The organism is Microbacterium hibisci, from assembly GCF_015278255.1.
GTDB classification, from domain to species: Bacteria; Actinomycetota; Actinomycetes; order Actinomycetales; family Microbacteriaceae; genus Microbacterium; species Microbacterium hibisci.
The window spans coordinates 113156-227866 of record NZ_JADIJC010000006.1; the positions used below are offsets into that span (position 1 = coordinate 113156).

106 protein-coding genes and 1 riboswitch (2 of these 107 only partly in view) are annotated in these 114711 nt (G+C 72.2%); of the genes, 66 read left to right on the forward strand and 40 right to left on the reverse strand.

The features are described 5' to 3' along the window. Positions 1-553, forward strand: the 3' portion of a protein-coding gene (pyrE, locus tag IM770_RS12585; RefSeq protein ID WP_203581495.1) for an orotate phosphoribosyltransferase. Its footprint begins 26 nt before the window's first position; 553 of the gene's 579 nt are visible here — the last part of the coding sequence; its start codon lies off the left edge, out of view; the stop codon is at positions 551-553. A gap of 252 nt (positions 554-805) precedes the next feature. Here the strand turns inward: pyrE and IM770_RS12590 are convergent, their stop codons facing one another. Both IM770_RS12590 and pdxR read right to left on the reverse strand, forming a co-directional pair. Beyond that, a complete protein-coding gene (locus tag IM770_RS12590) occupies positions 806-1381 on the reverse strand; it encodes a YdeI/OmpD-associated family protein (protein WP_203581496.1) in 576 nt (191 codons plus the stop codon). 87 nt (positions 1382-1468) lie between these two features. Continuing rightward, positions 1469-3028 carry a MocR-like pyridoxine biosynthesis transcription factor PdxR gene (gene pdxR / locus IM770_RS12595; RefSeq protein ID WP_203581497.1) on the reverse strand — a complete coding sequence of 520 codons (1560 nt, stop codon included), beginning with the start codon at positions 3026-3028 and terminating at the stop codon, positions 1469-1471. Positions 3029-3097: 69 nt separating this feature from the next. Between pdxR and IM770_RS12600 the strand changes: the two genes are divergently transcribed. Next, a complete protein-coding gene (locus IM770_RS12600) occupies positions 3098-4111 on the forward strand; it encodes an aldo/keto reductase (protein WP_203581498.1) in 1014 nt (337 codons plus the stop codon). Between the two features lie 139 nt (positions 4112-4250). Here the strand turns inward: IM770_RS12600 and IM770_RS12605 are convergent, their stop codons facing one another. Further along, a complete protein-coding gene (locus tag IM770_RS12605; RefSeq protein ID WP_203581499.1) occupies positions 4251-5060 on the reverse strand; it encodes an HAD-IIA family hydrolase in 810 nt (269 codons plus the stop codon). Between the two features lie 61 nt (positions 5061-5121). Here IM770_RS12605 and IM770_RS12610 point away from each other — a divergent pair, with 61 nt between their 5' ends. After that, positions 5122-6093, forward strand: a complete 972-nt coding sequence (locus IM770_RS12610) for an SDR family NAD(P)-dependent oxidoreductase (RefSeq protein ID WP_307785451.1) — start codon at positions 5122-5124, stop codon at positions 6091-6093. A gap of 99 nt (positions 6094-6192) precedes the next feature. Here IM770_RS12610 and IM770_RS12615 read toward each other — a convergent pair whose 3' ends face one another. After that, on the reverse strand, positions 6193-7761 hold the full coding sequence (locus tag IM770_RS12615) for a hypothetical protein (RefSeq protein WP_203581501.1): 1569 nt from the start codon (positions 7759-7761) through the stop codon (positions 6193-6195). 339 nt (positions 7762-8100) lie between these two features. Between IM770_RS12615 and IM770_RS12620 the strand changes: the two genes are divergently transcribed. Continuing rightward, the gene (locus IM770_RS12620; protein WP_203581502.1) at positions 8101-8793 is read left to right on the forward strand and encodes a VIT1/CCC1 transporter family protein; all 693 of its coding nucleotides are present in this window, start codon (positions 8101-8103) and stop codon (positions 8791-8793) included. Positions 8794-8882: 89 nt separating this feature from the next. Here the strand turns inward: IM770_RS12620 and IM770_RS12625 are convergent, their stop codons facing one another. The 6 genes from IM770_RS12625 to IM770_RS12650 form a co-directional block, all read right to left on the reverse strand. Then, the gene (locus IM770_RS12625; RefSeq protein ID WP_203581503.1) at positions 8883-9518 is read right to left on the reverse strand and encodes a metal-dependent transcriptional regulator; all 636 of its coding nucleotides are present in this window, start codon (positions 9516-9518) and stop codon (positions 8883-8885) included. A gap of 23 nt (positions 9519-9541) precedes the next feature. Continuing rightward, positions 9542-10945: an Nramp family divalent metal transporter gene (locus IM770_RS12630; RefSeq protein WP_203581504.1), complete on the reverse strand. Its 1404-nt coding sequence runs from the start codon at positions 10943-10945 to the stop codon at positions 9542-9544. 110 nt (positions 10946-11055) lie between these two features. Next, positions 11056-11469 (reverse strand): ATP-binding protein, encoded by a 414-nt coding sequence (locus tag IM770_RS12635; RefSeq protein WP_203581505.1) that lies wholly within the window; start codon positions 11467-11469, stop codon positions 11056-11058. Beyond that, on the reverse strand, positions 11459-11791 hold the full coding sequence (locus IM770_RS12640; protein WP_203581506.1) for an STAS domain-containing protein: 333 nt from the start codon (positions 11789-11791) through the stop codon (positions 11459-11461). Before IM770_RS12640 ends, IM770_RS12635 begins: the two co-directional genes overlap by 11 nt. Then, on the reverse strand, positions 11788-13749 hold the full coding sequence (locus IM770_RS12645; RefSeq protein WP_203581507.1) for a glycosyltransferase family 2 protein: 1962 nt from the start codon (positions 13747-13749) through the stop codon (positions 11788-11790). Before IM770_RS12645 ends, IM770_RS12640 begins: the two co-directional genes overlap by 4 nt. Next, entirely contained in the window at positions 13746-14894 is a 1149-nt protein-coding gene (locus tag IM770_RS12650) for a PP2C family protein-serine/threonine phosphatase (protein WP_275403160.1), read from the reverse strand. The genes IM770_RS12645 and IM770_RS12650 overlap by 4 nt, the downstream gene beginning before the upstream one ends. A gap of 104 nt (positions 14895-14998) precedes the next feature. On the opposite strand from IM770_RS12650, the gene IM770_RS12655 reads away from it, so the two are divergent. After that, entirely contained in the window at positions 14999-15658 is a 660-nt protein-coding gene (locus IM770_RS12655; RefSeq protein WP_203581509.1) for a TrmH family RNA methyltransferase, read from the forward strand. Between the two features lie 10 nt (positions 15659-15668). Here IM770_RS12655 and IM770_RS12660 read toward each other — a convergent pair whose 3' ends face one another. The 3 genes from IM770_RS12660 to IM770_RS12670 form a co-directional block, all read right to left on the reverse strand. Next, positions 15669-16880: an NAD(P)/FAD-dependent oxidoreductase gene (locus IM770_RS12660; RefSeq protein WP_203581510.1), complete on the reverse strand. Its 1212-nt coding sequence runs from the start codon at positions 16878-16880 to the stop codon at positions 15669-15671. After that, positions 16877-17938: a semialdehyde dehydrogenase gene (locus IM770_RS12665; protein WP_203581511.1), complete on the reverse strand. Its 1062-nt coding sequence runs from the start codon at positions 17936-17938 to the stop codon at positions 16877-16879. Before IM770_RS12665 ends, IM770_RS12660 begins: the two co-directional genes overlap by 4 nt. A gap of 90 nt (positions 17939-18028) precedes the next feature. Further along, on the reverse strand, positions 18029-19348 hold the full coding sequence (locus IM770_RS12670; RefSeq protein ID WP_203581512.1) for an MATE family efflux transporter: 1320 nt from the start codon (positions 19346-19348) through the stop codon (positions 18029-18031). Between the two features lie 230 nt (positions 19349-19578). Here IM770_RS12670 and IM770_RS12675 point away from each other — a divergent pair, with 230 nt between their 5' ends. The 11 genes from IM770_RS12675 (at position 19579) to IM770_RS12725 (ending at position 30868) form a co-directional block, all read left to right on the forward strand. Further along, positions 19579-21555 carry a M13 family metallopeptidase gene (locus IM770_RS12675; protein WP_203581513.1) on the forward strand — a complete coding sequence of 659 codons (1977 nt, stop codon included), beginning with the start codon at positions 19579-19581 and terminating at the stop codon, positions 21553-21555. 68 nt (positions 21556-21623) lie between these two features. After that, on the forward strand, positions 21624-22535 hold the full coding sequence (locus IM770_RS12680; RefSeq protein ID WP_203581514.1) for a serine hydrolase: 912 nt from the start codon (positions 21624-21626) through the stop codon (positions 22533-22535). A 262-nt stretch (positions 22536-22797) separates the two neighbouring features. Beyond that, the gene (gene pcaH, locus IM770_RS12685; RefSeq protein WP_203581515.1) at positions 22798-23667 is read left to right on the forward strand and encodes a protocatechuate 3,4-dioxygenase subunit beta; all 870 of its coding nucleotides are present in this window, start codon (positions 22798-22800) and stop codon (positions 23665-23667) included. Beyond that, complete coding sequence (gene pcaG / locus IM770_RS12690) at positions 23667-24296, forward strand: protocatechuate 3,4-dioxygenase subunit alpha (RefSeq protein ID WP_203581516.1); 630 nt, start codon at positions 23667-23669, stop codon at positions 24294-24296. The genes pcaH and pcaG overlap by 1 nt, the downstream gene beginning before the upstream one ends. Continuing rightward, positions 24286-25704, forward strand: a complete 1419-nt coding sequence (locus tag IM770_RS12695) for a lyase family protein (RefSeq protein WP_239066158.1) — start codon at positions 24286-24288, stop codon at positions 25702-25704. Before pcaG ends, IM770_RS12695 begins: the two co-directional genes overlap by 11 nt. Next, a complete protein-coding gene (locus IM770_RS12700; RefSeq protein WP_307785452.1) occupies positions 25701-26558 on the forward strand; it encodes an alpha/beta fold hydrolase in 858 nt (285 codons plus the stop codon). Before IM770_RS12695 ends, IM770_RS12700 begins: the two co-directional genes overlap by 4 nt. Continuing rightward, positions 26555-26956, forward strand: coding sequence for a 4-carboxymuconolactone decarboxylase (gene pcaC, locus IM770_RS12705; protein WP_203581517.1), 402 nt, complete (start codon positions 26555-26557; stop codon positions 26954-26956). Before IM770_RS12700 ends, pcaC begins: the two co-directional genes overlap by 4 nt. Before the next feature lie 294 nt (positions 26957-27250). After that, positions 27251-28039: a 3-oxoacid CoA-transferase subunit A gene (locus IM770_RS12710; RefSeq protein ID WP_203581518.1), complete on the forward strand. Its 789-nt coding sequence runs from the start codon at positions 27251-27253 to the stop codon at positions 28037-28039. Next, complete coding sequence (locus IM770_RS12715) at positions 28036-28722, forward strand: 3-oxoacid CoA-transferase subunit B (RefSeq protein WP_203581519.1); 687 nt, start codon at positions 28036-28038, stop codon at positions 28720-28722. Before IM770_RS12710 ends, IM770_RS12715 begins: the two co-directional genes overlap by 4 nt. A 1-nt stretch (position 28723) precedes the next feature. Further along, a complete protein-coding gene (locus IM770_RS12720) occupies positions 28724-29896 on the forward strand; it encodes a thiolase family protein (RefSeq protein WP_203581520.1) in 1173 nt (390 codons plus the stop codon). A gap of 213 nt (positions 29897-30109) precedes the next feature. Further along, entirely contained in the window at positions 30110-30868 is a 759-nt protein-coding gene (locus IM770_RS12725; RefSeq protein WP_203581646.1) for an IclR family transcriptional regulator domain-containing protein, read from the forward strand. 26 nt (positions 30869-30894) lie between these two features. Here the strand turns inward: IM770_RS12725 and purU are convergent, their stop codons facing one another. Together purU and IM770_RS12735 are read right to left on the reverse strand one after the other, a co-directional pair. Continuing rightward, positions 30895-31767 carry a formyltetrahydrofolate deformylase gene (purU, locus tag IM770_RS12730; RefSeq protein WP_203581521.1) on the reverse strand — a complete coding sequence of 291 codons (873 nt, stop codon included), beginning with the start codon at positions 31765-31767 and terminating at the stop codon, positions 30895-30897. 50 nt (positions 31768-31817) lie between these two features. Further along, on the reverse strand, positions 31818-32201 hold the full coding sequence (locus IM770_RS12735) for a MerR family transcriptional regulator (protein ID WP_203581522.1): 384 nt from the start codon (positions 32199-32201) through the stop codon (positions 31818-31820). A 78-nt stretch (positions 32202-32279) separates the two neighbouring features. Between IM770_RS12735 and IM770_RS12740 the strand changes: the two genes are divergently transcribed. Continuing rightward, positions 32280-33539, forward strand: a complete 1260-nt coding sequence (locus tag IM770_RS12740) for an MFS transporter (RefSeq protein ID WP_203581523.1) — start codon at positions 32280-32282, stop codon at positions 33537-33539. Positions 33540-33657: 118 nt separating this feature from the next. Beyond that, positions 33658-34575, forward strand: coding sequence for an oxidoreductase (locus tag IM770_RS12745; RefSeq protein WP_203581524.1), 918 nt, complete (start codon positions 33658-33660; stop codon positions 34573-34575). A gap of 87 nt (positions 34576-34662) precedes the next feature. On the opposite strand, the gene IM770_RS12750 is transcribed toward IM770_RS12745, so the two are convergent. Continuing rightward, on the reverse strand, positions 34663-36288 hold the full coding sequence (locus IM770_RS12750) for a peptide MFS transporter (RefSeq protein ID WP_275403161.1): 1626 nt from the start codon (positions 36286-36288) through the stop codon (positions 34663-34665). Between the two features lie 115 nt (positions 36289-36403). Between IM770_RS12750 and IM770_RS12755 the strand changes: the two genes are divergently transcribed. Further along, complete coding sequence (locus IM770_RS12755; protein WP_203581525.1) at positions 36404-37657, forward strand: FAD-dependent oxidoreductase; 1254 nt, start codon at positions 36404-36406, stop codon at positions 37655-37657. Between the two features lie 93 nt (positions 37658-37750). Here the strand turns inward: IM770_RS12755 and IM770_RS12760 are convergent, their stop codons facing one another. Further along, positions 37751-39151 (reverse strand): MFS transporter, encoded by a 1401-nt coding sequence (locus tag IM770_RS12760; RefSeq protein ID WP_203581526.1) that lies wholly within the window; start codon positions 39149-39151, stop codon positions 37751-37753. 96 nt (positions 39152-39247) lie between these two features. Here IM770_RS12760 and IM770_RS12765 point away from each other — a divergent pair, with 96 nt between their 5' ends. Further along, positions 39248-39961, forward strand: a complete 714-nt coding sequence (locus IM770_RS12765; protein WP_203581527.1) for a GNAT family N-acetyltransferase — start codon at positions 39248-39250, stop codon at positions 39959-39961. Between the two features lie 226 nt (positions 39962-40187). Here IM770_RS12765 and IM770_RS12770 read toward each other — a convergent pair whose 3' ends face one another. Next, positions 40188-40400, reverse strand: coding sequence for a hypothetical protein (locus IM770_RS12770; RefSeq protein WP_239066159.1), 213 nt, complete (start codon positions 40398-40400; stop codon positions 40188-40190). 2 nt (positions 40401-40402) lie between these two features. After that, positions 40403-41209, reverse strand: coding sequence for an SDR family oxidoreductase (locus tag IM770_RS12775; protein ID WP_203581529.1), 807 nt, complete (start codon positions 41207-41209; stop codon positions 40403-40405). Positions 41210-41374: 165 nt separating this feature from the next. On the opposite strand from IM770_RS12775, the gene IM770_RS12780 reads away from it, so the two are divergent. The 9 genes from IM770_RS12780 (at position 41375) to IM770_RS12820 (ending at position 52180) form a co-directional block, all read left to right on the forward strand. Next, positions 41375-42307: a cyclase family protein gene (locus IM770_RS12780; protein WP_203581530.1), complete on the forward strand. Its 933-nt coding sequence runs from the start codon at positions 41375-41377 to the stop codon at positions 42305-42307. Positions 42308-42747: 440 nt separating this feature from the next. After that, positions 42748-42912 carry a hypothetical protein gene (locus IM770_RS12785; protein ID WP_203581531.1) on the forward strand — a complete coding sequence of 55 codons (165 nt, stop codon included), beginning with the start codon at positions 42748-42750 and terminating at the stop codon, positions 42910-42912. A 110-nt stretch (positions 42913-43022) separates the two neighbouring features. Further along, complete coding sequence (gene menC / locus IM770_RS12790) at positions 43023-44156, forward strand: o-succinylbenzoate synthase (protein WP_203581532.1); 1134 nt, start codon at positions 43023-43025, stop codon at positions 44154-44156. 228 nt (positions 44157-44384) lie between these two features. Continuing rightward, positions 44385-45167 (forward strand): hypothetical protein, encoded by a 783-nt coding sequence (locus tag IM770_RS12795; protein ID WP_239066160.1) that lies wholly within the window; start codon positions 44385-44387, stop codon positions 45165-45167. Positions 45168-45663: 496 nt separating this feature from the next. Then, complete coding sequence (locus tag IM770_RS12800; protein WP_203581533.1) at positions 45664-47019, forward strand: alpha-hydroxy-acid oxidizing protein; 1356 nt, start codon at positions 45664-45666, stop codon at positions 47017-47019. A 106-nt stretch (positions 47020-47125) separates the two neighbouring features. Next, entirely contained in the window at positions 47126-47449 is a 324-nt protein-coding gene (locus tag IM770_RS12805) for a DUF4870 domain-containing protein (protein ID WP_203581649.1), read from the forward strand. A gap of 152 nt (positions 47450-47601) precedes the next feature. Further along, entirely contained in the window at positions 47602-48987 is a 1386-nt protein-coding gene (locus tag IM770_RS12810; protein WP_203581534.1) for a glycine--tRNA ligase, read from the forward strand. 3 nt (positions 48988-48990) lie between these two features. Next, positions 48991-51069 carry an ATP-binding protein gene (locus IM770_RS12815; RefSeq protein WP_239066161.1) on the forward strand — a complete coding sequence of 693 codons (2079 nt, stop codon included), beginning with the start codon at positions 48991-48993 and terminating at the stop codon, positions 51067-51069. Position 51070: 1 nt separating this feature from the next. Then, positions 51071-52180, forward strand: coding sequence for a tetratricopeptide repeat protein (locus IM770_RS12820; RefSeq protein WP_203581535.1), 1110 nt, complete (start codon positions 51071-51073; stop codon positions 52178-52180). Between the two features lie 229 nt (positions 52181-52409). Here IM770_RS12820 and IM770_RS12825 read toward each other — a convergent pair whose 3' ends face one another. Together IM770_RS12825 and IM770_RS12830 are read right to left on the reverse strand one after the other, a co-directional pair. Further along, entirely contained in the window at positions 52410-53930 is a 1521-nt protein-coding gene (locus IM770_RS12825; RefSeq protein ID WP_203581536.1) for a flotillin family protein, read from the reverse strand. 62 nt (positions 53931-53992) lie between these two features. After that, complete coding sequence (locus IM770_RS12830; protein WP_203581537.1) at positions 53993-54460, reverse strand: NfeD family protein; 468 nt, start codon at positions 54458-54460, stop codon at positions 53993-53995. Positions 54461-54624: 164 nt separating this feature from the next. Between IM770_RS12830 and IM770_RS12835 the strand changes: the two genes are divergently transcribed. After that, a complete protein-coding gene (locus IM770_RS12835; RefSeq protein WP_203581538.1) occupies positions 54625-55086 on the forward strand; it encodes a GNAT family N-acetyltransferase in 462 nt (153 codons plus the stop codon). Between the two features lie 67 nt (positions 55087-55153). On the opposite strand, the gene IM770_RS12840 is transcribed toward IM770_RS12835, so the two are convergent. Both IM770_RS12840 and IM770_RS12845 read right to left on the reverse strand, forming a co-directional pair. Beyond that, complete coding sequence (locus tag IM770_RS12840; protein ID WP_203581539.1) at positions 55154-55576, reverse strand: DUF1801 domain-containing protein; 423 nt, start codon at positions 55574-55576, stop codon at positions 55154-55156. Beyond that, positions 55576-56157 carry an HhH-GPD-type base excision DNA repair protein gene (locus IM770_RS12845; protein WP_203581540.1) on the reverse strand — a complete coding sequence of 194 codons (582 nt, stop codon included), beginning with the start codon at positions 56155-56157 and terminating at the stop codon, positions 55576-55578. The genes IM770_RS12840 and IM770_RS12845 overlap by 1 nt, the downstream gene beginning before the upstream one ends. Before the next feature lie 139 nt (positions 56158-56296). On the opposite strand from IM770_RS12845, the gene IM770_RS12850 reads away from it, so the two are divergent. From IM770_RS12850 to IM770_RS12900, 11 genes are all read left to right on the forward strand, one after another. Next, positions 56297-58684: an FtsX-like permease family protein gene (locus tag IM770_RS12850; RefSeq protein WP_203581541.1), complete on the forward strand. Its 2388-nt coding sequence runs from the start codon at positions 56297-56299 to the stop codon at positions 58682-58684. Next, positions 58681-61422, forward strand: coding sequence for an FtsX-like permease family protein (locus IM770_RS12855; RefSeq protein ID WP_203581542.1), 2742 nt, complete (start codon positions 58681-58683; stop codon positions 61420-61422). The genes IM770_RS12850 and IM770_RS12855 overlap by 4 nt, the downstream gene beginning before the upstream one ends. Positions 61423-61426: 4 nt before the next feature. After that, on the forward strand, positions 61427-62542 hold the full coding sequence (locus tag IM770_RS12860) for an ABC transporter ATP-binding protein (RefSeq protein ID WP_239066162.1): 1116 nt from the start codon (positions 61427-61429) through the stop codon (positions 62540-62542). Further along, positions 62539-63375 carry an ABC transporter ATP-binding protein gene (locus IM770_RS12865; RefSeq protein WP_203581543.1) on the forward strand — a complete coding sequence of 279 codons (837 nt, stop codon included), beginning with the start codon at positions 62539-62541 and terminating at the stop codon, positions 63373-63375. The genes IM770_RS12860 and IM770_RS12865 overlap by 4 nt, the downstream gene beginning before the upstream one ends. 54 nt (positions 63376-63429) lie before the next feature. Beyond that, a complete protein-coding gene (locus IM770_RS12870; protein WP_203581544.1) occupies positions 63430-64965 on the forward strand; it encodes a protoporphyrinogen/coproporphyrinogen oxidase in 1536 nt (511 codons plus the stop codon). Between the two features lie 99 nt (positions 64966-65064). Continuing rightward, positions 65065-65454: a hypothetical protein gene (locus IM770_RS12875; protein WP_203581545.1), complete on the forward strand. Its 390-nt coding sequence runs from the start codon at positions 65065-65067 to the stop codon at positions 65452-65454. 4 nt (positions 65455-65458) lie between these two features. Beyond that, positions 65459-65860 carry a phage holin family protein gene (locus IM770_RS12880; protein WP_203581546.1) on the forward strand — a complete coding sequence of 134 codons (402 nt, stop codon included), beginning with the start codon at positions 65459-65461 and terminating at the stop codon, positions 65858-65860. Continuing rightward, positions 65850-66149, forward strand: coding sequence for a hypothetical protein (locus IM770_RS12885; RefSeq protein WP_203581547.1), 300 nt, complete (start codon positions 65850-65852; stop codon positions 66147-66149). Before IM770_RS12880 ends, IM770_RS12885 begins: the two co-directional genes overlap by 11 nt. Before the next feature lie 187 nt (positions 66150-66336). Continuing rightward, positions 66337-67179: a uroporphyrinogen-III synthase gene (locus tag IM770_RS12890; RefSeq protein ID WP_203581548.1), complete on the forward strand. Its 843-nt coding sequence runs from the start codon at positions 66337-66339 to the stop codon at positions 67177-67179. A gap of 7 nt (positions 67180-67186) precedes the next feature. Continuing rightward, positions 67187-68170 (forward strand): 2-phospho-L-lactate transferase, encoded by a 984-nt coding sequence (gene cofD, locus IM770_RS12895; RefSeq protein ID WP_203581549.1) that lies wholly within the window; start codon positions 67187-67189, stop codon positions 68168-68170. Between the two features lies 1 nt (position 68171). Then, positions 68172-68915 (forward strand): sulfite exporter TauE/SafE family protein, encoded by a 744-nt coding sequence (locus tag IM770_RS12900; protein ID WP_307785453.1) that lies wholly within the window; start codon positions 68172-68174, stop codon positions 68913-68915. Positions 68916-68931: 16 nt separating this feature from the next. On the opposite strand, the gene IM770_RS12905 is transcribed toward IM770_RS12900, so the two are convergent. The 5 genes from IM770_RS12905 to cofG form a co-directional block, all read right to left on the reverse strand. Further along, the gene (locus IM770_RS12905; RefSeq protein ID WP_203581551.1) at positions 68932-69363 is read right to left on the reverse strand and encodes a cupin domain-containing protein; all 432 of its coding nucleotides are present in this window, start codon (positions 69361-69363) and stop codon (positions 68932-68934) included. A gap of 136 nt (positions 69364-69499) precedes the next feature. Next, positions 69500-70111, reverse strand: a complete 612-nt coding sequence (cofC, locus tag IM770_RS12910; RefSeq protein WP_307785454.1) for a 2-phospho-L-lactate guanylyltransferase — start codon at positions 70109-70111, stop codon at positions 69500-69502. A 122-nt stretch (positions 70112-70233) separates the two neighbouring features. Continuing rightward, entirely contained in the window at positions 70234-71247 is a 1014-nt protein-coding gene (gene fgd / locus IM770_RS12915) for a glucose-6-phosphate dehydrogenase (coenzyme-F420) (protein ID WP_203581552.1), read from the reverse strand. Between the two features lie 10 nt (positions 71248-71257). Then, positions 71258-72733 (reverse strand): flavin-containing monooxygenase, encoded by a 1476-nt coding sequence (locus tag IM770_RS12920; protein WP_203581553.1) that lies wholly within the window; start codon positions 72731-72733, stop codon positions 71258-71260. Continuing rightward, positions 72730-75252, reverse strand: a complete 2523-nt coding sequence (cofG, locus tag IM770_RS12925) for a 7,8-didemethyl-8-hydroxy-5-deazariboflavin synthase CofG (RefSeq protein WP_307785455.1) — start codon at positions 75250-75252, stop codon at positions 72730-72732. Before cofG ends, IM770_RS12920 begins: the two co-directional genes overlap by 4 nt. Before the next feature lie 103 nt (positions 75253-75355). On the opposite strand from cofG, the gene IM770_RS12930 reads away from it, so the two are divergent. Then, complete coding sequence (locus IM770_RS12930; RefSeq protein WP_203581555.1) at positions 75356-75820, forward strand: hypothetical protein; 465 nt, start codon at positions 75356-75358, stop codon at positions 75818-75820. A gap of 147 nt (positions 75821-75967) precedes the next feature. Here IM770_RS12930 and IM770_RS12935 read toward each other — a convergent pair whose 3' ends face one another. Further along, complete coding sequence (locus IM770_RS12935) at positions 75968-76786, reverse strand: ABC transporter permease subunit (protein ID WP_203581556.1); 819 nt, start codon at positions 76784-76786, stop codon at positions 75968-75970. Then, positions 76783-78972, reverse strand: coding sequence for an ABC transporter ATP-binding protein (locus IM770_RS12940; RefSeq protein ID WP_203581557.1), 2190 nt, complete (start codon positions 78970-78972; stop codon positions 76783-76785). Before IM770_RS12940 ends, IM770_RS12935 begins: the two co-directional genes overlap by 4 nt. 152 nt (positions 78973-79124) lie before the next feature. On the opposite strand from IM770_RS12940, the gene IM770_RS12945 reads away from it, so the two are divergent. The 4 genes from IM770_RS12945 to IM770_RS12960 all read left to right on the forward strand — a co-directional run bounded on the left by IM770_RS12945 (position 79125) and on the right by IM770_RS12960 (position 82785). Continuing rightward, positions 79125-80198, forward strand: a complete 1074-nt coding sequence (locus tag IM770_RS12945) for an enoyl-CoA hydratase/isomerase family protein (protein WP_203581558.1) — start codon at positions 79125-79127, stop codon at positions 80196-80198. A 35-nt stretch (positions 80199-80233) separates the two neighbouring features. Beyond that, positions 80234-81076 carry an LssY C-terminal domain-containing protein gene (locus IM770_RS12950; RefSeq protein ID WP_203581559.1) on the forward strand — a complete coding sequence of 281 codons (843 nt, stop codon included), beginning with the start codon at positions 80234-80236 and terminating at the stop codon, positions 81074-81076. Then, positions 81073-81705, forward strand: a complete 633-nt coding sequence (locus IM770_RS12955; protein ID WP_239066164.1) for a hypothetical protein — start codon at positions 81073-81075, stop codon at positions 81703-81705. The genes IM770_RS12950 and IM770_RS12955 overlap by 4 nt, the downstream gene beginning before the upstream one ends. A 153-nt stretch (positions 81706-81858) precedes the next feature. Continuing rightward, positions 81859-82785, forward strand: a complete 927-nt coding sequence (locus tag IM770_RS12960) for a J domain-containing protein (RefSeq protein WP_203581560.1) — start codon at positions 81859-81861, stop codon at positions 82783-82785. A gap of 162 nt (positions 82786-82947) precedes the next feature. Here IM770_RS12960 and IM770_RS12965 read toward each other — a convergent pair whose 3' ends face one another. Next, positions 82948-83625 carry a FadR/GntR family transcriptional regulator gene (locus IM770_RS12965; RefSeq protein WP_203581561.1) on the reverse strand — a complete coding sequence of 226 codons (678 nt, stop codon included), beginning with the start codon at positions 83623-83625 and terminating at the stop codon, positions 82948-82950. Positions 83626-83743: 118 nt separating this feature from the next. Between IM770_RS12965 and IM770_RS12970 the strand changes: the two genes are divergently transcribed. Continuing rightward, complete coding sequence (locus tag IM770_RS12970; RefSeq protein ID WP_203581562.1) at positions 83744-84583, forward strand: amidohydrolase family protein; 840 nt, start codon at positions 83744-83746, stop codon at positions 84581-84583. Positions 84584-84671: 88 nt separating this feature from the next. On the opposite strand, the gene IM770_RS12975 is transcribed toward IM770_RS12970, so the two are convergent. Together IM770_RS12975 and IM770_RS12980 are read right to left on the reverse strand one after the other, a co-directional pair. Further along, positions 84672-85478, reverse strand: coding sequence for an SDR family NAD(P)-dependent oxidoreductase (locus IM770_RS12975; RefSeq protein WP_203581563.1), 807 nt, complete (start codon positions 85476-85478; stop codon positions 84672-84674). Then, on the reverse strand, positions 85475-86335 hold the full coding sequence (locus tag IM770_RS12980) for a fumarylacetoacetate hydrolase family protein (RefSeq protein ID WP_203581564.1): 861 nt from the start codon (positions 86333-86335) through the stop codon (positions 85475-85477). The genes IM770_RS12975 and IM770_RS12980 overlap by 4 nt, the downstream gene beginning before the upstream one ends. Positions 86336-86468: 133 nt before the next feature. Between IM770_RS12980 and IM770_RS12985 the strand changes: the two genes are divergently transcribed. From IM770_RS12985 to IM770_RS12995, 3 genes are read left to right on the forward strand one after another with little or no spacing between them, the layout of a single operon-like run. Continuing rightward, positions 86469-87764, forward strand: coding sequence for an L-fuconate dehydratase (locus IM770_RS12985; RefSeq protein ID WP_203581565.1), 1296 nt, complete (start codon positions 86469-86471; stop codon positions 87762-87764). Then, on the forward strand, positions 87751-88728 hold the full coding sequence (locus IM770_RS12990) for an aldo/keto reductase (RefSeq protein WP_203581566.1): 978 nt from the start codon (positions 87751-87753) through the stop codon (positions 88726-88728). Before IM770_RS12985 ends, IM770_RS12990 begins: the two co-directional genes overlap by 14 nt. 26 nt (positions 88729-88754) lie before the next feature. After that, positions 88755-89171, forward strand: coding sequence for an RbsD/FucU family protein (locus IM770_RS12995; RefSeq protein ID WP_203581567.1), 417 nt, complete (start codon positions 88755-88757; stop codon positions 89169-89171). Between the two features lie 90 nt (positions 89172-89261). Here the strand turns inward: IM770_RS12995 and IM770_RS13000 are convergent, their stop codons facing one another. Continuing rightward, positions 89262-91004 carry a D-alanyl-D-alanine carboxypeptidase family protein gene (locus tag IM770_RS13000; protein ID WP_203581568.1) on the reverse strand — a complete coding sequence of 581 codons (1743 nt, stop codon included), beginning with the start codon at positions 91002-91004 and terminating at the stop codon, positions 89262-89264. A 37-nt stretch (positions 91005-91041) separates the two neighbouring features. Then, a riboswitch (TPP riboswitch) is annotated at positions 91042-91151 on the forward strand. Between IM770_RS13000 and IM770_RS13005 the strand changes: the two genes are divergently transcribed. The 3 genes from IM770_RS13005 to IM770_RS13015 all read left to right on the forward strand — a co-directional run bounded on the left by IM770_RS13005 (position 91144) and on the right by IM770_RS13015 (position 94083). After that, positions 91144-91788 (forward strand): ECF transporter S component, encoded by a 645-nt coding sequence (locus IM770_RS13005; protein ID WP_203581569.1) that lies wholly within the window; start codon positions 91144-91146, stop codon positions 91786-91788. It overlaps the preceding riboswitch by 8 nt. A gap of 22 nt (positions 91789-91810) precedes the next feature. Then, positions 91811-93280 (forward strand): ABC transporter ATP-binding protein, encoded by a 1470-nt coding sequence (locus tag IM770_RS13010; RefSeq protein WP_203581653.1) that lies wholly within the window; start codon positions 91811-91813, stop codon positions 93278-93280. Next, on the forward strand, positions 93277-94083 hold the full coding sequence (locus tag IM770_RS13015) for an energy-coupling factor transporter transmembrane component T family protein (RefSeq protein WP_203581570.1): 807 nt from the start codon (positions 93277-93279) through the stop codon (positions 94081-94083). Before IM770_RS13010 ends, IM770_RS13015 begins: the two co-directional genes overlap by 4 nt. 100 nt (positions 94084-94183) lie before the next feature. Here the strand turns inward: IM770_RS13015 and IM770_RS13020 are convergent, their stop codons facing one another. From IM770_RS13020 to IM770_RS13030, 3 genes are read right to left on the reverse strand one after another with little or no spacing between them, the layout of a single operon-like run. Then, entirely contained in the window at positions 94184-94690 is a 507-nt protein-coding gene (locus tag IM770_RS13020) for an SRPBCC domain-containing protein (protein WP_203581571.1), read from the reverse strand. After that, positions 94687-95412, reverse strand: coding sequence for an aminoglycoside 3'-phosphotransferase (locus IM770_RS13025; RefSeq protein WP_203581572.1), 726 nt, complete (start codon positions 95410-95412; stop codon positions 94687-94689). Before IM770_RS13025 ends, IM770_RS13020 begins: the two co-directional genes overlap by 4 nt. A 19-nt stretch (positions 95413-95431) precedes the next feature. Next, positions 95432-95782 carry a DUF488 domain-containing protein gene (locus IM770_RS13030; RefSeq protein ID WP_203581573.1) on the reverse strand — a complete coding sequence of 117 codons (351 nt, stop codon included), beginning with the start codon at positions 95780-95782 and terminating at the stop codon, positions 95432-95434. A 170-nt stretch (positions 95783-95952) separates the two neighbouring features. On the opposite strand from IM770_RS13030, the gene IM770_RS13035 reads away from it, so the two are divergent. The 10 genes from IM770_RS13035 (at position 95953) to IM770_RS13080 (ending at position 107160) form a co-directional block, all read left to right on the forward strand. Continuing rightward, complete coding sequence (locus IM770_RS13035) at positions 95953-96432, forward strand: hypothetical protein (RefSeq protein ID WP_239066166.1); 480 nt, start codon at positions 95953-95955, stop codon at positions 96430-96432. Positions 96433-96544: 112 nt separating this feature from the next. Beyond that, entirely contained in the window at positions 96545-97306 is a 762-nt protein-coding gene (locus tag IM770_RS13040; protein WP_203581575.1) for an SDR family NAD(P)-dependent oxidoreductase, read from the forward strand. Positions 97307-97353: 47 nt separating this feature from the next. Beyond that, a complete protein-coding gene (locus IM770_RS13045; RefSeq protein WP_203581576.1) occupies positions 97354-98130 on the forward strand; it encodes an enoyl-CoA hydratase/isomerase family protein in 777 nt (258 codons plus the stop codon). Between the two features lie 123 nt (positions 98131-98253). Further along, positions 98254-99093 carry an SDR family oxidoreductase gene (locus IM770_RS13050; RefSeq protein ID WP_203581577.1) on the forward strand — a complete coding sequence of 280 codons (840 nt, stop codon included), beginning with the start codon at positions 98254-98256 and terminating at the stop codon, positions 99091-99093. Positions 99094-99116: 23 nt separating this feature from the next. Next, on the forward strand, positions 99117-99509 hold the full coding sequence (locus tag IM770_RS13055; protein WP_203581578.1) for a VOC family protein: 393 nt from the start codon (positions 99117-99119) through the stop codon (positions 99507-99509). A 425-nt stretch (positions 99510-99934) separates the two neighbouring features. Then, on the forward strand, positions 99935-101239 hold the full coding sequence (locus tag IM770_RS13060; RefSeq protein WP_239066167.1) for an extracellular solute-binding protein: 1305 nt from the start codon (positions 99935-99937) through the stop codon (positions 101237-101239). Positions 101240-101327: 88 nt separating this feature from the next. Continuing rightward, positions 101328-102299 (forward strand): carbohydrate ABC transporter permease, encoded by a 972-nt coding sequence (locus IM770_RS13065; RefSeq protein ID WP_307785456.1) that lies wholly within the window; start codon positions 101328-101330, stop codon positions 102297-102299. Beyond that, positions 102283-103101 (forward strand): carbohydrate ABC transporter permease, encoded by an 819-nt coding sequence (locus IM770_RS13070; protein WP_307785457.1) that lies wholly within the window; start codon positions 102283-102285, stop codon positions 103099-103101. Before IM770_RS13065 ends, IM770_RS13070 begins: the two co-directional genes overlap by 17 nt. Beyond that, positions 103098-106157 carry a beta-galactosidase, LacZ type gene (lacZ, locus tag IM770_RS18190; RefSeq protein ID WP_307785458.1) on the forward strand — a complete coding sequence of 1020 codons (3060 nt, stop codon included), beginning with the start codon at positions 103098-103100 and terminating at the stop codon, positions 106155-106157. Before IM770_RS13070 ends, lacZ begins: the two co-directional genes overlap by 4 nt. A gap of 1 nt (position 106158) precedes the next feature. Then, complete coding sequence (locus tag IM770_RS13080) at positions 106159-107160, forward strand: LacI family DNA-binding transcriptional regulator (RefSeq protein WP_203581580.1); 1002 nt, start codon at positions 106159-106161, stop codon at positions 107158-107160. 76 nt (positions 107161-107236) lie between these two features. Here the strand turns inward: IM770_RS13080 and IM770_RS13085 are convergent, their stop codons facing one another. From IM770_RS13085 to IM770_RS13095, 3 genes are read right to left on the reverse strand one after another with little or no spacing between them, the layout of a single operon-like run. After that, the gene (locus IM770_RS13085) at positions 107237-108124 is read right to left on the reverse strand and encodes an HAD family hydrolase (RefSeq protein WP_203581581.1); all 888 of its coding nucleotides are present in this window, start codon (positions 108122-108124) and stop codon (positions 107237-107239) included. 28 nt (positions 108125-108152) lie between these two features. Continuing rightward, the gene (locus IM770_RS13090; protein WP_203581582.1) at positions 108153-109097 is read right to left on the reverse strand and encodes a hypothetical protein; all 945 of its coding nucleotides are present in this window, start codon (positions 109095-109097) and stop codon (positions 108153-108155) included. Positions 109098-109109: 12 nt separating this feature from the next. Next, positions 109110-109529 carry a GNAT family N-acetyltransferase gene (locus tag IM770_RS13095; RefSeq protein ID WP_203581657.1) on the reverse strand — a complete coding sequence of 140 codons (420 nt, stop codon included), beginning with the start codon at positions 109527-109529 and terminating at the stop codon, positions 109110-109112. Positions 109530-109679: 150 nt separating this feature from the next. Between IM770_RS13095 and rlmN the strand changes: the two genes are divergently transcribed. The 3 genes from rlmN to IM770_RS13110 all read left to right on the forward strand — a co-directional run. Then, a complete protein-coding gene (gene rlmN / locus IM770_RS13100) occupies positions 109680-110921 on the forward strand; it encodes a dual-specificity RNA methyltransferase RlmN (protein WP_203581583.1) in 1242 nt (413 codons plus the stop codon). A gap of 138 nt (positions 110922-111059) precedes the next feature. Next, entirely contained in the window at positions 111060-112712 is a 1653-nt protein-coding gene (locus IM770_RS13105) for a DUF4407 domain-containing protein (protein ID WP_203581584.1), read from the forward strand. Between the two features lie 269 nt (positions 112713-112981). Beyond that, a protein-coding gene (locus tag IM770_RS13110; protein WP_203581585.1) for an ABC transporter ATP-binding protein crosses the window boundary here: on the forward strand, positions 112982-114711 show its 5' portion. Its footprint extends 4 nt past the window's final position; the window shows 1730 of its 1734 coding nt (coding positions 1-1730); its start codon is at positions 112982-112984; the stop codon falls past the right edge of the window.

The window sequence follows — 114711 nt, forward strand, 5'->3', positions numbered from 1 at the left end:
CGAAGCAGACCGCCAGTACCTGATCGCGATGATCCAGGACGAGGCGGTCTTCCACGGGGACTTCACGCTCTCGAGCGGCAAGAAGGCGACGTACTACGTCGACATGCGCAAGCTCACGCTCGACCACCGGGCCGCGCCGTCGATCGGGCGGATCATGCTCGACCTCATCCGCGACGTCGACGGGGTCGTCGCCGTCGGCGGGCTGACGCTCGGCGCCGACCCCATCGCGAACGCCGTGATGCACGAGTCGGCGCGCACCCACAAGCCGCTCGACGCGTTCGTCGTGCGCAAGGAGCCCAAGGACCACGGCCGCGGGCGTCAGGTGGAGGGCGCGGATGTCGCGGGCAAGCGCGTCGTCGTCGTCGAAGACACCTCGACCACCGGCCAGTCGGCCCTGAAGGCCGTCGAGGCGCTGCGCCGCGAGGGCGCCGAGCCCGTCGCCGTCGCCGTCATCGTGGATCGCAAGACCGGAGCCCAGGCGGCGGTCGAAGCCGAGGGGTTGCAGTGGCTCGCCGCGATCGACCTCGACGACCTGGGCCTCGACCCGCAGTAGGCGGGCCCGCGCCGCCGGCATCGCGACGGCGCACGTGCTGCACTTTCCTGCAACCGCTGCACAGATCGACGCAGCACATGCAGAGAGCTGCAGCACTTGCCGCACCATCGCGCCCGATGTCGCCGGCGCGGCGGCGCGGTCAGTCGTCGCGCTTGCCGCGGCGCCGCCACCACTGCCACAGGATCACGGTGAGGGAGCCGAGCGCGATCACCGCGCTCGTCAGCAGCAGGATCGTCTGCTCGGTCTCAGAGATCACGTCGGGCGCTTCCCTTCCGCGGCGTCGGCCACGAGCTTCTCGACGCGCGCGGTGCGCGTCTCGGGCCGGCGGGCCATGTCGACGGTCGCGATGCCGAGCTTGCGAGTCGACGGCGGGAAGGCGTCCCACGCGGCGCGCGCGGCCGGCACCGCGTCGAGCGCGGCGGCGAGGTCGTCGGGCTCGCGCATCGCCTCGGCGTTGTCGAGCACCGTCCACGCGCCGTTCGCCTTGGCCACCTCGACCGCGCGATAGCCGGCCTCGGTGATCAGTCCGGCCGCTTCGAGCTCGATCAGCCGCGCCTTGTTGGTCGCCGCCCAGCCGCTCGAGGGACGGCGGGGCGCGAACCAGAGGCCGCCGCGCTCCTCGTCGAACGACCGCACCGGGCCATCGATCCAGCCGAAGCACAGCGCGTGTCGGATCGCGTCCTCGTAACCGACGAACTCGAGCCCCGAGCCGGGGCGGGCGCGGACCAGCCACGCCCCCTTCGAGGTGCGATGGTTCGCCTCCAGCCACGAACGCCAGGTCGCGGCATCCGTCGCCTCCACCTTCTCACCGTCGTCGAGCGCGCCCATGACGCGACCCTACCGGGCGGCTCCGACGTCGTGCACGGCGCGGGCGGGGCGTCGCAGGGCGCGGTCGTGCGGCCGGAACTGCGTGGGTCAGGTCCGCGCGGCCTCGCGCACGCAGGCCGCGAGGAGGTGCACGGCCTCGTCCACAAGCGGGTCGGCGAGGTCGCCGTAACCGAGCACGAGGCGCTCCGCACCGGGGGAGTCGGGCGAGACGCGGTAGCGGCGGATGTCGGTGAGGCCGAGGTCGTGAGCCTCGGCGATCCGCACGACGTCGGCGGCGCGTACCCCCGACGGAAGGTCGAGCACGACGTGCAGCCCTGCGGCGATCCCGGAGACGCGGCACTCCGGCAGCGCGCGCGCGAGCGCCGCGAGCAGCGCCTCGCGTCGCCGCCGGTATCGCGTGCGCGCGCCGCGCAGGTGCCGATCCAGACCACCCGAGCCGAGGAAGCGCGCGAGCACGAGCTGGTCGAGTGTCGACGGCGCCGCGGTGCCCGCGTCGCGCACGGTCGCGCGCAGCCACGACGGCACCACGAGCCAGCCGATCCCCAGCGCAGGCGACGCGGTCTTGCTGAGGCTGCCGGCGAGCACGACACGGTCGGGCGCGAGCCCCTGCAGGGCTCCGATCGGCCGTCGGTCGTAGCGGAACTCGGCGTCGTAGTCGTCCTCGACGACCACGCCCTCGCAGCCCCGCGCCCACGCGATCAGCCCCTCGCGGCGCTCGGCCGACAGGGGCACGCCGAGGGGGAACTGGTGCGCGGGCGTCACGAGCGCGGCCCGGGCGCCGGTGCGGACGGATGCCTCCACCAATGCCGAGACGTCGACGCCCTGCTCGTCGACCCTGACCGGCACGGCCGCGAGGCCCTCCGCAGCCGCGACGTGTCGCATGCGCTGCCACGAGGGATCCTCGACGAGGAGCGCGGTGTGCCCGAGCGTGCGCAGCGCGCGGGCGACGCGCCGCATGCCGTCGGCGGCGCCGTGCGTGATCACGACGGCGTCGGGATCGGCGCGCGCGAAGCGCGATCGCGACAGGTACGCGGCCACCGCCACCCGCGCGGCGGGCACGTCGCCGTCGAGGCGGAAGAACTCCGCGTCGGGCGTCTCGGCGAGGGTCTCGGTCATCGCCCGCAGCCAGAGCGCACGCGGCGCGTGGCGCAGGTCGGGCACGCCGGGGGAGAGGTCGTACCGGGGCCGCCGCAGCGGGACGACCGTCTCCGGCGGGGGGCGGAGGGGCGCCGGTGAGGAAAAGGCGGCGGACACGGCGTACGCGGAGGGAGCTGCGACGGGCACGGAAGTCGCGGCCGCGGACGCGACGGGCGTGGCGGCCGCGGACACTGCGAATGCGGTGTGCTGAGCGCTGGACGTCAGTGCGGTGGGGCGGACGGATGCCGCGACCCGCGTCGCAGATCCCGTCCGGGCTTCGAGGATGCCCTCGGCGGTGAGGCGTCCGTACACCTCGGTGACGACCCACCGCGAGACGCCGAGCGAGGTCGCGAGCTGCCGGCTCGGAAGGAGCGCCGCGCCGGCGGGCAGACGGCCGGTGGCAACGGCATCCCGCACCGCCAGCTCCAGCCGCACGTGAAGCGGGCCGTCATGCGCGGCGAGATCCAGCAGCGTCTCCCACGCCACTCGATTGGTCTGGGTTTGTGCCATCGAATCGGATCGTACTCCCGAACCGCCCTCGTTCCACCATGGGTTCACGAACTCAGGAAAGGGCACGTCATGCAGTACCGCACCATCTCCAACGGGTCGACCTCGTTCGAGGTCTCGACCCTCTGCCTCGGCACCATGTTCTTCGGCACGCGCACCGACACCGCGACCGCGCACGCGATCCTCGACAGGTTCGCCGACGCCGGTGGCACGTTCCTCGACACCGCGAACAACTACAACGCGTGGGTCGGAGGGCACGGGCGCGACAGCGAGGACGTGCTCGGCGCGTGGATCCGCCGTCGCGGCGGCCTCGGCGGCGTGCGCCTGGCGACCGAGCTCGGCGCTGCGAAGAAGGATCCCGCGCTGCCGCTGCAGAACGTCGAGCCGACCAACTTCCAGGGCCTGACGGCCGAGGTCGTCGCGCGCGAGGCGCGCCTGAGCCTGCAGCACCTCGGCGTCGACCGGATCGACGTGCTGTACGGCCACGTCGACGACCGCGAGACGCCGATCGCCGAGACCGTCGCCGCGTTCGGCCGACTCCAGCGTGAGGGGCTCGTCGGCATCTCGGGCATCTCGAACGTCGCGCTGTGGCGCCTCATCGAGGCGCGGGAGGAGGCGCTGCGTCAGGGCGTCGACCCCTACGGCGTCGTGCAGCAGGGCTACAGCTACGTGTACCCGAGCCCCGGGGCCGGGCGCACCAACGATGTGTCGGTCGAACTGCTGGACTACGCCGCTGCGGCGGGTGCGGACGGACGCCCGCCCCTCACCATCACGGCCTACTCGCCGCTGCACCAGGGCGCCTTCGCCCGCCACGACAAGCCGGCGTGGCCGGCGATGCGCCACGCGTCGAACCGCGAGCGGGTGCGCACGCTTCACGAGGTGGCCGAAGAGATCGGCGCGACGCCCAACCAGGTGGCGCTGGCATGGCTGCTGGGCGCTGAGGTGCCGGTCATCCCGGTGGTCGGCATCTCGAGCGTCGCGCAGCTCGAAGAGGCGCTCGCTGCGTCGGAGCTCGTCCTCGATGCCGACGTCCGCGCCCGGCTCGACACCGCCGACCTCGACGTCCGCGCCGCCGTCGGCGCCTGAGCCGTCCGGCGCGGGGCGCGGTCGGCGCCTGAGCCGTCCGGCGCGGGGCGCTGCGGAGCCCCCGCGCCGGGGAGGGGACGGATGCCGGCGGCCGCGGCATCCGTCCCTCCGTCCCGTCGCAGCCTCGACGGGACCGGCGCTAGAGCAGCTCGGGGTCCTCGGATTCGACAGGCTCGAGGTCGAGGAGGTCGGCCACCGAATCGAGCACCTCGTCAGGGCGGAACGGGTAGCGCGCGATCTCGGCGGGGTCCGAGATGCCGGTCATCACGAGCACGGTGTGAAGGCCCGCCTCGATGCCGGCGACGACGTCGGTGTCCATGCGGTCGCCGATCATGCCGGTGTTCTCGGAGTGGGCGCCGAGGCGGTTCATCGCCGAGCGGAACATCATCGGGTTGGGCTTGCCGACGACGTACGGCTCCATGCCGGTCGCCTTGGTGATCAGCGCCGAGATGGCACCGGTTGCCGGGAGCACGCCGTCTGTCGAGGGGCCGGTGGCGTCGGGGTTCGTCGCGATGAACCGCGCGCCGGCGCCGATGAACCGGATCGCCTTGGTGATCGCCTCGAACGAGTAGTTGCGGGTCTCGCCGACGACGACGTAGTCGGGGTCGGTCTCGGTCATGATGAAGCCGGCCTCATGCAGGGCCGTCGTGAGGCCCGCCTCGCCGATGACGAAGGCCGAGCCGCCGGGCATCTGCGACTTGAGGAAGTCGGCGGTCGCGAGGGCCGAGGTCCAGATCGACCCCTCCGGCACGATGAGGCCGGAGGCCCGCAGCCGCGCCGACAGATCGCGCGGCGTGAAGATCGAGTTGTTGGTCAGCACCAGGAACGGCACCCCCTGGTCCCGCCACTGCTGCAGCAGCGCGGAAGAGCCCGGAATCGGCGTGTTCTCGTGCACCAGCACGCCGTCCATGTCGGTGAGCCAGCATTCGATGTCGGACCGCGTGCGCATGCGTCAAGGCTATGCGGTCGCGTGGCGTGCGCAGGGCCCGCGCGGGCGTAGGGTCGATCCCGTGACGTGGGATCCCCGCAGCCTCCCCGACCTCGCGGGTCGTGTGTACCTCGTGACCGGATCCAACGCCGGCCTCGGCTATTTCGCGTGCGAGCAGCTGGTGCGCGCCGGTGCCCGGGTGCTGATGTCGGCGCGCCACCCGAATCGTCTGTCCGCGGCGCGTGCGGCGATCCGACGGCGGGTTCCGGATGCCGCAGCCGACGCCACGGAACCACTGATCCTCGACACCAGCAACCTCGCCTCGGTGCGCTCGGCGGCCGCGAGCGTGCGGGGCCGGGGCGGGCTGGACGGCGTGCTGCTCAACGCGGGCGTCGTCCATGCGCCGAAGGAGCGCGAGACGACGATCGACGGGCACGAGGTCGTGTTCGCGACGAACGCCCTGGGGCACTACGCGCTCGGCGGCGAGCTGCTGACGGCGCTCGCAGAGGCGTCGGGCCGCATGGTGTGGGTGGGCAGCATGTCGACCTCGCTCACGCCCTACGACCCGGTCGACCCTCAGCTCGCCGACGGGTACTCGGCGTGGCGCGCCTACGTGCAGTCGAAGGTGGCCACGATGGCACTCGGCTTCGAGGCCGACCGGCGCCTTCGCGCCGCAGACGTGCCCGTGACGAGCGTCGTCGCGCACCCCGGATACTCGACGGGCGGACGGACGCCGGGGATCGTGGGTGTCAACGAGCCGTCGCGGGCCAAGCGGTTCCGCGACAACCTGCAGGCGCTCGCGGCGCAGTCCAAGGAGCACGGCGCGTGGCCGCTCGTGCGCGCCCTCACCGATCCCGACGTCGAGGGCGGGGAGTTCTGGGGGCCGCGGACCGGCTCGCGCGGCGAGCCGCGTCGGGCGACCGCCGCCAAGATCACTCGCGACCTCGAAGTGGCCTCGCGGCTGTGGGAGGTCGCCCAGGCGGCGACCGGCGTGCGGTGGCCGCTGGCCGCGGCCGCGGCTGCCGGTGCGGCCAAGGGTCGTCCGGCCGCCTGACCCTGCATCCGTCGCCACCCGGTCTGGATCCGCCGGGGCCCGGGCACGACTGCGGGGAGCCGTCTCCGACTCCCCGCAGGCGCTCACTCAGTCATCGGGTCACGGGCCGAACATCGGGTCCGGGACCCACTGCCCGACATCGAGGTGGATGCCGTAGTAGGGCCGCTTCGCGATGGGTGCGGTCGTGCAGGTGTCCGCTGTGGTGACGCACGTGGTGTGCGACGCGAACTGACCCGGCGACGGGTTGCCCGACGGCGCGCTGCTGTACCCCTGCACGTGGAGGTTGGTTCCGCCTCCCGCGAAGTCCCAGTCGTCATCGAGTGCGATGGTCACCCTCACCGTCCCGTTGCCGAGGTCGGTGATCGTCGCGGTGCCGACCGGCGTGGACTGCCCCGCATACACGGTGTACACGTTGTCGTCCTGCGGGTACTTCACGTAGGTGGCCCAGTTGCCGCCCTTCTTGGTGTTGTACGGCAGCGTGCCCGCCGTCGTGTTGGCCGCCCACGCCGTCTCGCCCTGGAACACCAGGCACTGCACGTGGATGTTCACGATCTTCTCGACCGGTGGAACGCCCGCCGCCGAGAGGGTCGCCGTGTTCTTCACCTGGTAGTCACCGCAGACGTCGTAGTCGTCGTACGAGAACGTGTCGGAGTAGGTGAGAGAGCCGCCGTACGGCGCGGTGAACGTCTCGGTCCGCACGGTCGGCGGGTCGGTCGCGTCGTTCACGTCGGTGACCGTCGCGCTGGCGTCGGTCTCGGTCTTGGGGGCGCCCCAGGCCGGGATCGCGACGGGCGCGGCCGTTGAGTACGTGCCGCCGCTCAGCGTGGTGGCCACAGCGGAGTTGGTGCCCTCGACCTTGCCGGAGACAGACTGCGAGAAGGTGCACGTCAGCGACTGCCCGACGTCGAGCACGACGACGTCCTGTTCGAAGTCGATCGCCGGGTCGCCGCACGTGATGTCGACGACGTCGGCCATGCCCCCGATCGTCATCGTGTCGACGACGTCAGAGACCACGGTCGCGGCTTCGCCGTCGTTCGTGACCGTGATGGTCCCCTTCACCAGGAAGGCGCTGTCGGTGTAGCCGCCGTACATGACGTCGACCGTCCAGTCCACCTGGCCTGTTCCCGACCCCGCGCCACCGGGCGCGTACAGCCAGACGTCGGACTTGCTGACGTTCTTGTCGAGCGTCCACTCATGCGTGCGGTGATACTCGGTGGTCATCTCCTTCGTGACGGTGAGGTGCTCGTAGGGGTCCTCCTGCGGCACGTACTCGTAGCAGAAGGTGATGTGGCTGATGCCGAACTTCACGGTCGGCTCGAGCGGCTGCTCGTACGGCGGCGTGAAGATGTCGTAGTGCGTGCCGGCTTTCACCAGCACCGCAGCCGGCATCGGCGTGGCGGTGAACGTGAACGAGTCGCCCAGCAGCGTCACGCTGATCGCGTAGCCCGCGACCGTATCCTCCCACTGCGGGTCGACACCGTAGACGTACGTGCCGTCGTCGCCGGTGTCGAGCTTGATGCCGAAGTCGTAGCCCGCGGCCTTGCATTCGGCGGTTCCGCTGCCGGTCCTGATCACAGGCGCGTCCGTCGCCGAAGCGGTCTGGGCGACGAGCGCCCCCGCCAGGACGAGAACAGCCGCAGCCGCGACCGACATCGCTTTTCTCAACATGATTACCCTCCCGATCGCGCGGTCTCCCGCGCGGAGGAGCGCTCGACGATGAGCGGGCCGCACGCACCCCTGGCGCGCGCCCGCCTTCGCGGTTTCCCTGACATCCCCCCGGTGAACGCCCCGGTCACCCCCGACTTTCCCCCAGTCGGCGTCCGAAGGCCATCCTCCACCGGGGATTGTCTCTCCGCACCGCGGCGGGGTCAAGACCACCACGTGCACGGTCCCCCGCCGTCCCCCGCCGTCCCCGTCGCACGAGGGCCGCGCGCCGGCGACGCCGCCGACGTTGTGTCGTCGGCGGGTGCCGCGACCCCGGGTGCCAGACTGACCGCAGGAGGTCGCATGGCCCAGCTCGCCCCGTCGTTGTGGATGCGCTTCGTGGCGCGCGTGCGCGAGACGTCGTGGGCGATCGACGCGAACGACGGGATCATCGCGACCGCAGGTCTGCTTCAGGGCTTCGCGGGAGCGGGCGCGGGGGATCGGCTGCTGCTCTTCACCGCGGTGGCCGCCATGATCGCGGGCGGCCTGAGCGCCGGCGGCACCAAGTGGGCCGAGGTCGCCGCCGAGCGCGAGAGCGAGCTGGAGCTCGCCGCCGAGGAGCAGGCCGAGCTCGAGCGCGACCCCGCCGGTGAGCTGGCGACGCTCGCCGCTCACTGGGAATCGCGCGGGCTCTCGCCCGCACTGGCGCTCGAGGTGGCGCAGCAGCTGACGGCTCGGAATCCGATCGCGGCACAGCTGGATGCCGAGCACGGCCTCGAGGAGATCACCCACCGATCGGCGCCCTGGTGGGCGGGGCTCGAGACGGCGATCGCCTTCATGATCGGCGCCGCGATCCCCGTGCTCATCACGTTCCTCGCGCCCGTGGCGATCGAGACGTGGGCCATCATCGTCGCGGTCGTCGTGTCGCTGGCGCTGACCTCGCTCGTCGCGGCCGGCGTGGGGCGCCTGTCGGCGCTGCGCATGCTCATCCGGAGCCTCGCCGTCGGCCTGGGCACCATGGGCGTCAGCTACCTCGCCGGCGTCATCTTCTTCTGACCGTGCCTTCTCCGCGACCCGTCGCGCGCGTCCGACATCGCCCGGCGCCGCCGGACGGTGTCAGGCTCTGAGCCCGCCGCAAGACGGGATCAGGCGCTGAGCCACACCGCGCCGGCCGCGGCTGCGGGCAGGGCGACGTCGGCCTCACCGACACGCAGGGATGCGGCATCCGTCACCGTCACGACCGCGCCCACCGAGACGCCGGCCGTCTCGACCGCCCGGAGCAGCTCGGGGTCGCGGTCGCTCACCCGGAGCACGCGACCGGTGTGTCCCGCCGGCGCGGCGCCGAGCAGCACGAACGGCTCGCGGTGGACGTGCCCGTCGGCGTCGGGGATCGCGTCGCCGTGCGGGTCGAACCGCGGCCGGCCGAGGCGTTCGTCGATGCCCTCGAGCAGGCGGTCGCTGACGGCGTGCTCGAGCACCTCGGCCTCGTCGTGCACCTCGTCCCACGCGTACCCGAACTCGCGCACGAGCCAGGTCTCGATGAGCCGGTGGCGGCGGATGATGGCGGCGGCGCGCCGGGCGCCTTCGTCGGAGAGCGCGATCGGCCCGTACGGGCGGTGGGTGACGAGGCCCTGCGCGGCGAGCTTCTGCACCATCTCGGTGACGCTCGACGGTGCGAGTCCCAGCTCGGCGGCCAGCTGCGACGGCGTGATGCGATCGTCCTGCCACTCGGTGTGGTGGTAGATCGTCTTCAGGTAGTCGTCGACGGCGGGAGAGGGCACGCTCCAGGGTACCGGGGCGCCTCTCACGCGCCGGTGAGCACGAGGAACAGCAGCACGCCGTTGAGGACGATGAGGAAGACGGATGCCGCGACCCCCGCGATCGTCGTCCACACGCGGTTGCGGAACCCGCCGAGCACGTCGGCCTTCGCCGTGAGGGCGACCAGCGGCACCAGCGCGAACGGGATGCCGAACGACAGCACCACCTGGCTCAGCACCAGCGCCACGGTCGGGTCGAAGCCGATCGCGAGGATGATCAGCGCGGGGATGAGCGTGACGAGCCGGCGGGCCAGGAGCGGCACGCGGACGTGCAGCAGGCCGTGCATGATCTCGGCGCCCGCGTACGCGCCCACCGAGGTGCTCGCCAGGCCGCTGGCGAGAAGACCCACCGCGAACAGCGTTGCGACCAGCGGGCCGAGCCCGGCGTAGAGCGCGGCGTAGGCGCCCTCGAGCGAGTCGGTGCCCGGGACGCCGGCGAGGTTGGCGGCGGCGAGCAGCAGGATGCACAGGTTGACCGTGCCCGCGATCAGCATCGCGATCGTGACGTCCCACTTCGTCGCGCGCAGGAGGCGCTGCGTGGGGATGCCGCGCAGCTCGGCCAGCGCCGGGTCGGGCGCGTCGCGCTCACTGAGCGGGCGGGTGCCGGTGCCGGGACCGGTACCGGATCGGGGGGCGGTCGGCGCGAAGCGGTCCCGCGCGAGCGCCCGCGGGGGCGCGAAGCGGTCCCTTGCCAATGCACTGTGCGCGTAGATCGCGTGCGGCATGATCGTGGCGCCGAGGATCGACGCCGCCAGCAGCACCGAGTCGGTGCCCTCGAAGCGCGGCACCAGTCCTGCCACGACACCGGCTGGGTCGGGCGGAGCGACGAACACCCCGAACGAGAAGCCGATCGCGATGACGGCGAGCAGGCCGATCACGACGAACTCGAAGGGGCGCGGCCCGCGCCGGGACTGCACGAGGAGCAGCGTGATCGAGACGGCGCCCGTGATCGCGCCGCCCCACACGAGGGGGATGCCGAACAGCAGGTTCAGCGCGACCGCGCCGCCGATCACCTCGGCGATGTCGGTCGCCATCGCGACCAGCTCGGCCTGCAGCCAGTAGGCGCGGCGGGCCCACGGGTTGCGGATGCGCGTCCCGAGCGTCTCGGGCAGGCTCCGGCCGGTGACGATGCCGAGCTTCGCGGAGAGGTACTGGATGAGCCATGCCATCACGTTGCCGAGCACGACGACCCACACCAGCAGGTATCCGTAGCGCGCACCGGCGGTCATGTTGCTGGCGACGTTGCCCGGGTCGAGGTAGGCGACCCCGGCCACCAGAGCGGGCCCGATCAGCCAGGCGAGGCGCGGCATGGTCGCCCGGCGGCGGACGGGCAGAAGGTCCTCGCCCGCTCCGGGTGTCGTCCGCGGTGACGACTCGGCAGTTTTCGGCATGCCGAAACCATAGCTCGTTTTCGGCGTACCGAAAAGTACGGGAGGCGCCGGTGAAGGTCTCTGCCGGTCGGGAGCGGAGCGTGGGGCGGCGCCCACCCGGTGGGTTCTCGTCAGCGGGCGCGGCGCGCGCGGCGCAGACGCCACACGTTCCCGGCATCCGTCTCGTGCTGGAGCTCGTCGAGCGCCGCCAGCGCGATGGCGAGACCGCGGCCCGACTCGGCGTCGGCCCCGGGCATCGACACGGTGTGGAGGTCGATCAGCGCCGGGTCGGCCGTGTCGGTGAACACCGCTGACAGCGAGTCGTCGTCTGCGCCGAGCTCGACGGTGACGTGCACGGGCTCGCGGGCGAGCGCGTGTGCCACGACGTTCGTCGCCACCTCGCTCACGGCGAGGCGGAACAGCGTGGCGTCCTCGTCGTCCATGCCGGCGGTGTGCGCGAGCAGCTCGTCGAGCGCCTCGTGCACACGGTCGATGAGCGTCGCGTCCGCGAGGCCCTCGAGTCGCACGTCCGGCTCAGCCGCCATCGAACGCCGACTCGGGTGTGGGGTGGTCGCGCAGCACCCGGTCGAGGTTGGTGAGCTTCAGCACCTTGCGGACAGGCTCCGAGGCTGCGGCGATCCGCAGGTCGCCCCCGGCCAGCCGCGCCGCCTTGAGTCCGCCGATCAGCGCGCCGAGGCCCGACGAGTCCACGAACTCGGTGGCCGAGAGGTCGACGACGATGCGGGCGGAGCCGCCGCCGACGAGGTCGTCGACGGCCTTGCGCAACCGCGGCACAGAGGTCGCCGTCAGGCGGCCTTCGGGGCGGACCACGGAGAAGGTGTCGCCGGGTATCACGATCAGATTCACGAAGCCTCCTCGGGCTCGGGGACGGCGGGCCGCCGCGGCCCGCGGTACAGCGCGGCTTGGATGATGACGCTGAGGACGACCAGGTCGTAGATCACCCACACGGTGATCACGAGCGTGCCGGTGCCGTCGGCCGTGCCCACCGCCAGACGGGCGAGCCCGATGACGAGGGCGACGACGAGGATGGCGATGGCGGTCAGCTGCGGCCAGATCTCACGCCAGGGCGGTCCTGATTCGTCGCGGCCGTCCTTCCTGGTCACGGCGAACCCCAGCGGGCGCTTCAGGACGACGTTCGAGAACGCCGACGTGCAGGCCCTGATCCACACGGGGAAGAGCGCGAGCGAGTACTGCTGGCCCCGCCACGTCTTGAGGCCCCGTGCGACGACGAGGAACAGCAGCTGGTTGACGATGAAGTACGGCAGGAAGCGCGCGAAGAAGTCGAGGCTCCAGGCGGTGACCGGCATCACCCCGAAGACCAGGTAGATGACCGGCGCGGCCAGGTAGACGATCGCGGTGAAACCCGACAGGTAGCTCCACATCGTCGCGAAGTACATCAGGCGCTGACCGGCGGACAGGCCCTTCTTCACGAGGGGGTTGTCGCGCAGCATGACCTGGAGCGTCCCCTGCGCCCAGCGCAGGCGCTGAGTCAGCATCGTGCGGAGATCCTCGGGCGCGAGGCCGTGCGCCAGGATCTCGTGGTGGTAGACGCTGCGCCACCCCAGGGCATGGAGCTGCATCGCCGTCGCCATGTCTTCGGTGACCGAGATCGTGGCCATCGGCTGCACGGGCTGCGCCTCGTCGGGTCGGTCCACTCGCAGCGCCTCGAGCAGCCCCGACACCGACTCCACTGCCCCGAGGGGCGAGAGCTCGCGGGCGGCGAGCGCGTCGAGTCCCGCGTCGTCGATCACGATCGCGTCGAGCTCGGCGTCGCGCTGCACGGGCAGCTCTCCGATCGAAGCGAGGTCCGCACGAAGCTGCGCGAGGTCGCCGCGCACGAGCTCGCGCGACGCCGTGTCGACGGCCGACTGCACGCGATACGTGACGTCGGCGATGGGCTCGCCGTCGTCGAGGCGCACCCGCGCCTGCGCGACCTCGCCGCGCAGCAACCGCAGCTGCTGCCGCACCGCCGGGTCGGCAGCGCGGTCGCGGGCCGCGTGGGCGAGCAGCGACTCCGACGCCTTGAGGGTGCGCGCCGTGGACTGCTCGAGGCTGCGGACGTAGCCGACGATGCCCAGCTGCATCAGCGCGTCGCGACGCAGGACGGCATTGGAGCCGCAGAAGAATGCGGCGTTCCAGCCGTCCTTGCCCTGCTGGATCGGGCCGTAGAACAGCGGAGCCTGACTGCCGAGGGGGTCGGCGTCGTCCACGTTGACGAACCACTGCGGCGTCTGCACGAGGGCGACCTCGGGGTCGTCCGCGAAGTAGCCGAGGGTGCGGTGCAGGATGAGAGGATCGGGCACCTGATCGGCGTCGAGGATCAGCAGGAACTCGCCCTCGGTGCGGAACAGTGCGTTGTTCAGGTTGCCGGCCTTGGCGTGGCGCGGCTTGCCGTCCCACTCCGTCGATCGGGTGATGTAGCCGACACCGAGCTGTGCGGCCGCGGCGGCCATATCGGGCCGCGCGCCGTCGTCGAGGATCCACGTCTGGTGGGGGTAGGCGATGCCCTTCGCCGCGCGCGCCGTCGCGATCACCATGTCGACGGGCTCGTTGTACGTGGTGATGAGCACGTCGACGGTGCCCTCGGGCGGCGAGACCGGAGCGGGACGCTCGCGCGCGCGCCACATCGTGATGGAGAACAGGAACGTGTCGATGAGGCTGTAGGTCTCGGCGATCACGAGCGGCACGGCGATCCACCAGGCCGACCAGTTCACCGAGTCCAGCCACCGCCACGCGATGTAGTTGACGCCGAGCAGCACCGACAGCAGCGCCAGGATGCGGATCCACACGAACCGCGCGGTCATGCGTCCCTCCTCACGACGAGGACGGTGACGTCGTCCGGCGCTCCGCGCTCGGCGGCGAGCCGCGTCGCCTCCCGCGCGGCGCCGTCGGGGCCGAGGCTGCGGATGGCGTCGTGCACATGGCGGAACGGATCGGCCGGATCCAGGATGTCGAGCAGTCCGTCGCTGCACACCATGAAGACGTCGCCCGGCTCGAGCTGCGCCGCAGACGTCGTGCGCGTCTCGTCGAACCCCATGCCCAGCGGCAGGCCGGTCGAGTGGAACGGTGCCCAGTCGCCGCCGGCGCGGAGCACGAACGCGAGGCTGTGGCCCGCATCGACGAACTCCACCGCGCCGGTGGCCACGTCGATGTCGGCGGCCACCGCGGTGACGAAGATGTTCGATCCGCCGATGTCGTCCTCGAGCATGCGGTCGATCTCGCCCATCGCCGTGGCGAGATCGCGCTCTGGGGCGGTGCGAAGCGAGGCTCGCACGGCGGACGCGATGATCGCCGGGCCGGCGCCCTTGCCCATCACGTCCGCAAGGGCGACGCGAAGGCGTCCGTCGAGCAGCTGCCAGTCGTAGACGTCGCCGAGCAGGTGGCCCGCCGGGGCCGCCGCGGCGGCGAGGGTGTACCCCGGCACGGTCGGCGTGCGAGCAGGAAGCATCGCCCGCTGCACCACCGTCGCGTGGTCGAGCTCGTCGGCGTCGGTGAGTTCGGCCTGCACCCACAGCGCGAGCTCGCGCAGCAGCGACCGGCCGCGCTCGTCGAGCGTACGGGGCTCGGTGTCGATGATGCACAGCGTGCCGACCTGTTCGCCGCCCGGCGCCTGCAGCGGGTGGCCGGCGTAGAAGCGCAGGTGCGGGTCGCCCATGACGAACGGATTCTGGGCGAACGCGGCGTCGGCCGCGGCATCCTCCACCACCAGCGTGCCCTCCTGCCGGATGGTGACGTCGCAGAACGAGTCCTTGCGGGGCGCCTCGCGGCCGCCCAGGCCGATCTCCGCCTTGCGGAACTGCCGGTCGCCGTCCATGAGCGTGACGCTCACCATGGGCACGCCGAACATCTCCTGCGCGAGACGTGCGACCCTGTCCACACGTTCATCCGGTGGGGTGTCCAGAACCCCGAGTGCTTCGATGGCGCGCTGACGCTTCTCGTCGTCGAACAACAGACCCCCCGGTCGTCACGATGACTCCAGTATGGTCACGGACCGGCCCAGGGGTCGAGCCGTTGACATCCGGGGCCTTCGTCCCCCCGGGATAGCCTGGGCCGGTGACCGCGCCAGAACCCGACGAGTCCCGAGAGCCCGTCGAGTCCGCCGAGCCGACGCCGCCGGTGGGGGTCGGCCCGTGGCCGGGCGGACCCGACGCCTGGCCCGACGACGAGCGCTACGACCGCGAGCTGCTCGCCCGCGGTGATGCCCGCAACGTGGTCGATGCCTACCGGTACTGGACCATGGACGCGATCGTCGCCGACCTCGACACCCGCCGCCACGCCTTCCACGTGGCGATCGAGAACTGGCAGCACGACATGAACATCGGCTCGATCGTGCGCAGCGCGAACGCGTTCCTCGCCGCCGAGGTGCACATCATCGGCAAGCGCCGCTGGAACCGGCGCGGAGCCATGGTCACCGACCGCTACCAGCACGTGCGCCACCACGAGACCGTCGAAGCGTTCGCCGAGTGGGCGGATGCCGCATCCCTGCCGATCATCGCGATCGACAACGTCGACGGCTCGCTGCCGCTCCCCGACGCCGTCCTGCCCGAGGCCTGCGTGCTGCTCTTCGGGCAGGAAGGGCCGGGGCTGTCGCCGGAGGCGCTGGGCGCGGCATCCGGAACCGTCCAGATCGAGCAGTACGGCTCGACACGCTCGATCAACGCCAGCGCCGCCGCCGCGGTCGTCATGTACGAGTGGTGCCGCCGCTGGGCCTGAGCCGCGCCGATCAGGCCGGGGTCAGGGCTGCTCCCGAGGTCGGCTCCGGCGCGGTCGCCGAGACGCGACGCCGCGGCGTGAACGCGAAGCGCGACAGGTCGGCCACGACGCCCGCCGCCCGTGCCGGTGACGGCATGAAGCGCAGGAAGAAGCCGAGCCGCAGCATCCACGCGATCGCTCCGGTGAACGGTACGCCGTAGAGCTCGGAGATGCCGCGGCCGAAGCCGAACGACGCCGCGCGCCCGAGCCCGCGGTAGGTGAAGCGCCGCGCCGAGCGTCCGCTCAGCCGCCGCGCGATCGCGCGGCCGACGTGGTCGCCGCCCTTCATGGCCCACAGGGCGTTCGCCGGTACGGGCGCGCCGGTGACGGGATGCTCGACGCGGGCGCCGTCGCCGGCCGCCCACACGCCGTACCGGACGGCGAGGGTCGGCTGAGTGAGCAGCCGACCGCGTTCGTCGCGCCAGGGGTCGAGCCCGGGGATCTGCACGGGTCGCTGTCCGGTGGTGGCGACGACCGTCGCCGTGGCGAGCGACGAGCCGTCGGACAGGAGGGCCGCGGCGGGAGTGACCTCGGTGAGCCGCACTCCGGTCCACACCCGCACGCCGAGCCGATCGAGCTCGGCGGCGGCGCGCGCCACCAGGCGGGGCTGATCGGCCCATTCGGGGACGATCCGGTCGCCGGAGTGGACGAGGGTCACCGGGTGCCCCCGATCGGCGATGGCCGCCGCCAGCTCGACGCCGGCGATCCCGCCGCCCGCGACGACGACCGGCGTACCGGGAACAGTCGCGAGGTGGTCGGCGAGCGCCGCGATCTCGTCGGGGCCGCGGAGTGCATGACCGTGCTCTGCGAGGCCGGCGACGTCCGCGACCGGCTCTCGGGCGCCGGTGCCGACCACGAGGTGGTCGTAGCCCAGTGTCTCGACCTGGTCGGCATCGCCGCGTCGGTACGACACCGTCTGGCGGGCGGCGTCGATGCTCACCGCGCGGCCCTCGATGATGCGCGCGAGCGGCATCGCCTCCGCCAGGGGAGTGGCCACGCGATCGCGGCCGATCATGCCGGCCACCAGCTCGCCGGTGAACCCGTGGAAGCGGTGGGCGGTGTCGGCAGAGACCACGACGATCTCGAGCTCGCCGCTGCGCAGCTGCGCCGCGGTGCGACGCGCGAGCGTCGCGTACACGTGGAGCGTGACGTAGCCTCCGCCCAGCAGCACCACGCGGTTCACGCGATCACCGCCGCGTGGCGCTCGAGCGCGACCGGCGCGCCGAAGCTCGTCGGGTCGGCCGCCCGGAAGCCGAGGTCGGCGAGCTCGGCCGCCCGGCTGCGGACGGCGTCGATCTGCTCGAGCGTGGGGTTGCCGATCGAGAAGTGGCCCAGGTGGCCGGTGAGGGCGAGGATCGCCGTCTCGGCGAAGCAGGCGTAGGAGCGGCCGTCCGGCAGGCCGATGTCGCCGCCCACGAGGCGAAGGCTCGGGATCGAGACGATGCCGCCGTCGACGACGAGCACATCCGGCCGTGCCGTGGCGAGGCCCGGCGACGTATTGCGCGGCTGGGTCGCGTCGAGCACGATCGCGCCGGGCGCCAGGTGGTCGGGACCGAGCAGCGTGTCGGCCGAGGCGGTGAGCAGCACGACGAGGTCGGCGTCGCGCACGGCGTCGATCGAGAGTGCGACGTCCGCCTGCACGTCGCCGGCGACCGAGTCCGCGAGCGCCTGCAGCCGCGGGGCGGTGCGGGCGATGAGAGTGAGCCGGGCGCCGCCGGGGTCGCGGGCGAGCAGCTTCGTGACCGCCGTGCCCACGCTGCCGCTCGCCCCCACGATCGCGATGTGCGGACGCGTGCTGCGAGCCGAGACGTGGGGGAGCAGCATCCGGATCTGGTCCTCGACGATCGCCGCCGTGAACGCGTTGCCGTTCGTCACCCCGATGTCGGAGCGCCCGCGCAGCGAGGCCCCGCCCGCCGTCACGGTCGCGGTGAGGGCGCCGAGTCCGACGACGTCCGCGCCGAGCGCGGCAGCACGATCGACCGCGCGGCTCACGCGTCGGCGCCCGCCCGGGATGTCCGAGAGGAGGTGGCGCGCGCCGAACGGGACCAGTACGACGTGGCCCACGCGCTCGCCGCCGATCTGCACGCCCGCCATCCTCACGGGCGGCAGGGGCAGGCGGCGCAGCGCGGCGTCGTAGACCGGCTCCGGCACGAGGCCCAGCGGCCGCCAGACCCGAGCGAGGTCTTCGCTCAGACGTGCGCGGGGGTGGACGGTGAACGCGAATGTTCCGGTGCCAGGCACGGGGAAGCTCCTTCCGGCGGCCGCGGTCGGACGCCATGTGACCCAGGAGCGGTCGGCTGCGCGCGTGATACGTCGGAGCGAGACCCGGCGTCAGACGCCCACGGTCAACCAGGCGGAGCCGCGGACGCGCCACCCCAGGGTGACCAGCCGGGCGAGCATGTAGACGCCGAAGAAGGTGACCGCGAGCCACGCGAGCCCCGCGGCGCCGACGGGGTGCAGCCACGCGACGAGCGCCAGCGCCGGCACGAACGGCACGAGGTTCAGCACGCCCACGATCGCGAGATACCGCGCGTCGCCGGCGCCGATCAGCACGCCGTCGAGCACGAACACGATGCCGCACACGGGCTGCGCGATCGCGAGCACGATGAGCGCGGGCTGCACGAGCGTGGCGATGCCGGGGTCCCCGGTGAAGAGCAGGCCGATCACGCCCGACAGCGCCCCGATCAGCGCGCCGGTGATCACGCCGAACCACGCGCCCCATGCGACGGTGCGGCCGAGCACGCGGCGCACGAGCCCCGTGTCTTCGGCACCCAGCCCCTTGCCGATGAGCGCCTGCGCGGCGATGGCGAGAGCGTCCAGCGCGAACGCCGCCGTGGAGAAGATCGTGAACGCCACCTGCCAGCCGGCCAGCTCGACGGTGCCGAGACCCGTCGCCACGGCGACGGTCGCGAGCAGTGCGACGCGCAGCGAGACGGTGCGCAGGAACAGCCAGCCTCCCGAGCGCGCCGAGCCGCGCAGACCCTCGCGCTGAGGGCGGACGGATGCCTCATGCCGGCGTGCGAGCCGGCCCACGACGACCGCGTACGCGGCCACCATGCCCCACTGCGCGACGACGGTGCCGACGGCCGAGCCGGCGATGCCCCACCCGAGCCCGTAGATGAACGCCCAGTTGAGGAGCGCGTTGGCCGCGAACCCCAGTCCGGCGATCCAGAGCGGCGTCACCGTGTCCTGCATGCCGCGCAGGAGCCCGGTCGCGGCGAACACCACGAGCATCGCGGGCAGCCCCCACATCGAGATGCCGAGGTAGATCTCGGCCTGCTGCGCGACCTCGGGGGTCGCGCCGAACAGCCCGACGAGGAACGGCGTCGCCGCGTATCCGACGAGGGCCAGCACCGCGCCGATGCCGAGGGCGAGCCAGATGCCGTCGATGCCCACCGACACGGCCCGCGTGGGATCGCCGGCACCGAAGCGGCGGGCCACGGCGGGCGTCGTCGAGTAGGCCAGGAACACCATGAGCCCGACGATGGTCTGCAGCACCGCCGACGCGATGCCGAGCCCGGCCAGCGGCTCCACGCCCAGGTGACCGACGAGCGCCGAGTCGACGATGAGGAAGAGCGGCTCGGCGATCAGAGCGCCGAGCGCCGGCACCGCGAGCCGCAGGATGTCGCGGTTCAGGGTGTCGGTCGTCACCCTCCGAGCCTAGGAGGTGGGGCCGACGCCGGGCGGCGGCATCCGTCGATCCTCAAATGAGGACGTGAGCCGAGATGCGGACCGATCGCGACTGCGGCCTCCGCAATCCGGCAACGATCCTCAAATGAGGAGCGACGGCTACATCACGATGTCGTCACGGGCGTCGAACAGCCCCCTCCCGGGCCCGCTTCCGAGAGTCGCCCAGGTTTGGGACGGCTAACCTGGAACGCATGACCGATGCCCCCCGCTCCGGTCTCGCGCTCGAGGAACTCAGCGCCGAGATCCGCCCTCAGGACGACCTGTTCCGCCACGTCAACGGCAGCTGGCTGGAGAGGACCGAGATCCCCGAGGACAAGGCGCGGTGGGGCTCGTTCCACCTCATCGCGGAGCAGGCCGAGAAGGACGTGCACGCGATCATCGAGGAATCGCAGCAGGCCGAGTCCGGCACCGAGGCCCGCAAGATCGGCGATCTCTACACCAGCTTCATGGACACCGAGCGCATCGAGCAGCTCGGCGCCGCGCCGCTCGCCGACGTGCTGGCGCGCGCGGAGGCGGTCGACAGCATCCCCTCCTTCCTGCGCACGATCGGCGAGTTCGAGCGCGAAGGCATCGCCGCCCTCATCCACCTCTACATCGAGCCCGACCCGGGCAACCCGCAGCGGTACGTGCCGTTCTTCATCCAGGGCGGGCTGTCGCTGCCCGATGAGAGCTACTACCGCCTCGACAACTTCCAGGAGACGCGCATCGCGTTCCGCTCCCACGTGCAGCGGATCCTGGAGCTCGCAGGCGTGGCCGAGGCCGAGGCATCCGCCGATCGCATCGTCGCCCTCGAGACCGAGATCGCCACGCACCACTGGGACAACGTCGCGAGCCGCGACGCGGTGAAGACCTACAACCTGAAGACCTGGGACGACGTGCAGGAGCTCGTCGGCGTCGACCTCGCGCCGTGGCGCGACGCTGCCGCGCCCGACCACGCCGACGCGTTCGCCGAGATCAACGTCTACCAGCCGAGCTTCTTCGAGGGACTCGGCGCGCTGCTCGTCGAGGACCGCCTCGAGGACTGGAAGGCGTGGCTGCGGTTCGCGGTCGTGCACTCGGCGGCCCCGTTCCTCTCGGACGAGTTCGTCAGCGAGAACTTCGGCTTCTACGGCACGCAGCTCACCGGAGTTCCCGTCAACCGCGAGCGGTGGAAGCGCGGCGTCAGCCTGACCGAGGCGGCGATGGGCGAGGCGATCGGCCGCGTCTACGTCGAGCGGCACTTCCCGCCGGCAGCGAAGCACGCGATGGACGAGCTCGTCGGCAACCTCATCGAGGCGTACCGGCAGTCGATCGCCGAGCTCGAGTGGATGAGCCCCGAGACCCGCGAGCGAGCGCTCGCCAAGCTCGGGTCGTTCACCCCCAAGATCGGGTACCCGGTGAAGTGGAAGGACTACTCCACGCTCGAGATCGACGCCGAAGACCTCGTGGGCAACGTGCGCCGCGCGCACGTGTGGGAGCACGACCGCCAGCTCGCCAAGGTCGGTCAGCCGATCGACCGCGACGAGTGGTTCATGACGCCGCAGACCGTGAACGCGTACTACAACCCGCTGATGAACGAGATCGTGTTCCCGGCCGCGATCCTGCAGTACCCGTTCTTCGACGCCGAGCGCGACGCGGCCGCGAACTACGGCGGCATCGGTGCGGTGATCGGCCACGAGATCGGTCACGGCTTCGACGACCAGGGCAGCCGCTTCGACGGCGACGGGTCGCTGCGCGACTGGTGGACCGACGACGACCGCGCCGCCTTCGAGGCGCGCACCAAGAGCCTCATCGCCCAGTACGACGCGCTCGTGCCGGAAGGCCTCGCCGAAGAGAACCACGTCAACGGCGCGCTCACGATCGGCGAGAACATCGGCGACCTGGGCGGGCTCGGCATCGCCATCCGCGCCTACGAGCTCTCCCTCGGTGCCGACGGTGAGCCGGCCGAGGCGCCCGAGATCGACGGGTTCACCGGCATCCAGCGCCTGCTGCTCAGCTGGGCGCAGATCTGGCAGCAGAAGGGGCGGGATGCCGAGACCATCCGTCTGCTCACCATCGACCCGCACTCGCCCAACGAGTTCCGGTGCAATCAGATCGTGCGCAACATCGACGCGTTCTACGATGCGTTCGGAGTGACCGAGTCGGACGCTCTCTGGCTCGACGAGGACCAGCGCGTCACCATCTGGTGAGGTCCGGGCCGCCTGGGCGGCCCGGGTGACCCCGCAACCACAGCATAAGGAGAGGAAACTCCGTGGGCATGGAGCCCAGAAAGGACGCCGAGTCGCTGCGGGGGGCGCGACGAAGCACCGGGCGCCGGCTGCCGAAGAGGGCAGCAGCCGGACGCCGTTCATTCACGTCGACGCTGAAGGCGCTCGACGACCTCGCCGCGTCCGGCGCCAAGATCTCGGTGCGCATCACCGACCTCGACCGCGGCACGTCGGTGCTCTCGGGCGACGACTTCGTGACCCTGCCGGTCGCGGGGCTCGGCGTGGTGCCGCTGCTCATCGAGGTCGCCGCCGCCTTCGAGTCGGGGCGGCTCGAGCCGCTCGAGATCATCGATCGCGCGCACATGGAGCCCGTCGGCGTCGGGGGAGTGTGGCAGCACCTGAAGGCGCCCGCCCTGCCCCTCGTCGACCTCGCCGTGCTCACAGCGTCGACCGGCGACGCGCTCGCCGCCAACGCGCTGCTGCGCCGAGTGGGGCTTCCCTCGGTGCGTGCCCGCATCGAAGACCTCGGGCTCGCCCGCTCGGCGCTGCTCGATCGCTTCCGCGACGAGCGCGGCCCCGACGACGCGCCGCACTTCGCCCTCGGCTCGGCCCGCGAGCTCGCCCAGGTCTTCGCGGCACTCGTGAACTCGCAGGTCGTCTCGCCGAGCGTGAGCGCCCAGGTGGCCGAGTGGCTGAGCCTCAACCACGACCTCTCGCTCGTGGCGTCCGCCACCGGCCTCGACCCGTTCTCGCACGAGAACGACGAGCACGGCCTGCTCTTCATCAACAAGACGGGGCGGGATGCCGGCATCCGGGTCGAGGCGGGCGTGCTGGCCGGCCCGCGGGCCGGGGTGTCGTACGCGCTCATCGTGTGCTTCGACGACCTGTCGATCTCGCACCGCCTGCGCGCGCACGAGGCGTTCCGCGTGCTGGGCACCGACCTCATGGAGTACGTGTTCTGAGTCGCCGGCGCCGGCGGGGTTCCGCGCCGGATCCGTCTTCTGGGCGAAGGTGCGGCCGGTGGATGAGGCGTGGGGAAGCTCCCCGCAGCTCAGCGACGAGCTGTCCCTTCGCAGCGGTCGGGACCTGGTCCGCAGCACCACTGAGAGCTGACGGATGCCGGGGGCCGCGGCATCCGTCATTTCCACTGGGTGGGAATCGCGACCGCCGCTGGTGCCGCGCGGTGCGACCCTGGGACGACCCGAGTCGTCGAAGGAGACCTCTATGACCGCGACCCAGCCCGATCCCCGGGGCGAGGAGGCGTTCTCGTCGTCGGTGGTGCTCGAGCAGACCGCGGCGGCCCCCGAGTCGCGGCTGGCGTCCCCCGACCAGCTGACGCAGAACGAGATCACGCAGGAGATCGTCGACTATCACGCCGCCGCCGCGCGGCGCGAGGCGGCCGGCGAGAAGCTCAACATCAGCCTCCACGACTTCCCGCCGTACCGGTCGAGCCTGCTGCGCCATCCGACGAAGAACCCGAAGCTCGTCGACCCCGAGACGATCGAGCTGTGGTCGCCGGCCTTCGGCCAGCGCGACGTCGCGGCGATCGAGTCCGACCTGACTCTGCAGCACCTCGGTGAGCCGCAGGGGGAGCGGATGACGGTCGAGGGACGTCTGCTCGACTCGTGGGGCCGGCCGCTCGCGAACCAGCTCATCGAGCTCTGGCAGGCCAACGCCGCCGGGCGCTACATCCACCAGCGCGATCAGCATCCCGCGCCGCTCGACCCGAACTTCACGGGCGCGGGCCGCACCGTGACCGACGACGACGGGCACTACAAGTTCACGACGATCAAGCCCGGCGCCTACCCGTGGAAGAACCACGTCAACGCGTGGCGCCCCGCGCACATCCATTTCTCGATCTTCGGCACGGGCTTCACCCAGCGCCTCGTGACGCAGATGTACTTCCCGGGCGACCCGCTGTTCCCGCTCGACCCGATCTACAACACGATCTGGCGTCAGAAGGATCGCGACCGCCTCATCGGCCAGTACGACCACGACCTGTCGGTGCCGGAGTTCTCGATGGGCTACCGCTTCGACATCGTGGTCGACGGCCCCGACGCGACCTGGTTCGAGCCGGAAGAAGGAGAGCACTGATGGTTTCGACGAGCTCGACCACCGGTGGGGGAAGCTCGACCGCCGGCGAGGGTGCGACCCGCACCACCCGCGACCTCGGTCCGAAGACGCACGAGCCCACCGGCGGGCAGACGGTCGGCCCGTTCTTCGCCTTCGGCCTGGACTACGAGAAGAAGCACCAGGTGGTCTTCCCCCACAGCGCGGGGTCGATCGTGCTCGGGGGCACGGTGTTCGACGGCGCCGGCGCCCCGATCCCCGATTCGGTGATCGAGATCTGGAGCGCCGATGAGAACGGCGAGATCCCGCGCGCGCACGGTGCGTTCCGACGCGACGACCACTCGTTCACGGGCTTCGGCCGCTCGGCGACCACCGACGTCGGCCGCTACGAGTTCTGGACCCGCAACCCCGGCCCCGTCGACGGCCGCGCGCCGTTCTACTCGGTGATCGTGTTCGCGCGCGGGCTCCCCGACAAGCTCGTGACCCGCATCTACCTTCCCGAGCACGAGGAACTCCTCGCCGCCGACCCGCTGCTGTCCTCGCTCGACGACGACGAGCGCGCTACGCTCATCGCGACGCGCCTGCCGGACGGCAACCTGCACCACGACATCCACCTGCAGGGCGAGAAGGAGACCGTGTTCCTTGCCTTCTGACCGTGACCGGCCCGCAGTCGATGAGGGCCTGCTCTCGCCGGTGACCGTCGGTCACGACGAGACGGTGACGGATGCCGCGTACCTCGACGCCCTGGTGACGGCCGAGGTCGCGCTGGCGCGCGCCTGGGCCGAGATCGGCGCCGCCCCGACGGAGGCGGTCGACGAGATCGAGACCGAGTTCGGCTGGGAGGGCGGACTGCGCGGATGCCCCGACCACGGCGTCGACCTCGCGGCGCTGGCCGCGGCCGCCGTCGCTGGAGGCAACCCGGTGATCCCGCTCGTCGGCCTGCTCAAGGGGCGCGTCGGCGAGGACGCCCGCCTCTGGGTGCACCGCGGTGCGACCAGTCAGGACATCGTCGACAGCGCCACGATGCTCGTCGCGCGCACGGCGACCAGTCGCATCGCGGCCGCGCTCGCGCACACCGAGGTCTCGCTGCGCTCGCTGGCGCGCTCGCGGCGCGACGAGGTCGCGGCGGCACGTACCCTGACGCAGCACGCGGTCCCCACCACCGTCGGCCTGCGCGCCGCCGGGTGGCTGCGCGGCGTGATCCGCGCGAAGGAGCGCATCGAGGCCATCGAGCGCGCGCTCCCCGCGCAGCTCGGCGGAGCCGCCGGCACGCTCGCGTCGTTCGCCGAGATCGCGGGGACGGATGCCGCAACCGCCCTTCCCGCCGTGTTCGCGCGTGAGCTCGGACTCGCGGTGCCCGACGCCCCGTGGCACACGAACCGCTGGCCCGTCACCGAGCTGGGCGACGCCCTCGTGCAGGCGATCGACGCGGTCGGCAAGATCGCGACGGACGTCGCGACGCTCAGCCGCACCGAGATCGGCGAGCTCGCCGAGGGCTCGGGCGGCGGATCGTCGGCGATGCCGCAGAAGCGCAACCCGGCGGCATCCGTGCTGATCCGCTCCGCCGCGCTGCGTGCCCCGCAGCTGGGCGCCACCCTCCATCTCGCGTCGGCGCTCGCCGCCGACGAGCGCCCCGACGGCGCGTGGCACGCCGAGTGGCCCGCGCTCCGCGAGCTGCTGCGCCTCGCACTGGGCGCAACCGCCCACGCCGCGTCGCTCATGGCCGGCCTGCACGTCGACACCGACGCGGTCGAGCGCAACCTCGCGTCGACCGGCGGCCTGATCGTGGCCGAGCGGCTCTCGATCGTGCTCGGCCCGGTGGTCGGCGTGTCGCGGGTGTCGGAGCTGGTGACGGATGCCGCGGGCGGGGCCGACCTGGCCGACGCACTCGTCGCCCTGCCGGGGGTCGTCGCGCTGGCCGCCGAGCGGGGGACCTCCCCAGGTTCCCTCGTCGCCGACCTGCTCGACCCCGCCCGATACACGGGCCTCGCGGGACGCCTCGTCGACGACGCCGTCGCCCCGCCCCGAAGCCCCCGCCTCGACCCCGAGGAGAACGTGTGACCGTCCCCGCCATCTCTCTCACCACGCCGGTCGGCCCTTCGACGAGCTCAGGGACCGCCGGCTCAGGGGCCGGCGCGGGCTCAGGGGCCGGCGCGGGCTCAGGGGCCGGCGCGGGCGGAGAGGCGCCGCTGCTCGTGCTCGGGCCGTCGCTCGGCACGTCGACGCTGCTGTGGGATCGTGTGGTCCCGGCGCTCGCCGAGCGGTACCGCGTCGTCGCGTGGGACCTGCCCGGTCACGGCGCCGCACCGGCTGCCATCGAGTCGTTCACGATCGCGGAGCTCGCCGACGCCGTCGCGGACGCGATCGACGGCCCGTTCCACTACGCGGGCGTGTCGCTCGGCGGTGCCGTCGGCCTCGAGCTGCTGCTGCGGCACGGCGACCGCGTTCCGGCGGCGGCGATCATCTGCTCGGGCGCCGCGATCGGGACGCCCGACGGCTGGCACGAGCGTGCGGCGCAAGTGCGCGCGCAGAGCACCTCGAGCCTCATCATCGGGTCGGCGCAGCGCTGGTTCGCGCCCGGGTCGATCGAGCGCGATCCCGATCTCACCGGTCGGCTCCTCCATGTCCTGCAAGACACGGACGACGAGAGCTACGCCCGGTGCTGCGAGGCGCTCGCGGGCTTCGACGTGCGTGATCGACTCGGCGAGATCGACACCCCGGTGCTCGCGGTCTGGGGCGATCACGACGGTGTCACGCCCGAGGCATCCGCTCGCGAGATCGCCGACGGTGTGCAGCGCGGTCAGTCGATCGGGATTCCGGATGCCTCGCACCTGGCTCCGGCCGACGCCCCGGCTGCGACGGCCACGGCGCTGCTCGAGTTCTTCGCCACCGTCTCCGCGGAGCGTGCCGCGTGAGCCGCCCGGACGGCGAGGGCCTCACCGACGAGGAGCGCTACGACCAGGGAATGGTGGTGCGGCGCGAGGTGCTGTCGGACGCCCATGTCGACCGTGCGGTCGCGAACACCACCGAGCTGACCGCCGACTTCCAGGACTTCATCACGCGCGTCGCGTGGGGCGACGTCTGGTCGCGCCCGGGGCTCGACCGCCGGTCGCGGTCGGTCGCGGTGCTCACCGCCCTCATCGCACTCGGGCATCACGAGGAGCTCGCGATGCACCTGCGCGCCGCGCGGCGCAACGGCCTCACGGTCGACGAGATCAAGGAAGTGATCCTGCAGGCCGGCCTCTACTGCGGCGTGCCCGCGGCGAACACCGCCTTCCGCATCGCGAAGGACGTGTTCGCCGAGGAGTCCTGAGCGCGGCCACGTCTCTTCGAAACCTCCTGATCTGGCGAACACAGGACGTTTCGCCGCAGATCGTCTCGCCTCGGCCAGATCGCCTGATCTCGCAAAGACTGTGAGGGCGACGGATGCTGCGGCCGCGGGTGCTCCGAAGACCACGAGGCGGGCCGCGGCGGGCGTCGGGGGGCGGTGCCCGCCGCTGCGGCGGCTCCGGCTGCATGGTGAGGCTTCCGCAACGCCTGCGATGCGCGTAAGCTGAACCGCAGAGCGTACATGTGTTCGCAGAGCGAACAGCAAGGAGGCGAGTACGTGATCGACAAGACCGTGGGCTCGGTCGAGGAGGCCGTCGCCGGCATCCGCGACGGGGCGACCATCATGATCGGCGGCTTCGGGCGGGCCGGTCAGCCCGTCGAGCTCATCGACGCCCTCATCGCCCAGGGCGCGAGCGATCTGACGATCATCAACAACAACGCCGGCAACGGCGATGTGGGCCTCGCCGCCCTGCTCGCCAAGAAGCGCGTGCGCAAGATCCTGTGCTCGTTCCCGCGCCAGCACGACTCGTGGGTCTTCGACGGGCTGTACCGAGCCGGCGAGATCGAGCTGGAGCTCGTGCCGCAGGGCAACCTCGCTGAGCGCATCCGCGCGGCGGGCGCCGGCATCGGCGCGTTCTTCTCGCCGACGGGCGTCGGCACCCAGCTCGCCGAGGGCAAGGAGATCCGCGTGATCGACGGCCGCCTATACGCGCTGGAGTACCCGATCAAGGCCGACGTCGCGCTCGTCAGCGCCTACCGCGCCGACCGCTGGGGCAACCTCGTCTACCGTGAGACGGCGCGCAACTTCGGACCCATCATGGCGTCCGCGGCGACGACCACGATCGTGCAGGTCGACGAGATCGTCCCCCTCGGCTCGCTCGACCCCGAGTCCGTCGTGACCCCCGGCATCTTCGTCGACCGCGTCGTCGCGGTCGGCCACCGCTCCTGGCTCGACGACGGCAGCTTCGTCGGGGGCGTGGACATCGAAGGCCGCCCGCTCGCGGACGCTTCGACAGGCTCAGCGACCGGGAACCGCTCAGCGACCGGAGAGGGGACCGACCAGTGAGTACCGACACGTCGCCGGCGACGCGCATCACCCGCGAACAGCTCGCGGCCCGCGTCGCGCAAGACATCCCGGAGGGCTCGTACGTCAACCTCGGCATCGGCGCGCCCACGCTGGTCGCGGACTACCTGCCCGGCGACCAGGAGATCATCCTCCACACCGAGAACGGCATGCTCGGCATGGGACCGTCGCCCGAGCGCGGGCAGATCGATCCCGACCTCATCAACGCCGGAAAGCAGCCCGTCACCGCGCTGCCCGGGGCCGCGTACTTCCACCACGCCGACTCGTTCGGCATGATGCGCGGGGGCCATCTCGACGTCTGCGTACTGGGAGCGTTCCAGGTGTCGCAGGGCGGCGACCTCGCCAACTGGTCCACGGGCGCACCCGGCGCGATCCCCGCCGTCGGCGGGGCGATGGACCTCGCCATCGGGGCCAAGAACGTGTACGTCATGACCGACCTGCTCACCAAGACCGGCGAGTCCAAGCTCGTCGAGGCGTGCACCTACCCGCTCACCGGCGTCGGGTGCGTCACCCGCGTCTACACCGATCACGCGGTCTTCGACATCACACCCGAGGGCTTCGCGGTGCGCGAGGCGTTCGGCGACAACACCCTCGAGCTCCTCGCCGAGCTGACGGGCCTGGAATTGACGGATGCCGCGGCCCCCGGCACCCGGGAAGGTGAATGACATGGCGACCTACGTCTACGACGCCGTCCGCACGCCCTTCGGCCGCGCCGGCGGCGCGCTCGCGGGGGTGCGCCCCGACGACCTCGCCGCCGTCGTGATGCGGGCGATGATCGAGCGCACCGGCCTCGACCCTGCGCGGATCGACGACGTGATCTTCGGCGACGCGAACCAGGCGGGGGAGGACAACCGCAACGTCGCGCGCATGGGCGCGCTGCTGGCCGGCTTTCCGACGACCGTGCCGGGCGTCACGGTCAACCGGCTGTGCGCGTCGTCCGTCGAGGCGGTGATCCAGGGCTCGCGCGCCATCGACGCCGGCGACGCCGACATCGTGCTGGCGGGCGGCGTGGAGTCGATGAGCCGTGCGCCGTACGTCGTCGAGAAGTCGCCGCGGCCGTGGCCCAGCGTCGGCAACCAGACGCTGTGGAACACGTCGATCGGGTGGCGGATGACGAACCCGAGGCTGCCGAAGCACTGGACCATCTCGAACGGCGAGTCCGCCGAGAAGATCGCCCGCGAGCAGGGCATCTCGCGCGAGGCGCAGGACGAGTTCGCCGTGCGCTCGCACCGCCTGGCCGCGAAGGCCTGGGCGGAGGGGGTCTACGACGGCGAGATCGTGCAGGTGCCGGGTGCCGAGCTGGCGCGTGACGAGGGCATCCGCGACGATACGTCGGTCGAGAAGCTCGCGGGCCTGAAGGCGCTGTTCGCCGCCGATGGCGAGGGCCGCGTGACCGCCGGCAACTCGTCGCCCATCAACGACGGCGCCTCGGCGGTGCTGCTCGGCCGCGAGGGCGCCCTGCCCGGCGAGCCGCTGGCCCGCATCACCGCGCGCGCCGCGCACGGTGTCGACCCCGACCAGTTCCCCCTGGCTCCGATCGAGGCGGCGAACAAGGCGCTGGCCCGCGCGGGTCGCACGTGGGCCGACGTCGACGTGGTCGAGCTCAACGAGGCCTTCGCGTCGCAGTCGCTCGCCGACATCAAGGGCTGGTCGGGCCTGGATCCCGAGCGGGTCAACATCCACGGCGGCGCGCTCGCGATCGGGCACCCCCTGGGTGCCTCGGGCGGCCGCATCATCGGCCATGCCGCGCACGAGCTCGCCCGGCGCGGCGGCGGCGTCGCGGTCGCGGCGATCTGCATCGGCGTGGGGCAGGGCCTCGCCGTCGTGCTCGAGCGCTGAGGTGTGGACGCCGGCGTGGGCCCGAGTGCTGCACGTTCCTGCGCGCGCTGCGGTTATCCGCGCAGCGCTCGCAGGAGACTGCAGCAGTCGCGCCGCCCGTGCCCGCGGCGAGCGCCCCAGGCGGACGGATAGGGTGAGCCGGTGACCTCGCCCGCCGACCGCGCCGATGCCGCTGGCGCGGCCACCGACGGCGCGAGTCGCGCCGGCGAGACCGTGCAGTCCCTCGCCCGCGGGCTCGCGGTGATCCGGGCGTTCGACGCCGAGCACCCCGAACTGACTCTGAGCGAGGTCGCGCGTCGCGCCGAGATCACCCGCGCCGCGGCGGGCCGCTTCCTCCGCACCCTCGAGGAGCTCGGCTACGTGCGCCCTTCGACAAGCGCAGGAACCGGACGCACCTTCGCACTGACGCCGCGCGTGCTCGAGCTCGGCTTCAGCTACCTCTCGGCGCTGTCGATCCCCGAGGTCGTGCAGCCCCACCTCGAGCGACTGTCGCGCGAGGTCGACGAGAGCGTCTCGGCGGCCGTCCTCGACGGCGGCGACATCGTGTACATCGCGCGCGTGCCCACCCGGCGCATCATGAGCGTCCGCATCACGATCGGCACGCGGTTCCCGGCGTTCGCGACGTCGATGGGTCGCGTGCTGCTGGCAGGGATGCCGGATGCCGCGCGCGACGCGCTGCTCGCGGCATCCGCTCTCCCGTCGCTCACCGAGCGCACCATCACCGACGCCGACGACCTGCGGGCGGAGCTCGCCCGCGTGGCGCAGCAGGGGTGGGCGCTCGTCGACGGTGAGCTCGAACCCGGGCTGCGGTCCGTCGCCGTGCCGCTGCACGACCGCCGGGGCGCCGTCGTGGCAGCCGTCAACGTCTCCACGAGCGCGACGCGCGACTCGGTCGACCACGTGGTGAACGAGTACCTGCCGCCGCTGCGCCGCACCGCCGAAGCGATCGACGCCGAGCTGCGCCTGGTCTGAGCGCGGCCGCGGCGGGGCACCGGCGGTCAGAACACGATCGTGTGGTTGCCGTGGCGGATCACGCGGTCCTGCGCGTGCCACAGCACGGCGCGCGACAGCACCTGGCGCTCGACGTCGGCGCCGCGACGGGCGAGTTCGGCGGCCGAGTCGGCGTGGGTGACCCGCACGGTGTCCTGCTCGATGATCGGGCCCTCGTCGAGGTCGTCGGTGACGTAGTGCGAGGTCGCGCCGATGAGCTTGACCCCGCGCTCCTTGGCCTTCTTGTACGGCTCGGCGCCGATGAAGGCCGGCAGGAACGAGTGGTGGATGTTGATCACGGGCACGCCGAGCTGGGCGAGGAAGTCGCCCGACAGGATCTGCATGTAGCGAGCGAGCACGACGAAGTCCACGTTCCCGCGCAGCAGCTCGAGGATCTTCGCCTCGGACGCCGACTTGTCGGGGCCGGGCACACCCGGGACGTGGAAGAACGGCACGCCGAACGAGCGGACGTCATCGGCCGAGGTGGTGTGGTTCGAGATCACCATCGGCACGGTAACCGGCAGGTCGCCGCGGCGGTGCCGCCACAGCAGGTCGAGCAGGCAGTGGTCCTGCTTCGACGCCAGGATCGCCATGCGCTTGGGGGTCGACTGATCGGTGAGCGACCACTCCAGCTCGAAGCCGGCGAGAGTCTGCGCGATCTCGTCCTCGATGTGCGGGCGCTCGGCCGCGAAACCGGGCCGGTGGAACACGACGCGCTGGAAATACGCGCCCCCCTCGGGGTTGTCGGAGTACTGGTCGAACGCCACGATGTTGCCGCCGATGCGCGTGATCATCGCCGACACCGCGGCAACGATTCCCGGGCGGTCGCTGCCGTGGACGATGAGGCAGGCGTGATCGGGGTTCAGCTGGGGCGCGGCCATTGTTCGATTCTGCCGTGTCCGCGGGCGACCGACGAATGGGGCGGATGCCGCTACGCCGCGTTCGCGCCGCGCAGCAGGTCGCCGTTGCGGGTGAGCTGGAGGAACTCCGCCACGGCGTCGCGGCTCTTGGTGAGGCACGCGAGCCGGTCCTCGAGCGCGGCGAGCTCGGTCGCCAGCATCTCGGCCAGCTCACGCGAGCACGTCGGCGCCGCCATCGCGCACTGCCGCTCGACATCGAGGACGACCTTCGCCAGCCGCGTCGAGAGGCCGGACTGCACCAGACCGCGTGCGCGAGTCGCGCGCCCGACGTCGGACTCGTCGTAGCTGCGGTAGCCGTTGGCCGATCGCTCGGAGGCCAGCAGCCCCTGCTGCTCGTAGTACCGGAGCATCCTCGCGGGGATGCCCGTCCGTTCGGAGAGTTCGCCGATCTTCATCCCGCCTCGTTCCCGATGTCGTCGTGTTGCGCGTCAAGGCTTGACATTGACATTGATGTCAAACTCTAGCCTCGCTCCATGACAACGTCCACGGCCCCCCTCGTCCTTCCCGCACCGCCCGCTTCCCGGTTCCCCCTCGGCGCTCTGCTCCTGCTCTCGCTCGGCGTGTTCGTCACCGTCACCGCCGAGTCGCTGCCCGCCGGACTCATGCCCGAGATGGCCGCCGACCTCGGTGTCGACCCGCTCCGCATCGGCCTGCTCGTCTCGGTGTGGGCGCTCGTCGTGATCGGCACGAGCATCCCGCTCACCCGCGCCACGCGGCGGATCGACCGGCGCATCGTCGTCGCCGTCTCGCTCGCGGTGTTCGCGCTCGCGAACGTGGTGACGGCGTTCGCGCCGAGCTACGAGGTCGCCTTCGCGACCCGGGTCGTGGCCGCGCTCGCGCACGGCGTGTTCTGGGCCATCGTGATCGTCTACGCGACTTCGCTGCTGTCCGGAGCGCAGCTGGGCAAGGGACTCGCCCTCGTCACCGGCGGCGGCACGGCGGCCACGGTGCTCGGCCTCCCCGCGGCGACGGCGCTCGCCCAGCTCTCGAGCTGGCGCGTGTCGTTCGCGGTGATGGGGATCGGGATGCTGGTGCTCGCGGCCGTCGTCGTCCGCAGGCTTCCGCGCTCGGTCGTGGTGCCGGTCCCGGCGGGGGAGCGCGCCTCGCTGCGTCACGACCGGTCGATCCCGCCGCTCCTCGCGTATGGGTTCGGGGGTCTTCTCATCGGGCTCGCGCAGTTCCTCGCGTTCGTCTACATCCGGCCCTACCTCGCCGAGTCCGCCGGCATCGCGGACGGGTGGGCGAGTGCGCTCCTGTTCGTCTTCGGCGCCGCGGGCATCGCCGGCGTCGCGGTCGCGGGCACCCTCGCCGACCGGTTCCCCCGCACGGCGCTCACCGCCACGCTGATCGTCTTCGTCGCCGCGTACGCGGCCCTCGCACTGCTGCCGCACGTCACGCCGGTCGTGGTCGTGGCGCTCGCGCTGTGGGGCGCCGGCACGGGAGCGATGTTCCCGCTGATCCAGACGGCGCTCATGCGCGCGGCATCCGATCGCCTCCGCGACCTCGCGAGCGCGTCGATCGTCGTGCTCTTCAACGTGGGCATCGCGGGCGGCTCGTGGGCCGGCGGCCAGCTCACCGCGACGTACGGTCCGACCGCGAACATGGCGGTGTCGGCGGTGGTGGTGCTGGTCGCGGCGGCCCTGACGGCCCTCGGCGCGGGGCTCAGCGCGCGGCGGGGGCTGAGTGGGTCGACGCCGCGTCGGTCCACCCCGACCGCCGCTCGAGGCGCATGACTTTCGACGGGATCGATGAGCTCGTCGGCGTCGTCGGGCGCGTGGTGCCGGCGCCCGAGCTCCCGCCCGCGCAGCAGGAACCCCACGCGCCTGAGCACCGCGCCCTAGCCTGAGGACCATGGTCTACACGCGCGACTCGATCCCCGACCTCCACGGCCGCGTGGCCGTCGTCACGGGTGCGAACGGGGGACTCGGACTCGAGACCGCGAAGGCGTTCGCCGCCAAGGGCGCGGACGTCGTGTCGGCCGTCCGCGACCTGGAGAAAGGTGCCGAAGCGCTCGAGCAGATACGCGCCGAGACACCGGGCGCCTCGCTCGAGCTGGTCGAGCTCGACCTCGGATCCCAGGCATCGGTCAAGCGGGCTGCGGAGCACATCGCGGCGACGCATCCGTCGATCGACATCCTCGTGAACAACGCCGGTGTCATGGCGATGCCCGAGCGCACGACGGAGGACGGCTACGAGATGCAGCTGGGCATCGACCATCTCGGCCACTGGACCTTGACCGCGCTGCTGCTCCCGTCGCTCCTCGCGGCTCCCGCAGCCCGGGTCGTGACGGTGACCTCGACAGCACATCACTTCGGGCGCGCGATCGACCTCGACAATCCCTATCGCCGAGGCAAGTATCAGCCGTGGCTCGTCTACGGCAACGCCAAGCTCGCCAACTACCACTTCGGACTGGGCCTCGACGCACGATTCCGCGACGCGGGGGTCCGCGCGCAGAGCCTCATCGCCCACCCCGGCCTCTCGCACACCGACCTTCAGACCCGCACGGTCCGCGAGGGGGGCGGTGGACGGATGGCGGCCTTCTTCGCGGGCACGGCGGCGCGACGGGGCATGCCCGCGAGCGAGGGCGCGATGCCGCAGATCCGAGCCGCGACCGACCCCTCCGCCCGCGGCGGCCAGTTCTACGGACCGCGGTGGATGAACACGGGCCGAGCTGTACGGGTGCCGGTGCTGCGGCTCGGCCGCCGCCGGGCGATAGAGAAGCTGTGGGCGTTCTCCGAGGCCGAGACGAGCGTGCCGATCTCACTTTGATTGTTCATCCACTGAAGGCCGGCTGGAATCGACAGTGACGTCGTGGCCACTTCGGCCCCTTCCCTGGGGCGATCCCTTGGTTCATCCCTAACGCACTCCCCGCATGAGCTTCAGCACCGGCTTGACCGCGGCGAGGAGCGCGAGGCCCAGCACGATCGCGATGCCGCCGAGGATGGTGAAGTACGGGATCTCGTTCTCGGGGTCGTAGAACTGCGCGAGCCAGCCGGCGATGGCGGTGCCCAGAGCGATCGACAGGAAGTACAGCGCCACCATCTGCGTGTGGAAGCGCTGCGGCGCGAGCTTCGTCGTGACCGAGAGGCCCGGGGGCGAGATGAAGAGCTCGGCGATCGTGAAGACGAGGAGGATCAGGACGATCGCGAGGAGCGGCGTCGAGTTCGGCGCACCGTTGGCCCACGGCAGGAACAGCAGGAACGCGACGCCCATGATCATCGCGCCGAGTGCGAACTTCACGGGTGCCGACGGTGCGCGGTCGCCGAGCTTGGTCCAGATCGCGGCGAAGACGCCGGAGAGGATGATGACGAAGATCGGGTTGATCGAGTTGACCCACGACACCGGCATCTCCCACCCGAGGATCACGCGGTCCAGCTGTTTGTCGGAGTAGATCGTCAGCACCGTGAACTGCTGCTGGTACAGCGACCAGAAGCCGACGTTGACGATGAACAGCGGGATGAAGCCGATCACCCGCGAGCGGTCGTCGCCGCTGATCGCCCGTGACGAGATGATCACCGAGAAGTAGGCGATCGTCGCGGCGAGCGTCACGAGGATCACGATGCCGGCGAGGTTGTCGGCGCGGATGACTCCGGTGAGCACGAGCGCGACGATGACCAGCAGCCCGGCGACACCGACGCCGATCATCATCAGACGGCGGTTCGCGGGCAGCGGGTTCGCCACGACGCGCGACGAGGCGGGCAGCTGCTTGCGGCCGAACGAGTACTGGGTGAGGCCGATCGCCATCCCGACGGCGGCCGCGCCGAAGCCCCAGTGGAACCCGACGTTGCTCTGCAGGAAGCCGGTCACGATCGGCCCGAGGAAGGCGCCGAGGTTGATGCCGAGGTAGAACAGCGAGAAGCCCGCGTCGCGACGCGGATCCTTCGCGGAGTAGAGGGTTCCCACGACGGCGGTCGCGTTGGCCTTCAGGCCACCCGATCCGACCGCGACGAGGATCAGGCCGACGCCGAGGCCCCACACGCTCGGCAGCAGCGCCAGCGCGATGTGCCCGGCCATGATGACCCAGGCGCTGTAGAAGAGCACGCGCTCCGAGCCGAGCAGTCGGTCGGCCACCCACGCGCCGAGGATCGTCGACAGGTACACCGTGCCGCCGTACGCGCCCACGATGCCGGTCGCCGTCGCCTCGGGAATGCCGAGGCCGCCCTCGGCGACCGAGTAGTACATGTAGATGAGCAGGATGCCCTGCATGCCGTAGAAGCTGAACCGCTCCCACATCTCCACGCCGAAGATGTGCGCGAGCGCCCACGGCTGGCCGAAGAACCTCGTGTCGTGGTCGGCGCCGTCGTCGGGCGCCGCGGTGCCCGCGGCATCCGTCCCGCTCTTCGCCGCCACCGTTCCGGTCCTCGTGGCATCCGCCGCGGCGGTGGCGCCGTCCGGCGGCCCCACGGGCACCTGCTCGGGTTCGCCGCCCCTGCCGCTCCGAGCCCCGTCGCCGTCCTGAAAGCCCTGATCACGCCCGTCCATGCGCCTGCTCCCGTCGCCCCCGGTAGTGGTCAGGCTAGCGACGGGTCCCGCGCGCGCGATAGACCCTCGCCCGCAGGCCCTAGTCTGAGCGCAGGCTCGACAGGACGGCGCGCACATGCGGATCGGCATCATCGGCGGGGGCGCCGCAGGGCTCGTGTGCGCCTGGCTGCTGGAGCAGCACCACGAGGTCACGCTCTTCGAGAAGGACGACCGCCTGGGCGGCCATGCGCACACCGTCGACATCGAGGTCGGCGGCCGGCCGTTGGGGGTCGACGCCGGGTTCCAGTTCTTCGCGCGCAGCGCCGGGTACGCGACGTTCAACCGGCTGCTCGACGAGCTCGCGGTGCCGCGCGAGACGTACCCGGCGACGCTGACGGTCTCTCGCGCCGACGGCTCGCGCGCCGTGGCGATGCCGCCGTTCCGGCGGGGTCGTCCGGTGTGGTCCTCCCTCACGCCGCGCGCGATCATCCACCTCGCCCGCTTCCGCGCCTTCCTGTCGCGGCTGCCCGCGTTCCTCGCGGAGCACGACACCTCGGTGACCATCGCCGAGTACGTCGAGCGCGAACGGCTGCCCCGCGCGTTCGTCGACGACTTCTTGTTCCCGCTGCTGCTGGCGTTCTGGTGTGTCGACCTCGCGGAGTTCCGCCGCTTCGCCGCGTACAACGCGCTGTACTACCTCGGCGCGAACCTCCCGCGGGGACTGCGGCCGCCCGCGCAGAGCGAGATCCCGGGCGGACTCCGCGGCTACGTCGACGCGCTCGTCGCCTCGCTCGAGCGGGCGAGCCTGCACACGAGCTCCGACGTCGGCTCCGTCACCCGCGATGCCGACGGCACGCTGTTCGTCGAGGTCGCGGGGACGCGGCAAGCGTTCGACCATGTCGTCCTGGCGTGCGACGCGCGCACGGCGCATGACCTGCTCGCTCCGCTGCCGGAGCTCGCCGAGCTGACCGCGCAGCTGGCGCGCTTCCGGTACTTCGACACCACGATCGCCATCCACGGGGACCGCCGTCTCATGCCGCGAGACCGGTCCGCGTGGTCGGTCGTGAACGTGCGGACGGATGCCTCGCACAGCGCACTGTCGATCTGGAGCCCTTCGCGCGGCATCGACGTCTTCAAGAGCTGGGTGACCTTCGACGACGAGCTGCCGCAGCCGCTCTACGCCACGGCGACCTACCGGCACGGGCTGATCGACACCGAATACTTCGACGCGCAGCGCCGGCTGCGCCCGCTGCAGGGGCGCCACGGCATCTCGCTCGCGGGCCTGTACACCGCCGACGCGGATTCGCACGAGAGCGCGATCCTCTCGGCCGTGGCGGTCGCGGAGCGCCTCGCGCCGGAATCACCCCGGCTCGCGCGGCTGCGCGGCTGACGGCGCGGCCCTGTCGGCCGATGCGCCTGCTGCACTTTCCTGCAACCGCGCCGTCGCGCGACGCAGCAGTCGCAGGAAACTGCAGCAGTCGCGTCACTCGCGGAGGGACGGATGCCGCTCCTCGGGCGCGTGGTGCCGCGGGATGAACAGGGCCACGACCAGGGCGACCACGGCCGCGGCACCGCCGAGCAGGAATGAGATCTGGAAGGCCGCCGGCTCGGGCACCGCGACGCCGTCGACGTCGATCGCGAAGGTCGCGAGGACAGCGCCGACGACGGCTGCCGCCGTGCTCGTGCCGAGGGAGCGGAACAGCGCGTTGAGGCCGTTCGACGCGCCCGTCTCGGACTGCGGGACGGAGCGCATGATCAGCATGGGCATCGCGGCGTACCCGAAGCCGATGCCGAACCCGATCCCGATGTTGGCGACGAGGATCTGCCACACCTCGCTCGCGAAGACGAGGGTGAAGGCGTAGGTGACGACGAGCGCGATCGCGCCGAGCACGAGCAGCAGCTTCGGGCCGACCGTGCGGGCGAGTTGTCCGGAGAACGGCGACAGCACCATCATCACGAGACCTGCGGGCATCACGATGAGGCTGGCGGTCACGAGCGAGAGCCCGAATCCGCCGACCGCTGTCGGCAGCTCCAGCATCTGCGGGTAGATCACGTTGGAGGCGAAGAGCGAGAAGCCGAAGGCGATCGAGGCGAGGTTCGTCAGCAGCACCGGGCGTCGCGCGGCGACGCGGAGGTCGAGCAACGGCTCGGCGATGCGCAGCTCGTACCAGCCCCACGCGAGCAGCACGACGAGACCGCCAAGGCCGAGCACCAGCACGGCGGGCGAGGCCCAGCCCCACTCGTTGCCCCGCGAGATCGCGAGCAGCACGCCGAGCAGGCCGACGGCGAGGCCGGCGGTGCCGACGTAGTCGAAGCGCCCGCCGGTGCGCAGGGCGCTCACCGGCACGATCCACAGCACGAGGGCGAACACGATCACCCCGAGCCCCGCCGACACCCAGAAGAGCACGTGCCAGTCGCTGCGCTCGGTGATGAGCGCGCTGATCGGCAGTCCGAGCGCGCCGCCCACGCCGAGCGTCGCGCTGATGAGGGCGATCGCGGCATCCACGCGGTCCTCGTGGAGCACGTCGCGCAGGATCGAGATGCCCAGGGGGATGACGCCGGTCACCGCGCCCTGCAGCGTGCGGCCGATGATCACCCCGACGATGCCGGGCGAGGCCGCGGCGATGACCGATCCGGCCACCAAGAGCGCGAGCAGCACCAGGACGATGCGGCGCTTCCCGTACATGTCGCCGAGCCGGCCGGCGATCGGCGTCATGACCGCCGCGGCCAGGAGAGTGGACGTGACGACCCACGCGGTGTCTTCGCGGCTCGCGTTCAGCAGCTCGGGCAGCTTCGACTGGATCGGCACGACCAGCGTGAACATGAACGACGACGCCAGCCCCGCGATCGCCAGGACGGCGACGATCGCGCCCTGGCGAGGCATCCGGGTGAGTCTTCGTCTTGCGTCCTCGTCACCCGTGCCCATCAGTTCAGGCTATCGCCGCTGCAACCGGGTGGGCGCGGGGTGCAGACTTGGGGCATGGCCGAGACCCCGACGCCGCCCGGCATCGACATCCGTCCCCTCGACACCGTCGAGGAGGTCCACCGCGCGTCGGCCGTGCTCGCCGAGGTGTGGGGCGGCGACCGGGGCGGCATGCCGCCGAACCTGCTGCGCGCCCTCGCCCACGCCGGCAATTACGCGGTCGGCCTGTACGACGAGGACCGCATGGTCGGGGCATCCGTCGCCTTCTTCGCCGAGCCGTCGGCGCGCTCGATGCACAGCCACATCACCGGGGTGCTCGCCGACCATCGGTCGCAGGGTCTCGGCCGCGTGCTGAAGCGCCACCAGCAGGAGTGGGCGCTCACGCGCGGCGTCGGCCACATCACCTGGACGTTCGACCCGCTCGTGGCGCGCAACGCCCATTTCAACCTGCGGGTGCTCGGCACGCGCGTGACCGAGTACCTCGTGAACCACTACGGTCCGATGGACGACGGCGTCAACCGCGGCGACGAGACCGACCGCATCATGGTGTCGTGGGCGCTCGCCGCGCCGCCCGTGCCCACGCCCGACGACGATCGCGTGGTCGCGTCGGTCGAGATTCCGCACGACATCGAGACGATGCGTCGCGAAGAGCCGACGGATGCCGCGGCCTGGCGCCTGCGCGTCCGCGACGCCGTGCTGGCGCATGTGGCGGAGGGCCTCGCGATCGGCGGCTTCGACGACGAGCGCGGGTACCTGTTCGTCCGGCCCTGACGCGTCTCGTCTCTGCGTTTCGACTTGCAAGCTCGCTCAACGACCGGACATCGGTGCCGCGCTCGCTCAACGGCCGGGCCATGGGACCCGCTCAGTCCGCGGTCGCTCGGCGGCCGGGCCTTGGGTGCCGCTCTCGCCGCGCCCGGGTGCCGGCCGTTGAGCGAGGGAGCGCCAGCGACCGAGACGAAACGCGCGAGCGCGGCGCACACCTGTGCCCGGGCGGCGCCTACTCCTGCGGGTCCCTCGTGGGGTCACCCGGACGCACGGCGGCGTCGTCGCGGATGTCGATGCGCGTGACGCCGTCGCGGTGCGTGACGTCGATGCGCGGGTCGGCGTCGGACTCGACGGCGTCGGGCGCAGACGTCAGCTGATCGCGGCGCTTCTCCTCGTCGGTCATGCCGGTCTCATCGGTCGGCTCGGTGTCGTGGTGGTGGCTCATCGTCATCCCTTCCGCCAGTCGTCGCTCTTCAGGTGCGAGCCCGCCTGCGGGCCCATCTGCAGCATGCCGCCGTCGACCGTCCAGCTCGCGCCCGTGACGTAGCTGGCCGCGGGCGAGGCGAGGAACGCCACGACGGCCGCGATCTCGTCGGGCTTGCCGGGCCGCCCGAGCGGGATGCCGGGGCGGTGCGTGCGCTCGGCGTCTTCGGGCTCCTGGTCGGTGAGAGGCGTCGCGATCTCGCCGGGCCCGACCGCGTTGACGGTGATCGCGTGCTCCCCGAGCTCCTGCGCCATCGTCTTGATGAGGCCGCCGAGTCCGTGCTTCGCCGCGACATACGCGGCCGAGCCGACGCGCGGCTGCGTCTCGTGGACGCTCGTGATCGCGATCAGGCGGCCGCCGTTGCCGGCGCGCACGAGGTGCCGCGCGGCGGCCTGCAGGCCGGCGAACGCGCCGTCGAGGTTGAGCGCGACGACCTGCCGCCAGTCCTCGAGCGACACCTCGAGGAACGGCCCGCCCGACCCGCCGCCGGCGTTGTTCACGAAGACGTCGAGCCCGCCGAGGCGGGTCACCAGTTCGTCGATCGTGCCGGCGACGCTCCCGAGGTCGGTCGCGTCGAACTGCGTCACCTCGGCGCGGCGGCCGCGTTCGCGCACGGCGGCTGCCGTCTTCTCGGCGCCCTCCTCGTCGCTGTGCCACGTGATCCCGACGTCGAGTCCGGCGTCGGCGAGGGCGATCGCCGTCGCCCGCCCGATGCCCGAGTCCGAGGCGGTCACGATCGCGGTTCGTGGGGCGAAGTCGAAGGTGTCCATGCCCCGACGCTACGAGCGCGGCGGGCCGGTGGGCACGGGGTTGCGCTGGCGCCCCGCGATTCGGACAATGCCCCGCCGAAGCATTCCTGCCGCTTCGCCGAGATCGACCGCCATTCTCCGAATCGGGGATCGGGGGACGGATGCCGCGCGCCTAGGCTGACCGGCATGTCCGAGTACCGCGCCCACTTCGACTTCGACATGCGCTTTGCCAACGGGGGAGGGCTGTCCGGCACTGGGTTCCGGCTCGACCTGCCGTCCGCCGATGCCACGGAGGACGAGATCGCCCGGCTCCTCGTCGCCCACCTCGGCCTCGCGCTCGTGGACGAGGTCGACCTGCGCGGGCTGCGCATCGTCGAGGAGCCGCATCGGGGGAGCCGCGGCGTCGAGGTGCCCACGAGCACCGACGCGGCGACCAGGGTCGTCGACCTCAGCCACCCGATCCGGGCGGGGCTCGTGACCTACCCCGGGCTGCCGGCGCCGACGATCACGCCACATCTCACCCGCGAGGATTCCCGTGCGCGCTACGCTCCGGGCACCGAGTTCGCGATGGACGTCATCCACATGATCGGCAACACCGGTACGTACCTCGATTCGCCGTTCCACCGCTACGCCGACGGCGCCGACCTCGCGGGCCTCGACCTGTCGACGCTCGTCGGTCTCCGCGCCGAGGTGTTCCACCTCGAAGACGCGTGGGATGCCTCGCGTCGCGGCATCCGTCCCCAGACGCTGGCCGATCGCGACGTCCGCGGCGCGGCCGTGCTGCTGCACACCGGCTGGGACCGCTGGTTCGGGCAGCCGGAGTACGGCACGGGCGCGCCGTTCCTCACGGGCGAGGCGGCGCAGTGGCTCATCGACGCCGGCGCGGTGCTGGTCGGCATCGACTCGGTCAACATCGACGATGCCGACCCTTCGACGGGCTCAGGAGGGGGCGAACGTCCGGCGCACTCGCTGCTGCTCGGCGCCGGCGTGCACGTCGTCGAGCACCTGACGAACCTCGGTCAGCTGCCGCCGCGCGGCGCCCGGTTCACGGCGGCGCCTCCTGCGGTCGAGGGCTTCGGCACCTTCCCGGTGCGCGCGTTCGCCGAGCTCCCGGCCTGAGCCTGAATCGCGAAGGGGATTCCCGGCGACGAGATCCACCCTTCGCGAGTCCCGCCCAGGTGAGGGGAGCGTTCACCGGGGCGACACGCGGCGTTCGGTCGGGCGGGTCGAGGTCGACGACGAGCGCGACGCGACGAACTTCTCGTACGTCTCGTGGGGCGAGGTCGCCGATGCGCTGGGCCTCAAGGTTCACACGACGAGCGGCAACGACCCGCGCTTCCGCTGACGACCCGCAGGATCGGGGATCCCGTGAGGATCGGACGGATGCCGCGAGCCCGTCCTGATCCCGCGGGATCTCCGCTTTTCGCGGGCACGGGCAGGGGTGGGATGTCGGAGGCCCGGCGTACCGTGACGAGCAGGTAGACGGACGTAGAGGCCCAGCCGGCCGGAAGTATCAGGGCACGCGCCCGCCGCTCTTCTCAGGAGAACGAGGAGGAGCCATGCGCGAACACATCGAGACCCTGATCGTCGCCCTGGGTGACGCGATGCGCGGAACGCCGGGGCACAGCGCCCCCGCCGAGCCGCGCCGCCGCCGGCCGCGCCGAGCGCGTTCGACCTACGTGCCCGTCCGCCGCGACCTCGCCGACGCGCGCTTCGCGCACTGACCCCGACGACGCTTGCGGACCGCCCCGCTCGGGCTTGCCGCTGGTCATCGTCCACTGCTGCTCTCGGCACCCCGACTCGCGCCCGCCCCGGCCGGGCGTACGCTGAGCGCATGCCCATCGCCCGGCCCGCGGCATCCGTCTCCCTCGAAGGCTTCGAGCTGCGCGTGCTGCACCTGCCGCTCGTCGCCCCGTTCACGACCTCGTTCGGCACCGAGACGGTGCGCGAGGTGATCGTCGTCCGGGCGCTCACGTCGGACGGCGAGGGCTGGGGCGAGATCGTGACGCAGGCCGACCCGCTCTACTCGAGCGAGTACACGCAGGGAGCGTGGGATGTGGCGCTGCGCTTCCTCGCGCCCGCCCTGCTCGATCAGCGACGGCTTGCGCCCGAAGACGTCGCGGGCGTGCTCGAGCCCTTCAAGGGGCACCGCATGGCCAAGGCCGGCCTCGAGCTCGCCGTGCTCGATGCGGCGCTTCGCGCCGAGGGCCGCAGCTTCGGCGAGTACGCCGGCGCGGTGCGCGACCGGGTGCCGAGCGGCGTCTCCGTCGGCATTCAGCGCGACCCGGCCGCACTCGTCGACACCGTGGGAGGCTACCTCGACGAGGGCTACCTGCGCATCAAGATCAAGATCAAGCCCGGGCGCGACGTGGGCGACACGGCCGCCGTGCGCGAGGCGTTCGGCGGCATCCCCCTGCAGGTCGACGCGAACTCCGCCTTCACGATGGCGGATGCCGACACCCTGGCCGAGCTCGACCGCTTCGACCTGCTCCTCATCGAGCAGCCGCTCCAGGAGGACGACCTCGTCGACCATGCGACGCTCGCGCAGCGCCTGCGGACGCCGGTGTGCCTCGACGAGTCCATCGTGTCGGACAAGGCGGCGGCTGACGCGCTGGCGCTGGGCTCGGCATCCGTCATCAACATCAAGGCCGGGCGGGTCGGCGGCTACCTCGAGGCCGTGCGCATCCACGACCGCTGCCTCGCCGCCGGCGTGCCGGTGTGGTGCGGCGGCATGCTCGAGACCGGGATCGGCCGCGCCGCCAACGCGGCGCTCGCCGCGCTCCCCGGCTTCACGCTGCCGGGCGACGTGTCGGCGTCGAGCCGCTTCTACACGCGCGACATCGTGACCGAGCCCGCGGCGCTCGAGGACGGCCACGTGCGCGTGCCGCTCGGCCACGGGCTGGGCGTCGAGATCGACCCCGTCGCGCTCGAGGACTTCACCGTCGCCCGCGAGACCCTCACGCGGTAGGCGACCGGAGCGCCGATGCGACCGCTGCGACGTCCGCACCTCCTCACGAGCGGAGGACGGATGCCGCGCCCGCGCCCCGTCGGCAGCTCCCCGCTCCGGAGCTCGAGGAGTCCGGCTCGCACCCTCCTGCTCGCCGCGGCGCTGATCGGCGCCCTCGCGGTCGCCGGCTGCGCCCCCGGTGGCGCGACTCCGACCACCCCAGGCGATGCGACCTCGAGCCCTGGCCCCTTGCCGACGCTGCCCGCCGGCGTCACGGTCGCGGTCGCGCAGCTGCGCGCCGATGTGGCCGCGCGGCAGGCCCAGCTGCGGGTGACGAACGGATCCGACGCGCCCGTCACCGTCGGCGAGGTGCGCGTCGACGATCCGCGGTTCGCCGAGCCGGCGACCCGGGTGTTCGCCGACCGCGTGAGCACGATTCCCGCCGGCGGCACCGTCGACATCCGCATCCAGCTGCCGGCCGCCGACTGCACGGCGCCCGACGAGGGTGAGGGCGTGGCCGTGCTCGAGCTCGTCTCGGATTCGGGCAGCGCCGAGGCGACGGCATCCGCTCCCGACCTGCTCGGATTCGTCGCCGACATGCACGTCCGCGACTGCGTGCTCGAAAGGGTGACGGATGCCGCGACCCTCGCCTTCACCGCCTTCGAGCCGTCCCCGCCCGGCGAGCCGGCCGTGCTCGAGCTCACTGTCACGCCGACCGACGACGGCGCGGCCACGGTGGTCGGGGTGGAGGGGACCAACCTGCTCTCCTTCGCCGGCATTCCGCCCGAGGAAGACCTCTACCCGCTCGCGCTGGAGGTGCGCCCGGGCGACGCCGCCGTCGTCGTCGTGGACCTGCCGCTGGTGCCGTTCCGGTGCGATCCGCACGCGGTGCAGGAGGACAAGCGCGGCACGCTCTTCGACGTGCGCGTCGACCTCGACGGCGCGGAGGGGGAGTTCGAGCTGTTCGTGGGCGAGGAGATGCGCGGCGACATCCTCAGCTGGGTCGCCGATTGGTGCGGCTTCGGAAACTGACCCGACGCGCTGAGGTGCCGGTCGTTGAGCGGAGGGCGCTCTGGCGCCCGCAGACGAAACGCGTCCAGGTTTCCGGGATCGCCGGGGCGTTTCGTCTCGCTCGTTCCTCGCTCGCTCAACGGCCGGAACGCGGGTTGCCGGACGGAACGCGTCCCGGGTTTGGGGGAACGCCGGGGCGTTTCGTCTCGGTCGTTCCTCGCTCGCTCAACGACCGGAACGCGGGTTGCCGGACGAAACGCGTCTGGGTTTCCGGGAACGTCGGGGCGATTCGTCTCGCTCGTTCCTCGCTCGCTCAACGACCGAACCTCGGGTTGCCGGTCGTTGAGCGGAGGGCGCTCTGGCGCCCGCAGACGAAACGCGTCTGGGTTTCCGAGAACGCCGGGGCGTTTCCTCTCGCTTCGCTCGCTCAACGACCGGGGAGAAGTGCCCGCAACCCCACGCGTCGGGCGCCGGGACGCATGCTCGGCGTGCCCGCCGTCGTGCGTAGGCTGGCCGCATGGCCCAGAGCAGCGTCGCTCCCGAAGACCCCGCCGCCGCGGCTCGCGGCATCTCGCGCCGGACCCAGTCCGAGATCTACCGCGCCGGCATCAGCGGCACACGGCCGCGCGTGCCGGTCGACATCGCAGCCCTCGAGTCCGCCGCGCTCAAGGCGCTGAGCGCCGAGGCGTTCGCCTACATCGCCGGCGGAGCCGGCGCCGAGCGCACGACCGCGGCCAACCGCGCGGCCTTCGGCCATTGGCAGGTCTGGCCACGGCCCTTGCGCGATGTGTCGTCGCGCGATCTGTCCATCGACTTCCTCGGAGCGCGCCGGCCCACGCCGCTGCTCCTCGCCCCGCTCGGCGTCATGGAGATGGCGCACGACGACGCCGATCTGGCGGTGGCGCGGGCCGCGGCATCCCTCGGAGTGCCGTACACGCTCTCGAACCAGGCGTCCTTCTCGATGGAGTCCGTCGCCGAGGCCGCACCCGGCGGAGCCCGGCTGTTCCAGCTCTACTGGTCGGCCTCTGACGAGCTCAACGCGTCGCTGCTGCGCCGGGCCGAGGCATCCGGATGCGAAGCCGTCGTCGTCACCCTCGACACGCACCTGCTCGGCTGGCGCACGCGCGATCTCGACCTGGCGTATCTGCCGTTCACCCGCGCGATGGGCATCGCCCAGTACACCAGCGACCCGGTGTTCCAGCAGCTCGTGCGCGAGCGCGCACGGGCCGGCTCGTCACGAGGGGCAGAGGCGACGGATGCCGACGCCGCGCCGGCGGTGAAGGTCACCCCGAAGGCGGTCCGTGCGGGCCTCGGGATCGCCCGAAAAGGCTCCGCGCTCACCGGCTCGAAGAGCGTGCGTGAGAACCTGCGCTCGCCGCTGCCGCGGGCAGCGGTCGAGACCTTCCTCGACGTGTTCTCGACCCCCGGGCTCACGTGGGGCGATCTCGCCAAGGCGCGCGAGTGGACGTCGCTGCCGATCCTCCTCAAAGGCATCGTCCATCCCGACGACGCGATCCGGGCACTCGACGCGGGGATGGACGGCATCTGGATCTCGAACCACGGCGGCCGTCAGATCGACCAGTCCGTGCCCACGCTCGAGGTGCTGCCCACGATCGCCGAGCGGGTCGCCGGGCGCGTGCCGATCGTGTTCGACTCGGGCGTGCGGCAGGGCGCCGACGTCTTCATCGCGCTTGCGCTGGGAGCGACCGCCGTCGCGCTCGGCCGCCCGTACGCGTACGGCCTGGGCATCGCCGGCGAGCCGGGAGTACGCGAGGTCGTGCGCAACGTGCTCGCAGAGTTCGACATCACCCTCGGCCTGTCCGGTCACACCTCCGTCGCTGAGCTCGGCCGCGACGGGCTGCGTGAGGCCTGACGCCCCCGCGCCGCACCCTCACCGAAGTGCGCGGGGGCCCTAGGGTGGTGGCGTGACCACCCCTCCTCCGCCGCCCTACGGCTACGGCGCTGCGCAGTCGCCCCAGATGAGCCCCGCCGACGAGAAGCTCTGGGCGACGCTCGTCCACCTCGGCGGCCTCTTCTTCACTTTCCTCGTTCCGCTCGTCGGCTTCCTCGTGCTCAAGGACCGCGGCCCCTTCGTCCGCGCGCACACCGCGACGGCGCTCAACTTCCAGCTGACGATCCTCATCGCCTACGTCGTGGGCGCCATCCTGAGCATCGTCATCATCGGCATCTTCATCCTCCTGGCCGCGTACGTGCTCAACATCGTCTTCTGCATCATCGCCGCGGTGAAGGCGAACCGCGGCGAGTGGTACACGTACCCGCTGACGATCCCGTTCATCCGCTGACGCCGCTCCGTCCGCCCCGTGCCCGGCAGCGGCCGCGGAGCGCGACGGGGCGCCCGGCGGGCGGCTTCCGCGAGCCGACTAGAATCGACGGATGCCGCGGTCAGCGGCTCTTCGCACCCTCGTGCATCCCCCTCCCGACCATTGGAGCCACCGTGGCCGAGCAGTCTCGCCTCGACAAAGTCATCGCCCTCGCCCGTCACCGCGGGTTCGTGTTCCAGGCGGGTGAGATCTACGGCGGATCCCGGTCGGCGTGGGATTACGGTCCCCTCGGCACCGAGCTCAAGGAGAACATCCGGCGGCAGTGGTGGCAGACGTTCGTGCGCGGCCGGGGCGACATGGTCGGCCTCGACTCGTCGATCATCCTGCCCAAGCGCGTGTGGGAGGCATCCGGTCACGTCGCCACCTTCACCGACCCGCTCGTCGAGTGCCTGCAGTGCCACAAGCGGTTCCGCGCCGACAACCTCATCGACGACTTCGAGGCGCGCAAGGGCCGCAAGGCCGAGAACGGCCTCGCCGACATCCCGTGCCCGAACTGCGGCACGAAGGGCCAGTACACCGAGCCGAAGGCGTTCTCGGGTCTCGTCAAGACCTACCTCGGCGTCGTGGACGACGAGTCGGGCCTGCACTTCCTCCGGCCCGAGACGGCGCAGGGCATCTTCGTGAACTTCTCGAACGTCCTCACCGCCAGCCGCAAGAAGCCGCCGTTCGGCATCGGGCAGGTGGGCAAGGCGTTCCGCAACGAGATCACGCCCGGCAATTTCATCTTCCGCACCCGCGAGTTCGAGCAGATGGAGATCGAGTACTTCGTACCGCCGGCCGATGCGCAGGAGTGGTTCGACCACTGGGTCGACGAGTGCTGGAACTGGTTCATCGACCTCGGCATCGATCCCGGCAACATGCGCCGCTTCGACGTGCCCGAGGAGGACCGCGCCCACTACTCCGACGGCACCATCGACGTGGAGTACCGCTTCGGCTTCGCCGGCAAGGAGTGGGGCGAGCTCATGGGCGTCGCCAACCGCACAGACTACGACCTCGGCTCGCACTCCGAGGCGTCGGGGCAGTCGCTGTCGTACTTCGACCAGGCCTCGGGCGAGAAGTACATCCCGTACGTCATCGAGCCCTCGTTCGGCCTCACGCGCGCCATGATGGCGTTCCTCGTCGACGCCTACCACGAGGAGGAGGCGCCGAACGCGAAGGGCGGCACCGACACCCGCACGGTGCTCAAGCTCGACCCGCGGCTCGCGCCCGTGAAGGCGGCGGTGCTTCCCCTCTCGCGCAACGAGCAGCTGTCGCCGATCGCGCGCGAGGTCGCCGAGGATCTCCGCGGTGAGTGGAACATCGACTTCGACGACGCCGGCGCCATCGGCCGCCGCTACCGTCGCCAGGACGAGATCGGCACGCCGTTCTGCGTCACGGTCGACTTCGACTCGCTCGACGATCGCGCCGTCACCGTGCGCGACCGCGACACGATGGGCCAGGAGCGCGTGCCGCTCGAGGGCTTGCACGCGTACCTCGCGGAGCGCCTCACCGGGGCCTGAGCCATGACGGAGCCGGGGCAGCAGTTCGCAGAGGCGTTCAACCCGCTGGCGGTGCAGCTGTACGCACTGCTCCGCCCGCGCGAGCAGCGCGTCGTGCTGACGGTGGCCACCGTCGACATGATCGCCGACGTCTGGATCCAGGTCTTCGGAGACGAGGGCGACCAGCAGTCCGCGGAGGGGCGCTACCGGAGCGTGCCGCCCACGACCGAGCTCGTGCTGGCCGTGGCCCGGCTGCGGCAGGCCATGTACGTGCCCGATCGCGGTGCCTGGTACACCGCGCAGGTGCTGGTGAACGCGGATCGGTCCACCGGCCTGAAGACGTGGCTCGATCACGAGCCTCGTCTGGCCGGCGTCGATCCCGCGGCCTGGGGCCGCGACGCGGCGCGCTTCCCCCGTACGCCCGAGCACACCCCCGCCTGGCTGGCCGAGCGGCTCGCGCCCGCGCCGCCCGAGATTCCGGCAACGCCCGTCGTGCCGGCCGATTCCGTCGCGGCCGCGGTGGCGTTCGAGCGCGCGGCTGCGGCGCAGGACGCGCGCGAGGCGGCGCAGGAGTCGACGGATGCCGCGTCCTCGCGGCCGTCGGAGGCCGAACGTCCGTCGCCGACGACGTCGGAGCCCGAGGCGGCGGTTGAGCTCGAGGCCGCCGCGACCGAGCGAGAGCCCGAGGCCGCGGTTGACCCCGAGGCCGACGCGACCGAGCGAGAGCCCGAGCCCGAGGCCGCGGTCGCGGCAGAACCCGCGTCCGAGCTCGAAGGCGAGCCCGACTTCGTGGCGATCATCCGCGACGCCGTCGCGAGCGACCCCGACAACCTCGCGCTGCGGATCGACCTCATCGAGCTGCTCCTCCAGGACGACCCTGAGCAGGCGGTCATCGAGGTCCGCACGCTGGCCCAGTACGGCGCCAACCCGCAGACCGTGCAGGTGCTGCGTGCCCGGGCGGCGGCCGCATTCCTGCGCAAGCGCCTGGCTCCCGACGCAGCGGCTGGGGCCGACGATCCCGCTCCGGCAGCACTTCGAGCCTCCGAGGTCCCGACCGCTCCCGCGCCGGACTCAGCACCGGCCGCCCCCGCAGCGGTCGCTGCGCCGGCGTCGGCGGCTGCCGTCGCCTCCGGCGAGGCGGCTCCGGGGCATGAGTCCGCGGACGCCCCTCAGCGCATCCCCGCCGCAAGGGCCGGCGGATCGGACGACGGTGTCCCGGTGTGGGACGTGGAGCGCCCCGGCGTCACCCTCGCCGACGTGGCAGGGCTCGAGGAGGTCAAGCGCCACCTCGAGAGCTCGTTCCTCGCGCCGATGCGCAACCCCGATCTGGCGCGGATGTTCGGCAAGGCGCCGCGGGGCAGCCTTCTCATGTACGGACCGCCCGGCTGCGGCAAGACCTTCATCGCGCGGGCGGTGGCCGGTGAACTGGGCGCCGGGTTCCTGCACGTCACGCTCGCCGACATCATGGGCCAGTACTTCGGCGAGAGCGAGAAGGCCATCCAGGCCCTCTTCAAGGCAGCGCGCTCGGCGCGGCCGTGCGTGATCTTCATCGACGAGTTCGACGCCATCGGCGGTCGCCGCACCACATCGTCGAGCCCGGCGTCGCAGGCGCTGCGCATGGTGACGAGCCAGCTCCTCGAGGAGTTCGACGGCGTCGACGCGTCGAACGAGGGCATCTACGTGCTGGCCGCGACCAACCGCCCGTGGGACATCGACCCCGCGCTGCGTCGGCCCGGACGTCTCGATCGGACCGTGCTCATCCTTCCGCCCGACGAGCCCGCGCGCGGGGCGATCCTGCGACACGCGCTGCGCGACAAGCCGGCCGCCGCGATCGACACGACCGACATCGTCGCCCGCACGCGCGAGTTCTCCGGCGCCGACCTCTCCTACATCGTCGAGACCGCCGTCGAGTCGGCGTTCATGGACTCGCTGCAGGCCGGGGTTCCGCGCATGATCACGACCTACGACCTCGAGGCGGCGGCATCCCGCGTCGTCCCGTCCACGCGGTCGTGGTTCGAGCAGATCAAGCCGGTGCTCGAGTACGGGGTCGACGACGGCACGTTCGCGCAGCTGCGCTCGTACCTCAAGCAGCACCGCATCTGACATGGCGATCGATCCGCTGTCCGAGGCGCAGGTCCTGCTCGACACCGGCCAGCCGGGTCGGGCGAGGGAGCTGTTGCGCTCGGCACTCGCGCTGGATCCGACGAGCGGTCCGGCGCACCTCCTGACGGCCCGCGCGGCGGCAGTGACCGGCGACCTCGCCGGCGCCGAGTCGCACGCCCGCGCCGCAGCCGCCGATCCCGACACGCGCGCCGCGGGGTTCCAGGTACTCGCCCGCATCCTGGGCCTCGACGACGCGCGGGCCCCCGAAGCGGTGCAGGCCGCGGCATCCGCCGTCCAGATCGAGCCGGGGGAGTGGAGCCACCGCGCCGTGCTTGCGCTCGCCCTGTCGGACGTCGGCGACGTCCCAGCGGCCGTCGCGCAGGCGGAGGCGGCCGTCCAGCTGGCTCCGGCCGATCCCTCGGAGCGCTCGCGCGCGCTGGTCTCGCTGGCTCAGGTGTTCCTCGCGCAGCCGGCCGGTCGCGAGCGCGGCTACCACCTGATGCGCGAGGCGGCCGCCCTCGACCCCACCGACGCGCACCTGCAGCTCCAGGTCATGATCGCCCAGTTCACGAGCGGCCGCAGGGCCGACGCGATGCGCACCGCCTTCGCGAGCCTGCGCGTGACGCCCACCGCTGCGGTGCCGCCGCTCGTCGCACGCTTCTCGCTCTACTTCCTGCTGCGGCGACTCCTCGGCTGGCTGCTGCTGGTGTCGTTCGCGGTGCCCCTGGTGTTCTTCGGTATCGTCGGCAACCTCGGCGAGCCGTCGCTCCTGCAGACCGCTCCCGACGCCGTCGTGCGCACCGCCGGAGCGGTCGGCCTGCTGGCGTTCGCGGGCGTCATCGCGCTCGTGCTGCGGCCGCTGTTCGACCGCTCGACGGCCCGCGCCGTCTGGCGGTTCGCGCGGCGCAGCGGTCTGGCCTGGTGCGGGGGGTCGCTGGTCGTCCTCGCGCTGCTGAGCTACGCGGCGGCGCTTCTCCTCGGTGCCGCGGCGTTCGCGGGCGTGCCGCTGCCGCTGCTCCTCATGATCGTCGCGTGGCTGGTGCACAGCATCGGAGCGTTCGCGCTGCGCCTGCCCGATCCGGCGACGCTGCTGGCCGCCCAGGCGCGCTGAGCGTCACCCCATCTCCCTCGCCGGAGTGCCGCCGCCGGCGCCGCCCGCGGCCGAGCCCGGCTCTCGGGGCGAGCGAACGCCGTCGCGACCAAGCTCGCGGGGATCCTGCCGCGGCGGCTGAGCCTCGCGGCCGCCGGCCGCATCCTGCGGTGATGAGCCACCCGGGACGTTTCACGCCGAAGCGCCCGGCCTCACGCAGGCCGGGCGCTTCGTTCGTTCCGGGGCCGTGTCAGCGGGCGGTGCCGAGCGCGGCGGCGGCATCCTGGGCGGCGTTCTTCGCGACGTCGCGAGCGCCGTCCGCGGCGGCCAGGGCGTCCGCGCCGGCTGTCTTCAGCGCGAACGCCTGCAGCAGGGTGTTGAGGTCGAGCCCGGTCAGGCCCTTCACGACCTCGGTGCCCTCGCCGAGCACGCGGCCGACGGTCTTCGTCATCTCGGCAGCGCCGTCGGTCGAGACGACCGTGAGCTTGTCGATCGACGCGATCGGCTCGGCCGCGGCGCGGACGATGTCGGGCAGGCGCGAGATGATCTCCTGCGCCAGCGCCGCCTCGCCGTACTTCTGCAGCGCGAGGGCCTTGGCGTCGGTCGACGCCGCCTCGGCGAGACCCTCGGCCTGGATCGCCGCGGCGCGGGCCTCGCCTTCGGCCTTGATACCGGCAGCGAGGGCGACCTGCTTGTCGCGCTCGGCCTCGCCGGAGAAGCGCACCGCCGTCGCGGCGGCCTCGGCGTCCTGGACGGCTGCGACCTTGTTCGCCTCGGCGATCTTCGTGCGCTTGTAGGCGTCGGCCTCGGTGGCGGCGTTCGCGGCGTCACGCAGGGCGTTCGCGCGCTGCACCTCGGCGTAGGCCTGCGCTTCGGCGGGCTTGCGGATCTCGATGTCGAGGCGCTCCTGCGTCACGAGCGCCTGCTCGGTGAGCGCTTCGCGCTCCTGCACGGCGACGAGCTTGTCCTGCTCGGCGGTCGCCAGCTGACCCGACGCCTGCGCTTCGGCGTTCGCGCGGTCTGTCTCGGCTTTGATCGTGGCCTGCTTGAGGGCGAGGGCCTTCTGGCGCTCGGCGATCTGCTCCGACGCCTCGATGCGCGCGAACTCGCTGGCACGGGACGCCTCGGCCTCGCTGATCTCGGCGACCTGGCGGGCGCGGGCCGCCTCGGCGCGGCCGAGGTTCGCGAGGTAGTCGCTGCCCGGCGTCGAGATGTCGCTGATGTTGAGCAGGTCGACCTGCAGACCCTGCTCGACGAGGTCGGCCTTCGTCTCGGCGACGACGCGGTCCGACAGGCTCTTGCGGTCGGAGATGATCTGCTCGATGGTCATGTCGCCGACGATCGAGCGCAGCGAGCCTTCGAGCGACTCCTTGATGATCTCGGTCAGGAGGTCCTGCTGCGACAGGAAGCGCTGCGCGGCGCGGCGCACCCCGTCTTCGGTACCCGACACCTTGAAGTTGATCGAGGCCTTGATGGCGATCTTGATGCGGTTCTTGTCGACGCCCTCCACCGTGATGCCGATCTGGCGCTGCTCGAGCGAGATCGAGAAGCCCTGCTGGAGGATGGGCCAGACGAACGTGCGGCCGCCGATGACGACGCGCTGGCCGGAGCCGGTCTCGCCGGGTGCGGGACGGCCGGCCCCGCGGCCGACGATCACGAGCGCCTCGTTCGGGGGGACGCGGCGGATGCGGCGGGCGATGAAGGTGATGAGCCCGAGCACCGCCACGATGAGGGCGACGACCGCGATGATCTGGATGAGTTCGTTCGTCATGAACGACCTTTCTCGAGGGATGCCGCAACCCGGGGCTTCCCGGCCCTGGCTGCGGGTGGGTCTTACTCCGCGACGACCTTGACGCGGGTGCCGGTGTGCTCGACGACGCGGATGCGCGCGCCCTCGGCGATGGTGTCGTCGGCGTACGCGAGGCGCCGTTCCACTTCGTGCGGGCCGTCGAGACTGACCTCGCCGCCGGCCGGTGAGACCGTCGAGCGCGTCACCCCGGAGAGACCGAGAGCGGACGCCGGCACGCCGTCGGAGCTCTTGGTCAGCCGCTTCACGAAGACCACGGCGATGACGTAGGCGATGACTGCCAGCACGGCGGCGAGCACGTACGCCCAGAGCGTGTCGAGCCCGTTCGTGGCGGTGAGGGCGCCGGACGCCCCGAACACGACGGCCGCGATCCCCAGCGCGGTGCCCGAGATGGCGCCGTCGCCGATGTCGAAGTGGTCGAAGATGTCGCCGACGATGAGCGAGAGCAGCAGCACGGCGAGGCCGACGCCTCCGACGATGAGGAAGGGCAGCACGGTGTCTCCAGGCGAGTGGGCGGATCCGGGCGGGTTCCCCCACCCTAGCGGGCCGTTGGGACTCGGCGTCCCGACTCCGGGGACTGTGGATAACGCGCGGAGCGGCGGCTGCGGCATCCGTCTCCGCGTCGCTCGTCGGCTCGCACCGGTGATTGACTGGAGCGGTGCGTCTGGAGCGGTGCGGTGTCAACGAGGTCCCGGCGCTGGCGGCGTTCCTGAGCGTGGCCGACCTCACGACCAGCGGACTCGACGGCGCCGGCGTGCGCCTGTGGCTGGAGAGTGACGAGCACGGCGCCGTCATCGGCAGCACCGGGTACGAGCTGAGCGGCGACGGCCGGCATGCGCTGATCCGCAGCGTCGCCGTCGGCTCTGCGCAGCGCTCACGTGGGCGGGGCAGCGCGCTGGCGCGATTCGCCCTCGAGCGCGCGGCGGCGGAGGGTGCGACGACGGCCTGGCTGTTCAGCCGTCGTTCGGGTCCGTTCTGGCAGAGCCTCGAGTTCGCTCCGGCCGACCGCTACGAACTCGCCCGGGTCCTGGCCGAGACCCACCAGGTGCGCCTGTTCCGGCAGACCGGCCAGCTCGACGGCGAGACGGCGTGGTCGAGGCCGCTCGAAGCGAGCCGATGAGCGCTGGCGCGGCGTAGGGATCGGTGCCCCTGAGCGGATGGCGCGTGCAGTGCCGGGCCGACGGCCGTCACTCCGTGACGGTGTAGGCGGTGTCGCCGGTGTCGCCCGTGAGCACGCGGCGGTAATCGTCAGCCACGATCTCGCGCAGCACGTCGGCGTCGACCGCGTCGAGGTCTTTGAGATACAGGCAGCTCACGCCCGTCTCGTGCGGGCCCAGTCGTGCGAGTCGGTCGCCGTGGGCAGCGGTTCTCAGCGTGTAGAGCGTGGTGGATTCGCGCCGCGGGGCGAACGCCGCGATCGGGGCGTCGCCTTCCGTGCCTGCCGGAGAACGGTAGTGGCACGCCCCGAAGCCGATGATCGTGCCCCACAGCTCGGGCTCGCGGCCCGTGACCTCGCGCAGCAGCTCGATCATCGCGACCGCGTCGCGCTGCCGCTTCGCCGGCTTCACGCCGGCGACGAACTCGTCGACATCGCCCCCGGTCTTGCGCATCAGACTCCGCCGCCCCCGCTCTTGGCCTCGGCCTTCATCGCGCGCTTGTGCTCGCGCACCTTCGTGAGCGACTCGGGCGAGACGATGTCGGCCACGCTGCGGAACGACCCCTCTTCGCCGTACGCGCCCGCGGCCTCGCGCCACCCCGCCCCGCTGTAGCCGTACTGCTTGCCCAGCAGGGCGAGGAAGATCTTCGCCTTCTGCTCGCCGAACCCCGGCAGGGTCTTGAGGCGCTTCAGCACCGTCGCGCCGTCCGGGTAGTCGCGCGTCCAGATGGCCGCCGCGTCGCCGTCCCAGTCCTGGTCGACCGCCGCGCAGAGCGCCTGTACGCGGGCGGCCATCGACCCCGGGAAGCGGTGGACGGCGGGCGTCGCCTTGAACAGCTCGATCAACGCCTCCGGATCGAACGTGGCCAGGGCCGCGGCATCCAACGTCCCCGCCCGCTCCGAGATCTTGAGGGGACCGGCGAACGCGGTCTCCATCGCGACCTGCTGGTCGAGGAGCATCCCGATGAGGAGGGCCAGCGGGTCGTCGGTCAGCAGGCGGTCGGCGGCGGCGTCGCCCGTGATGTGGAGCGTCATGGCCTCAGTCTCCCACTCGCGCGTCGCGCGTGGGACGCGAGCCCGGGAGCGATGGAACCCGGTGCCGCGCCGAGATCGGCGTTCGGTTAGGTTTGCTCCAGACCCGTCAGCGCCGATCGAACCGCGGAGGACCGAGCTCATGCCCGATCGCCGCGCGCCGTCGCCGACGCGACTGCTCAGGCAGCGGGCGTGGGCGCGCGCAGGGCTGCTGGCGAGTGCGGCAGCGACCGTCGCGGTGGCCGTGGCGACGGTGTCGGTCGTGATCGCGTGGCTCGAGCGGGCGGTGGCGCTCGCGGGCGATCCGGCGCCGCCCGGCGTGTCGGCCGACGAGGTGGCCGCACAGGCACGCGCGGGGGCCGCCGATCTCTCCTCGGCCGCCCCGGCACTGGTGATCCTGGTCGCGCTCCTCGCCGGAACCGCGGTCGCGCAGCTCGCGCGCCTCGTCGCCGCCGCCCGCGAGCACGAGACGGCGACGATCCGTGCGCGCGGCTTTTCGCGCAGTCAGGCCGCGGTGACGGATGCCGCGGAAGGCGTCGTGGTCGCGCTCGTGGGCACGGTGGTCGGCGTCGTCCTCGCCGTCGGGCTCGCGATCGCGCTCGGTGCGGAACCGGCCGGCGCGCTCGCGTCGTGGCCGTGGGTGCTCGCCACCGCCGTCGTGCTCGCGGCCGTCTTCGCGATCGCGCTCCGCCGGGGCGAGGGCCGCCGCACGACCACCCGCGCAGCCCGCGCGACCACCGCGGCCCTCATCGTCGTCGTGCTCCTCGCCTCCGCGCTCGTCGTGTGGCAGCTGCCGCTCGCTCGCGGAGCGGGCTTCGACCCGATCGTCGCGGTCGCCCCCGCAGTGGTGCTCCTCGCGGCGGCGCTCGTGGCGCTCGCGGTCTTCGGTGCGGCGGCCGCCGCGTGGGCACGTCCTGCCGCCGGCTTCCCCTCGCTGCAGCCCGGGTATCCCGCCCGGCAGGTGGCGCGCCGCATCCCGATCTACGCCGTCGCCGTGCTGCTCGTCGCGCTCACTGTCGCCCAGGCCGTCTTCGCGTCCGCGTACAGCGCGACGTGGAGCGCGATGGTGACCGACTCCGCCGCCGTGCGTGCGGGCGCCGACCTGCGCGTCGACATGTCGCCGCAGTATGCGAACCCCGCGCACGTCGCGGCGGCGGCGTCCGTCGCCGGCGTCGAGGCGTCTGCCCCCGCCTCGGTGGAGGAGGTCGAGATCGGCGACGCCGACGCCGAGCTCGTCGCCGTGCCGACGACGGGGATCGACGCGGTCGTGACCTCGGCCGGCGGCCTCGTCGACAAGGCCGCGCTCGAGGCCACCGCCTCGCCCGACACCGCTGGACCCGACACTGCCGCTTCGGGCGCGGCGGTGACAGCCGACCCTGTGCCTCTCGGCGAGAATGCGACGGCGCTCCGCGTGACCGCTCGGGCAGATTCGTCGGGTACTGGCCGCGCCCGCTTCGGGATCGTCGCGCTGCTGCTCGACGCGGCCGGCACGCCGGAGGATGTGCTGCTCGAGGGCGAGCTGCAGGCGAACGACGACGACTCGACGACCCTCGTGGCGGAGGCGCCGCTGCCCGAGGGCACCGCCCCCTGGCGGCTGCTCGCGGTCGCGGCCTTCCGTGACCAGGCCGTGACGACGTCGGTGACCGTCGAGTCGGTCGAGGCGGTGGACGGCGATCCGCTCGACATCCGGGCCGAGGCCGAGTTCCCGGGCGGGGTGAACGACGTCATCGTGTGGGTCGCCGACGGCGGGGCCCCCGACGGTGAGCCCGGCCCCGTGACCGCCGTCGTCACATCCGCCCTCGCGGATCATCTCGGCATCGGGCCGGGAGACGCCTTCGAGTTCCGCTACGCCGGAAGCGGGCGCCGCGGTGACGCGGTCGTCTCGTCGATCGCCGACGTCGTGCCCGGCGCGTCGTCCGATCTGGCGTTCTTCGCGCCGCTCGAGAACGTGCTCGTGTCGCAGCTGCAGCGCGATCCGACGTTCGTCGCGCCGAACTCGGTGTGGTCGGCCGGCGATCCCGGGGCCGACGTCGCGATGAGCGCGGCCCTCGACGATCGCCCGGTCGCGACGGCGGCGCCGGGCGTCGCGGCGGAGGTCACGCACGCCCTGGTGCCGGGCTGGTGGATCGCCACCGCGGGCGCCATGGCGCTGTCGCTGGTCGCGGCGTTCGCGATCGTGCAGACCCTCGCGATCGCGCGCGGCCGCGAGCTCGGGGTGCTGCGTGCCCTGGGCATCCGGTCCGCGACACAGGGCCGCATGCGTGCGGCCGAGCTCGGCGGCGTCTTCGGCGCCGCCCTCGTGCTCGGCGCGGTGTCGGGCGCGCTCGCATCGTGGCTGATCGTGCCGTCGCTCGTGCGGGCCGTGACCCCCGGCATCCTGTCCGCCGCGGGCGGCATCTCGTTCGCGTGGGCGCCTCTCGGGGCGGCGGTGGCCGTGCTCGTGGCGGGGCTCGCCGTCGTGGTCGTCGCGGTCGCCATGAGCGTGTCGCGCGCCGCCCGCACCAGCACGGTGGGGGAGGAATCCCGATGAGCCGCCGCGTGTCGACCCGCGCGCTGGTCGCCCATCACGTCCGGTCGCACGCCGGGGGCGGTGCGATCGTCGCACTGCTCGTCTTCGTGCTCGCCGTGCTCGCCACGGCGGTGCCCGCGGCGCTGAGCGCGGTGGGCGATGCGACGCTGCGCGACCGCCTCGACAGCGTCTCGCCCACGCTCCGAGACGTCGTCTCCGACAACGTCTCGGGCACCGCGTTCCCGCAGCTCGGCACGGAACCGTACCTCGAGCCGCCGACGACGGAGCAGATCTGGGGCGGGTTCGCGGCCTCCGTCGAAGACATCCGCGCCGGCGCCGACGCGCCCCTGCCCGACGTGCTCGCACCGGGCCGCATGGTCACGCGCAATGCCGACAACCCGCTCCTCGGCGGCGACGGCACGCAGGCGGCGACGATCGCGTTCGATCCCGGGTACGAGGACGAGATCCGCATCGTGGAGGGACGGATGCCGGAGCCCGCGGTGAGCTATCTCGCCGATCCGGCCGACGCCGACGAGGGCGAACTGCCGATCCTCAACCGCATCGAGATCGTGCTCTCGGAGGACTCCGCCGCGGAGCTGGAGTGGACCGTGGGCGAAGTGAGGTCGGTGGGCCACTTCGAAGCCCCTGTCGAACTCGTGCTCGTCGGCCTGTTCGAAGCCGTCGACCCCGACTCGGAGTACTGGGATCACGTCACCTCGGTGCTCGAGCCCTTCGTCTTCGACGACGGCAACTCGCCGCGCCGGGTGACCGGCACGGCGTACGCGCACCCGGCGTCGCTCGTCTCGGCCGGGCTCGGCGACCGCCGTTCGACCCTCGTCTGGTACCCCGCCGACACCGCGCGCATCGACGGCGACAACGCCGAGAAGACGGTCGCCGCACTCAACCGGCTGACTGCGGTGTCGCACCCGATCGGGACCATGGACCAGGGCCCGGGCCTGCTGAGCCTGCGGTTCGACGCCGATGTCACGGCCGCCATCGAGTCCGCGCTCGCCCAGCAGCGGTCGACGGCAGGCCTCATCGCGATGCTCGTGGCGGGTCCGGTCGGGGTGGCCGTCGCCGTCCTCGTGCTCGGCTGCCGGCTGATCCTCGAGGGACGCCGCCCCAGCCTGCGGCTGCTCTCGGCGCGCGGCGCGTCGCTCGGGCAGCTGCGGGGACTGCTCGCCACCGAGGGCGTGCTCGTCGGCGTCCTGCCCGCGCTGATCGGATCGACGGCCGTCGTCATCGTCGGCGCGCTGGCGTTCGGCGCCGCGCCTAGCGCCGGCGGCGTCGCCACCGCGATCGTCGCCGGGGCCGCACCCGTGGTGATCCTGCTGGTGCTCGCGCCCGCGGCCGCCGAACGACAGGTGCGGACCGACCTGGGCCTCCACGGCTCGCGGGTGCGGATCATCGCCGAGGCGGTCGTCGCGGGGCTCGCCGCGACCGCGCTCGTGCTGCTGTTCGTCCGGGGCTACAGCGACGGAGTCGATGTGCTGCTCGCGGCGACGCCGCTGCTCCTGGCGCTCGTCGCGTGCCTCCTGACCATCCGCCTGTACCCGCTGCCGCTCGCCGCGGCGCACGCGCGAGCGCGCGCCGGTGCAGATCTCGACGCCTTCCTCGGCTCGGCGCGGGCACTGCGCGAGCCGACCCTCGGTGTCACGCCGGTGCTCGCACTCGTGGTCGGACTGTCGGTCGCGATGTCGTCGGCGGTGCTGCTGTCGACGCTGCAGGCGGGCGTCTCGGAAGCGTCGCGAGCCCAGGTCGGCGCGGACATGAGCGTGCAGGGTGCGCTGTTCACGCGGGACCAGGTCGACCGCGTCGGCGAGGTCGACGGGGTCGACCTCGCGACGGCCGTCTCGGGCGCTGACGCTGCGACGATCGTCATCGACGGCGTGCGCGAGAACACCTCCGTCTTCGTGGTCGACGCGGCCGACCTCCGCGCCGTCCAGGGCGACGGACCCGGCATGCTGCCGCCCGGGGTCACGCTCGAGCCGGTCGCGGACGGGCCGATGCCGCTGGTCGCATCGGGAGACGCCGCCGATCTGATCGGCGACGCCGACGACCTGAGCCTCGACGGCGTCGATGCGCAGCTGGTGGGCGTGACCCGCGGCCCCGTGCCGATCGGCGCACGGGCGAACTGGGTCGCGATCGACGCGTCGTACGCCGAAGACGTGCTCGGGCGCGACCCCAGCGACCGCACGATCCTGGTGAGCCTCGACGAGGGGGCCGAGACGGATGCCGTCGATGCGGCGCTGCGCGAGGTGCTCGGGCCGACGGTCCGCATCGAGACGGCCGCCGACGTCGCGACCTTCATCCAGTCCGGACCGGCCGTACAGGGAGTGCGCTGGGCCCTGCTCCTCGCGACCGGCGTCGCGGCGCTCCTCAGCGCACTCGCGATCGTCATGACGCTCGCTCTCGCTGCCGGCCCCCGCGCCCGCCTGCTCGCGCTGCTGCGGACTCTCGGTGCACCGCGGCGCTCGTCGTCCTCGCTCGCCCTGTGGGAGATCGGCCCGCCGGCGGCGGCCGCCGTGATCGCGGGCACCGTCTTCGGAGCCATCATCCCGCTGGTCGTGATGGCGGCCGTCGACCTGCGGCCGTTCACCGGATCGTCCGAGGCGCCGGCGTACGCGATCGATCCTGGAATCCTCCTCTTGACGGTCGGAGGATTCGTCGCCCTCGCGGTGGTGCTGACCGCGATCGCCCTGCTCGTCTCCCGCCGCGTGCGCGCCGCGGGAGCGCTGCGCACGGTGGAGGAAGGATAGGACCATGGTGGCTCGACCAGATCGCCCGCCGCGGAGCACGCCGGCCGCGACGGGACCGCGTGCCGCGCCGGACGCCGACATCCTGTGCGCGGATCTCGTCCGCATCTTCAAGGTGCAGACCGCGAACGGCGCCGGCGTCGAGGTGCAGGCGCTGCAGGGACTGAACCTCCGCATCGACCCGGGAGAGCTCGTGGCGGTGGTGGGGGCGTCCGGCTCGGGCAAGTCCACTCTCCTGTCGATCCTGTCGAGCCTCGACCAGCCGACGGCCGGCGTGGCATGGGTCGCCGGTCATGACCTCCTCACGATGAAGGAGAAGGAGCGGGTCGAGTTCCGCCGCCGCAGCGTCGGGTTCGTGTGGCAGCAGACGTCCCGCAACCTGCTGCCGTACCTGTCGGCGAGCGAGAACGTCGCCGCGGTGCTGGCGATCACCGGGAGCGTCCGCGGCGCCGCGGCGCGCCGCGCTCGAGTGGCCGAGCTGCTCGACCTGCTCGAGGTCTCGCACTGCGCCGACCGCCGGCCCGCCGAGATGTCGGGAGGCGAGCAGCAGCGCGTCGCGATCGCCGTCGGCATCGCGAACGAGCCGCGCGTGCTGCTGGCGGACGAGCCCACGGGCGAGCTGGACGACACCACGAGCGCCCACGTGCTCGAGGCGATGCGCTCGGTCAACCGTGAGCTGGGCGTCACGACGCTCATCGTGACGCACGATCCCGCGGTGTCGGAGCACGTCGCGCACACCGTGCAGATCCGCGACGGGCGGACGTCGACCGAGGTGCTCCGCTCGATGCGGCTCGACGAGCACGGCGCCGAGCAGCACGTCGCCGAGGAGTACGCAGTGCTCGACCGCGTGGGCCGGCTGCAGCTTCCCGACGACTTCGTGGCGGCGCTCGACCTCCGTGAGCGCGTGCGCCTCGCACTCGAACCCGACCACGTCGGCGTGTGGCCCGGGCAGGCGCGCGCGCGTACCGCCGCCGACCCGGCCGCGGCCGATCCCACCGGAGCGCCGCCGACGGTCGCTGAGCCGGTCGAAGCGCCGCCGACCGAAGGTGAACCGGTCGCTGAGCCCGTCGAAGCGCCTCGCGCCCCGGCATCCGACATCTCCACTCGACAGGAGCCCTCATGACGCCGGCACTGCGCGGCGAGAAGCTCTCGCGCACGTTCTCCACCGCGACGGGCGACGTGCACGCCTGCGTCGACATCGACATCGAGGTCGCGCCGGGCGAGCTGGTCGTGGTGCGCGGCGCGTCGGGCGCGGGCAAGACCACGCTGCTGAACATGCTCGGCGGGCTGGAGCGCCCCACCTCGGGACGCGTGTGGGTCGGCGACGTCGAGGCCACCTCGCTCGACGAGGAGGCGCTGGCGGCGCTGCGGCGCGAGCGGCTGGGGTTCGTGTTCCAGTCGTTCGGGCTCATCCCGATCCTCTCGGCCGCCGAGAACGTCGAGCTGCCGCTGCGGATCGTCAAGACGCCCCCCGCCGAGCGCGACCGGCGCGTCGCCGAGGCGCTGCGGCTCGTGGGCCTCGCAGGCCACGCCGCACAGCGTCCGGGTGAGCTCTCCGGCGGTCAGCAGCAGCGGGTGGGGATCGCGCGCGCCATCGCCGCGCAGCCGCACGTGCTCATCGCCGACGAGCCGACCGGGCAGCTCGACTCGCGCACCGCGGCGACGGTCATGGACCTCATCGGCGAGCTCGTGCACTTGCAGGGCCTCGCCGCGATCGTCTCGACCCACGACCCGCTGCTCGTGCAGCGCGCCGACCGCGTGATCGAGCTGCACGACGGCCGCGTGACCTCGGTCGGCGGGGCCGCGCCGTCACGGTCGACCGACGGCCACGGCGATCGCGACGGCGACCTCGACGGCGAGGTCGGTTCCGACGGCGACGGCGTCGCCGAGGGAGCGACCGACGCAGCACCGCGCACACGGGCCGAGGCGCGGGCGCAGCGCGAGTCCGAGGCCTGACGCGAGAGGGCGCGGGCCGGCGCCGCCCGGAGGGGCGGCGCACCGGATGGGAGGATGGATGCCGTGACCGACGCGGCTGAACCCCTCCACGACCTCGTCGACCAGGCCCGTCAGACGCGCGTGGTCGTGATCGGAGGCGGGATCGCCGGACTCGTCGCCGCCTGGGAGCTGGCGAAGGTGGGCATGACGGTGACGGTGGTGGAGGCATCCGCTCGTCTCGGCGGCAAGGTCGCGTCGACCTCGCTCGGCGGCCGCGAGGTCGAGATCGGGGCGAGCTGCTGGTCCACCCGCGGCGGTGCGGTGCGGCGGCTGGTGGACGAGGTGCTGCCGGACGCCGCGATCGTGCGTCCGCGCGATGACAGCGAATGGATCGCCGGCCTGGCCAGAGACGCGGCGGCGCCGCTCCCGGTCGAGCAGGTGCTGGGCATCCCCGCGAACCCGTGGGACGAGCGCGTCCGCCGGATCATCGGCTGGGGCGGCACGTGGCGCGCGTATCTCGACCGCCTGCGCCCGCCGCTGACGATCGGCACGCAGCGCAGCCTCGGGCGACTCGTGCGCGGCCGCATGGGCGACAAGGTGCGCGACCGGCTCGTCGCCCCGCTCACCGTGGACCGGTTCGGCCTGCTGCCCGAAGACGTCGACGTCGAGGTCGCCGCACCGGGGTTGAGCACCGCGCTCACCCGCACGGGCTGGCTCGGGGGTGCGGTCGCCGACCTGCGCGTCGACGCCGGCGGATCCGCGACCGAGGGACTCGACGGCGGGATGCCGCTGCTCGTGGCCGCGCTGCGCGAACGGCTCGTCGCCCGCGGGGCCGACATCCGCACGGGAGCGAGGGCGACGGGGCTCGCGCGCGCCGACGGCGCGTGGACCATCGAGGTCGACGGGGGAGCGGACGCCGACGCGGCGACCGTTCGCCCCGCGACCGGCGACGACGGTGCCGCCGAGGCTTCGGACGCCGGGCGGCTGCGCGCCGACGCCGTCGTCGTCGCCACCGACGAGGCGGCAGCGCGCAGCCTGCTCGGGCCGGTGCTGGAGGATCCCGCGTTCACCGCCGCCGAACCGGCGGGCATCGCGCGCGAGGTCGTGACGCTCCTCGTCGACGCGCCCGAGCTCGACGGCGCTCCGCGCGGCGTGCACGTCCACGCCGTGCCGGGATCGTCGCGGGCGACGGGGCTCGTGCACGAGACCGCCCGGTGGGAGTGGCTGGCGCGCGGACTCGGCCAAGGCCGCCACCTGCTGCGCATCGCCTTCGGCGGCCCGGGCGTCGCACCCGCGACGGCGGGTGTCAGCGACGCCGAAGCGGTCAGGCTGGCCGCGGACGAGGCATACGCTCTCCTCGGCGTCCGACTGGGCGAAGACCGCGTCGTGGACGCGCACCGCGGCGTCTACACGCTCGTGCCGCCCGCCTCGGCGCTCGGGCATCGGGAGCGGACCGACGAGGCGCGCGCCGCGATCGCGCGGGCCCCGGGCGTCGCCGCGGTCGGCGCGTGGCTGTCGGGGAGCGGGCTCGCCCAGGTCGTCGCGGACGCGCACGACGAGACCGACCGCTTGCGGCGAGCCGTGCTGTGGGGCGGTGCTGGGGGCCGGTGAGCACGGGGCGACGACCGGTGTCAAGGGTGGATGCCGGAATCGGCATACAGGGCTAACCTGGGATGGTCGTCAGGGCAACACCGAGCGTGAGGAGACCTCATGAAGGGCAAGGCAGGACTCGTCGTCGGGATCGCGATCGGGTACGTGCTCGGCAGTCGCGCCGGCCGCGAGCGCTACGAGCAGATCAAGGCGCAGTGGCTGAAGGTCTGGAACGCCGAACCGGTGCAGACGCAGGTCGACAAAGTCAAGGACTTCGCGAAGTCCCAGGCGATGGCGCTGCCCTCGACGCTCTGGGAGTCGGCCGTCAAGGTCACGCAGGCAGCGGGGGCCAAGGGCACGCCCGGCCAGCGGCTGGACGCCGCGATCAAGGTGGGCAAGGACTCAGCCGACGACGTCGAAGCCGCGGCGCAGAGCTCGGCCAAGGCGGTGAAGGACGCGGTCGACGACGCGATCGACGACGCCTCCGAGAACGGCCGCGGCGGGGCCTGACGTCATGACGACGCCCCGTGGCTTCCGCGACCGCGCGGACGACAGCCTGCTCACCCTGCTGGGTGACATCCCGGAGCTGATCCGCAACCTCGTCATCGCCGAGGTCGACGCCGCGAAGGCCTGGCTCGCCCGCACCGCGAAGGACGGCGGATGGGGTGCGCTCTGGGTCTTCCTCGCGCTGTTCGTGCTGTTCTGGTCGGTGCCGGTGCTCGGCACCATCATCATCGCCGTACTGGCGCTGTGGATGCCCGTCTGGGCGGCCGCTCTGATCGTGTTCGTCGCCATGCTGCTCCTCGCGGCGCTGTTCGCGTTCATCGGCTATCGCCGGTTCCGCAAGATCAGCGAGAGGCAGAACCCTGTGCAGTCGATCGCCCTGGACGTGAAGGAGGTGCGCGATGAGCTCTGACGCGCCCGTGCCGGTGTCGAACTCCCGCGTGGTGCTGCCCCGCACCGCTGTGCCCTTCGGCATCGACGACCCGGTCGAGCACGCCCGGACCGAGCTGAAAGCCGCGCTGGCGGCGATCGAGCAGAAGGCCAACGTGCCGCGACGCGTCGCCTTCGCCGTCGACGAGGGCATCGACAAGGCGCGCGGCTTCCAGCGCCGCCACCCCGCTGCCACCGCGGTCGCGGTGGTCGTCGGCGCGGTCGCCGTCGGCGCCGCCGTGTGGGGCTTCGTCCGTCTCTACACCCGCTGAGCCGCCCGGGGCGCCGCGCTCTGCAGAGGGCCGGGGTCGCACCCGCTGCGATCAGGGGTATGCTCGTGAGGCAAGGCAGTGCAATGGTGCGTATGCTGCCGACCGCGCGAACCCGATTCGAATCGCGCGTCGGCTGCCTCATCGTCTAGGGCGGCCGACTGAGCACCATCGAGAGTCGACCCCCCTTATGAACACCGCCGCAGCACAGCAGCAGTCCGTCAAACCCCTGACCGGCTGGCGCGTTCTCGTGCCCCGTGGCGGCCCCTGGGGAGACGGCGTGGCGGCGACCCTGCGACGTCAGGGTGCGACGCCCGTGATCGCTCCCCTCATCAACTTCGCGCCCACGAACGACCAGGCGGCTCTCGAGGCGGCGCTCGCCGACCTCGCCGCCGGCAAGTTCGACTGGCTCACCGTGACCAGTGCCACGACGGTGGATGTGCTCTACGCCTACCGGGCGGTCGTGCCGGCGTCCACAAAGGTCGCAGCCGTCGGCGAGACCACCGCAGCCGCCCTGCTCGCCGTCGGCTACCGCGTCGACCTGGTGCCCGAGCGCGACAACTCCGCCGCCGGCATGGCCGAGCAGCTCATCGCCCTCGAGCCGCAGGCGCGCGACATCCTCACCCTCCGCAGCGAGATCGCGAAGCCCGTGCTCACCCGCATGCTGACCGATGCCGACCATCGTGTCCGCAGCGTGGTCGCCTACCGCACGGTGGGCGTCCCGGTCACCGAGCGCATCGCGGAGGACGTGCAGTCCGGCCGCATCAACGCCATCCTCGTCACCAGCGGCTCGGTCGCCCAGCAGGTGCACGAGCAGTTCCCCGACATCCCCGAGACCACCCTCATCGCCGCGATCGGCCCGCGCACCGCCAAGGACGCCCGCCGCGCCGGCCTCGACGTCGACGTGGTCGCCGACGCGCAGACGGTCGACGCGCTCATCGACGCCGTCGCGAAGTTCTCGCTGCCCCACGCGGCCGACGAGTTCGCGCCCAAGACCGGCGTGCTCCCGCAGCTCCGCGGCGACCGAGGCTGACGCCACCGTGTCCGGCACGCCCCGCATCGTCGTGCTCGCGGGCGGCGTCGGGGGCTCGCGCTTCGTCCTGGGCGTCCGCGCCGCGCTGCGTGCCCGCGGCATCGACGACACCGCCGCCGCGCTGACCGTCGTCGTCAACACCGGAGACGATCTGTGGCTCTCGGGCGTGCGGCTGCAGCCCGACGTCGACTCGATCACGTACGCGCTCGCGGGGGTCAACGACACCGAGCGCGGCTGGGGCCGGCAGGGCGACACCGAGCGGGTCAACCACGAGCTGCAGGAGTGGGGCGCCGGCTGGCCCTGGTTCACCCTCGGCGATCTCGACCTCGGCACCCACCTCGCGCGCACCGGCTGGCTGCGTGACGGGCTCACCCCCACGCAGGTGCTCGAGCGCATGTCGCATCGGTGGGATCTCGGTGCACGCCTGCTGCCGATGACCGACGCCGAGGTCGACACCGTCGTGGTTCTCGAGGACGGCGCGCGCCTGCACTTCCAGGAGTGGTGGACGCGCCATCGCGCCACGCTCGCGCCCGCGCGTTTCGAGAACCCCGGCGTCGAGGCGGCATCGCCCGCACCGGGCGTCGTGGAGGCGATCGCCGACGCCGACGCGGTGCTGCTCGCCCCCTCGAACCCGGTCGTGTCGATCGGTCCGATCGTTTCCGTGCCCGGCGTGCGCGACGCGCTGCGCTCGACGTCCGCGCCCGTCGTCGGCGTCTCGCCCATCGTCGGCGGCAAGGTCGTACGCGGCATGGCCGATGTCTGCCTCACGGCGATCGGCGTCGACACCTCCGCGGTCGCGGTCGCGGGCCTCTACGGCGCGCGGGAACGCGGCGGACTGCTCGACACCTGGCTGCTCGCCGAGGAGGACGAGGCCGCCGCCGCCGAGGTGGCCGGGCTCGGCATCCGTTCCCTCGTCCGTCCGCTGTGGATGACGGATGCCGCGCGCCAGGCCGCGCTCGGAGCGGCGGCGCTCGACGCCGCTGAGGTCTGACGTGCCCGAGCTCGCGTGGTGGGCGTGGGCGCTGCTGGCCGTCGGCGCCGTCGTCGTCGGGCTGTCGAAGACCGCCGTGCCGGGGGCCGGCACGATCGCCGTCGCGATCTTCGCGGCCGTACTGCCGGCCAAGCAGTCGACCGGCGTGCTCCTGCTGCTGCTGATCGTCGCCGACATCTTCGCCGTGACGATGTACCGCCGGCACGCCGACTGGCGGACGCTCCTCAAGCTCGCGCCGGCGGTCGTCGTGGGGGTGCTCCTGGGAGTCGTCTTCCTGTGGTTCGCCGACGACGTGTGGGTGAAGAAGTCGATCGGGGTCATCCTGCTCGCCGTCATCGCGATCACGCTCCTGCGCCGGCGGTTCGCCTCGGGCGTCGAGAGCGGCGGCTCGCACCGCGTCGCCGCGGCGACCTACGGCTCGCTCGGCGGATTCACGACGATGGTCGCCAACGCCGCCGGTCCGGTGATGTCGATGTACTTCCTCGCGGCGCGGTTCGAGGTGAAGGCGTTCCTCGGCACCGCCGCATGGTTCTTCGCGATCGTGAACCTGTTCAAGGTGCCGTTCTCGGTCGGCATCGGGATCATCACGGTGCCCGGGCTGCTCATCGATCTCGTACTGGTGCCGCTGGTCGTCGCCGCGGCCTTCCTCGGCCGCTGGCTGGCCGACCGCATGCCGCAGAGCGTGTTCGAGAAGCTCGTGATCGTCTTCACGATCGTCGGCGCGGTCTACCTGCTGATCGTCTGACGATCGGGGCGCGGCTTCACGCCCAGGGTGAAGGGCGGTCCTCGTCGCGCGTGCTGTCGTCGGGCAGGTGGGGGAGCTCCTCGCCGCCCGCGCGGATGCACAGCCACCGGAGCTGCTCGGGACTGTCGGGCGTCGCGCGCCAGGTGCGCCACACGCCCTGACCGACCCGCACGACGGTGCCGGGGCCGACGTCGACCACCTTGTCGTCGAGCCCCATCTGGCCGCGGCCGGCGAGGAAGACGTACAGCTCCTCGACACGAGCGTGGGTGTGCCAGTAGCCCGCCTGCTCGCCGGGCTCGAAGGCGTTCGCCGTCATGCCGATGTACTGCATCGTCAGGTCGTGGTCGACGACGCGGCGACCGTCGCGCGACTTCTGGGGAGTGAATCCGCCGTAGTGCGCCCGCCACTGGTCGGGCCCGCCCATCTCCAGCACTTCGTAATCGCTCATGGCCACAGGCTATTGGCGTGCCCGGTGCGATGGCGCCGAATGGCAGGTATCAGTCCACCTCTGTCCGTGCCCGCCCAGGTGGCAGCTATGGTCGCCTCCGTCGGGATGAGGCGGCCACAAGTGCCGCCTCCTGAGGTCAGGCGGGGCGGGCCGCGGCGAGCAGCGCGGCCGTGCGCGGGCCGAGACCCAGGGCGCGGGCCGCCTCGAGCTGAGAGGCCGTGTCGACGTCCCGGCGCAGGGTCGAGGCATCCGTCATCGCGAGGGCCTGGCAGCCGAGGGCGACGTGCCGGGCGAACGACCCGTCGCCGAACGACGACGTCCACGCGACGCCGGGGGCGGCGGTGACGAGCGTCGTGCCGGTGCCTTCGGCGTCGGCCACGACGGCGCGGTCGACGGATGCCGCGGCCCGCAGCGCGTCGGCGAGGTCACCGGGTCGCAGCGACGGGAGGTCGCCGAGGAGGGCGGCGCGCGGCATCCGTCCGTCCGGATCGATCGCAGCCACGCCCGTCGCCACCGCCGCGTCGAGGCCGCGCGGGTCGCCCTCGGGCACGAACCGGAGCGCCGGGATCATCGCCGACTCGCGCGCGAGCGCCGGGTCGTCCGACACCACGACGACCTGCGCGACGAGTTCGCACCGCGCCGCCGCCTCGATCGTGTCGAGCGCGATCGCGTGGGCGAGATCGGCGCGGTCCGCACCGGCGACGTCGAGCCTGGACTTGCCGCGTGCCGCCCGTTTCACCGGGATCACGACGACCCACCGCACCGGTCGCAACTCAGGCAGATCGGGTGGCTGCGCGTCGATACGCCGGCCGCGGGGCGGTTCTGCCTGAGTTGTGCGCTCCGCGCGCCGCCGGCGACCGAACAGCGGGCTCACGCGCCGTACTTCGCGCGCAGGCGCGGCAGGATCTCTTCGCCGTACATCCGCAGGAACGTGCCCTGATCGTGGCCAGGGTCGTGGAAGACGAGGTGCCGGAAGCCGAGGTCGATGTACCAGCCGATGCGCTCGACGTGCTCGTCGGGGTCGTCCGACACGATGAAGCGCGACGCCGCCCGCTCGATCGGCAGGGCCTCGCCGAGGCGCTGCATCTCGATGGGGTCGTCGACGCCCATCTTCTCCTCGGGGGTGAGCGCCAGCGGCGCCCAGAACCGCGTCTTCTCGCGCGCGGCCTCGAGCGTCGAGTCGAGCGAGACCTTGATCTCCATCAGCGTGTCGATCGCGTCGGGCGCGCGTCCGGCCTTCTCGAGACCCTCGTGCAGCGCCGGCAGCAGCGTGTCGGTGTACAGCTCGCGCTTCTTGCCCGACGTCGTGATGAAGCCGTCGGCGATCCGGCCGGCCAGTCGCGTCGCGGCGGGGCCGGCGGCGCCGATGTAGATCGGCACGGGCTCGGGGAGCTTGTCGTAGATCGTGATGTTGTGCGCGTGATAGTACGTGCCGTCGAAGTTGACGCGGTCCTCCGACCACAGCCGGCGGATGAGGCCGATCGCCTCCTTCAGCCGCTGGAACCGCTCGGGCGGGTCGGGCCACGTGATGCCGAGGTTCGCCTCGTTGAGCGCCTCGCCCGTGCCGACGCCGAGGATCACCCGCCCCGGGTACATCACGCCGAGCGTCGCGAAGTCCTGCGCCACGACCGTGGGGTTGTAGCGGAACGTCGGCGTCAGCACCGACGTGCCGATGAGCACGCGCGAGGTCTTCGCGCCCAGCGCGCCGAGCCAGGGAACGGATGCCGGAGCGTGGCCGCCGTCGTGCAGCCACGGCTGCAGGTGGTCCGAGATGAAGACCGAGTCGAAGCCCGCCTCCTCGGCCTGGATCGCGTAGTCGAGCAGCTCGGCCGGGCCGAACTGCTCGGCGGAGGCCTTGTAGCCGAAGCGCAGGGGCACAGACATGGGTTTCCTCTCAGCGGGGAAGGGGAACGGGGACGGGGAGGAACTCCGAGCCGTCGGCGCGGGCGAGCCGCTCGCGGAAGGCGTCGACGGTGCCCGGCCACAGCAGGGCGAGCCGGCCCGAGCGCTCGTCGACGTACCAGTTGCGGCATCCGCCGGTCATCCAGCGGGTGGATGCCGCGGCCCGCGCGATCTCGGCGGTGTAGGCGTCTTCGGCGGCGGGGTCGACGCGCAGCACGCGGCCGGAGCGAGCGTCGAGGACGCGCGTGACGTAAGCCGCCTGCTCCTCGATCATCAGCACGGACGAAGAATGGCCGAGAGAGGCATTGGGCCCGTTGAGCACGAAGAGGTTCGGGAAGCCGGCGACGACCGTCGAGCCGAACGCCGTCATGCCGGCCGACCAGTGCTCGGCGAGCGTCTGCCCGCCCTCGCCCGAGACCAGCTCGGCGTAGGGCTGCCGGGTCGAGGCGAACCCGGTCGCGAGCACGAGCGCGTCGACCTCGTGGCGCGAGCCGTCCGAGGCGATGAGCGTCGAGCCTTCGACCGAGGTCAGGGCCTCGGGCACGAGCGTGACGGCGTCGGACGCGACGGCGGGGTAGAACTCGTCCGAGAGGAGCACGCGCTTGCACCCGAACGCGTAGTCGGGGGTGAGCGCGGCGCGGAGCGCGGGGTCGGCGACCTGCCGGCGGAGATGCGCGCGGGCCACCGCCTCGGCTTCGGCGGCGGCTGCCGAGTCGCCCGAGCGCGACGCGAAGCGCGCCTCGCCCTCGGCGTAGAGCTCAGCGCGGAGAGCCTCGAGCGCTTGCGGCGTCGCGGCGAACCGGGCCCGGTCGGCGTCGGAGTACGCGTCGCCGCCGCGCGGCACGATCCACGCCGGCGTGCGCTGGAACAGCGTCACGTGCGCCGCCGTCCGGGCGAGCTCGGGCACGATCTGCACCGCGCTGGCCCCGGTGCCCACGACGCCGACGCGGGCGCCGGCGAGATCGGCCGCGTGGTCCCAGCGAGCGGAGTGGAAGAGCGGCCCCGGGAAGGTCCCGAGCCCCGAGACCCGGGGAACGGTGGGCTCGGTCAGCCGTCCGCACGCGAGCACGAGCACGTCGGCGACGACGATGTCGTCGTCGGGCGCCGGTCCGGTGCCGATGCGCCACACCTCGTGCGCGGCATCCCACTCCGCCCGGCGCACCGGTGTGTTGAAGCGCACGCGGTCGCGCAGGCCCTCCGCGTCGACGACGCCGTCGAGGTACCGGTGGATCTCGGCGCCCTTCGCGTACGTGCCCGACCACGACGGGTTCGGGTGCGCCGCGAAGCCGTACAGGTGCGAGGGCACGTCGCACGCGACACCCGGGTACGTGTTGTCGCGCCACGTGCCACCGACGGATGCCGCGCGCTCGAGCACGACGAAGTCGTCGCGTCCCGCGCGGCGCAGCGCCGACGCCACGCCGATGCCGGCGAATCCGGCTCCGACGATCGCGACCTCGACCCGGGTCATCCGGTCACCTGACCGTAGGTGGTCGTGCGCAGGCGGAACGGCCGGAACAGGCGCGTGACCATGGCCGCGGCATCCGTCACCGGCAGTTCGAGGCCGTGCTCGATGCCGGCCTGGGGCTTCACGCGGCCGTCGAGCAGGGTGCCGCCGAGGTCGTCGCCACCGGACTGCAGGAGGACGACGGATGCCTCGCGCCCGACGCGGGTCCATGGGATCTGCACGTGCGGGATGCTGCCCGAGAGCAGCAGCCGCGACACGGCGACCATGGCACGGTGCTCGTCGATCGCCGCACGGCGGGGTACCAGAGGCACGCCACCCGAGGGGCCGGGCAGCGGGATCGGCACGAACTCCGAGAAGCCGCCCCCGGTCGCTGAGGTCGCCGAAGCGTCCTGGATCTCGCGGAGCCGGCGCAGATGCGCGATGCGCTCGGCGGCCGTCTCGACGTGGCCGTAGAACAGCACGCTCGTCGACCGGAAGCCGGCGCGGTGCGCCGCGGTGATGCCCTCGACCCAGCGGTCGATCTCGAGATCAGTGGGAGCGACGAGCCGGCGCACGCGCTCGCTCAGCACCTTGACGCCGGTGCCGGGGACCGTGTCGACGCCCGCCTCCCGCAGGGCGCTGAGCGCGCCCTCCAGGCCGAGGCCGCCGCGGTCGGCGAGGTCGCGGACATCCTGCGGGCGATACGCGTGGAGGTGGATGCCGGGGGCCGCCGCCTTGATCGCACGGGCGATCTCGAGGTAGCCCGCCGGATCCTGGTCGGCGGGGAGGAGGCCCTGCACGCACAGCTCGGTCGCGCCGAGATCCCGCGCGTCGGCGGCGATGGCGCCGACGTCGTCGAGCGTGAAGGTCGTCGGGTCCGCGGGGTCCGGCGTCGCGCGGAGGCCGCTCGACGTGAGGTTGCGGTTGACGACGAGCGTCACCGCCTCGCCGACGGTGTAGCGGCGCACGTCGTCGGCGGTCGCCGCGAGCGCGTCGAGATCGTCGCCCGTCGCCTCGAGGAGTGTGACCCACTCGGCGTCGTCGAGGGCGAGCGGGTCGGCCGCCGCGGCCTCGGCGAGCCGCCGGATGCGTGTCGACCCCATGCCGTTCCCGGCCCCGGGGCGTTTCGACTCTGCGTTTCGACTCGCAAGCTCGCTCAACGACCGCGCTCCTCGCTCGCTCAACGGCCGGAACTCAGGTTCCGGTCGTCGAGCGGAGGGCGCTCCAGCGCCCGAAGTCGAAACGCCCGCACGCGGCGCATCCGCCGCGGCGAGGCCCGTCGCCGGATCCGCGAGCGCGGCGACGGCGGGCTGCAGGGCGGGGTCGATCCACGTCGAGGCGTCGTGCACGAACTCGGGCTGGGCCGTGAGGCGCTCGCGCAGCTCGAAGCCGAGCTCGGCCGTCATGCGGGCCAGGTCGTCGAGGTGCGGCCACGGGCGCTCGGGGTTCACGTGGTCAGCCGTCAGCGGCGAGACCCCGCCCCAGTCGTCGGCACCGGCGCGCACGAGCAGGTCGAATTCCGTCGGGTCGGACAGGTTCGGGGGCACCTGGATGCGCATGCGCGGGCCCATCACGAGCCGGGCGACGGCGACGGCGGCGACGTACTCGAGCAGCTCCGCGTCGGGCGCGCCCTGCATCGCGGTGCGGGGCTTCGCGCGGAAGTTCTGCACGATCACCTCCTGCACGTGGCCCTGCGGCCCGTCGGTGCCAGGAGCCTCGACCCGGTGGCGCTCATGGGCGTCGCGGATCGCGACGAGCGACTCGGCGCGGTCGCGGACGGTCTCGCCGATCCCGACGAGGATGCCCGTCGTGAAGGGCACGCGCTCGCGCCCTGCCGCGTCGATGACCTCGAGCCGTACGGCGGGATCCTTGTCAGGCGATCCGTAGTGCACCTGCCCGGGCTGCTCGAACAGCCGGCGCGAGGTGGTCTCGAGCATCATGCCCATCGAGGGCGCCACGGGCCGCAGCATCCGCAGCTCCTCCGCGCTCATCACGCCGGGGTTCGCATGCGCGAGCAGCCCCGTCTCGGAGGTCACCAGACGCGCGATGTGCGCGACGTACTCGATCGTCGAGGCGAACCCGTGCTCATCGAGCCAGGTGCGTGCCTCGGGCCAGCGGTCCTCCGGCCGGTCGCCGAGCGTGAGCAGCACCTCCTTGCAGCCCAGGGCCTGCCCCTGCCGCACGACGGCGAGCACCTGCTCGGGCGACATGTACGCGGGCTTGTGCTTCTTCAGAAGCTGACCGGGCGTGTCGACGAACACGCAGTAGTGACAGCGGTCGCGGCAGAGCGTGGTGAGCGGCACGAACACCTTGCGCGAGTACGTGATGACGCCGTGACGACCGGATGCCGCGAGCCCGGCATCCCGCATCTCCGCGGCGATCGCGAGCAGACGCTCGAACCGCGCCCCGGTTGCGGACAGCAGCGCCTCGGCGTCGGCGGCGTCGATGCGCTCGCCGGCCGCGGCGCGTGCGAGCGCGGCGTCGACCGCGGCGGGAGAGGCTGCGGCGACGGGCTCGGTGACGGAGGGGGACACGACGGTCACCGATCCAGTCTCGCACCGCCCGCCGATGCCGGGGTCGCGGATCGTTGCCCTCCCGTAAGCAAATGAGCCCGGTTCGCGGCGGAGCCGCTGGCAGACTAGTCGCATGGTGACGCTGCTGCTCGACTCGACGCAGCTCGAGGTCGTGCTGTCGCTGTCGGAGCGCACCCTGTCATTCCGCAAGGGGAATGTCGTCATCGAGCGCTCGACGATCACCAAGGTGCAGCTCACCGACGACGCGTGGACCTGGCTGCGAGGCATCCCGAGTCCCGGCACGCTCGTTCGCGGCGTGATCGCGATGGGCACCTGGCGTTCCGCGGGCGGCGACGACTTCACCCTGGTGCGTCGTCGCCGGCCGAGCGTCGTGATCGACCTCGAGGGTCACCCCGAGTATCAGCGGATCATCCTGACGACGCGCCACGGCCTCGCGCTCGTGCAGGCGCTGCGCGTCGAGGTCGCCGAAGAGGCGGCCGACGTCGCCGACATCGCGGCCGAGACGGGGACGATTCCCGTCGTGCCCGAGAAGAAGCCCCGCTCGCGCAAGGCGCCCGCGCCGGCCCCAGCCGTCTGACCGCAGCGACCCCCGCGCCGGCCCAGGCTGCCGCGGGCCGGGGCCCTCAACTGCTGCACTTTCCGGTAACTGCGGCGTGAATCGACACAGCTGTTGCAGGAAAGTGCAGCAGTTGCGGCGGCCGCGGGGAACGAAGGGGGCCGGTCGTCAGCTGACGTCGCGTCGCCAGCTCGCGAGGTGCCCGAGCACGACGAAGACCACGGCGTAGCCGAGAAGCACCAGCCCGCCGACCCACCATTCGAGGTCATCGGAGGTGGCCTGCCCCATCGACGCCGACAGCACGCTCGCACCGACCAGCGCGTCGCTCGCGGCACCCGGGAGGAAGCGCGTGACGTCCGACAGCCCCTCGACGAAGGCGGCCGCGGTGCGTCCGATCGGCTCGACGAACTGCGTGAAGACGAGCACCCCGACGATCGCCGCCACCTGGTTGCGCACCAGCGCGCCGACCCCCACGCCGATGAGCGTCCAGAGGACGTAGGCGAGCAGCATCCGTCCGATCATCGCCCACGTCTCGACGGACGTGAACTCCGTCTCGAGGCCGAAGCCCGCCAGGAACGCCGCCGACGTGGCGACGGCGGCGGCGATGCCGATGATCCCGAGGATCACGCCGATCAGGATGCCGACGGCGAGCTTTGCGGCGAGCACCCGCCCGCGTCGCGGGGTCGCGAGGAACGTCGGGGTGAGCGTCTTGTGCCGGAACTCCGCGGTCACCATGAGCGTGCCGACGAGCAGCGGAAAGACGTAGCCGACCGTCGTGGCGGTGCTGTAGAGCGTCGCGGCGAGGCCCTCCTCGGGCAGCGGCGGCGCGTCACCCGGCAGGGAGCCGGTCGCCGCGGACGCGAAGACGAAGCCCAGCGCGGCCGCCGTGAACGCGACGTAGGCGAAGAGGACGATCGCGAGGATCCACCAGATGCTGGTCGAGAACAGCTTCGTGGTCTCGGCCCGGGTCGCGGCGGTGAGGCTCATCGGTCGCCTCCTTCGTCGGCGCGGGAGTCGGAGTGCCCGTCTTCGGCCCGGTCGCCCGGGAGGGCGGGAGCGGGAACGGATGCCCCGTCCGCCGGCTGCTCGTCGGCCTCCGGTGCGGCGGGGTCGGCGTGGAGGTCGCCGCCGGTGTCGTGGCCGGTGTCGTCGGGGGCGTCGCGGCGGTCGACGTCACCGCCGGCGGGGTCGGGACCCGTCTCGGGCGGAGCCCAGGCCTCAGGCTGCGCCTCGGCCTCGGCCTCGGCATTGGTGCCGGCTGCACCGTCGGCCTCGCTTTCGCCCTGGTCCGTGGCCGCGGTCGCGGTCTCACCCTCGATCGTGGCGTCGCCCTCGGAGGCGGCCTCCGCGGGCTCCGCCGCATCTGCCGCCTCTGCGTCCAGACCCGTGGCGTCCGCGTCCGCGGTGTGATCGAACGCGGCGAAGAAGGCATCGGCGTCGCGGTCCGATTCGGTCTTCTCGTAGTGCTCCCACGGGCGGTCGTCGTCCTCGTCGACCGGCTCCGGTGTCGAGAGCTCGTCGTCGATCGTGCCGATGGCGTCCACGTCGGGGTCGGCGTCCTCGGGCGCCCACGGGTCGCCGACGGACGCGTCGGGCCGTGCGTCCGCATCGGCGTGCGGTTCGCCGTCGGCCGTGGAGCCGGGCTCCGGTGTCGAGAGCTCGTCGTCGATCGTGCCGATGGCGTCCACGTCGGGGTCGGCGTCCTCGGGCGCCCACGGGTCGCCGACGGACGCGTCGGGCCCCGAGACGACGTCGATCACGCCGGTGCTGGCCACTGCCCAGGTCGGCGAGGCGGATGCCCCGCTCTCCTCGGCCTCGGACCGGACTTCGCGGGGTTCGTCGTCCGCGCGTTCCTCGGCCGCCCAGGCGGCTCCGGCCGCGGCGGCGAGCGAGGCTGCGGCGCCGGGCGATCCCGTCGTCTCCGCGTCGAGCGCGGCCGCGCTGAGCGCAGACTCCTGGGCCTCCGCCCGTTCCTCGGCCCTTCGCTCCACGTCCGCCTGAGCGCCGGCGTCCTCCTCGCCCGACACCTCCGGGGGTGCCGCGTCAGCGCCGACCGCCGCGTCAGCGCCGGTCGCCTCAACCCCGACTTCCTCTTCAGCGACGACCTCCGCATCGTTGCCGGCGACCGCATCAGCCCCGGCCGCGGCGGCGACGCCCGCCGTCACCCCGGCCGCCGCGGGCAGCGACGTCTCCGGCGGCGGTGAGCCGGTCGCCGGGGCTGCGGCATCCGTCGCCCCCACGGGCGACAGCGCACCCGCGCCCGCGGCACTCGCGTGGACGCGAGTGCCGTTCACCAGGTCGAGGAAGACCTCTTCGAGCGCCGGACCGCGGCGGTGCAGCGACGACAGCGCGACGCCGGCCGCAGCGGCCGCCGCGCCCACGGCCGCGGGATCGAGGCCGCGCACGGTGAGGCCCGAACGCAGCACCTCGAAACGCACGCCGGCGGCGGAGAGCGCGGAGGTCAGTGCGGCTCTGTCGGGCGCGTCGACCACGGTGGCCGACTCGTCGGAGTCGGTGAGCTCGTCGACCTCGCCCTGGAACACCAGGCGGCCGCGCGAGATGATCAGCAGCGCGTCGACGGTCTGCTGCACCTCGGCGAGCAGGTGCGACGACACCAGCACGGTGCGTCCCTCGGCGGCCAGCTGCCGAAGGAAGCCGCGCATCCAGCGGATGCCCTCGGGATCGAGGCCGTTCGCCGGCTCGTCGAGCACCAGCACGCCCGGATCGCCGAGCAGCGCGTACGCGAGGCCGAGTCGTTGCCGCATGCCGAGCGAGAAGCCGCCGACCTTGCGGTTCGCGGCATCCGTCAACCCGACCAGGCCGAGCACCTCGCCGACGCGGTCCTTCGGGATGCCGGCAGCCTGCGCGTAGATCGTGAGGTGGGCGGCGGCGGTGCGGCCGGGATGGAAGCTGGATGCCTCGAGCACCGCGCCGACGGTCTGCAGCGGGTGGTCGAGCTCGGCGTAGCGCTTGCCGCCGATCGTGGCGGTGCCCTCGTTCGCGCGGACGAGGCCGAGGAGGATCCGCAGCGTCGTGGTCTTGCCGGCGCCGTTCGGCCCGAGGAATCCCGTCACCCTTCCCGGCTCGACGCGGGCCGAGAGCCCTGAGACCGCCGTGACCGCGCCGAAGCGCTTGGTGACATCTGAGAACTCCAGCGACTGGCCGTCGGGCATGCCGAACCCTCTCGTAGGTCGTGAGCTGACACCCCGCGGGGGCTACGGGACGGGGCCGCTTCGTTGCGGATTGCTTGTGGAACTCCGTCCCATCCTGTCGGAAATCCCGGCCCAGCGTGGGAGAACTTCGCACGCCCGGTAACGTTGCGCTCGTGACCGACCTCGCCGCGCCCGCCGCCGAGCCCACCGTCCTCGTCCGCACGGGCGGTGGCCTCGGACGCCTCACGCTCAACCGCCCGCGGGCGATCAACGCGCTGGATCTCGGCATGATCCATTTGCTGCACGAAGCGCTGGACGCGTGGGAGGACGACACCGAGGTCGACGTCGTCGTCCTCGACGGCGCGGGCGAGCGTGGGCTGTGCGCAGGCGGCGACGTGCGCGGGCTCGCCGAGCGCGTGACCGGGGGCAAGGCCGACGAGTCGGCGCTGTTCTTCCGCGACGAGTACGCCCTGAACGCCCGGATCGCCGAGTACCCCAAGCCGTTCATCGCGCTCGCCGACGGCATCACGATGGGCGGGGGCATCGGCCTCGCCGGGCACGCCGCCATCCGCATCGTCACCGAGCGGTCGCAGCTGGCGATGCCCGAGACGCGCATCGGCTTCACTCCGGACGTCGGCGGCACGTGGCTGCTGGCCCACGCTCCCGGCCGCCTCGGCGAGTACCTCGGGCTCACCGGTGCGGTGATGGATGCCTCGGACGCGATCTACGCCGGCTTCGCCGATCACTTCGTGCCCCACGACCGCCTCGACGCCGTGCGCGAGGCGCTCGAGACGCGAGCCGACCCGTCGACGCCGACCGAGCTGGTGCTGCTGTTCGACGAGACGCCGGCACCAGCCAAGCTCGAGCGCGCGCGGGAGTGGATCGACGACGCGTTCGCTGCCGACACCGTCGCCGAGATCGTCGAGCGGCTGCGGGCGCGGCCCGAGCCCGAGGCATCCGCCACCGCCGATCTGCTCGGCGAGCTCTCGCCGACCGGCCTCGCCGTGACGCTCGCGGCCGTGCGCCGCGCGCGCGAGCTGCCGGGCCTGCGCGCCGCGCTCGAGCAGGAGTACGGGCTCGTCATGTGGTTCGCGACGACCCAGCCCGACCTGGCCGAGGGCATCCGGGCGCAGGTGATCGACAAGGACCGCACCCCGCGCTGGCAGCCCGCGACGCTCGCCGACCTGCCGCCCGAGGTCGAGGCATCCGCCCTGGCCCACCGCCCCGCCGTCCCGCTCTGGGACTGAGCAGGCCTCCTCCGGCGCCGCCACGAGATGCGACCATGAGCAGCAGGCGACGCAGCTACTCGATCGGGGTCGCGATCGACTGGTTCTTCTTCGTCTTCGCCGGCGCCGCGGCGCTGTGGCTCGCGTATCTCAGCCTCACCGAGACCTTCCACGTGGGGTGGTGGGGCATCCCGTTCTTCCTCGCCTTCTGGGTGCTGCTGGCCTACCTCGTGCTGCCGCGCCTGCACCGGATCCTCACCACGATCTACGTGCCGGAGTACTTCATCGGGCGCACCAGGACGAGCGACGGGCTGCTCGGCGACCCCGTGAACCTCGCGTTCCTCGGCTCGGGCGCGCAGATCCAGACCGCCCTGCAGGCGGCGGGCTGGACGCCGGCCGATCCCGTGACGGTCGGCTCGTCCTGGCGCATCATCACGTCGACGCTCAGCCGGCGCAGCTACGACGAGGCTCCCGTGAGCCCGCTGTTCCTCTTCGGGCGCCAGCAGGACTTCGCGTACCAGCAGGAGGTCGACGGCAACCCCGCCCAGCGCCACCACGTGAGATTCTGGCGCTGCCCCGACGGCTGGCTGCTCCCGGGCGGACGCCGCGTCGACTGGCTCGCGGCGGGCACCTTCGACACCAGCGTCGGGCTGTCGCTGTTCACGCTCCAGATCACCCATCGGATCGACGCCGACACCGACGTCGAGCGCGACCACATCGTCTCGTCGATCTGCGGTGCCGACCCCGGCGTGGTCGTCGACGTCATCGCCGACTTCGCCACCGGGTATCACGCGCGCAACGGCGGCGGCGACAGCATTCGCACCGACGGCGACCTGCCGATCGTGGACGTGCGCGCGGTCCAGCCGCGCGTGGGCAAGGCGGGAGGGGGGGTCGCATGAGCGCGGGCGGCGCGGAGCCGGGATCGGTGCCGCCGGCCGAGTCGGCGGCGGCGTCGGGATCGCTGCCGATGCCGCGTTCCGAGCCGGGATCGCCGCCGTCCGGTGCGGCGCCGGCGCCGACCGCGCCGCAGAAGCGTCCGGCCTACGAGCCTCCGGCGCGGCTGCTCCGGCCGACCGGCTACGACCCCGACATGCCGCGGCCGGCGACCACGGTCGCGGGCGTCTGCCTCATCCTGCTGCGCGTGCTCGCGGGCGTGGTCGTGCTCGCCGCGATCGCCGCCGGCTGGGAGGCCTTGCTGGACGACCCCGACACGGTCCTCGAGGGGTTCGATCCGTCGCCGGAGGGCGCGCAGGCCGCGCTGTGGGTCGTGCTCGCCGTCGGCGGGGCGGTGCTGCTCATCGACCTGCTCCTCGCGGTCTTCGTCTTCCGCGGCCACAACTGGGCCCGCGTCATCGTCATGCTGATCGCGGTCGGCTCGATCAGCACGTCCTTCTTCGCCTGGTGGGCGCAGGGGCAGGAGATCCAGATCGACGGCACGTACGTGTCGCTGAGCCTCGACATCCTGCTGCTGCTCGCCCTCTCGAGCCGCAGTGCGGCTGCCTACGCGCGCCGCCGCGAACAGCGGTGAGTGCGTGTCCCTGTTCGCCTGGCGCGTTGTGTCGCGCGGCCCGGCACCTCATGACAGGTGGTGGGTGGGGTCCGGCCCCGCGTGACGTAACCTGAGTCCCGCCGCAGACAGCGGCTCGCAGCATCCGTCATCGCCGTCTCCGGGGGAGGGTCCGTGTTCGACAGTCCGCTCTCGGCGTCGGCCTACGAGGTGCTCGCCGTCGACCCCGGTGTCGACGAAGAGACGCTCCGCAAGGCGTACCGCCTGCGGCTCCGGCAGACGCACCCCGACACCGGGGGCGACGCCGCGGTGTTCATCCAGGTGCAGCGTGCGTGGGAGCTCGTCGGCACCCCCGACGCGCGCGCGGCGTACGACCGCGGGCACGGCTTCGGCGAGACGGCCGCCCCGGAGTGGTCGGGCTGGCGCCCGCCCGCAGCCCGGACCGACACACGCCCGCGAGCGCGCTCATACGGGCATCCCGGCGGCTGGCGGCGCGAGCGCTACCTCACGCTCATCCGGGAATGGGCCGGCCGTGGCGTGACCCTCGACGACCCGTACGACCCGGCGCTGGTCCGCTCGGCGCCGGTGGCGCTGCGGCGCCTCCTCGCCGACGCGCTGGCCGAGGAGGCGACCGCCCGCATCGTGGCCGACCTCGGCATGGGCTACACCGTGTGGCACGACGTCTCCGCCGCGGGTCGGGGCGCCGACGCCGACGCGAAGATCGACCACATCGTGCTGGGGCCGAGCGGGCTGTACGCGATCCTCTCGGAGGACTTCGGCGGCCCGGTGCGGCTGCGCCGCGGCGAGTTCATCGGCGAGGGCGTGCCCGGCGCGCCGATCGCCGAGCTGCTGGCCGGCATGCGCGTGGTCGCGCGTGCCGCGGGCGTGCGCTTCAGCGGAGCGATCGTCGTCCTGCCCGACGAGGACGTGATCGACCCGATCGACGAGCTCGGCAAGGTGCGCGGCGTGCGGGTCGCGATCGTCTCGCGCAGCGCGCTGGCCACCGTCCTGCGCCGCGGCATCACCGGCGCCCGCGACATCGGCGGCAACGAGGTCTTCGACTACCGCACCCGCCTGCAGCAGACCGTCCGCTTCGCGTAGCCCGCGCGCTCGCGACCGGCGCGGGTCGCGGCATCCCACTCCCGCCTCCGCCGCGCGACCCCGAGCGCCTGTGGAGGAGGCTCGGCAGTCAGGTTCCGCGCGCAGCGCAGGCCTGGGGCGCAGAAGGCGACTGCGAAACGAGGGAGAAGCGCCGGTCCGGGCTCAGGCGTCGCGCGCCTGTCGCAGCCAGTGCTCGATGCCCGAGATGTGCACGCGGGCGATCGAGGTCGCGAGCTCGATGTCGTGATCGGCGATCGCGTCGAGGATCGCGCGGTGCTCGTCGAGGGTGCGCTCGACGGCGCCGGCCTGCGTGAGCCCGCGCCAGACGCGGGCACGCACGGTCTGGCTGGTGAGGCTCTCGAGCAGGCTCGCCAGGTAGTCGTTGCCCGCCAGCCGCGCGATGGCGCCGTGGAACCGCACATCGTGTGCGACCAAGGTCTCGGGGTCGGTGTCGGCCTCGACGATGCGGATCTCGGCATCCAGCCCCGCCACGTCGTCGTCGCCCGCCCGCTGCGCCGCGAGGCCCGTCGCGTGCGACTCGAGCACGCGCCGCACCGCGAAGATCTCGAGAAGGGAGTCGTCGTCGTGGAGGTCGACCACGAACGAGATCGCCTCGAGCAGCAGCTTCGGCTCGAGGCTGGTGACATACGTGCCGTCGCCGCGCCGCACATCGAGGACGCGGATGACCTCGAGCGCCTTGACCGCCTCGCGCATCGAGCTGCGCGACAGGCCCAGCCGCTCGGCCAGATCCTTCTCGGGCGGCAGGCGCGACCCGGGGGTCAGCTCGCCGCGGACGATCATGTCCTTGATCTTCTCGATCGCTTCGTCGGTGACGGCCACGCGCCCATCATAGACATCGGATGTCCGAATCGCGGATGCCGCCACCGCCGTTCGCCACGCCACAGCCGTTCGCCGCACCACAGCCGTTCGCCGCGCCACAATGGTGAGCATGCGAGTCGTGGACGCACACCTTCATCTGTGGGACACCGACGTCTTGACGTACGACTGGCTCGAGGGGCCGCTGCTCCGATCTTTCGGGCCGGACGAGTTGGACGTGGCGCTGCGCGATGCGCCCGACGACGAGTGCGGCTTCGTGTTCGTGCAGGCCGAATGCGCGCCCGAGCAGGCCGTCGCGGAGGTGGACTGGGTGTCTTCGCTCGCCGACCGCGTGCCGCTGCGCGGGGTCGTCGCCCGCGCGCCGCTCGAGGATCCCGCCGCCACCGACATCGTCCTTGCTGCGTACACGGAGCGCCCGCTCGTGGTCGGCGTGCGCCGGCTGCTGCAGTCCGAGCCCGAGGGCTTCTGCCTGCGGCCCGGGTTCCTCCGCTCCGCGCAGGCTGTGGCGGCGACCGGGCTCACCTTCGACGCGTGCGTGCGCTGGGCGCAGCTGCCCGATGTCGTGGCGCTCGCCGACGCGCTGCCCGGGCTGCGGATCGTGCTCGATCACCTGGGCAAGCCCGAGGTCGGGTCGCCGCAGGCGGCCGACCCGGCGGACGGCACGCCCTGGGCCGAGTCGCTGCGCGACCTCGCCCAGCGCCCGAACGTCGTGTGCAAGCTCTCCGGGCTGCCGGCGGAGTCGGCGGGGGAGTGGAGCGACGCGCAGGTGCGGCCGTTCCTCGACGTCGCTCTCGATGCGTTCGGTCCCGACCGCCTGCTGTTCGGCAGCGACTGGCCGGTGTCGGGCCCGTTCGGGCGCTGGCTCGCCACGGTGACGGCGTGGCTCGACGACCGCGTCGGCCCTCGCGGCCACCACGCCGTGCTGCGCGAGAACGCCGAGCGCGTCTACCGCCTGCGCTGACGCCTCCGGCCGCCCGCCCGCTTCCTGCAGCCGCGACGGACGGTCCCCGTCGATCAACGTCCTCGACAGAAAGCGGGTGAGGACAGCGTCAGGTGCCGGCGGGGCGGAGGCGCAGCGCCGACATGCCGCCGTCGACCTCGATGTACGTGCCGGTGGTCGAGCCGGCCGCCGGACTCACGAGGTACAGCACCGCCCCGGCGACCTCCTCGGCCGACACCAGACGCCCGTGCGGCTGGCGCGCCTCGAGCGCGGCGCGCTCGGCCGCGGGGTCGGACGCGCTCGACAGCAGCCGGCCGATCCAGGGCGTGTCGGCGGTGCCGGGATTGACGGCGTTGACACGGATGCCTTCGCGCAGATGATCGGCGGCCATCGCCCGCGTGAGAGACAGCACGGCGCCCTTGGACGCGCTGTAGAGCGCGCGCTGCGGCAGGCCCGCGGTCGCCGCGATCGACGACGTGTTGCACACGGCCGCCGCGGGCGACCGCCGCAGCCACGGCAGCGCCGCCGCGGTCACGCGGGCGATGCCGGTGACGTTGATCGACAGCACGCGCGCCCACTCGTCGTCGTCGTTCCCCGAGATGTCGCCCTGCGCCCCGATGCCGGCGTTGTTGACGACGATGTCGATGCGCCCGAACCGCTCGCCGACCTCGCCGACCGCCCGTTCGACGGCGGTCCGGTCCGAGATGTCCGCCGCGAACGCGGCGAACCGCGGGTCGGCGCCCGACGGGTCGAGGTCGAACACCGCGACCTCGGCCCCTTCGTCGGCGAGGGCATGCGCGATCGCCGCCCCGATCCCCGAGGCGCCGCCGGTGACGACGGCGACGAGGCCGTCCAGCTGCCCGCCGCCCGGCTGGCCGCTGCCCGGCTGCCCGCCGCCCGGCTGCCCGCCGCTCATCGCGCCGCCTCCCAGGCCACGAACTCCTGGCGCTGCGCGCCCAGGCCCTCGATCTCGATGTCGACGACGTCGCCGGCCTTCAGGTACGGGAACTTGCCGCCGAAGGCCACGCCCTGCGGCGTGCCGGTGAGGATGAGGTCGCCCGGTTCGAGGGTGACGTACTGCGACAGGTGGTGGACGATGGTGCGCACGTCGAAGATCATGTCGTTCGTGTTCGAGTCCTGGCGGGGCTCGCCGTTGACGAAGCTCCTCAGGCGCAGGTTCTGCACGTCGACCTCGTCGGGCGTCACCAGCCAGGGCCCGGTGGGGTTGAAGCCCGGAGCGATCTTCCCCTTCGACCACTGCCCGCCCGAGACCTCCATCTGGAACGCGCGCTCCGAGACGTCGTTGGCCACGACGTACCCGGCGATGTGCGCGTCGACCTCGTCGAGACTGTCCAGATACGCCGTCCGGCGGCCGATGACGACGCCGAGCTCCACCTCCCAGTCGGTCTTCTCGCTGCCGCGGGGAATCGTGACCGCGTCGTCCGGGCCGACGACCGTGTTCGGGGTCTTCAGGAACACGATCGGCACGGTCGGCGGCTCGGCGCCGGACTCCCGCGCGTGCGCGGCGTAGTTCTGCCCGATGCAGAGCACCGCGCTCGGGCGGGCGATCGGTGCGCCGACGCGCATCTCCGCGGCGCCTTCGAGTTCCGGGAGGAGCCCGTCGGCGATGGCGGCGGACGTGCGGCCGACGGGATCGTCGGCGAGGAATCGACCGTCGACATCGGATGTGAGCGGGCGCAGATCGAGGCGACGATCTCCGTCGAGGACGACGGGGATCTCGCTGCCGGACTCGCCGAGGCGCGCGAACTTCATGGCTCTCCTGGATCTCTCGGTGCGGGCGACGTCGATGTCGTCGTGACCGCGGGGCGTGATTGACAGTATAGACATCGGATGTTTACACTGCGAGCGGTTCGACATCGCGAGCCGTGAACCGCAGGAGAACGCCGTGAGCCGCATCGTCGCCTTCGAGACGACAGACATCCGATTCCCGACGTCGCTGAGCCTCGACGGCTCCGACGCCATGAACCCCGATCCCGACTACTCGGCCGCGTATGTGCAGATCGTGACGGATGCCGCGGACGGCGTCTCGGGTCACGCCTTCGTCTTCACGATCGGGCGCGGCAACGACGTGCAGGTCGCCGCCCTCGACGCGCTCGCCGGTCACCTCGTGGGCCGGGAGCTCGAGCCGCTCCTCGACGACATGGGCGCGACGAACCGCGAGCTCATCGGCGACTCGCAGCTGCGCTGGCTCGGGCCCGAGAAGGGCGTCATGCACATGGCGATCGGCGCCGTCGTCAACGCGCTGTGGGACATCAAGGCCAAGCGCGCGGGGCTGCCGCTGTGGCAGCTGCTCTCGCGCATGAGCCCCGAGGAACTCGTCGCGCTCGTCGACTTCCGCTATCTCGGCAACGCCCTGACGCCCGACGACGCCCTCCGGATCCTCCGCGCCGCAGAGCCGGGCCGAGACGAGCGCGAGCAGGAGCTGCTCGCGACGGGCTACCCGGCCTACACGACCAGCCCCGGTTGGCTCGGATACTCCGACGCGAAGCTGGCGCGCCTGTGCCGCGAGGCGATCGCCGACGGCTTCGGCCAGATCAAGCTCAAGGTCGGCGCCGACCTGCAGGACGACATCCGCCGCCTGCGCATCGCGCGCGAGGTGTGCGGCCCTGAGTTCCCGATCGCCATCGACGCGAATCAGCGGTGGGAGGTGCCCGAGGCGATCGCGTGGGTGAACGCCCTGGCCGAGTTCGACCTCGCGTGGATCGAGGAGCCGACGAGCCCCGATGACGTGCTCGGCCACGCCGACATCGCGCGCGGTATCGCCCCCGTTCGGGTGGCGACCGGCGAGCACGCGCAGAACCGCGTGATCTTCAAGCAGCTGCTGCAGGCCGACGCGATCTCGGTCATGCAGATCGACGCCGCCCGCGTCGGCGGCGTCAACGAGAACATCGCCAACCTGCTGCTGGCCGCCAAGTTCGGCGTGCCGGTGTGCCCGCACGCCGGCGGCGTCGGCCTGTGCGAGGCGGTCCAGCACCTGTCGATGTTCGACTTCGTGGCCGTGACCGGCACCCGCGAGGGTCGCATGATCGAGTACGTCGATCACCTGCACGAGCACTTCGTCGTGCCGACCGAGGTGCGCGGCGGCGTGTATGCGGCGCCCACCGCTCCCGGCACCGGCATGGAGATGAAGGCCGCGAGCCGCACCGCGTACGAGTTCGGGACGACGGATGCCGCGGCCTGACCGCGCCGCCCTGCAGGGTCGCCCTCTCACGCGGCTCGGCTACGGCGCGGCGAACGTCGGCAACCTGTTCCGGGAGCTCGACGACGACCAGGCCTGGGCGATCCTCGACGCGGCGTGGGAGAGCGGCATCCGCTACTACGACACCGCGCCGCACTACGGCCTCGGCCTGTCGGAGCGTCGCCTGGGCGCGTTCCTGCGGACCAAGCCGCGCGACGAGTTCGTGATCTCGACGAAGGCCGGGCGCCTGCTGCGCCCCAACCCCGACGACGACGGCGGCGTCGACCTCGCGGCGGACTTCCACGTGCCCACCACCCTGCGCCGAGAGTGGGACTTCTCCGAGGCGGGCGTGCGCGCGAGCCTCGACGAGTCGCTCGAGCGGCTGGGACTCGATCGCGTGGACGTGCTCTACTTGCACGACCCCGAGCGGCACGACCTCGACCTCGCGCTCCGCGAGGCTTTTCCGGCGCTCGAGCGGCTCCGCGCCGAGGGCGCCGTCGATGCGATCGGCATCGGCTCGATGGTCTCGGAGGCGCTCGCCGCCGCCGTCGAGACCGCGGATCTCGACCTCATCATGATCGCCGGCCGCTACACGCTGCTGGAGCAGCCCGCCGCCGACGCCGTGCTGCCCGCCTGCCACGCGCGCGGGACCGGGGTGGTCGCGGCATCCGTGTTCAACTCGGGCCTGCTCGCGAAAGACGAGCCGGAGCGCTCCGACCGGTACGAGTACGGACGGATGCCGGAGCCGCTGTGGGACCGACTGCAGGCCATCCTCGCCGTGTGCCGCGCCCACCACGTGCCGCTTCCCGCCGCGGCGGTGCAGTTCGCGCTGCGGGATCCCGCGGTGCGGTCCGTGGTCGTCGGCGGCAGCCGGCCCGAGCAGATGCGCCGCAACGCCGAGCTCATGGCGATCGACATCCCCGCCGCGCTGTGGGACGACCTCGGCGCCGACGGCCTCATCCGCTGACGCATCCGCTGACGAAAGGGATCCTCATGCTCGAGGGCATCAACCCGCTCCTGACGGGGGAGCTGCTGCTCCATCTGGACCGCATGGGCCACTCCGACGCGGTGGTGGTCGCCGACGCCCACTTTCCGGCCTGGGCGCTCGGCGCGCGCGTCGTCGACCTGCCGGGAACGACCACACCCGACGTGCTGGCCGCCGTGCGCAGCGTGGTGCCGCTCGACGATGCTCCGGCGCTCGATCTGATGGCGTCGGCGGACGGCGAGGTGCTCGACGTGCAGCGCGAGCTCGCGGCCGCCGCCGCCACCGACAGCCCGCGCTACGTCGACCGGTTCGAGTACTACGAGGTCGCGAAGTCCGCCTACGTCATCGTGCGCACCGGCGAGACCCGCAAGTACGGCAACGCGCTGCTCCGGAAGGGCGTCGTCGGGCACCCGTCGGCGGGCTGACGCGCTTTCCTCGCGCCGGCCGCCTCGTCGGCGCGCACGCCGCGAGCGGGATCGCGGAGACGGATGCCGCCACCGCCGTCCCGGCGGACGTCAGCCGTTCAGGCCGAAGAGGTCGAGCGGGTGGGTCAGCCGCCACCACGGTGACGGGTCGCTGATGTCGGCAGCGAGCTGCAGCTCGACGGCGGCGTCGTCGAGCGGCCCGGTCACGGTGAGCGAGCCGACGACGTCGCCCGCCTCGCGGCTGTCGCCCAGGTCGAAGGTGGTGTCGACCGTGCCGCTGCCGCCGTTCCACAGGATCACGGAGGCGTCGCCGGACGTGACGACCTCGACCTCGTCGCCCCACAGCGTCTCGACGACACCGGTCACCGTGCCGGCGGTCACCGACGGCTTCAACTGCAGCTCCTGCTCGAGCTGCGTGTACAGGGCGCGTGAGGCGGCCAGGCGGCTCTCGTCGTCGGGCTGGCCGAGCACCGACGCGAACAGGCGAACCGTGGTGTCGCCGATCGTGACGTCCTTCGCCGACAGCAGGTTCCACTCGTCCAGCGTGCCGGTCTTGATGCCGACGACCCCGGGGTCGGCCAGCAGGCCATTGGTGTTCTCGACGTGGCCGGCACCGGGAAGATCGACCGACTGCTTCGCGACGATCTCGGCGATCACGGGATTCCCGAGCGCCTTCTGCGCGAGGGTGATCAGCGCCTCGTTGCTGGCGGTGTTCCGGGGATCCATGCCCGTCGGCTCGTACACGGTGATGCCGGGCACCCCGTGCGTCGCGAGCCACGCCGATGCGGCGGAGGCGAACACCGCGTCGGAGGGCCAGATGCTCTGGGCGAGGCGGTCGGCGTAGTTATTCGCCGACCCGATGAGGATGCCCTCGAGCATCTGGTACTCGGTGAGCGTGCCGCCGACAGGCACGTCGAGCGCGGACTCGCCGCCCCGGCGGTACGCCCAGTAGCGGGAGTTGTCGGCCGCGGTGAACCGGTACTCGGGCCCCTGCTCACCGGGGGCGAGAGGCAGCTCGTCGAGGATCACCAGCGCGGTCAGGACCTTGGTGATGCTCGCGATCGAGTCGGCGTCGGCGGTCGATGCGAGCGTGCCCGGGATGCCGCCGACGGCCTCTGCCGCACTGCCCGCGGCCGGCCACACCGGCACCGCCGCCGGAGCGGCGATCGGTTGCACCTCCATCGCCGTCACGGTCGGGGCGACGGCGTGCAGCGGCCACAGCAGCGTCGTGCCGGCGTAGCCGGCGAGGACCGCCGCGATCGCCAGGGTGGGCACGATGACGCCCGCGCGCAGCGGAGAGCGCCGCGGGGCCTCTGCGAGCAGGTCCGCGTCGACGGTGACGTACGGGGTGGCGGCGGCGGACAGGTCGCCGGGAACGGACGGCCTGCCTACGGCGGTCTCGTCCACCCAGGCGAGGGCGGTGCGGCTTCCGCCGGCCGCGCCACCCTGAGAGGGGGTGGGCGGGAGCGTGGCGGTCGGTTCGAGCGGGCTCCACGTGGCGACCGGAGCGCTGGGCTCTGGCGCGGTGGGCGCGGGGCGCGACGGGTCGGGCACGATCTCGGCCGGCGCCGTGTCGGCGGGTGGCTCGAACACGGGCATCGTGGCGGCGCCCGCCGGTGCGCCGGCGAGCGGCACGGTCGCGATGGTCGACGGCACCGCGGGCACGTCGTCGGGGGCGGTGCTGGTCCCGGGGTGGGCGACGTCGGCGCCCTCGCTGGGCATGGTGAGGATGCTGCGTGCGGCCGCGTCAGCGTCGACGGCCGCTGTGGGGACGGCACCGGTCTGCACCCGGCGCGCGCGGCGCGTGGGAGCGGGGGTGTCGTCCGGAGTCATCCCTCCAAAATACCCGTCATCGCGGCGGTATACTTGCCGCCACAACCACGGGAGTCCGGTGAGCCGGGCTGAGAGGAAGCGACCCACGCTTCGACCGTCGAACCTGATCCGGATCATGCCGGCGCAGGGAGGAGCTCATATGCACGCGTCCACGTCCGCACCCACCCCCGTTGCGGCGGTTCCGCCCACGTCGCGCAGCCTGCGCTGGCGCGTCGTCGACATCGTGGTCGCCGCGGTGCTCGGCGTCGCGATCGGCCTGGTCTTCTGGGCATGGAACACCGTCGGGTACGCCTGGTTCATCGCGATGGACGGCCTGACGCCCGGGCTCGGCGGCCTGGCGGTCGGCATCTGGCTGATCGGCGGCGTGATCGGCGGTCTCGTCATCCGCAAGCCCGGCGCCGCCCTCCTGGTCGAGGTGATCGCCGCCATCGTCTCGATGCTGATCGGCAACGTGTGGGGTGTGTCGACCCTGCTGTCGGGTCTGGTGCAGGGGCTCGGGGCCGAGCTGATCTTCGCGCTCTTCCTGTATCGCCGCTTCACCCTGCCCGTGGCGATGCTCGCGGGCGTGGGTGCGGCCGTCGGCGCCTGGGTGTTCGAGCTGTTCTACGGCAGCTCTCCGAACATCCTCAAGACGCTCGAGTTCAACGTCATCTACCTCGTGTCGCTCGTCGCTTCGGGAGCGCTGCTCGCGGGTCTCGTCGGCTGGCTCGCCGTGCGCGGTCTCGCCGCCACCGGGGCGCTCAACCGCTTCGCCGTCGGACGCGAAGCGCGCCGCGAGGTCTGACCGGGGAGGTCTGAACGTGACCGTGACCCGACCTGCTCGCATCACTGCGGCGGGCTGGGGCTGGCGCTACGGCGGGCGCCGCGCGCCCGCCGTCCGCGACGTGTCGTTCACGATCGAGCCCGGCGAGCGCGTGCTGCTGCTCGGCGCCTCGGGCGCCGGCAAGTCGACGCTCCTCGCCGGCATGGCGGGACTCCTCGGCGGGGCCGACGAGGGTGACGAGTCCGGCGCGCTCCTCATCGACGGCGAGCGGGCGGAAGCCCACCGAGGACGCGTCGGGCTGGTCCTGCAGGACCCCGACTCGGGAGTCGTGCTGTCGAAGGTCGGCGACGATGTGGCCTTCGGCTGCGAGAACCTGGGGGTGCCGGCGCACGAGATCCCCGGGCGGGTCGCCGAGGCGCTCGACGCCGTCGGCCTCGAAGTGCCGCTCTCGCGACCCACCAAGGCGCTCTCGGGCGGGCAGAAGCAGCGGCTCGCGCTCGCCGGCGTTCTCGCGATGCGCCCCGGCGTGCTCCTCCTCGACGAGCCCACCGCCAATCTCGACCCCGAGGGGGTGCGCGAGGTGCGCGCGAGCGTCGAGCGCGCGCTCGACGAGACGGGCGCCACGCTCGTCGTGATCGAGCATCGCACCAGCGTGTGGGCCGACCTCATGGACCGCGTCCTCGTCGTGGGCGCCGACGGCGGGCTCCTCGCCGACGGTCCGCCCGCCGAGGTCTTCGCCCGCCACGGCGCCGAGCTCGCAGCGGCCGGCGTGTGGGTTCCGGGTCAGCCCGTCGACCTGCCGGTGCTCGCGGAGGCCTCGGCCGACGCGCCGGCGGCGGTGGCGGCATCCGCTCTCTCCATCTCGCGCGACCGCCGCACCATCGTGCGCGCCGGACTCGACCTGCGGGTGCCGCGGGGCGCCGCCACGATCGTCACCGGCCCGAACGGGACCGGCAAGTCCACGCTCGCGCTCACCCTCGCCGGCCTCCTGCCCGAGGCGGCAGGCGAGGTCGTCGCCGCCCCCGAGCTGGCCGGCCGCTCCGGTCGCCGCCCCTCGCGGTGGACCTCGCGCGAGCTGCTCACTCGCATCGGCACCGTGTTCCAGGAGCCCGAGCACCAGTTCCTCGCCTCGACCGTGCGCGACGAGCTCGCCATCGGCCCGCGCTCGCGAGGAGTCGACCCCGCCGCCGTCGGAGCCATCGTGGACGAGCTGCTCGAGCGGCTCCACCTGGCGCCGCTGGCCGCCGCCAACCCGTTCACACTGTCGGGCGGCCAGAAGCGCCGGCTCTCGGTGGCCACCGTGCTCGCCGACGCGCCGCCGGTCATCGTTCTCGACGAGCCGACGTTCGGGCAGGACCGCCGCGGGTGGATCGAGCTGGTGCAGCTGCTGCAGTCCGAGATCGCCGCGGGCACGACCGTCGTCGCGGTCACGCACGACGAGGACGTGCTGCGGCATCTCGGCGGACACGGCATCGACCTCGGCGCGCCCCTGGCCGCGGGGGTGGCATCGTGACCGCCGTCGACGCGCGCGCGGTCACCGACGCGACGGGCGAGGTTCCACGCGCCTGGCTCGACGGCGTCAACCCGGTCACCAAGATCGTGCTCGCCCTGCTGCTGTCGGTGCCGCTGTTCGCCTCGATCGACGTCACGAGCGCGCTCGTGGCCATCGCGCTGCAGCTCGCCTGCATCCCGCTCACGGGGCTCGGCGTCATGACGGTGCTCAAGCGGATGCTGCCGATCATCGTGTTCGCGCCCGTCGCGGGCGTCAGCATGCTGCTGTACGCCGAGCCCGGCGGCACGGTCTACTGGTCGTTCTGGTACGCGACGATCAGCGACGAGTCGATCGCGCTCGCCGTCGCGGTGTGCCTGCGGGTGATCGCACTCGGCCTGCCGACCATCCTGCTCTTCGGCCGAACCGACCCCACCGAGCTCGCCGACGCGCTCGCTCAGGTGGCCAGACTGCCGTCGCGGTTCGTGCTCGGCGTCCTGGCGGGCACGCGCACGCTGGGGCTGTTCCTCGACGACTGGCGCAGCATGCAGCTCGCGCGCCGCGCCCGCGGCGTCGGCGACACGGGTGCGGTCCGCCGGTTCTTCTCGATGGCGTTCGTGCTGCTCGTCTTCGCCGTGCGCCGCGGCACCAAGCTCGCTATGGCGATGGAGGCCCGCGGGTTCGGGTCCGGCATTCCGCGCACGTGGTCGCGGCCGTCGCGCCTGCACCCCCGCGACCTGGTGGCCCTGCTGGGCGGCACCGCGATCATGGCCGTCGCGATCGGGGCGGCGATCGCCGCGGGCACCTTCCGGTTCGTCTGGTCCTGACCCTCGTCGGCGGCCGGACACGTTTCGTCTTCGGGCGCCCGAGCGCCCTCCGCTCGAGGACCGGTGCCCGGTCGTCGACCTGGACGCCCCCGAACGAACGTCAGTCCGCGGCGACGAGACGCTCGTAGCCCGGTTGCAGCGCGGGGAAGTAGTCGTCCCACTTCACCCCGGCGACGTCGACCCCCGCCTGCGCGGCGACGAGGCGGTCGAGGTAGTACTCCCAGCCCGGGCCGATCGAGCCGACGTCCTCGCCCGGGTTGAGGCGCTGGCCGAAGGTCAGCACGGTGTCCCCGGGGGAGTCCTCGGCGAGCTCGAACCACAGATGCCACGCACCGCCGCCCTGCGAGGTGTCGCCGGCGAAGCGCCGCGGGCGATCGCACTCGAGGATCGTGTACTCCTCGGGCTCGGCATCCTGCCCCTCGGCCGTCATGTAGAACGTGACGTGTCCGCCGGCGGGGTCGCCCTCCCAGCGACCGATCCAGGCCTCGAGCAGCTCGGACTCGGTGAGGTGGCGCCACACCTCGTCGGCGGACGCGCGGAATCGCCGCAGGATGACGAGGTTCGGTGCGCCGTCGATCTTCGCCACGGTGCCGGTGATGTCGGTCATGTCGCGTTCCAGAGCTCCCGGTAGTACGACAGGCGCTCGCGATCCGGTGCGATCCCGTACGCCTCGATGAGGGCGTCCTCCCATCCCTCGCCATAGTTCCACGCCGTCGACATCGACGCCACGGCGATGTCGGCCCACCGGTCCGCGACGCCGAGCGTGCCGAAGTCGACGTGACCGGTCCACCGGCCGTCGTCGCCGATCAGCGTGTTCGGGCAGCAGGCGTCGCCGTGGCAGACGACGAGCCGGTCAACGGGCGGCGGCTCGCGCAGCGCTTCGGGAACACGGATGCCGCGTCCCGCCGCGTTCGCGACGCGCGCCGGCACGCCCCAGTCGAAAGGGCAGTCGGCCACGGGCAGCGCATCGTGGAGGGCCCGCAGTCCCTCGCCGACGGCGCGGACGGCGGTGGCGGCATCCGTGATCCAGCGCGGATCGACCGCCGAGCGACCGGGGATCGCGGCCGTGACCATCCACTCGTGCGTCTCGTCGCCGCCCTCTTCGAGCACGCGAGGCGCCGTGACGTGCGGGGTGGCCCACCGCAGGCGCGCGGCCTCGCCGGCGAACGAGGACTCGTCGTTGCGCGGCCCGTGCTTGACGTACCGGCCGTCGTCGGTGCGGAACGTCACGCCGCCGTAGTCGTTGCGCCACACCGGGGTGAGGGCCGCACCGCGCGCGAGCGCGCGCACCCGCGGCGGAACTTCGACGTCGTCGGCGGGGATCGTCACGATCCCATCCTGCCGGGCATCAGGCCTCGAGAGCCTCGCGGAGGATCAGCGCGTGGTTGTGGGCGTCGTCGTGCACGGCGTGAAGAAGGGTCACCACGGGATGCGACGCGAGCTCTGCCCGCAGCGAGGCGACGGCTGTGCGGGTCGGGCCCTCGAGTTCTGCGCGGTACGCCGCCTCGAACTCGGACCACGGCAGGCCGTCGTGGTGGAAGGCCTTGCGCAGCTCGGTCGACGGTGCCACCTCCTTCGCCCAGAGGTCGACGGCGGCGCGCTCCTTCGAGAGCCCGCGCGGCCAGAGGCGGTCGACCAGCACCCGGAATCCGTCCTCGGGCGCCGGGTCGTCGTACACGCGCTTGAGCCGGATCTCCATGGGCCCCATCCAACACCCGGTCCGACGGCCGCGGCAGTCCGGACCCCGGTCAGCGCCCACCACGCCCGGCGGGCCGCGGCGGTGTACGACGACCGGATGGCAGCCCGGGCGGCGGTCCGTGATGGGATGGGAGCATGCCCACCGTGCGCGCCACCCGCAGGCGAGGTCCGATGACGGCCCTGGAGGGTGAGGCGCCGGCGCTCGCGATCGGCGACGTCGCCGTACGCCACATCCGCCTCACCTCCGACGGACTGACGCTGTGGCTGGGCGACCGATCCGGCCCCGCGCTGCCGTGGGACGGGGTCCGCGCCGTGACCCTCGAGCCGCCGACGACGCGCTGGCTTCACCCCGCGGTGGCCGACTCGTTCGGCCCGCTCCTCGAGGGCATCCTGGGCGGCGGACTCTCCGACCAGCCGGAGGCGGCGCCCACGTTCCCGGTGCGCATCGCCGCCAACGACGGCGGGGTCGTGGAGTGGAACGTCACCCAGCACTACCTCTCGGGCTACCGCCCCCGCGAGGTGAGGGCGACACAGGGGCTGCTCGAGTACCTCGTCGCCCGCGCCGAGGCGCGCGTGCTGCTCGGGCGGCCCGCCGAGCTGATCGACCGCATCTCGGCGCTGGTGAGGGTGAGGCCGGTCATCGCGGAGTGACCGCGCGTGCGTCCCCGGCTAGCCTGAGGATGCGGGTGCCGGAACGCGTGGGACTCAGTCCCGCGTATGCTGATACGCGGTTCCGCAGAATCCGGACTTCGAAGGAGAATCCATGGACCTCACGGGTGCCTCCGCCCTCGTCACCGGCGGTGCGAGCGGCCTCGGCCTCGCCACGGCCCGTCGCCTGGCATCCGCCGGCGCCGCCGTCACGATCGTCGACCTGCCGTCCTCTCCGGGCGCCGTGATCGCCGCGGAGCTCGGCGGATCGTTCGCTCCGGCCGACGTCACCGACCCGGAGCAGGTGGCATCCGCCGTCGCCGCGGCCGCGGCATCCGCCCCCCTCCGCGTCGTGGTGAACTGCGCCGGCATCGCCCCGCCCGCCAAGGTGCTGGATCGCGAGGGCAACCCGTCGCCGCTCGAGGGCTTCGAGCGGATCATCCGCGTCAACCTCATCGGCACGTACAACGTCATCGCGCAGGCCTCGGCGGCGATCGCGAAGACCGAGCCCACCGCCGCCGGCGACCGGGGCGTCATCGTCAACACCGCGAGCGTCGCGGCGTTCGACGGGCAGATCGGGCAGCCCGGCTACTCGGCGTCGAAGGGCGGCGTGCACGCGATGACGCTGCCCATCGCCCGCGAGCTCGCGCGCTACGCCATCCGCGTCGTCACCATCGCCCCCGGCATCATGGAGACCCCGATGCTCGCGTCGCTCCCGCAGGCCGCGCAGGACTCGCTCGGCGAGCAGGTGCCGTATCCGCAGCGCCTCGGCAAGCCCGACGAGTACGCCCGCCTGGTGATGTCGATCGTCGACAACGGCTACCTCAACGGTGAGACCATCCGCCTCGACGGTGCTATTCGGATGGCTCCCCGATGATCCGCCATCGTGCCATCCGCATGGCGCCGAAGTAAGGAGACCGACGAATGAGCGATTCGATCCTCGTCGCGCGCGACGGCGCGCTCGCGCGCGTGACCTTCAACCGCCCGGCCTTCCTCAACGCGATGGGCTTCGAGATGGGCCGCCGGTGGCGCGATGTCGCCCACGAGCTCACGTCTGACGCCTCGGTCGGGGCGATCGTGCTGGATGCCGCAGGCCCGGCGTTCTGCGCCGGCGGCGACGTGTTCGAGATGTCGACCTCGGGCGCGGTCGGCGCCGACGTGACGTCGGCGGCGCACACGATCCACGACGGCATCCGCACCTTCGTGGAGTCCGACAAGCCGATCGTCGCCGCCGTCCAGGGTGCCGTCGCGGGCGGCGGGCTCGGTCTGATGCTCACCGCCGACTACATCGTCGCGTCCGAGCAGGCGAAGTTCGTCAGCAAGTACGCGAACATCGGCCTCACGCCCGACCTCGGCGTCTCGACGCTGCTGCCGGCCGCCGTCGGCCAGCGCCGCGCGCTGCAGCTGCTGCTGCAGGACCTCACGATCGACGCCGAGACCGCGCTCGACTGGGGTCTCGTGACCGAGGTGGTTCCGGCGGAGGAGGTCGCCGCGCGGGCTGAGGCGGTCGCGCGCTTCTGGCTCGACAACGCCACCGGGGCGTTCGGTCAAGCCAAGCGCCTGGTGCGCACCGGCGCCCACCGCACGTTCGCCGAGAACCTCGACGACGAAGCCGCCTCGATCGGGGCCCGCTTCGACACCGACGAGGCGAAGGCGCGCGTCGCCGCCTTCGCCGCAGCATCCGCCAAGTCCCGTTCCTGATTCCCGAGCCTCCATCGACCAACCGCGTTCTCGCCGAGCGACCACACTCCCGGCGCCGACGACACGGTGCCTCGGCGAGAAACCACGATCTCGACACCGGGCAACACCCGAAAGGACCATGACATGAGCGACAAGCCCCTCGCCGGCAAGACCATCCTGATGTCGGGCGGCAGCCGCGGCATCGGCCTGGCGATCGCGCTGCGCGCGGCGCGCGACGGCGCCAACATCGCGCTGCTGGCCAAGACCGACACCCCGCACCCCAAGCTCGAGGGCACCGTGCACTCGGCGGCGGAGCAGATCCGCGCGGCGGGCGGCAACGCCCTGCCGATCGTCGGCGACGTGCGCAACGACGACGACGTGACCGAGGCCGTGCTGAAGACGCAGGGCGAGTTCGGCGGCATCGACATCGTCGTCAACAACGCGTCGGTCATCGACCTGTCGCGCTCGCTCGACCTCGAGGCCAAGAAGTACGACCTCATGCAGGACGTCAACGTGCGCGGCACCTTCATGCTCTCGCGCGCGGCGGTGCCGATCCTGAAGGATGCCGCGAACCCGCACATCCTCTCGCTGTCGCCGCCGCTCAACCTGTCGCCGAAGTGGCTGGGTGCCCACACCGGCTACACGCTCGCGAAGTACGGCATGACGATGGCGACCCTCGGTCTCGCGGCGGAGTTCGCCGCCGACGGCATCGCCGCGAACACGCTGTGGCCGCGGACCACGATCGCCACCGCCGCGGTGCAGTTCGCGCTCGGCGGCGACCGCATGATGAAGGTCAGCCGCACGCCCGAGATCTACGCCGACGCGGCATACGAGATCGTGACGCAGCCGTCGCGCGCGTACACCGGTCAGACGCTCATCGTCGAGGACGTGCTCGAGGCCGCCGGCGTGACCGACTTCTCGGGCTACGCCGCCGTGCCGGGCACCCCCGACGACGCGCTGTTCCCCGACATCTTCCTCGACTGACTGGGGCGGCGTACGGTGGCCGCATGATCGTCCGGTCGCTGTTCCCGATCCTGGCCACGCCCGATCTCGCCCGCCTCGCGGGCTTCTACGAAGCCGCGCTCGGGGCGAGCGTCGCGTACCGCTTCCCGGCCGAGGACGGCAGCGGCGACGTCTACGTGTCGCTCGCGCTCGGCGGCGCATCGCTGGGCATCGGCCTCGACCCGGCGGCATCCGAACCCGCTGCGCACGACCGCGTCGCCCTCTGGTTCTACGTGGACGACGTCGACGGTGCGTTCCGCGACGCGGTGGCCGCCGGCGCGACCGTCGTGCGAGAGCCCGCCGACATGCCGTGGGGCGAGCGCGTCGCCCAGGTGCGCGACGTCGACGGCAACCTCGTGAATCTCGGCGCCGAACCGCGTCCCGCGGCCGAAGGCTGACCCGCCGAGGCGCGCCGCGCACCCGAAGGCTGACCCGGCGAGGCGCGCCGCGCACACGCCGGGACGCGGCATCCGTCGCCGTCTCCCACCGTGCCGCACGCATGCCGGAAGCGCCGTCGGCGTCGGTGCGGAACGGCGTTCGCGGGCCTCGTGCTCGATGATGAGAATCCGCGAAAACACTAGCGTGGTGACGTTACCAGTGCTAGCTTTCCATCGGAATCAGAAGAAGGCGTGCTCACCGGAGAGCACCATGATGCGAAGCCGCATCGCCACCCAGCTCCGAGGAGACTCCCGCCTGCCCGGCGGGCGATCCGACGCGCCCTCCCGCTGATCCGCCGGCACGCCGCACGGCACCATGCGCGACGGCCGGGATGCCGAGGCGCACGCCTCGGCGCCATGGAATCCACGGAAGGATCTGCAATCCCATGAAACGCTCCACCAAGCTGTCCGCGGGGGCCATCGCACTCGCCCTGCCGCTGGCTCTGACTCTGACGTCGTGCAGCGGCACGGGCGGTGACTCCGGCGGCGAGGGCGACGGCGACAACACGCTCACCGTCTGGACCTGGGACCCGGCGTTCAACATCTACGCGATGGAGGAGGCCGAGAAGGTCTATCAGGAGGACAACCCCGACTTCGAGCTCGAGATCGTGGAGGTGCCCTGGGACGACCTCCAGACCAAGCTCACCACGATCGCGCAGTCGCAGGCCTTCGACGAGCTGCCCGACATCTTCCTGATGCAGAACAACGCGTTCCAGAAGAACGGGCTCAACTACCCCGACCTGTTCTCCGACTTCAGCGAGTCCGACATCGACTTCTCGGAGTTCCCCGAGTCGGTCGTCGAGTACTCGACCATCGACGGCGTCAACTACGGCGTGCCGTTCGACGCCGGCACGGCCATCACGGCGCTGCGGACCGACGTCCTCACGGAGGCGGGCTACACCGTCGACGACTTCACCGACATCACGTGGGACCAATACCTCACGCTCGGAGAGGACGTCCTCGCGAAGACCGGCCAGCCGCTGCTGTCGGGCCAGGCGGGGTCGGCCGACATCCCGATGATGATGCTCCAGTCCGCCGGCGCGAGCCTGTTCGACGACGAGGGCAACCCCACCATCGTCGACAACGAGGCGCTCGAGGCGGCCATCGACGTCTACACGCAGCTCGTCGAGGCCGGTGTGCTGGTCGAGGTCAACTCGTGGGACGAGTACATCGGCACGCTGGTCAACGCGAACGTCGCGGGCACGATCAACGGCATCTGGATCGTGGGCTCGATCCAGACCGCCGAGGACCAGGCCGGCAATTGGGGTGTCACCAACCTCCCCAAGCTCGAGGGCATCTCGGGCGCGACCAACTACTCCGCCAACGGCGGATCGTCGTGGGCGATCTCGTCGAACGCGGATGTCGAGCTCGCCTCGGACTTCCTGGCGGCGACCTTCGCCGGCTCGACCGAGCTGTACGACACGATCCTGCCGAAGGCGGGTGCCGTGGCCAACTGGATCCCGGCGGGTGACAGCGACGTCTACAACCAGCCGATCGACTTCTTCGGCGGTCAGCCGATCTTCGCCGACGTCGTCGCCTTCGGCCCCGAGGTGCCGTCGAACAACACCGGTGCGTACTACTACGAGGCCCGCGACGCCGTCAGCACGGCCATGACGCAGATCATGGGCGGCACCGACCCCGCGACCGCGCTCGAAGAGGCGCAGGCCAACGTCGAGTTCGCCATGCAGTGACCCACGAGGGTCGGTCCGGCCGGGCGGTGACCCCGCCCGGCCGGACGACCACCGTGATCCTGATCGCACGAGGAAAGAGACGGACCCCGTGGCCTCCGACGTGAAGACGCGCACCAAGGCACCCGGGCGGCGGAACGCCCCGCCCCCGCTGAACAACTACATCGGCGACCGCAAGCCGTGGCTCAGCAACGCGCGCCGCCGCAGCCTCACCGGGTGGGGCTTCCTGCTCCCGGCCGCGCTGCTCATCCTGTTCATGAGCTTCATCCCGATGGCGCAGGCGTTCGTGCTGTCGCTCCAGACCGGGCGCGGCACCCGGCTCGAGTTCGCCGACCCGCTCTGGTACAACTACCAGCGCCTGCTCAACGATGAGATCTTCAAGCTCACGCTGACGAACACCTTCATCTACCTGATCATCCAGGTGCCGATCATGCTGGCGCTCGCGCTGGTGCTCGCGAACCTGCTCAACAACCCGAAGCTGCGCTTCAAGGCCCTGTGGCGCACCGCCATCTTCCTGCCCTGCGCCGTGTCGCTCGTGTCGTACTCGCTGGTGTTCCGGACGCTGTTCGCGAACGACGGCTTCGTCAACGACATGCTGCTCGGGGTCGGCGTGATCGACGGCCCCATCAACTGGCTGGGCCAGGCCGACACGGCGCGATTCGTGATCATCCTCGGTCTTCTCTGGCGGTGGACCGGCTACAACATGGTCTTCTACCTGGCGGCCCTGCAGAACATCGACCACTCGAGCGTCGAGGCCGCGCGCATGGACGGCGCCAACGCGTTCCAGACGTTCTGGTACGTCACCGTGCCGCAGCTGAAGCCCATGATCGTGCTGACGGCGATCCTGTCCATCAACGGCACCCTGCAGCTGTTCGACGAATCATGGGCCCTGACCCGCGGCGGTCCGGCCTACCAGACCATGTCGATGGCGCACTACCTCTACGAGGTGTCGTTCCAGAAGAACCCCAACTTCGGCTACGCAGCGGCGATCTCGTACGTGATCCTCATGCTCGTCGCCATCCTCTCGTTCATCCAGATGAAGGTCGGTGACAAGCGTGATTGACAAGCTCCGCGGCGTTCCCGGGTACGCCCTGCTCACGTTCTGGGCGCTGTTCTCGATCTTCCCGCTGTACTTCATGTTGGTCTCCGCGACCAACACCAGCCAGGACGTGCTGTCTTCGCGGATGCTCCCCGGCACGGCGCTCTTCGAGAACATCGCCACGCTGTTCACGACGCAGAACGTCGTCGGCGCCATGACGAACTCGTTCCTCATCGCGGTGGGGACGACCCTACTGGCGCTGGCGGTGTGCTCCATCGCCGGCTACGGGTTCGAGGTGTATCACTCCAAGGGCAAGGACGTCGTGATGGCGATCCTGCTCCTCGCGATGATGATCCCCTTCGCCGCCACGATGATTCCGCTGTTCCAGCTGTTCGCGCGCGTGGGCATGGTGAACTCGCTGTGGGCGGTCGTGATCCCGATGATCTCGACGCCGTTCCTCATCCTGCTGTTCCGGCAGGCGTCGCGGTCGTTCCCGCACGAGATCATCGAGGCGGCCCGCATCGACGGGCTGAGCGAGTTCTCGATCTTCTCGCGCATCTACGTGCCGACGATGCGCTCCACCTTCGCGGCCGCCGCCGTCATCACGTTCATGATGGCGTGGAACAACTTCCTGTGGCCCAAGGTCATCCTGGTCAACAACAGCGTGCTCACGATGCCGATGCTCACGGCGAACATCAGCGCGGGGTACGTGACCGACTACGGCGTGCTGATGCTCGCCGTGCTGCTGTCGTCGCTGCCGACGATGATCGTGTTCTTCCTCCTGCAGCGGCAGTTCGCGCAGGGGATCACGGGGGCGGTCAAGTGAGTCTCGACATCATCGACATCCAGGACGAGCGGTCCGGCGACGAGGTTGCGGCATTCGATGCCTCGCGCATCGCCGATCCGCGCTTCGTCTGCGAGAACCGCAGGCCCGCGCATTCGGATCACCGCTGGTTCCGGAGCGCCGCCGAGGCGGCCGAGGGAGTCAGCGGCTACGAGCAGTCGCTCGCGGGCCGCTGGAAGATCCACTACGCGAAGAACCCCGCCGCGGCGCCGGCCGGATTCTTCGAGCTCGGCCATGACTGCGACAGCTGGGACGACATCCCCGTCCCCGCTCACATCCAGCTGCACGGCTACGACCGTCCGCAGTACGTCAATGTGCAGTACCCGTGGGACGGCGTCGAGCAGGTCGAGCCGGGGCAGGTGCCCGAGCGGTACAACCCGGTCGCGTCGTACGTGAGGACGTTCACGCTCGACCGGCCCGTCGAGCCGGGCGAGACGGTGAGCGTCAGCTTCCTCGGGGCGGAGAGCGCCGTCGCGGTGTGGCTCAACGGCCGCTACCTCGGCTACGCGACCGACAGCTTCACGCCGTCGGAGTTCGACGTGACCGACGCCCTCGTCGAGGGCGAGAACAAGCTCGCCGCGCAGGTGTTCAAGTTCTCCAGCGGCTCGTGGCTCGAGGACCAGGACTTCTTCCGCTTCTCCGGCCTCTTCCGCGACGTCGTGCTCTATCGGCGTCCGGCCGCCCACGTCGAGGATCTCCGGGTCGAGGTCGAGCTGCCCGCCGACGGCGAGACGGCCGACATCGCGGTGCGGATCGACCTGCGCGGAGACGGATCGGTGCACGCGCGGATCGACGGGGTGGGAGAGCTCGAGGATCGCGGCGACGGCGTGCGCGGCATCCGTCTCCACAATCCCCGGCTGTGGAGCCCCGAGCACCCGGCGCTCTACGAGGTCGAGCTCGAGGTGCGCGATGCCGCCGGTGAGGTGGTGGAGGTGATCGTGCAGCCGGTCGGCGTGCGGCGCTTCGCGATCGAAGACGGCGTGCTGGCGCTGAACGGACGCCGCGTGGTGTTCTTCGGCGTGAACCGGCACGAGTTCGGACTGTCGGGGCGCGTGCAGACGGCCGCCGAGATCGAGGCGGATCTGCTGGCGCTGAAGGCCGTCGGTGTCAACGCGGTGCGCACCAGCCACTATCCAAACAGCACCGTGTTCTACGAGCTCGCCGACCGGCATGGCCTCATGGTCATCGACGAGATGAACCTCGAGAGCCACGGCATCTGGGACCGCGTGCGCAAGCTCGACGCCCCGATCGGCGACGCCGTGCCGGGTGATCGCCCCGAGTGGCTGCCGGCGCTGCTGGATCGCGCCGCCAGCATGTACGAGCGCGACAAGAACCACCCGAGCGTCGTGATGTGGTCGTGCGGCAACGAGTCCTTCGGGGGCACCACGCTGCGCGACGTCGCCGCATACTTCCACGAGGTCGATCGACGGCCCGTCCACTACGAGGGCGTGCACTGGGACCCGCGGTACCCCGAGACCACGGATGTCGTCAGCCAGATGTACACGCCCGCGGCCGAGGTCGAAGACTTCCTGCGGCAGCACCGGGAGAAGCCGTTCATCCTGTGCGAGTACGCCCATGCGATGGGCAACTCGTTCGGTGCGGTCGACGAGTACATCGAGCTCGCCTACCGCGAGCCGCTGTTCCAGGGCGGGTTCATCTGGGACTTCGCCGACCAGGCCATCGCCCTGACCGACCGCTACGGCAAGCCGTACTACGGCTACGGCGGCGACTTCGGCGACGCCCCGCACGACGCCGAGTTCTGCGGCAACGGCATCTTCTTCACCGACCATTCGCCGACCCCCAAGCTCCAGGAGGTCGCGTACCTCTACCAGGGTCTCAAGATCGACATCGGCGACGACGCCGTCACCGTGCACAACCGCCTGCTCGACACCCCGAGCAGCGCATACCGCTGCGTGGTGAGCCTTACCCGTGAGGGTCGCGTGCTGCGCGAGGTCGAGCTCGCGACCGACGTCGCGCCCGGCGAGACGGGGACGATCGCGCTGCCCCTCGCCGTCCCCAGCGCGGCCGGCGAGTACGCCGTCGACGTCTCCTTCCGGCTGCGCGCGGCGACCGCGTGGGCTGCGGAAGGCCACGAGGTCGCCCGCGAGCAGCGGGTGGTCGCGGTGGGAGCGCCGCCGGCCCGGGTCGCCGCGCCCGCACCAGAACTGATCCGCGGCGCCCACAATGTCGGCGTGCGCGGGGCCGGCTTCAGCGCGCTGTTCTCGACCCTCTACGGCGGGCTCAGCTCGTACCGCTTCGGCATGACGTCCGACGGCGGCCGCGAGCTGCTGACGTCGATGCCCCGGCCGCACTTCTGGCATGCGCCCACCTCGAACGAGCGCGGGTGGGAGGCGCCGTTCGAAGACGGGCAGTGGCTGCTGGCGAGCCGGTACGGACGGGTGCGCGAGCCGCTGACGAGCACGCGGGTCGAGACGGATGCCGCGGCCGTGACCGTCACGTACTCCTACGAGCTGCCCACCCGGCCCGCGACGACGTGCGACGTCTCGTACCGCGTCGACGGCACCGGGCGCGTCGAGGTGACCGAGACGCTGCACCTCGTCGACGGACTGCCGAGCCTGCCGGAGTTCGGGATGCTGCTCACGACGCTTCCGGAATTCCACCGGCTGCGCTGGTACGGCGAGGGTCCGGAGGAGTGCTACGTGGATCGCCGGGGCGGCGCGCGCGTCGGCGTGTACGATCGCGACGTGACGACGGAGCTCACCCCGTACCTGCGACCGCAGGAGGCCGGCAGCCGCACGGGGGTGCGATGGGCCCAAGTCACCGACGCGCGCGGCGCGGGACTTCGCGTGGAGGCCGACGGCACGATGGAGTTCTCGGCGCTGCCGTGGACGCCCGACGAGATCGAGAGCGCGCTGCATCACACCGAGCTGCCCCCCATCCACCGCACGGTGCTGCGACCCGCGCTGATGCGGCGGGGAGTCGGCGGCGACGACTCGTGGGGCGCGCGCACGCTGGCCCAGTACCACCTGCCCACCAGCGGCGACCTGGAGTTCCGCTTCGCCTTCCGAGGGGTATGAGGTGACGGAACGCCGCACGTCGCTGCGGGATGTCGCGCAGGCCGTGGGCGTCTCCGTCCAGACCGTCTCCCGTGTCGCGAACGGCGAGCCGAACGTCGCCGCCGAGAAGCGCGAGCTCGTGCTCCTGAAGATGCGCGAGCTCGGCTACCGGCCCAACGCGGCAGCGCGTGCGATCCGGCGCGGGTCCTTCCGCACGGTGGGCGCCGTGTACTACAACCTGCACTGGGTCGGCACCCACCGCACGCTGGAGGAGATCTCGGAGCGGGCCGCCGAGAGCGGGTACGCGACGACGCTCATGCCGCTCGCGGTGACGTCGGGCCAGGCGGCGAACGGCGCCTTCACGCGTCTGGGCGAGATGGCCGTCGACATGCTCATCGTCATCCTTCCGGAGCCGTTCGGGGCGGACGAGGCCCTGCATCTTCCGGAGGGCGTGCCCACGGTGGTGCTCGGTCCTCCCATGATCGACGGCATATCGTCGGTGGACTTCGACCCCGACGTCGGCGCGCGCGAGGCCGTCCGCCATCTGCTCGCGCTGGGCCACGAGACCGTCCACCACATCACCGGCCCGGCCGTCTCGTTCTCGGCTCAGGCGCGCGTGCGCGCCTGGCGCGAGGTGCTGACCGAGAACGGCCGCCCCGTCCCCGACGCCGTGCCCGGCGACTGGAGCCCGATGTCGGGCTACCAGGCCATGCGACGGCTGCTCGATGACACGCACCCCACGGGGGTCTTCGTCGCCAACGACCAGATGGCGCTGGGGGCGTATCGCGCGATCACCGAGGCGGGGCTGCGGATCCCCGACGACATCTCCGTCGTCGGCTTCGACGACATCGACGAGGCCGAGATGTTCGCGCCTCCGCTCACCACGGTTCGGCAGGACTGGGGAGTGCTCGGCCGGGAGTCGCTGCGCGTCGCACTGCAGCTGACGGGGGGCGCGCCGCCCGAGCACGTCCGGCTGCCCACGCGGCTCGTGGTCCGCGACTCGACGGCCCCGCCGCGCGGCTGACCTCCGGCAGCGCCGCAGGCGCGGGGTCGGTCGCGGCCGCCGGGCGCGGGGCCGGTCGCGGCCGCCGGCACGGGGCTCAGATCAGGCCGAGGCGCCGGAAGGCGTTCGCGATGCCGTCGTCGAGCACGTCGGTGGTGACGAAGTCGGCGAGCTCCTTCAGCTCGGCGTGGGCGTTGCCCATCGCGACGGCCACCCCGCAGACCTCGAACATCTCGATGTCGTTCCAGCTGTCTCCGATCGCCACCGCATCGGCCGCATCGAGGCCCAGGTGCTCCAGCAGCAGCTCGATCGCCGACCCCTTGGTGGTGTCGCGCTCGTTGATCTCGCCGTTCGACCCGCCGGGCAGCGGCATGCTGCCCGGCACGATGAGGAACTCGTCGCCGAGGTCGGCACGCAGCTCTTCGAGCCCCTCCTCGTGGTCGCTTACGAACACCGCCTTGTCGATGCGGTCGAGGTCGGCGTCGTCGGCGCGGGGGAAGGTCCGCTGCGCGAGACCGACGAGCGAGTCCTCGGGTCGCACCTCTTCCCCGGCGGCTTCTCGGGCGTCGAGCGCGGCGGCGTAGTCGCGCATCAGCTCGGCCATGTCGTCGCTCGCGTAGACGCCGTCGCGGGTCTGCAGGAAGTAGCGGATGCCGCGGCTGCGCATCGCCGTCAGCATCCGCTCCGCCGCCTCCCGCGTGAGCGGACGGTCGACGACCACCTCGTCGCCCGACACCACGAGGGCGCCGGAGTTCGTCACGGCGCCGTCGAACCCGATCTCGGCGACGCGCGGGTGGATGTCGGAGGCCGACCGGCCGGTGCTGAGGTACACCAGGTGGCCCGCGGCGCGGGCCGCGCGGATCGCCGGTGCGGTCGACGGCGCGACGTTCACGCCGTGCTCGAGGATGGTGCCGTCGACGTCGAGGAAGATGATGCGGCGGCGCTGCGGGTCGCGGCCGTCCGGCGGCGCTGCGTCGGCGTTCACGACACCAAGGTAGCCCGGATGGCCGGTCTCAGGGCGGAGGGGCCTCACCCGTCATCACGGTCACCCGGTTGTCGGCGTGCCACCAGAACCCGAGCCGCTCGTCGTCGTCCATCCCCGGTGGGCGCTCGGCCGCCGGGACCAGCCCGGCCGGCACCGACACCACGAGCGCCGCGTTCTCGCGCAGCACCGCGGGGACGCACCGCCCGCGGGCCACGGAACCCCGCTCGATGAGCAGGCAGTGCTCCTGCTGGATGACCCCCGTCGCGCCGGCGATCCATACGTCCCAGCCGTAGTACTCGCCGAGCTCGGTCGCCCAGTCCATGTCGCCGCTCGTGGGGAAAGACGGCACGTACCGCTCGCTGGGAAGACCGATGTCGTGGCCGAACGCGCCGTCGAGCGGGATCTCGAGGAGCACCTGAGCGTCCCGGTCGCGCGCGAACGAGTACGCCTCGCGGCCCTCGATGCGGGGCGCCGGTGGCGACGACGTCGGCGTGGGCGCGGCCTCGGACTCCACCGTGACCAGGCGGGAGCCCCACACGCCCACGCCGATCAGCGTCACGAAGGCGGCCGCCACGCCGATGAGCCATCCGTGGCGGCGCGCAGCGGCGGGCTCGGGCTGCCTCTGATCCGGCGACGGGGACGGATGCCGCAGCCCGTCGTCGGCGCGGATGTCCCCGCCCGCCCCGGCATGAGGGTCGCGCTCGCCGACGCGGGGGAGTGGCGCGTCCCGCTCGGCCGGTTCCGGGGAGCCGGCTGCCGGTGCACGCGCGCCCGCCGCAGCCGCGTCCGCCGCGATCGCACGGCCGGTCGCCACCGCGTGCTCGCGGGCGGCGGCCTCGGCGTGCTCCTGTCGGGCGAGGTCCTCGAGCGCGATCAGCCGGGCGAGCGCAGCGGGGTCGGCGTCGATGTCGGGGAGCGGTCCGAAGGCGCGGCGACGCAGAGCCGCCAGCTCGGCGCGGTCCGCGGCATCCATCTCACCGCTCCGTCACCCGAGGCTCTTGCGCAGGAACACCTGCTCGATGCCGTCGTCGCCCGCCACGCGCTGACTCTCGGCGTAGCCCTCGCGCTGGTAGAGCCGCAGGTTCGCGTCGCTGAGCGACCCGGTGAACAGCTCGGCCTCGGTCGCGCCGGCCTCGGCGCCGCGCTGCTCGACGGCGCCGAGCAGCAGCGTCCCGATGCCGCGGCCCTGCTGGTCGGGGGCGATGGCGAGGCGCCCGATCAGCAGCAGCTCGCCGTCGCGGCGCGCGCGCACGGCGCCGACCATGCGGGTGCCGTCGAAGGCGACGCAGCCGAGGTTGTCGATGAGCTCGGCCGCCACCTCGTCGAGCGTCTGGGTGAGCGGCGGCATGTCGGGCGTGCCGTAGATGAGCGCCTCCGAGACGAACGCCGCCCGCTGCAGCGTCATGACCTCGCCGGCGTCGTCCGGGCGGATCGGTCGCACAGTCACGTCGTCGTTCACGCGGCCACGCTAGCCGACCCGCGGGTGGGCGGGCAGGGGTTGACGGTGCGCGTCGGCATCGGCATCCGTCCAGGCGCGTCGCCTACCCTGGAAACCATGACCGATTCGCCTGTTCGCACCACCAAAGCACGCCAGGTGCGTCCGGCGACGGAGGGATGGACGCAGAAGAAGGATGCCGAGGGCCGGCCCCTCCTCCAGTTCGCCAGTCCCAAGCGCGGCAAGCCGCCCGTGCACCTGGCCGACTTCACCCCCGAGCAGCGCGTCGAGAAGGTCAAAGAGCTCGGGCTCCCGGGCTTCCGGGCGAAGCAGCTCGAGAAGCACTACTTCCAGCACTTCACGCACAACCCGGCCGACATGACCGATCTCCCCGCCGACGGGCGCGAGGAGTTCGTGCACGGCATGCTGCCGCCCCTTCTCACCGAGGTGCGCCGCCTCGAGACCGACCGCGGCGACACGATCAAGTTCCTGTGGAAGCTGCACGACGGCGCGCTCGTCGAGTCGGTGCTCATGCGCTACCCCGGCCGCATCACGCTGTGCGTGTCGTCGCAGGCCGGCTGCGGCATGAACTGCCCGTTCTGCGCGACCGGCCAGGCGGGTCTCACGCGCAACATGTCGGCCGCCGAGATCGTCGAGCAGGTCGTGCGCGCCAACCGTCTCATCGCCGAGGGCGGCCTCGGCGGCAAGAAGAAGGGCGACCACTCCGCCGAGCGCGTGTCGAACATCGTCTTCATGGGCATGGGCGAGCCGCTCGCGAACTACGCGCGCGTCATGCAGGCGGTGCGCGTCATGACCGACAAGCAGCACGGCCTCGGCATGAGCGCCCGCGGCATCACCGTCTCGACCGTCGGCCTCGTGCCGGCGATCACGAAGCTCGCGCAGGAGGACATCCCGGTCACCTTCGCGCTCTCGCTGCACGCCCCCGACGACAAGCTGCGCGACGAGCTCATCCCGGTGAACTCGCGCTGGAAGGTCGACGAGGCCCTCGACGCCGCTCGCGCCTACTTCGACAAGACCGGCCGCCGCGTCTCGATCGAGTACGCGCTCATCAAGGACATGAACGACCACGGCTGGCGCGCCGACCTCCTCGCCGAGAAGCTCAACGCCCGCGGCCGCGGCTGGGTGCATGTGAACCCGATCCCGCTCAACCCGACCCCCGGCTCCATCTGGACGGCCTCCGAGGTCGGCGTGCAGAACGAGTTCGTGCGCCGGCTCAACGACGCCGGCATCCCGACGACCCTCCGCGACACGCGCGGCAAAGAGATCGACGGCGCGTGCGGCCAGCTCGTCGCCACCGAGGAGGACGAGGCGGTCGCCGCCGTCACCCCGCTCGAGGACTGACGCCCCGGGAACCGCGCCAGTCCGGGCTCGAGAACCCGCGAAGTCCCGACATCGCGTCTCGGCGCGGATCGATCCGGGCGCGCTCTCACGTTCCTCTCATGCACCTGCCGCACAGGTTGGCCCCCCTAGGGTGTCCGGGTGTCTTCTTACTCCGCGCACCGGCCGGGCCGGTTCGGCTCCGACGGCCGGATCGAGTTCGAGACAGACGGCGACCAGACCGAGGATCTCTACCTCGACGACGTGCGCGCGCAGCAGGCAGCGGGCGAGCCGACGGACGAGCGTCCGCGGGACGACGAGCGTCCGAGTGACGATGACGGCCCCGAAGACCCGTTCCCCGAGACCCGGGATCTACTCGAGGACGCGCTCGCGATGAACCCGACCCAGCCCGTCGCGGTCGCCGGACGGCCGGCCGTCGAGGAGCAGCCGGCGATCGGCGAGTGGGGAACACTCGACGAACCGGCCGACCCGGCAGCCCCGGCAGCCCCCGCCGCCGAACCGGCCGCGACCGTCGTCGAGCCGGCGGACGCGGCATCCGTCCCTCCCGTCCGTCCGAAGCGGGAGAAGCGCGCGAAGCGCCGCCGCGAGCGCGGCTCGGGGTGGCGGAAGCTCGCGATCCTGGGCGGCGCCGACGGCTCGGTGCTCGACGAGGTGCCCACCGAGACGCCTCGCTTCGTGCAGATGTTCTTCGTGATCGCCGGCACGGCGCTGATCTCGGCGATCTCGATGTACTTCGCCCTCACCACCGGCGTGCGCATCGTCGCGTGGGGCGCGCTGCCGCTCGCGATCGTGTGGGCGCTCATCATCTTCAACCTCGACCGCTTCCTGACTTCGACGATGCGCTCCACGCGCAACCTCTGGAAGCTCCTCGCGCTCGCCTTCCCGCGCGTCATCATGGCGGCGATCATCGGCATCGTCGTGGCGGAGCCGCTCGTGCTGCAGATCTTCCACAACGACATCGCGCGCGAGGTGAACACGACGAACCTCACGCAGGCGCAGTCCGATCAGGACGCCGTCACGTCCGGACCCGAGAAGCAGGCACTGGATGCCGCGAGCGAACGCGTCGCCGCCCTCGAGAGCCAGGCGGCCAGCGGTGTCGTGGCGGGCGCCGACACCACGTCGGCGTCGACGGCCGCCGCGCAGCAGACCGTCGACGACCTGACCGCCAAGCTGGCCGCGCAGCAGCAGGTCATCGACCAGGCGCGCGCCATCTACCAGTGCGAGCTCACCGGCCAGGGCGCCGGGGAAGTGGCGGGCTGCAGCGGCGTCGCGGGCGAGGGTGCGAGCTCGGGCGCAGCCGAGGCCCAGCTCGCGGCCGCGCAGGCGTCGTACGACGAGCTGGCCACTCAGCTCGCCGCCGCCCAGGCCGACCTGTCGGCGGCGCAGGCCGCGGGCACGGCGGAGGCGAGCGCGTCCGAGACGCAGAACAAGCAGCAGGCGGAGGACGAGCTCCCGGCGGCCCGCGAGCAGTACCAGGCCGCGCTCGCCGCCTACGACGCCCGGGCGGCCGAGATCGCCAGCGGCAACTCCGGCGCGGTGGGACTGCTCAGCCAGATCAGCGGACTCGAGCGGCTCTCGGAGCGCGAGCCCGCGCTGAAGTGGGCGCACTGGCTCATCGCGGCGCTGTTCTTCATGGTCGAGCTGCTCCCGGTGATCGTGAAGGTGCTCACGAGCTACGGCGATCCGTCGCTGTACGAGAAGGCCGATGCGCTGCGACGCCAGGTCGCGCTCGATCGCGTCACCGCCCGCAGCTGGCGCGAGCGCGCCGACATCGCGCAGGGCGGCGCGGCCTGACCGCAGAGACAGGGAGGGGACGGATGCCGGGGGCCGCGGCATCCGTCCCCTCCATCGTGGCGTGGGTGCGGCGTGGGAGCGGTCTCGCGGGTCACGATATATCGTGTTAGAGTGACCGGCGGGTCGCCCCTGGGAGGCGACCACGATCCCGTTCCGCCCTGGTGAACGGCACTGCCGCGATGTCGGCGGGCCGTGTCAAGGTGGGTCGGCACCCTCAGATCCGCAGAGGCGGAGCCTTGCCATGGCTTCGCCGTGTCCGGGAGAACCTCGTGCTCGGAAGAATCCTCGTCCGCTACCTCAAACCGTCCGGCTGGCTGCTGCTCGGCGTGCTGATCTTCCAGTCAGCCTCCGCCGTCGCGTCGCTGTACCTCCCCAGCCTCAACGCCGACATCATCGACAACGGCGTCTCGAAGGGCGACACCGACTACATCTGGCGCACCGGCATGGTCATGCTGACCGTGTCGCTCGGCCAGATCGTCGCCTCGATCATCGCGACCTGGTTCGCCGCGCGCGCCGCGATGCGGCTCGGCCGCGACATCCGCGACGACATCTTCGAACGCGTGTCGGGCTTCTCCGAGCGTGAGGTCACCGGCTTCGGAGCGGGGTCGCTCATCACCCGCAACACCAACGACGTGCAGCAGGTGCAGATGCTCGCGATGATGGCCGCGACGTTCCTGGTGACGGCTCCGCTGCTCGCGATCGGGGGCATCGTGCTCGCGATCGAGCAGGCGGCCAGCCTGGCGTGGATCATCGCGATCTCGGTGCCGGTGCTGCTCGTCGTCGCGGGTCTCCTCATCGCGCGCATGGTGCCGCTGTTCCGCAGCTACCAGGGCAAGCTCGACGGGGTGAACCGCGTGATGCGCGAGCAGCTCACGGGCATCCGCGTCATCCGCGCCTTCGTCCGCGAGCCCATCGAAGAGGAGCGCTTCCGCGAGGCCAACACCGACATCATGGTCGTCGGACGCAAGGTCGGCTCGCTCTTCGTGGTGCTGTTCCCCGCGGTGATGCTGATCCTCAACGTCACCGTGATCGGCGTGATCTGGTTCGGCGGCATGCAGGTCGACAGCGGAGAGATCCAGATCGGCACGCTCTTCGCCTTCATGCAGTACGCGATGATCATCCTCTCGGGCGTCATGATGGCGAGCTTCATGACGCTGATGATCCCGCGCGCCGCCGTCTCGGCCGAGCGCGTCGGCGAGGTGCTCGACACCCATTCCTCGCTGACGCGTCCGTCGGACGCGGTCACCGCGTTCCCGGCACCCGGCACCGTCGAGTTCCGTGACGTCGCCTTCACCTACCCGGGCGCCGAGCAGCCGATCCTGGCGGGCATCAGCTTCCGGGCCGCCGCCGGTGAGACCGTCGCGATCGTCGGCTCCACCGGCGCCGGCAAGACGACCCTCGTCTCCTTGATCCCGCGGCTGTTCGACGCCACCGCCGGTGTCGTCGAGGTCGGCGGGGTCGACGTGCGGCGCGCCGACCTCGACGCGCTGTGGCGCACCATCGGCCTCGTCCCGCAGCGCCCGTTCCTCTTCTCGGGCACGATCGCGTCGAACCTGCGGTTCGGCCGTGAAGACGCGACGGATGCCGAGCTCTGGCGTGCGCTCGAGATCGCCCAGGCGAGCGACTTCGTGAGCCAGATGGAGGCGGGGATCGACGCGCCGATCGCCCAGGGCGGCACGAACGTCTCGGGCGGACAGCGGCAGCGCCTCGCCATCGCGCGAGCCATCGTCCACCAGCCGCAGGTGCTGGTCTTCGACGACTCGTTCTCGGCGCTCGACCTCACCACCGATGCGCGCCTCAGGCAGGCGCTGTGGCGGGAGCTCCCCGAGGTCACCAAGATCGTCGTCGCCCAGCGGGTCTCGACGATCACCGACGCCGACCGCATCGTCGTGCTCGACGACGGCGGCATCGTGGGCATCGGCACGCACGAGGAGCTCCTCGAGTCGAGCCAGACCTACCGCGAGATCGTCGAATCCCAGCTCGGAGCGGAGGTCGCCCG

Coding starts and splice junctions, on each gene's coding strand:
- IM770_RS12590 (WP_203581496.1), bottom strand. CDS start 1,381: ATGGGCGCGCTCGACGACGGTGAGAAGGTGGAGGCGACGGATGCCGCG.
- pdxR (WP_203581497.1), bottom strand. CDS start 3,028: ATGGCACAAACCCAGACCAATCGAGTGGCGTGGGAGACGCTGCTGGAT.
- IM770_RS12600 (WP_203581498.1), top strand. CDS start 3,098: ATGCAGTACCGCACCATCTCCAACGGGTCGACCTCGTTCGAGGTCTCG.
- IM770_RS12605 (WP_203581499.1), bottom strand. CDS start 5,060: ATGCGCACGCGGTCCGACATCGAATGCTGGCTCACCGACATGGACGGC.
- IM770_RS12615 (WP_203581501.1), bottom strand. CDS start 7,761: ATGTTGAGAAAAGCGATGTCGGTCGCGGCTGCGGCTGTTCTCGTCCTG.
- IM770_RS12620 (WP_203581502.1), top strand. CDS start 8,101: ATGGCCCAGCTCGCCCCGTCGTTGTGGATGCGCTTCGTGGCGCGCGTG.
- IM770_RS12630 (WP_203581504.1), bottom strand. CDS start 10,945: ATGCCGAAAACTGCCGAGTCGTCACCGCGGACGACACCCGGAGCGGGC.
- IM770_RS12635 (WP_203581505.1), bottom strand. CDS start 11,469: ATGGCGGCTGAGCCGGACGTGCGACTCGAGGGCCTCGCGGACGCGACG.
- IM770_RS12645 (WP_203581507.1), bottom strand. CDS start 13,749: ATGACCGCGCGGTTCGTGTGGATCCGCATCCTGGCGCTGCTGTCGGTG.
- IM770_RS12675 (WP_203581513.1), top strand. CDS start 19,579: ATGACCGATGCCCCCCGCTCCGGTCTCGCGCTCGAGGAACTCAGCGCC.
- IM770_RS12680 (WP_203581514.1), top strand. CDS start 21,624: ATGGAGCCCAGAAAGGACGCCGAGTCGCTGCGGGGGGCGCGACGAAGC.
- pcaH (WP_203581515.1), top strand. CDS start 22,798: ATGACCGCGACCCAGCCCGATCCCCGGGGCGAGGAGGCGTTCTCGTCG.
- pcaG (WP_203581516.1), top strand. CDS start 23,667: ATGGTTTCGACGAGCTCGACCACCGGTGGGGGAAGCTCGACCGCCGGC.
- IM770_RS12720 (WP_203581520.1), top strand. CDS start 28,724: ATGGCGACCTACGTCTACGACGCCGTCCGCACGCCCTTCGGCCGCGCC.
- purU (WP_203581521.1), bottom strand. CDS start 31,767: ATGGCCGCGCCCCAGCTGAACCCCGATCACGCCTGCCTCATCGTCCAC.
- IM770_RS12735 (WP_203581522.1), bottom strand. CDS start 32,201: ATGAAGATCGGCGAACTCTCCGAACGGACGGGCATCCCCGCGAGGATG.
- IM770_RS12740 (WP_203581523.1), top strand. CDS start 32,280: ATGACAACGTCCACGGCCCCCCTCGTCCTTCCCGCACCGCCCGCTTCC.
- IM770_RS12745 (WP_203581524.1), top strand. CDS start 33,658: ATGGTCTACACGCGCGACTCGATCCCCGACCTCCACGGCCGCGTGGCC.
- IM770_RS12750 (WP_275403161.1), bottom strand. CDS start 36,288: ATGGACGGGCGTGATCAGGGCTTTCAGGACGGCGACGGGGCTCGGAGC.
- IM770_RS12755 (WP_203581525.1), top strand. CDS start 36,404: ATGCGGATCGGCATCATCGGCGGGGGCGCCGCAGGGCTCGTGTGCGCC.
- IM770_RS12760 (WP_203581526.1), bottom strand. CDS start 39,151: ATGCCTCGCCAGGGCGCGATCGTCGCCGTCCTGGCGATCGCGGGGCTG.
- IM770_RS12765 (WP_203581527.1), top strand. CDS start 39,248: ATGGCCGAGACCCCGACGCCGCCCGGCATCGACATCCGTCCCCTCGAC.
- IM770_RS12770 (WP_239066159.1), bottom strand. CDS start 40,400: ATGAGCCACCACCACGACACCGAGCCGACCGATGAGACCGGCATGACC.
- IM770_RS12775 (WP_203581529.1), bottom strand. CDS start 41,209: ATGGACACCTTCGACTTCGCCCCACGAACCGCGATCGTGACCGCCTCG.
- IM770_RS12780 (WP_203581530.1), top strand. CDS start 41,375: ATGTCCGAGTACCGCGCCCACTTCGACTTCGACATGCGCTTTGCCAAC.
- IM770_RS12785 (WP_203581531.1), top strand. CDS start 42,748: ATGCGCGAACACATCGAGACCCTGATCGTCGCCCTGGGTGACGCGATG.
- menC (WP_203581532.1), top strand. CDS start 43,023: ATGCCCATCGCCCGGCCCGCGGCATCCGTCTCCCTCGAAGGCTTCGAG.
- IM770_RS12800 (WP_203581533.1), top strand. CDS start 45,664: ATGGCCCAGAGCAGCGTCGCTCCCGAAGACCCCGCCGCCGCGGCTCGC.
- IM770_RS12805 (WP_203581649.1), top strand. CDS start 47,126: ATGAGCCCCGCCGACGAGAAGCTCTGGGCGACGCTCGTCCACCTCGGC.
- IM770_RS12815 (WP_239066161.1), top strand. CDS start 48,991: ATGACGGAGCCGGGGCAGCAGTTCGCAGAGGCGTTCAACCCGCTGGCG.
- IM770_RS12820 (WP_203581535.1), top strand. CDS start 51,071: ATGGCGATCGATCCGCTGTCCGAGGCGCAGGTCCTGCTCGACACCGGC.
- IM770_RS12825 (WP_203581536.1), bottom strand. CDS start 53,930: ATGACGAACGAACTCATCCAGATCATCGCGGTCGTCGCCCTCATCGTG.
- IM770_RS12840 (WP_203581539.1), bottom strand. CDS start 55,576: ATGCGCAAGACCGGGGGCGATGTCGACGAGTTCGTCGCCGGCGTGAAG.
- IM770_RS12845 (WP_203581540.1), bottom strand. CDS start 56,157: ATGACGCTCCACATCACGGGCGACGCCGCCGCCGACCGCCTGCTGACC.
- IM770_RS12850 (WP_203581541.1), top strand. CDS start 56,297: ATGCCCGATCGCCGCGCGCCGTCGCCGACGCGACTGCTCAGGCAGCGG.
- IM770_RS12855 (WP_203581542.1), top strand. CDS start 58,681: ATGAGCCGCCGCGTGTCGACCCGCGCGCTGGTCGCCCATCACGTCCGG.
- IM770_RS12860 (WP_239066162.1), top strand. CDS start 61,427: ATGGTGGCTCGACCAGATCGCCCGCCGCGGAGCACGCCGGCCGCGACG.
- IM770_RS12865 (WP_203581543.1), top strand. CDS start 62,539: ATGACGCCGGCACTGCGCGGCGAGAAGCTCTCGCGCACGTTCTCCACC.
- IM770_RS12870 (WP_203581544.1), top strand. CDS start 63,430: ATGGATGCCGTGACCGACGCGGCTGAACCCCTCCACGACCTCGTCGAC.
- IM770_RS12875 (WP_203581545.1), top strand. CDS start 65,065: ATGAAGGGCAAGGCAGGACTCGTCGTCGGGATCGCGATCGGGTACGTG.
- IM770_RS12880 (WP_203581546.1), top strand. CDS start 65,459: ATGACGACGCCCCGTGGCTTCCGCGACCGCGCGGACGACAGCCTGCTC.
- IM770_RS12885 (WP_203581547.1), top strand. CDS start 65,850: ATGAGCTCTGACGCGCCCGTGCCGGTGTCGAACTCCCGCGTGGTGCTG.
- IM770_RS12890 (WP_203581548.1), top strand. CDS start 66,337: ATGAACACCGCCGCAGCACAGCAGCAGTCCGTCAAACCCCTGACCGGC.
- IM770_RS12905 (WP_203581551.1), bottom strand. CDS start 69,363: ATGAGCGATTACGAAGTGCTGGAGATGGGCGGGCCCGACCAGTGGCGG.
- fgd (WP_203581552.1), bottom strand. CDS start 71,247: ATGTCTGTGCCCCTGCGCTTCGGCTACAAGGCCTCCGCCGAGCAGTTC.
- IM770_RS12920 (WP_203581553.1), bottom strand. CDS start 72,733: ATGACCCGGGTCGAGGTCGCGATCGTCGGAGCCGGATTCGCCGGCATC.
- IM770_RS12930 (WP_203581555.1), top strand. CDS start 75,356: ATGGTGACGCTGCTGCTCGACTCGACGCAGCTCGAGGTCGTGCTGTCG.
- IM770_RS12935 (WP_203581556.1), bottom strand. CDS start 76,786: ATGAGCCTCACCGCCGCGACCCGGGCCGAGACCACGAAGCTGTTCTCG.
- IM770_RS12940 (WP_203581557.1), bottom strand. CDS start 78,972: ATGCCCGACGGCCAGTCGCTGGAGTTCTCAGATGTCACCAAGCGCTTC.
- IM770_RS12950 (WP_203581559.1), top strand. CDS start 80,234: ATGAGCAGCAGGCGACGCAGCTACTCGATCGGGGTCGCGATCGACTGG.
- IM770_RS12955 (WP_239066164.1), top strand. CDS start 81,073: ATGAGCGCGGGCGGCGCGGAGCCGGGATCGGTGCCGCCGGCCGAGTCG.
- IM770_RS12975 (WP_203581563.1), bottom strand. CDS start 85,478: ATGAGCGGCGGGCAGCCGGGCGGCGGGCAGCCGGGCAGCGGCCAGCCG.
- IM770_RS12980 (WP_203581564.1), bottom strand. CDS start 86,335: ATGAAGTTCGCGCGCCTCGGCGAGTCCGGCAGCGAGATCCCCGTCGTC.
- IM770_RS12990 (WP_203581566.1), top strand. CDS start 87,751: ATGCCGCGGCCTGACCGCGCCGCCCTGCAGGGTCGCCCTCTCACGCGG.
- IM770_RS12995 (WP_203581567.1), top strand. CDS start 88,755: ATGCTCGAGGGCATCAACCCGCTCCTGACGGGGGAGCTGCTGCTCCAT.
- IM770_RS13000 (WP_203581568.1), bottom strand. CDS start 91,004: ATGACTCCGGACGACACCCCCGCTCCCACGCGCCGCGCGCGCCGGGTG.
- IM770_RS13005 (WP_203581569.1), top strand. CDS start 91,144: ATGCACGCGTCCACGTCCGCACCCACCCCCGTTGCGGCGGTTCCGCCC.
- IM770_RS13020 (WP_203581571.1), bottom strand. CDS start 94,690: ATGACCGACATCACCGGCACCGTGGCGAAGATCGACGGCGCACCGAAC.
- IM770_RS13030 (WP_203581573.1), bottom strand. CDS start 95,782: ATGGAGATCCGGCTCAAGCGCGTGTACGACGACCCGGCGCCCGAGGAC.
- IM770_RS13035 (WP_239066166.1), top strand. CDS start 95,953: ATGACGGCCCTGGAGGGTGAGGCGCCGGCGCTCGCGATCGGCGACGTC.
- IM770_RS13040 (WP_203581575.1), top strand. CDS start 96,545: ATGGACCTCACGGGTGCCTCCGCCCTCGTCACCGGCGGTGCGAGCGGC.
- IM770_RS13045 (WP_203581576.1), top strand. CDS start 97,354: ATGAGCGATTCGATCCTCGTCGCGCGCGACGGCGCGCTCGCGCGCGTG.
- IM770_RS13050 (WP_203581577.1), top strand. CDS start 98,254: ATGAGCGACAAGCCCCTCGCCGGCAAGACCATCCTGATGTCGGGCGGC.
- IM770_RS13055 (WP_203581578.1), top strand. CDS start 99,117: ATGATCGTCCGGTCGCTGTTCCCGATCCTGGCCACGCCCGATCTCGCC.
- IM770_RS13060 (WP_239066167.1), top strand. CDS start 99,935: ATGAAACGCTCCACCAAGCTGTCCGCGGGGGCCATCGCACTCGCCCTG.
- IM770_RS13090 (WP_203581582.1), bottom strand. CDS start 109,097: ATGGATGCCGCGGACCGCGCCGAGCTGGCGGCTCTGCGTCGCCGCGCC.
- IM770_RS13095 (WP_203581657.1), bottom strand. CDS start 109,529: ATGACGCTGCAGCGGGCGGCGTTCGTCTCGGAGGCGCTCATCTACGGC.
- rlmN (WP_203581583.1), top strand. CDS start 109,680: ATGACCGATTCGCCTGTTCGCACCACCAAAGCACGCCAGGTGCGTCCG.